The organism is Proteus sp. CA142267 (genome assembly GCF_003336825.1).
Classification (GTDB): Bacteria; Pseudomonadota; Gammaproteobacteria; order Enterobacterales; family Enterobacteriaceae; genus Proteus; species Proteus terrae.
This window is the reverse complement of the sequence record NZ_QPMG01000001.1, coordinates 230,687-346,029: the sequence shown is the minus strand read 5'-3', so window position 1 is coordinate 346,029 and position 115,343 is coordinate 230,687. Positions and strand designations below refer to the sequence as shown.

Sequence of the window (115,343 nt, the reverse complement as noted above, 5' to 3'; positions counted from 1 at the left end):
CTGCATCTTTTCCATGCCATTCCTGATATTTCACGTTTTTCTATTAGTTATAGCTACCATTATGACATGCTCAGCTCTTTTGCAAATAAAGCACTTGAGCGTGTACAAGAACAACTGCAAGAATTAGCTGATGGCATTGATTTGCCAAATGAACAAGTTGAATTTTCAGCCGTATTTGGTTCTGCAAGAGATAAAGTTTTAGAACTCGCTGAAAAAATTCATGCAGATTTAATAGTAATAGGTTCCCGTCGTCCTAGTATTTCAACACACCTATTAGGTTCAAATGCATCAGGTATTGTCGCTTATGCTAAGCAATCTGTTTTAGTTGTTCGTTAAAATTTTTATAAAAGTTAGAAAATAGTATGCGACCCCTAGATCTCGATTTAGGGGTTTTTTATTTTTAAATTTAAGCATTGTCATTTTAAATTGATATGTGAGTACGATTGCTTATTAATGCGGTTTTATTTTAAATACTCGGATCCTTATTAATTGAGAATGATAGTCATTCTAGAGTAGAGCGATTATTATTAATTAGAGATGAGTATTATGTTGAATAATAAAACTTTTACCGTTATGGATGTTGAGCAATTTCCTGTTATTACGATGAAAATATTTCCAGAAACACTGGAAGATGCCAATAACTGGACTGCTGAAATGGATATTGTATTAAACGAAAAAAGAAAATTTGTTCTGGTTTACCCTTCCATCAATAAAAAGGACAAAGAGCATAAAAAAGAAGATATGGAAGGGATAAAGGCGGTTAGACGTTGGCTTAAAGCGGGGAAAGCGCTTCTTAGTGAATATTGTGCAGGTATGATAATGACCACTGATCCACAAAAAAATGATAAAGAGCAACTGCTACAACTCTCTTCTGTTATTTCTGCGGTTTATGGTGTTCCGGTATTCGTTGCAGAAACTCTGGGTGAGTCTTATATCCAAGCTAATGAATTGGTGAAGTAATTAAATCTTATTAATTTTTTTAATTAAATTAGTTTATAAAGCACTTGTATGAGTGCTTTCTTTATTAAAATAGTGATTGCTATTTGATGATGTGAGTTAAAAATAAGGATCGATATTTAATCATTGTACTGTAACTTTCTATAACAATATTTATGACCATCCATCTATAACATTGATCTGCCTACAGCCTTAAATATTTTATTTGTTCATAATAGTATTGAAAGATAATAGAGCGAGAAACGAGCTATGCTGATAAACTTTATATTAGCAGTGGCTTGTTTTTGATTAAAACTAAGGCATAGTATGGATAATGAGATAATGGCGGACTGCACTGCCATTTCACAAGATAAACAGCGTGAAATTACCAAGTTATGTATTCAAACTGCGTTATTGTTATTGCAACATGGTGCAGAAAGTATGCTGGTTGAACAGCTTTCAACCCGCCTAGGTTTAGCTTTAGGTGTACATCAAGTCGAAAGTGCAATTTCTGCTAATGCAGTGGTATTAACTACGATTGTTAATGGGCATTGCCAAACTTCAACACGTAAGATTGTCGATCGCGGTATTAATATGCATGTTGTGACAGAAGTTCAGCATATTGTTATTTTGGTCGAACATCACCTTGCAGATATTCATGAAGCAAGAAAACGCTTTGAGCATATAAAACCATTACGTTATCCACGTTGGGTGATCATTTTTATGGTTGCCTTATCTTGTGGCTGTTTCTCTAAATTAAATGGTGGTAATTGGGATGGCTTTTTAGTTTCTGCCATTGGTGGTGGTCTTGGTATGTTTGTTCGCCAAGCATTAACACATCGCCAAATGAACCCATTAATTAATTTCTGTATTACTGCATTTGTGGCAACTTCAGTCTCAGGTCTATTATTAAAGCTCTCTTATTTTCAAACCACTGCGACTATTTCAATGGCAGCCAGCGTTTTATTACTTGTTCCCGGATTTCCTTTAATTAATGCTGTTGCTGATATGTTTAAAGGGCACGTTAATACAGGCTTAGCGCGTTGGGCAATGGCAACAATGTTAACTTTAGCCACCTGTTTAGGGGTTATTTTGGCTATGGCAGTATGGGGGTTAAGAGATTGGGCATAATAACGATACTTTTCACCCTAATTGAAGATATGATCTTAGCAGCTATTCCCGCAGTAGGTTTTGCAATGGTATTTAATGTACCTTCAAGGGCATTAAAATATTGTGCGCTATTAGGAGCAATAGGACACGGCTCTCGTACTGTTTTAGTAATGAGCGGGATGAATATAGAATGGGCAAGTTTTTGTGCCGCTATTTTAGTGGGTTGCATTGGTATTCAATGGTCACGCTGGTGGCTTGCACACCCTAAAGTCTTTACTGTTGCCGCGGTTATTCCGATGTTCCCCGGAATAAATGCATATATAGCGATGATCTCAGTGGTGAAGTTAACGCAAATTGGTTATAGCGCGGAAATTTTTGAAGCTTTAGTTACTAATTTCCTTAAAGCTTCATTTATTGTCGGTGCGCTCTCTATCGGGCTATCCTTGCCGGGATTATGGTTATATCGCAAGCGTCCGAGTGTATAATGACTTACATCGCGTGCTGTAATGAATTTAATGTAATATCCAGTTCATTTTTATCAGAAATAATAATTTGAATTCGTAATTTATTCTCAGATTCTAAACTAGCATGCGCTTTAACATCTTCGTTATTCGCATGCTTTTTTGTTATCTCGACTAATTCGTCCATCAAATTCAGCATATTCTCATTCATTTTTAAATTTCTCCAAATCATTGATGGACTAAACCATAGCAAATCCCTTTTGCGTTAATGTCGAGAATAACGGCTTTTTCTATCACCATTCACGCTTATTGTTTTATTTTTTATATAAAAAATAGCAAGAAAGATTGCCCAAAATAAATAAAAAAAAGGTAAGATTAGGCTAAATAAAAATAAGATTATCAGTTGGTTATTAAAGATAATTCTTATTGGGTTTAATAAAACAAAGAGTAAGGCAGATACCACTTTGAGAAAAATATTACACTATACCGCGGTTGTGTTGGGTTTATTTTTTATTACGCTAAATGTTCAAGCGCAAGCCCCTGAGAATTTTACAAAAGCGAAAGAGATAGCAAAAGAACGTATTTATTATGATCAAAATCAAAAGTCACAAGGCACTATTTATTGTGGTTGTGATTGGGAATGGGTTGGTAAATCTGGTGGACGTGTTAATTTAGCCAGTTGTGGTTATAAAGTCAGAACCCAACAAACAAGAGCAGAACGTATTGAGTGGGAGCATATTGTTCCTGCATGGGTTTTTGGTCATCAACGCCAATGTTGGCAAAATGGAGGCAGAACTAATTGTGTGAAAAACGATCCTGTATTTGGCAAAATTGAAGCTGATTTACACAATTTAGCGCCATCTATTGGTGAAGTTAATGGGGATCGTAGCAATTTTAGTTTTGGACAATTACCTGCACAAGCACCTTATCAATATGGTCAATGCCGTAGCCGTGTTGACTTTGCGTCACGTACTTTTGAACCTCGTAATGAAGTTAAGGGGCAAGTAGCAAGGGTTTATTTCTACTTGCATGATCGCTATAACCTCTCTATGTCACGCCAACAACAACAGTTATTAATGGCTTGGGATAATGCTTATCCACCAACAGCATGGGAAAAAGAACGTGATAACCGTATTGCTCGTATTGTTGGATATCATAATCCGTTTGTGACGGGTGAAGTGAAGTGGCAATTAGGACATAAAAATAGCGGTGCCGGATTATCTGCAACAAATAGTGCACCAGCCACTAAAGCTAAAACTGAAACGCCTAAACAAGTAAATACATTACAATCTGAAGATATTAAAGGTAATGTTAATAGCAAGATCTACCATTTTGCACATTGTTCTGGCTATAAAACAATGTCAGATAAAAATGCGATTTTGTTTAAAACAGAAAGTGAGGCCATTAAGGCAGGTTACCGTTTAGCTAATAACTGTAAACAGCCTTAATCGTAATTATTTAGGTCACATCCAACGACGAACGTGGCGACAATATTGTTGCCACGCTTGTGGAAATAATTCACTTAAGATTTTCTCTTCACGTACTATCGTATAGCGATCAGTAATAAAGTAAAACGCAATTGCAGCTCCTAAAAACCCCCAATTACCAAAAATAAAAAATAACCCGATACTAATATCTAAAAAACCAAGATACATAGGATTGCGACTTATTTTATAAGGACCTCTTGTCACTAATTGTCGAGGTGTGTGATTGGGATTAGGAGACGTTTTTTGTTTAATAAAAAAGGAGAGGCTATAAAAAAGCCAGATCCCAGAAGTCGTAATGGTGAGTAAACCGAGATAAAAAAAGAAGCCCATTTTAAGAGAGCCAGAGTGAAGTTCAAAACCAATAAATGGAATGAGGTTAAGTAGTAACCAATAAATAAAAGGCAATCGTAAGAAATTCATTTATTCCCCCCAAAATAACACTTATTGTTATTTTTATGTTAAGTCCATCTCGTTATAAATCATCTCAGTATTGAAAATATTTTTATTTTGTCATTATACTGTCATAAAGCTTCGTTAATTTTCACTCTAACTCCATGATGGGGAATATGAATGACAGAAGCAATGGAAATATCTCGTTACTCACAGAAAACCGGCAACAACCGTTCATTGATGTTTAATGTTCAGGATTGTGACCGGTTTTTTTGTTTTCTGCGACTAAATAGAGTCTGAAGGGGGCTCACCGGTAAGTGAATGGAATAAAAACAGAGATGTCGATGACTTTTTGAAGACTAACAAGGGTAAATACCACTATGAGTAGACAAAAAGCAACAACACGTTTACGCCGAGAAAATAAACGCACCTCACGTAAAGAACAACGTAATGGGGCACATCGAGATAATGTTATGGTTTTACCGGGATTTGGGGATATTGATACCATTGGCATGGCGAGAGAAAAACGTGATGAACGTGTGTTATGTTCTCGCAACGAAGCACAGCGCCAATATATGAATGCAATTAAGCATCAAAATCTTATTTTTGCCACAGGAGAAGCTGGCTGTGGTAAAACCTTTCTTAGTGCCGCAATGGCTGCCGATGCTTTAATTAATAAAGAAATAGAACGTATTATTGTTACTCGACCAGTGTTGCAGGCAGATGAAGATCTCGGTTTCTTACCCGGCGATATTGCTGAAAAATTCGCACCATATTTTCGTCCGGTCTATGACGTATTAGTGAAACGCTTAGGTGCTTCATTTTTACAATATTGTTTACGACCTGAAATCGGTAAAGTTGAAATTGCACCTTTCGCTTATATGCGAGGGCGTACTTTTGAAAATGCATTTGTTATTCTAGATGAAGCGCAGAATGTTACGGTAAATCAAATGAAATTATTTCTAACCAGAATGGGCGAAAATGTCACCGTTGTGGTTAATGGTGATATTACCCAGTGTGATTTACCTGCTAATGTATCGTCTGGATTAGCGGATGCCCTGATTCGATTTGAAGCTAATAATCGAATAGGCGTGATTAAATTTATGCAAGAAGATTGTGTGCGCTCTACATTATGCCAGCATGTATTAGCTGCTTATAATGATTAAATAGAGTATGGGTATTTTTGTATGAAATTAAAAAGGTCACATATTAATGTGGCCTTTCTCTTTATTTATTTTTAATTTTATTCTATATGATTTGTCTTTTTTATTAAATATGGGGTATTTGATTTGAATAAAAAATTCCAAAGTGAAGTAATTTGTCCATGAGTATTCTTTTTTCGATTGGTTATTAATAAATTAATTGTTATTGTTCTTTTGTTTATAATATTTCAATTAAATAATGATATTGAAATATAAATACATTTATATATTAACTAATAGTCCACTTACTCACTTAATTAAATTTGACTTAAGTCACGTATTTTAAAAAATAGATAAATTTATTTGTTGGTTTTTAAAGTTATGACTAATATCAAATTGACTAGGATTTTTTGTTACCTCTAGTTAATGATGGCAATAATAGAATCTTATTTTTGCTAATTAAATATTTATCTATTTTGGAGTTATATATGTTTAAAAATAAACTCCCACTGTCATTATTATCAGTGGCTATATTGTCGTCGTCGGCATTTGCCGCAACCAACAGCGCAGGGGGGATCATTTCTTTCTCTGGTGCTATTAGTGATACCACCTGTACAATTAATGGGGGAAATAGTGCGGACTTTTCTATTCTATTAGATCCTATTACCGTAACGGATGCTGGAACAACGGCAAATACTGTTATTGCCAAAAATCAAAAAGAGTTTGCTTTGACATTCTCTGATTGTGCTCCTGCATCTACTCCAAGTGGAAGTAATTTAAAGATACATTTCTCATCTGCAAATACTATTTCAACAAGTGGATTATATTTGGTTAATGATACTTCGAATGAAAATGATCCATTAGTTGCAAAAAACGTCGGCTTTAGTTTATCAACACCTGCTGCACCAACCGTTGCTATACCACTAAATGCCACCTTTGATACAGGTATTAAAGGCGATAAAACAGCGCCAGATTCAGATACTCTACGCTTAATTGCCAGTTACTATAAAACAAATGCAACAGCGGCTAAAACAGGGCCAGTACACTCTAACGTTATTTATACAGTATCTTATTTATAATATAAAAAGCCAGACTCAATGGGTCTGGCTTTTTTGGGGTGGTTATAATGAAAAAATTAATATTCCTTTTAATTATCTTGATATTACCCTCGACTGTATTAGCCAATATCATTATCAATGGTACTCGCGTTATTTATTATGAAAGCGTTGATAGTGTTAATATCCAATTGACGAATAATGGTGATTTAGCTTCTTTGGTACAAAGTTGGATAGATGATGGAGATGTGGATTCGACACCAGAAAATGCAAATTCACCTTTTTATTTATATCCACCAATTGTCAAAATAGCAGGAAGACAAGGGCAAACTCTAAGAATAAAAAATTCCGATGAAAAACAGATAAGTAATGTTGAAAAAGTCTATTATTTAAATGTATTAGATATTCCTGAAAATGCACAAGCACTAAAAGGAAAAAGCTATTTACAATTGGCGATGAAAACAAGAATTAAAGTTTTCTATCGTCCTACCGCATTAACAGATGATCCTGAATTAGTGAATGAAAAAATAACTTATCAATTAAATGGTAATAAGGTTTTAGTTAAAAATAACTCACAATATCATTTCACTATAGCTTCGATTTCTACTGAAGAAATGCCACGTATTACTCTTGCTGATTCTGAAATGATCCCACCGTTATCTTCTCGTGAGTTACCATTAATTAATAAATTAAAAAATAATTCTGTTGTTGTTGTTTATGTTGATGATTTTGGTGTTTATAAATCACAAAATATTAAACTCTAATCGAGATAACATCGTGAATAATCCAAGATATCTCTCAATCCTCATTTTTTTAGGAATACAAAATTATACTCAAAATCTGTATGCAGAGGGATTTGATACATCTTTACTTGTTGGAAATTCAAAGAATGGAGATATTTCACGATTTTATATTGACGACAAAATTCCTGAAGGAAAACAACTTGTCGATGTTTATGTCAATCAAGTATGGAAAGGACAATTTGAAATAAATGTAATAGGTGAACACGCAGAGATTAGTTTTGAAACCGTGGATGTAAATAAACTTGGTTTAAATTTATCTCTATCTGCGAAACAAAAAATTGCACAGCAAAAAACAATACTATCAAATGAATTGGCAAAAGGTGTGACGTCGGCATTAGATATTAATAAATTAAGGCTTGATATTAATGCTCCTCAGATTTCAGTGAAACAATCAGAGGTAGGGTATGTTGATCCAAGTTATTGGCAACAAGGTATTTCAGCTCTGATTTTATCTTATAATTTAAACTACTATAACTATAAAGAAAAAAAAGGAAGTAAAAGCAATAACGAGAGTTTTTTTGCCAATATTAATTCAGGTGTGAATTTAGGCGCATGGCAGTTTAGAGATGAATCTAACTACTCTTATTATTCTCACGGCAAAAGCCAATGGAAAAACAATACGCGCTATGTTTATAAGGCATTTAGCCAAATAACTTCAGGATTAACAATTGGCGATTTTTATACGCCAATGGCGCTTTTTACCAGTATTCCATTTAGAGGGGCGTCACTGGCAACAGAAATGGGTATGCTCCCTAATTCGAGTCAAGGATTCGCGCCCATTATTCGTGGTGTTGCACAGACGAATGCGCTAGTGAGTGTTTATCAAAATGAAAATCTAGTTTTTCAAGAAAATGTGCCTCCGGGTGAATTTTCCTTTCGAGATATTCAACCTACTGCGGGAGGTGGTGATCTCTTAGTGGTTATTCAAGAAGCAGATGGGAGAAGGAGATCTTTCACTGTCCCGTTTTCAGCTGTTCCTGATATGTTAAAAGAAGATGTTTATCGTTATAACGTAACGTTAGGTGAATCACGAGTTAGTAATACAAATTATCGGCCTAAATTTGCACAAGGTGAGTTTCATTATGGTCTTAATAATTTAGTTACTGTTTATGCGGGCGGTATTGTCAGTGAAGATTATTACTCCGCATTGATAGGTAGTGGTTGGAATTTTAAATTTGGGGCAATTTCAGCAGATATAACACATGCAACGGCAGATTTACAGACAGGTAAAAAAACAGGGCAAAGTTTTCGGCTTGCTTATAGTAAATATATGGATGCGACATTAACCAATTTAACATTGGCTGCTTATCGTTATTCTACTCGTGATTATTATAGTTTTGTAGATTCAATTTACGCTCATGACAACTATAAAGCTTGGAAAGACTATCAAAATGATATTGCTCAACAGCAAAATAATAATAATGCAGTATCTGATCTTGATTTATCAACGTTTGATGCACTACGAGGTTCTAGAGCAAAAAATACGTTTACCATAAATCTTAATCAATATTTGGGTGGTCAGCGTGGTGTTGTTTTTCTTTCAGGGACACATCGAAACTATTGGAATACAGATGAGAGTAATCGCGAGTATCAGTTAGGCTATTCAAATAATTATAAAGATATTGCGTATAATCTTTCTGTTTCAAAGTTAAGAAATTACGATAATAAAGAAGAGACTCGTTATTATTTTAATATTAGTGTGCCGATTTCATTTTTTGATAAAAGAGCCAATATTAATACTTCAATTTATGCGGCTGATTCACGTTACCAGCAATCTACAATTAGTATGAGTGGAACAGCAGGTAAAGATGACCTAGTTAATTATACTTTAACAGGTTCAAATCAAACGGGTGGAAATAATTTAGTCGGCGCAAATGTGAGTTATCGTCATCCATATAGCACATTATCTGCATCTTATACGGAAGCAAATAATTATCGCCAGGGAGGATTAGGCGCTAGAGGAACAGTTGTTGCCGTACCTAATCATATTGTTTTTTCAGGTAATACAGGGAATACCTATACTCTTATCGAAGCACCTATGGCCAATAATATGATGGTTAATGGAAATAAAGCCACATTAACCAATAATCAAGGGATAGTATTAGTGCCTAATAGTATCCCATATCGTACAAATAATTATACTTTAACAAATACAGAAATACCTTCAAATGCTGAGCTTGTTGGAAATACAACCCAGGTTACTCCGTATTTAGGCGCAGTTAATTACCTCACATTAACAACGGATAAACGTAAGACATTTATTATTAAAGCATCTTTAGAAAATAATGAAAGTTTACCTTTCGGTACAGAAGTTTTAAATAATAAAAAAGAAAGTATTGGTTATGTCGGACAATCAAGTGTGCTTTATTTAAAAAGTGATGAGTTACCTTCTTCAATCTTTATAAAATTAAATAAAGCTGAAAAAATGGAATGTGTTGTGGAGCATTTAATAAATACGATGGATAAAAATAGTAATATTTGTCGATAAAGGAAAGCGCTATGAAATCACCAGCTTTTATATTTATAATTTTATTAGGTGCGATAAGCCAACAGGCAATTGCTAACTGTAAACCTGAGGACACTATTACGGCACCCAATATTAACTTTGATTTATCTGCAGATTTAAATGCAGCTTCAACAACTGTAACAAAAACGAGTAGAACAATATTTCCGGGTACCTTTAAATGTAATGCAAGAGGGGTATTATTTCCTAATACTGTGGGTATTGCCTCACCTTTTAATGATGGTCGAACGGGAACAATTGGTTTTAATGGTGGGAAGCAGTTTGTCTCTATTACATTAACAGCATTAGAAAAAGATAATGTAACGAATATTTCAGCGGGAACACACCCTGCATCAGATTTAGATACTAATTTCACCTTAAAATTTACGTTATTGAGTAGTAAACCCTCGACCAATTATAAAGAGGTGAGTGGAAGTACAGCGGTTGTTAATCCTGTTATTTTAGCGTCAGATGCATCGAGTGTTGGGTTAGTTCAGTGGTTACTTAATATTGTTATTAAACTTGTGCAATTCTTATTAACGTGGCAATGGCCAGTTGATCAAAATGATATTTTCTTACAACCAATGCTAATTACTTATAATCCTGTAATGACAACCTGTAATTTTTCTAATGCGGGTTTAGTTGTTTCATTGCCATTAATCAGTGTAAAAGATGCAAAAACGGTAGATAAAGCAGGATACACACCTTTTACATTAAATTTTACGTGCCAAGACTTTTTAAGTGGCTCAAAAACGTCTAGAAATATTAAGATGTTTTTATCAAGCCAAAATTTATTGGCGACAGATAAAACTATATTAACTAATACAACAGCGCAAGGTGCAGGGGGGATCGGGTTCCGTGTAGTAAAAAGCGATAATATCAATAGCCCCGTTATTTTTTCTGACAATATTAATTCTCAAGGTAGTGCGACCAGTATTTTCAGTGTTAATCAAGGTGGCAACTTATCCTCTGCATTTTCGATAAATATGGGGGCTTATTACTATCCTTATAATGCTAATTCAGTCACTCAAGGAAAAATAACAAGCACAGCGACATTAGTAATGTCTTATGACTAAAGAGCGTATCTAATGAAAAAAATAATGAATGCTACTTTTATTTTATTTTTTATGCTTATAACATCGACAACAAAAGCGAGTGTAGTACTTGAACGTACACGTCTAATTTTTCCTATGGACAAATTAACACTGTCATTGCAAATTTTTAATCGCAGTGAACAACCAACATTAGTCCAATCTTGGATAGATGATGGTGATATTGCATCAACCCCTGAGACAACAACGGCTCCTTTTATTGTTATCCCTCCCATAATGAAAGTTTCCTCTAATGGAGGAGCACAATTAAAAATACAACAATTAGACAATAAGTTGCCTCAAGATAGAGAGTCTATTTTTTATCTTAATGTGCTTGATATTCCGCCTAAACCTAACAGTGGTGAAAATACAAATACGTTGCAATTAGCATTACAAACTCGTATTAAGCTTTTTTACCGCCCTAAACAACTCGAGTTAACGAGTAACGCTATTTTTAAACAGATTGAGATTACAAAGGAACAGCAGAATTTAGAGATTAGTAATTCTTCAGCTTATTTTTTTACGATTTCCAAAATATATACACAAGAGAATAAAGAGCAATCTTTAATTCAGGCCACAATGATAGCGCCGTTTTCAAAACAAAAAATTGAATATAAAGGGCAAGTTGATACCAATCAAGTCATTACCGTCATCTATATAGATGATGATGGAAATTATCAGCAAGATAAGAAGAATATACATTGATTACATTTTTATAATAAAAAAGGCTGCATATTATTGAAGTATTTAATATGCAGCCTGTACAGCCAACGCTTGATCTTTACTTTATTACTTAGCTTATGTCTTCGTTATCCATAACATGATGACGTTCAGCGTGATAGCCTTCTTCGTCATAACCAAAACGCCAATAAGGAATGGCATAAATCAAACTACGATCGTAACCGTTATCACGGCGAATATGGCGTCTTAATGCACGAATAATTTTGTCTTCACCTGCAATCCAAAATGCCACATCTTCAGCAGGCAATTCCCATGACACAAATTCATTAATTAAGTTCTGAGTTTGTTCTTCTACTGAGCCAATCAACCAGATTATCTCTAAGCCACTAGGGTGTTTAATTTCTTGGCGATGCGTTTCGTCTTCTACTCGTATAACAACTTTTCCTTGAACATTAGGCTGCATGGTTTCAATTAAAGCCATTAAAGCAGGTAATGAACTTGGGTCGGCTGCCATATAGTAATGTGACGCAGGTGCTAATAAAGGATCAGGGCCACCCGGATTAGTGATCCCAATATAGTCGCCTTGCTTAGCATTTAGCGCGAAATGAATAGCAGGGCCTACATCGTCATGTACGGCAAATTCAATATCTAACTCTTTTTGCTCAGGACGAATAGCACGAACACTATAAGTACGTACAATCGATCTTGGTTCGTCTTCAGGCCATTTAGGACCTTTTTCAGAAAAGCCTGGTACAGTAGGTTTAACTTGGCCTTCTAAAGGTAAGAATATTTTTAAATGTGCTCCCGCAGTATCTGCTGGGTAAGTATCTAAATCATCACTCGTAAAGGTGATACAACGCATTCCCGGTGTAACATCAGTAATACGTTTTACTTGAACTAGGCGAGGAGGCGCTGGTTTATAAATATTTTTTTCTTGAGGTGTTTTTTGGTTACTCACGTTTTTTTACCTGACTCATTTAATTGTTTTATTGACGTAGATATTATCATTTTCAATTAATAATGATAGTCATTATCAAAATTAACATTGATTTAGTAAAGGAAAGCGTATTTTTTACTTATATTGTGTGACTAAGTTCAAAATCACAACAAAGAAAAAACTTAAGGATCAATGCAATAAGCATGGTGTAATAACGTGATGTCGTTAATTAGAAACGTTAGAAGTAAGTAAAAATACCAAAGTACAATGCGGGAGGAGATGAGCCAGTGTTATTTTATTTAAAGAAAGGAATGTTTTTAGATATTTGTAATAAAGGTAGGAAAATCAATTAATACAGTGAGTAAACTTAATAGTAGGTGTACCCACTGTATTGTCATATTAATGCAACAATAGATTAAGCTTTAGGGTCTGGGCCGAATCTGTTGTCACCTTTAGTACCTTCAAGGCACATAAAGACAAAAATAATTAATCCACCAACAGCAGGAATAAATGCAAGTAAGAACATCCAACCTGATTTATCTTGGTCGTGGAAGCGACGAATAGTCACTGCAAGGCTAGGGATAATAATAGCTAAAGAGTAAATACCTAAAATGATACCAACAATTGAACCTAATCCACTCATTTCACCCGTATTCATGTCTATTGATGAAATCACAATAGCATATAGGATGGTAATAATAATGGTATTTACTAGAGTAAACATCCAATATTCTTTTCTACGAGCACGGCCTGAAAAGTTAGCGTAATTATTTTTAATGACTTCCAAATACCAATTCATGACTTCATCCTTAATTTAGTAGCAACAATACGTAAGCCTAGTGTAAGTGATCTTTCTTAGCAATTAAGATAATTCTAAATTATCGAAATATGTATTTTGAACACAAATTATCCATTACCCATACTTTTAATAGGGTGGTGGATTCAATTCTTGAATTAATCATCAGGGCATATCTAAATGACTCATTTGACGTGTCGTTATAGAATAATACAGATATGAACCTGCTAGGTGGCGATATCATAATTACTTTGGAAGCCTAATTCAACATTCATTCCAGCTTATTTCTAGAGAAGATAGTTTTTTATAGGATTGTTTATATCTTTATTTATCGAAATAAACACATGAAAAAGATTTTATCTCTTATTATTAATCAAAAATGATGTGTTTAAAGTGATTTTATCAAGGAGTTTGATTTAAATTTAGTTAATTATGGATAAGTGAAAATATTTTCTTTTGTGTTTTATGTTTATAACAAAGCAATTTATATAAAATTAGTTACTAAAAGAGTATTTAATAAGAATAGGTTAAGTTTTAATGACATTAAAGAGTCGTTCACTATCTTAAATAAAGATAAAAGGGCTGAAGATAACTTCAGCCCTTTCTTTACTTCTATTCTATAGCTTACCGTATTCGGTGCTAGTTGATTATATTGCTGTATGTATTTTGCCTTTACTTGACTTTCATTCCGGCTAACGTCATTAAAAAACGAAAGAGGGAAGAAACTGCGAATAAGGCTAAAACACTACAAAACCAAATAGTAATCAACCATCCCCATTTTTTTAATAATGAGGGCTTGGTTTGTATTTGTGGATCAGTGATAACCTTCTTCATAATTTGTTTTTCCTCTGAAAACGTAATAACTCCAGAATGTGTACACGAGAATAATTGGAATAATAAACAGTGCGCCAACTAGCATAAATCCTTGGCTTTCTGGCGGTGCGGACGCTTCTACAAAACTAATTGCAGGTGGAATAATGTTAGGCCAAATACTGATCCCTAATCCTGCAAAACCTAAGAAAATTAAAGCCAGCGCACCAAAGAAAGGCAGGTAATGTCCTTGTTTTTTCACTGAGCGTAAAATTAGCCAAGTGCTATACAACACTAAAAGAGGAACAGGTAAAAAGAAGAACAGGTTTGGTAATGTGAACCAACGTTCAGCAATTGCAGGTTGTGCTAATGGTGTCCATGCACTAACTGCTGCAATGACTGCAAGCATAACAAGTGTAAGCGGTTTAGCGACCTTATATAGACTCTGCTGTAAATGACCTTCGGTTTTCATAATTAGCCAACCACATCCTAATAAGGAATAGGCGATGACTAATCCAAATCCACAAAAGAGTGCAAAAGGGGATAACCAGTCAAAATAACTACCTGCAAAAGCGCGATTAACAACTGGCAAACCTTGAACTACGCTACCAACGACAACGCCTTGCATAAAAGTGGCTAAGATAGATCCAAAGATAAATGATTTATCCCAAAAACCTTTGTGATTGTCATCGGCTTTAAAACGAAATTCAAATGCGACACCACGAAAAATTAAGGCGACAAGCATTAATGTTAGAGGCATTGCTAAAGCATCAAGAATAACCGCGTAAGCTAATGGGAAAGCACCAAATAATGCAGCTCCGCCTAGGACTAACCATGTTTCGTTACCGTCCCACACCGGAGCAACGGTATTCATCATTAAGTCACGATCTTGGTCACTTTTAATAAATGGATAAAGCATACCGATACCAAGATCGAAACCATCCATGACAATATACATTAACGTACTAAATACGATAATGACGAACCAAATGACTGGTAAATCAATTCCCATGATAAACCTCCGGTGTACCTTTACGGATCAGTTTTAACATATAGGCATATCCAACACCGAATACGGAGCTATAAACAATTAAGAAGATCAACAGGCTAATACTCATATGCATTTCACCGTGTGCAGATACGGCATCTCGTGTTTGTTGTATGCCATAAACAACCCAAGGTTGACGTCCTACTTCGGTTGTAAACCAACCGGCAAGAATAGCGATAAGTCCTGAAGGCGCCATTAAGAAAGTTAAGCGTAAGAAAGTTTTAGATTCATAAAGTTTCTTTTTATAGCGTAGCCACGTTCCCCAAACACCGACTAAAATCATTAACATGCCAAGGCCAACCATAATGCGGAAAGACCAGAAGACAATAAGTGAGTTAGGTCTGTCTTCTTTAGGAAACTCTTTTAATGCTGGAACTTGTTTCTCTAAGCTATGGGTTAAGATCATGCTACCAAGATAAGGAATTTCTATCTTATATTTGGTTTCTTCAGCATCCATATCTGGCATACCAAAGAGAATTAACGGTGTTGCTTCTCCTGGTTCATTTTCCCAGTGACCTTCAATAGCGGCAATTTTAGCGGGTTGATGTTTTAAAGTATTTAAACCATGGACATCACCAATGAGTGCTTGAATGGGGGCTAAAATTAAAATCATCCATAAAGACATTGAAAGCATCTTTTTCATGGCGGATGTTTTATGACCTTTGAGTAGGTGCCACGAGGCAGATGCAGCAATAAAGAAGGCCGAAGCAAGGAAAGCTGCGACACCCATATGAGCAAGGCGATAAGGGAATGATGGATTGAAAATAACCGCGAGCCAATCTACGGGAACGACTTGGTTATTTATAATTTCAAACCCTTGTGGTGTTTGCATCCAACTATTTGAAGCCAAGATCCAAAACGTAGACATTAATGTACCTAATGCCACCATACAGGTCGCGAAAAAGTGAAGTTTTTCGCCTACTTTATTCCAACCAAACAGCATCACACCTAAGAAACCAGCTTCTAAGAAGAAAGCAGTAAGAACTTCATAAGTGAGTAGAGGACCTGTAATTGAGCCCGCAAAATCAGAGAAAAAGCTCCAGTTGGTTCCGAATTGATAGGCCATGACCAAACCAGAGACAACGCCCATAGCAAAGTTAACAGCGAATATTTTTGACCAAAAATGGAATAGCGTTAAATAATCCTTATTGCGAGTTTTTAACCATAAACCTTCCAATACGGCTAAAAAGCTAGCCAGTCCGATAGTAATTGCAGGGAAGATAATATGAAAAGAAACTGTGAACGCAAACTGGATACGCGCCAAATCAAAGGCACTTAACCCAAGCATAAAAAACCTCGTTATATTGATATAAAAATGTAAATTGCAGGTAAATCGTGTGGATTAGTAGACCATATGACAGTAAGCTATAATAGTGACAATAAGTTTAAAAATGACTATAACAGTTTTGAGGTAAACAGTTTTATATGACTCGATATGAACAGCTTGCAGCGCAAATACGCCAACAAATTGAAGATAATATCTGGCAATCTGGCGACCGTTTACCTTCATTGCGGGACACGGTGAAACAATCAGGTTTAAGTTTAATGACTGTTTTACAATCGTATCAGTTATTAGAAAGCCAAGGATGGATAGCTGCGCGACCACAATCCGGTTATTACGTGGCACATCGTAATAACCGTTTTGGCCAGGTGACAGCCAGCAAAGGGCTACACATGAGTGAAAATGTTGAAATAAGCACCTCTATTTTCAATGTCCTTCAAGCATGTAAAGATCCTGAAATTATTCCTTTTGGTTCTGCTTTTCCCGATCCTAGTTTATTTATTCAACCTAAATTAAGTAGTGCATTGGCTTCTGCTGCAAGACATCTAGCACCCCAAAGTTCGGTGATCAATCTACCTCCAGGAAATGAAAAGTTACGCCGTAACATTGCACAGCGCTATGCATTACAAGGAATTCATGTCTCTCCAGATGAAATTGTGATTACTGCTGGTGCAATGGAATCATTAAGTCTTAGTTTGCAAGCTGTTACCGAACCAGGTGATTGGGTTGTGATTGAATCACCTGCATTTTATGGTGCATTACAAGCCATTGAACGTTTGCGATTAAAAGCGATTGCCATTAGAACAGATCCTGTAACAGGAATTTGTTTAGATGAACTCGAAAAAGTGGTTGAGCAATACGATATTAAAGCCTGTTGGTTGATGAGCCATTGTCAAAACCCATTAGGTGGAACAATGCCTGATGAGAATAAAATAAGGTTGGTGGACATATTAGCGAAGAAACAGATAACGCTAATCGAAGACGATGTCTATGGTGAACTCTATAACAGCCAGAAAGTACCGATGCCAGTAAAAGGTTTTGATAAAACAAATAGTGTTTTACATTGTGCTTCTTTTTCTAAATGTCTTGCACCAGGATTTCGTGTGGGTTGGGTTGCGGCAGGAAAACATGCAACAAAAATACAGCAGTTGCAAATGATGAGTACAGTTTCTGCCAGTATGCCAACACAACAAGCAATAGCAGATTATTTATCACAAGGTGGTTATGATACGCATCTTCGCCGATTAAGATTATTGTTAGAACAAAGGCGTTATCGGATGTTGCAAGCGATACAAACGCATTTACCTGAAGATGTAAAAGTGAATATTCCATCAGGAGGGTATTTTCTCTGGTTAGAGTTTGAGTCAACATTTGATGCCAATAAACTCTATCACTTTGCATTAGAACGAGGTGTCAGTATTGCACCGGGTTCAATGTTTTCCACCAGCTCTCAATTTAATCATGCATTCCGTTTAAACTCTTCTTTTCAATGGAATAGTCGTACTGAAAAAGGAATGGAAATTATTGGTGAAGGATGCAGAAAATTACGACGTAAATAGCTGACGTCAGCGCACATTTTTAAAAGTTAGCTATTGATTTATTGACGGTAATCTCCAATGATTAATCCTTAACCTCATTATCAGACTGATAGCCAGATATTGCAGGAGGATACAATGAAGCTACGTTGTTTTGATCAACAAGAGTTACCGTTTATATCGTGGAATAATCAAAAAGGCACAACGCAAGAAATTGTGTGTTGGCCGGTTAATAATGATTTTTCATGGCGAGCGTGTTTAACCTCTATCGAAGAGAATAGCTCATTAGGACAGTTTCCTGACATTGAACGGCAAATGGTGCTATTAGAAGGTAATGGCATCAATTTAAATAGCCCCGGTTTTCTTAGTCATTCCGTTACGGACTCTTATCAGCCTTTTGATTTTTCAGGTGATATCCATGTTAAATCCGAACTTATTAAAGGTGGCGTAAAGTGCCTAAATATTATGGTACGTCGGACGTGCTGGAAAGCAGAAACGACCTTAGTAACACAGCCACTTATTTTGCCTAGTTCTCATGCAGGGTTAATTTATGTCACTCAAGGTGAATGGACTTTAATGGGCGCGACTTGTCAGCGTTTGTCAAAAGGACAGGGCGCTTGGTGGTTGCCTGATATTCGTGAAGGTGAAATAAGACCGTTAACCACAAATTGCCAATTATTATGGGCAGATATTCGACCACTTAAATAGAGGCATTTTTGTGGTCAAATACTGACTAGAATAATAAATAGTGCTTAGGATTAAGGCTAGTTTAAAGCCAGATTAATAGCTGCAAAAGTGAGTAATCCACCAGCAATGCCATCGTTATAGCGGCGACGTTTTTCACTTAACCCCCCTTTTAAGCCAATATAAGCAAAAAAGGTGCCGAGCAGACCATAAATAATTAAGCAAGTCGTGATAAATATCCCAGATAACAGCAATGATTGTGTTGCTACATCATTATGATTATCAATAAAGTTTGGTAAAATAGCGAGATAAACAAGTAGTCCTTTAGGATTAAGAAAACTGGTTAAAAAACCTTTACGAAATAGATGTGAAGTTTTTGAGGCATCTAGGACTAATTGACCTTTTTTGCAGGCTGATATCAACATTTTGACTGCAAGATAACTAATATAGAACACACCAACCCATTTGAGTAAATGAAATAAAATGGGTGATGTTGATACTAAGGCGGCAAGCCCTAACGCACTCAGTAATGCATGGGTTAAATAGCCTGATATAACGCCAGTATTGGCAATCCATGCTGATTTCATACCGCCAGATAGCCCTTGGGATGAGATAAAAAGAATATCGGGCCCAGGTGTGCAGATAAGCGGTAGAACAGTCAGTGCGAATAATAATAAAGTGTTAAATTCCATCTTTTCACCTGATAGAGAGAGTTTAAGAGAAATATCGTTTTTGCTGTGAAATTTAGCAGAAAGATTATATGATGTTTTCGAAAAAATCGGGTTGCTTTGTTGCTAACAAAAAGAATTAATTGGCAATAAAATTCCACAAATAGAATTAAGGTTAATCTTTGATGTCAATAAAATTAGATAAGATAGATAAACATATTTTGCAGGTGCTTCAGCGTGATGGCAAAATCCAGAACATTGAACTGGCAAAAGAGGTTGGACTCTCGCCTTCTCCTTGTCTTCGCCGTGTGCGTTTACTCGAAGAATCTGGTGTGATCACTCGTTATGTTGCTGTATTAGATGGTAGTAAGGTTGATGCAGGGTTATCTTTATTTGCAAGAATTTGGTTTAGAGCACAAGATGCTGAAACTATTGAAGAATTTGTAAAAGCTATCAAGGTATTACCTGAAGTGGTTGAATGTCATTTAATGGCTGGTGAATGTGATGCTCTTATTCGCATCGTTACTAAAGATTTAGCAACGTATCGTCGTTTTCATGCCGATTATTTAACACAAATTCCAAGCATCCAAAGTATAAAAACAGAAGTACCAATGGAAACAGTAAAAGTGAGTTTTGCTTTACCACTTTAATTTTCTACACATTTAGATTTAGTTATTTTAAATCATCACACGAGATATTTTTAATAGAGAAAGCCTCTAGTTAATTTAACGGAGGCTTTTTTATAACTGTAAATTAAACTATCCAGCTTTTAATTAACCGATATATCTCGGGTGTATAAAGCAACATACATAAAAATAATGAAGCACCAATAAAATAGAGATCAAATGACCAAGTACATAAAGAGACAATAACTAGCATTAATAGGGTAAGAATAACGATACAAAGTCGGATCTGAGTGAGCGTGATTTTACCTGCACAGGATAGTAATTCACCAATTAATTCAAATAGATCAGACATCTTACTTCCTTAAAATAAATCCATTTAATAAAAATCAGTATCTTAGGCTTGTTTATTACAGTTTAATTATTTTATCTGTATGTTATTTTACTTATATTATTATGTGTACTTGTAATAATAGAGCCAATTAATAGCTCTATTATTATATTTAATTTCTTATCTGGATTATCAATAAAGAAATTTATTTTGTTTTAGATGAATTAGATATCTCTTTTGTTACAATTTCAGCAGCTTTAGCAATAATATCTTTACGGTATTTTGCATCTTGTTCTTGTTGTGTGAAATAAACGACTAAAATTAATGGTGCATGGTTTTCAGGCCAAATAACGGCAATATCGTTAGTTGTACCATAATCACCACTGCCAGTTTTATCCCCAACAACCCAGTGTTTTGGTAAGCCCGCTTTAATACTGTGATCACCCGTTGTATTGCCTTTTAACCAAGTAACAAGTTGTTGACGTTGAGATTGACCTAGCGCGTCACCTAATGTCAGTGCTTGAAGACTTTTAGCCATCGCAATTGGAGAGGTAGTATCACGCGGATCACCATGAATTGCTGTATTTAATTCAGGCTCTTTACGATCTAGGCGATAAGTTACATCATTAATTGAGCGTGCAAATTGAGTGACTTTAGCTGGACCTTCTAAATAATCTAATATCTTATTCATTGCTGTATTATCGCTATATTGCAATGTAGCAGCACTTAATTCAGCCAGAGTCATTCCTGTTGTTAAATGTTTTTCTGTAATAGGGCTGTAAGCAACTAAGTCAGATTTTTTAATCGTAATATTCTTATCTAATAATCCGGCTTGTTTTTCACTCGCTTTTAAAACGGCAGCAACTGCCATAACTTTACTTGTACTTGCCATCGCAAAGCGTTCTTCACCACGGTATATTATTTGTGAGTTATCTTCCGTGTTGATTAATGCTACGCCTAAACGGCCTTGGCTATATTTTTCAAGCGTATTTAATTGTTCTTCAACTGTATTATTGTTGTCAGCCCATAGCATTGGTGATGCTAATAGAGATATTAATGAAACTGCGATCGCGGCTATTTGGCGAAATGTTGTTTTAAACATAGTCATTGTTGCTCATATTAAGTTAATAAAGAAAATCTCAATATAAATAGACAGTTATTGGGTAGATATAGAGCCGTTTATTTATAAGGTGCAATATCCTATTTAATTGATTTATTGACAATCGATAATAAATCACCTTAGCTTATAGAAAATCTAATGGCTAAGAATATTATGCGAACACATCTCCCCTTAAATGCACTGCGTGCATTTGAAGCTTCTGCAAGACATCTTAATTTCACCAAAGCAGCATTAGAGCTGTATGTCACTCAAGGTGCTGTTAGCCAACAAGTGAGAATGTTAGAAGAGCGACTTGGTGTTGTTCTTTTTAAGCGTTTGCCGAGAGGCTTAGAAATGACGGATGATGCTCAAATCTTATTTTCTGTATTAACAACGGCTTTTAGTGATATTGAGCGTGTATTTAAGCAATTTGAACGTGGTGAATATCGCGATGTTGTTTCAATTGCGGCTGTCGGCACATTTGCAGTGGGATGGCTATTACCTAGGTTAGCCGAATTTAGGCAGTTATATCCAAGAATAGAAGTGAATTTAAGAACAAATAATAATGTGGTTAATTTGGCTACTGAAGGATTAGATTTTGCTATTCGATTTGGTGAAGGTTTATGGCCATTAACACATAACAATGCGTTATTTTCTGCGCCATTAACAGTATTGTGTTCATCAGGTACAGCGAAACGGTTACAACATCCAACTGATTTAATAAATGAAAACTTGTATCGCTCTTATCGAGAAGATGAGTGGTTACAATGGTTTGAAAAAGCAGATATGTCGCCTATAAAAATAACGGGCTCTATTTTTGACTCTTCACGCTTAATGATTGAAAGCGCTATTTATGAAGGAGGCGTTGCATTAGCACCAGCCAAAATGTTTTCAAGAGAAATTGAAAATGGCCAGTTAGTGCAACCGTTTAAAATAGAAGTTGAAATGGGAAAATATTGGCTAACATATTTAAAATCAAAACCGATGACAGCATCAATGGAAATATTTCGGCAATGGTTAATGAGTGAAGCGTTAAAAGAATGCAGTGAGTGATATAAAAATAAAAAGCACTGATTAATTTCAGTGCTATTTGTTATTTTTACTCACAGTATATTTTTTTCAATTACAAAGAAAAATGCTCTTTTACTATTTCTCTGCCTATTTCAATAGACGCTGTTGCAGCAGGTGATGGAGCATTACAAACATGCAGTGAACGTTTACCTTTTACAAAATGGAAATCATCTACTAATTTCCCTTCACGAGTTAATGCTTGGGCTCGAACACCGGCAGGGCCCGGATGGATATCTGCTTCACGTAAATCAGGAATGAGTTTTTGTGCATTTGCGGTAAATAATTTACGTGAATATGAGCGGCGAAGCTCTGCCATTCCTTCACCTAAATAATTTCCAGCAATTTTCCAAAATCCTTTATAAGTGAGAACTTCGGCAAGATCTTTTAAGTTAATGTCGCTTTTTTTATAACCTTCACGCTTAAAAGCTAATACCGCATTAGGTCCAACGTCACGATGTCCGTTATACATGCGTGTAAAGTGCACACCTAAGAAAGGAAAATCGGGGTTAGGAACAGGGTAGATCAGATGATTTACTAAGTAGTTTTTATTAGTATTAAGCATAAAATATTCACCACGGAATGGGACTATTTTCATACCTGTGTCATAACCTGCCATTTTAGCAATACGATCACTAAATAAACCGGCACAATTAATTAACCATCTGCCTGTAAATTGGTTATTGGATGTTGTAACCGTGACAGTATCATCGGTTTCATTAATTGCTGTAACCGCTTGTCCAAATGCAAATTCGCCACCACGAGATTGAATAATTTCAACGTGTTTTGCTGCAATTTCAGGATAATTCACAATACCCGCATCAGGGACTAATAGGGCAGCAATACCATTAACATAAGGCTCTCTGACTTTAAGTTCTGCTTCAGTCATTTTGATAACTTCAAGTCCGTTTTCAATGCCACGTTGATAAATATTTTCTAAGGCTTGTAACTCTTTTTCATTAGTAGCAACAATGACTTTGCCACAACGATCATAATAGAGATTATGTTGTTGGCAAAATGCATACGTTGTGATGTTGCCTTGTTTTGCTAACCTCGCTTTAAGACTCCCTGGCGTGTAATAAATACCGGAATGAACAACATTACTGTTATGCCCACTTTGGTGAACAGCAGGGCCAGATTCTTTATCAATTACTAGTAATTTTAGCTCGGGTTGACTCTCTTGTAGTGCACTTGCAACCCCTAATCCGACTAATCCCGCACCAATAATAATCACGTCATAAGTCATAATATTATCCATTTTATAAATTTTAAATTAACAGGGTTCTTGTTGTAAGCGCTTTAATTTGCCGCGTACATTGGTTAAATGAAGACGCATTCTATGGCTTGTTTCATCGTGATCTTGTTGGCGTATTGACTCGAGAATTGCCTCATGTTCTGCAATTACTCGCTCAATTTCAGTATCTCGTCCTTTGTTTTTACTTAACGAATACATTAATACGCCAAGGTAGAGTTCGTGTAAGTTATCTAAGATCTGAACAAAAAAGGGATTATGTGAAGCAATCATAATCGAACGATGAAATTGATAATCTTCTTTATGACCAATGCTTTTGTTTTGTCTTGTCGCCAAAACAAAAGCGTCATGGGCATTTTCGATAGCGCGTAATTCTTCTGGTGTTCGACGTAAAGCGGCAATAGCTGCCGCTTCATGTTCAATGACCTCGCGCATTTCAAGCAGTGAATCTATCTCTTCAGGGCAAGCTATTTCCATAACTAATGGCTCATATTTACTGAGTATAGAATGGTCAATTACACGGCGACCGCCCCCTTGGCGTGAAGTTACAATGCCACTGGCTTCTAAGACACCTAATGCTTCTCTGATGGGGACTCGACTGACGCCAAAGGCGTCAGCAAGTACATTTTCAGAGGGTAACTTTTCACCAATAGGGTATGTCCCGTTACTAATATTTTGCTTTATCTGCTCAAGAATTTGATGTGACGCTTTTTGGCGTGAGATCTTTTGTATCATCTAGTTTTCTCCAGATGCATGCCTCATATTGGCTAAATGTTTTTTAGACCGTAATAAATGGAATGCACCGGTTAATAGGATCAAGGCGACACCTAAAAGGTCGGTATATAAGCCCGGTTTAATCATTAGAATTGCCGCTACTGCAAATGCAATACGCTCAAACCACGTTGTTTTAATCATCCAGAAGTTTGCCGTTGCGATACTTAGTGCATAAATTCCGATTAATGCACTAATAATCATTAATCCAATAGAAAGTACACCTAAATTATCACCTTGCATCAATAAAGCAGGGTTATAAACTAAAATAAATGGAATGATAAAACCTGGAAGTGCTAAACGAACTGCATCCCATGATGTTTGCATAGGATCGGCTCTTGCAATACTGGCTGCGGTATAACTTGCTAATGCCACAGGTGGTGTAATATTGGATAAAGCACCAAACCAGAAAACAAAGAAGTGAGCCGCTAAAGGCATTACACCCGCTTTAATTAAAATAGGTGACACTGTAACAGCTACGACAATATATAATGCTGTTGAAGGTAAACCCATACTTAATACAATACACACCAGCATAACGACTAATAAGATCATCCATAATGTGTTATCTGTCATTGAGACAATATTAAATGCTAATGTTGCACCGATACCTGTCATTGTAACAACACAGATAATGACACCTATGGCAGCACAAGCGACAGTCACTTGAACAGAGCCACGAGCAGCTTCAGCCAAGGCATCGGCCACTTTAGTTAACGTCATACGGACTGATTTATCAGGTGTAATCCAGCTTGCAACAATAATAGTTAGAATACCTAAGAAACCTGCATAAATAGGTGTTTTGCCCACTAATAAGGTGCCAATAACAATAACTAAAGGCAATAATAATAAACCACGCGCTTTTAATACCGCTTTAACTTGTGGGATATTCTCTTTACTTAAACCTTTTAATCCTTGTTTTTTAGCTTCGATATCAATCGCCATAATTAATGCTGCGTAATACAACAACGCTGGAATAATCGCGGCAATAACAATCGTAGTATAAGAAATGCCCAAAAAACCCGCCATAATAAATGCAGCAGCACCCATAATAGGTGGCATTATCATACCGCCCGTTGATGCAGTTGCTTCTACAGCACCCGCAAAGCGAGGTGTTAATCCAATGCTTTTCATTAAAGGAATGGTAAAGGTACCGGTTGTCGCTACGTTGGCGACAGCACTTCCACTTAATGAACCGGTTAATGCAGATGAAATAACAGCAACTTGAGCAGGACCACCACGGCGACGACCCGCAAGAGCAAGTGCTAAGTCATTAAATAGCGCTGTTGCGCCACTCACACTTAAGAACGAGCCAAAAAGAATAAAGACAACAATTGCTGTAGAGGCTGTTGAAAGGGTGATCCCAAAGATACCTTCACTGGTCATAAATAAGCGGTATAACAATCTTTCTACAGAAAATCCTGCATGACCGAAAATACCCATAAAATACTGACCAAATAAAGCGTAGATAATGGCAAATGTGGCAAGTCCTGGAATAAAGTAGCCAGTGGTTCTTCTTGCTGCTTCAAACAGTACAATAATTCCCAATATAGCCATGACATAATCGGTCGTATTTGGAATACTTTTCCTTACAACGTGAAGATCAACATAATTAAAGAAAAAGTAGCCATAACTGATTAATGTTAAAGCAATAAAAAGATAATCCCATCCATTAAATTTAGGCGTTGAAAAACGCTTAGAGAATGGAAACAAAATAAAACCTAAAATTAAAATACCGCTAAGAAAAATAGTATTACGGTAAAACTCTTGAGTATTTGATAATGCGTTGGAATAAATAGCATAAAGCGAAATTAATATTGCAAGAGTTGTGGTAATTTTCAGGTAAATACCTGCAAGTTGGCGATTGCCGGAGCTTGCTTCTTTATCTAATGCAGGTGGCTCTACCGGAGTTAGGTGGTCATTGTTAGTCATAACTCACTCCTGTTATTTATTATTAGTCTGCGTTTGAGCTTCTGGTGGAATAAGATAATCAGGGATCTCTAATCCAATTTCTTTGTAGTAGCGGTAAGCCCCTAAATGTAATGGTACAGAAACACCTTTTAATGCATTTTCTGTGGTGATGTACTTGGCTGCGCTATGAACTTGATGAACCTCAGGCAGGTTCTCAAACATGGTTTTTGTCAGCTCATAAATTAAATCATTATCAATGCTGGTTGTGGTCATTAAGATATTAGGTTGAGCAATCGTATTGACCATTTCTGTTTGACGAGGGTAGGTGTTGGCGGGTATTTCAAATCGAAACCATGAATTTGCCACATGATTGATATCATCAAGTTGCTTATCTGTGACTTCGAGTAATTTTGCACTGACACCACTTGCATACATATCAGTTACCGCTGAAGCAGGCACACCAGCAGGTAATGCGCCACCATCAAGGCGACCATCCCGCATGGCAGAAACCGTATCACCGTATCCAAGATATTCTGGAGTGATATCTTTCTTGGTTAAATTAACGCCTTTAAGAATAATAATTGTAGATTGTTCAGTACCGCTGGCTTGAGGGCCAACAGAAAAACTTGTTGCACGAATATCGTCTAATGTGCCTGTTTTTACTTTGTTGTCCATTAAAACAAAGTGCTCAACATTGGGCCATAACATAGAGATTGAACGAAGATCTTTTTCTGGTTTACCTTCAAAATTACGCACGCCTTCATAGGCTTCTACGGCTAAAAGGCTTTGTAGTATTGAAAGTTGAGCTTCATTTTTCTGCATTAAATAGATATTTTCTATTGAACCGGCAGAAGATTGTCCAGTTACTTGAACGCCTCTATCCTTAAGATGCGTACTCCATACGTTTGCTAAACCCACTCCCATCGGATAATACGTTCCTCCTGTTGAAGCGGTTGCTACAGAGAGAAATTGTTTATTCGCATTCTCTTTTTTGCCGATTACTGCTAATGAGACAACAGCAATAACAGCAACAATACCGATGGCAAGCTTTGTTTTTCTTATTCTCATGATGTTGTTCCTGTACATAAAAACGCAGGTGAATGTTTCACACTAACTTGTATACAACATGACAACTTTTATAGAAATAAGGAGCGTTAAGAAATTGTGAAGTGGCGTAATGAATTTAAAACAATAAAATAACAATTTGTGATCAGCATAGTAATTATGCAATTTTTAATCATAATTATGGTGATAATCATAAAACACAAAAGAAAATATCAATAACTTGCTAGAGAAACGATAAAATGAGCTAAAAAATAACCTATTTATCGATAATAAAAAATAAAATGAAAAAACAGAGGATCAGAAAATCGTTAAATAATTCGATAAAAAAGAGGATAAATAGACTATTTTTAGTGTTAAGAAGATAAATAATGGTTAGCAGTAAAGCTTGGTAGTAAGCTTAGTCGTAATTAAAACACTTATAAGGTAATGGAAAGCACGCCTGTTGCAATCAGTACAAACATAGCTGACCAAATTAATGCAGAAATAGCGCTGGTGATGTAAATACCGTATGTGGGTAGTTTTAATAGGCCGGCACTAAAAGGCGTTAAATAACGAAATACAGCGAGGAATCGAGAGATAAATAAAATATAGTGGGTCTTATTTTTTAATAACTGTTGAACTCGATTAATTTTTGATTGATAACGCTTAACCCATGCCTTGAGTCGAGGAAATCGACAAATAGAACGACCTAATTCATAGCTAATAATCGAGCCTAATAGTGCACCACAACTGGTTGCTAGCCAAAGAAAAATAGGTGAGTAAAGAGGCAAACAGGCACCAAAAATAAAGATCAGCATTAAAGATGCAGGAGGTAAGAATGAAGAAATACCAATAGTCGATTTTCCTGCTGTGATTAAGGTAATAGAGAGAAAAAGTGTAATAGGAGATAAATGACCTAACGAGTCTAATAGAGTGTGAATAATTTCCATTTTATTATCTCCAACAACAAAATAAACAACATCGAACGCTAATAATAGAGAGATAAACCTTAAGATTATTATGAGTTAATTTTATGATTTTTATTTATTTCAACTAACATTTTAGCCCATTCAATAGGGGAATTTTTAGTTGGTAATTTTAATTTTTGGCTTAATGAGTATAGCGTAGGTGCAGGTATATCCGAAAGAGATTGCAATGTTGAGCTCATTAATACCTTTTCAGGTACGTCATCAGCAATTAATTTACCTGAAGATAAATGAATGACTCGCTGAAAATGGCGTGCAGTAAAGTCCAGATCATGGCTAATAGCAAGAACAGATGTCCCTAATGTTTTTTGTACTTGAAGCCAATTTTCAAAACAAGTTAGCCAATGTGCATCAAAATCGCGAGTAGGCTCATCAAGCAGTAATATTTGAGGAGATAGAATACTTAAACTGGCGACGGCAACCATTCTGCGCTGACCTGCGTGTAAATCTAAAGGATGAACATCAGCAACATCACTTAAACCACAAAGCATTAATGTTTCATCTAAACGTTTTTTAATTTCATCTTTAGAAAATTTGCGTTGTTTCAGACCAAAAGCGACTTCTTTTTCTACTGTATTATGAAATATTTGTCGTTCAGGCTCTTGGAATAATACACCAATATATTGAGCACGTTGCTCGGCTTTCATTTGAGATAATGACTGATTATTGAGTTTTACCTCACCTTCATTGGGTGTTAATAATCCCGCAATTAAACGTAATAAGGTTGATTTACCCGCACCATTATCACCAACGAGTGCTACCCATTCACCTTGATCTAACGTTAAAGATAATTGAGAAATACAGGATGGAACATCTTCACTCCAACGATAGGACACTTTATCCAGCTGTAGCATAAAACTCCTTAAAAGCCTTAAGCAAAGCTTTATCGTTATTTACAATATTTTTGTTCCAATAATGGTTTTCAACTAACCAATTTAAAGCTTGCCATGAATCAGGAGCATTAATTGTTGAAAATAAGAAAGGAAATATATCTTCTAAGGCGCCTGTTGCTTTTGTTTTTCCTACTTCTAACAATAAAAATTGTTCACTAAGCGTTATTGCAGGTAATAAGTTACGTTCAAAAATAATCACACTGCATTTATGTTCTTCTGAATATTGTTTTATACGTTGTTGTAATTGTTGTGTCGCATTAGGCGTTAAACGACTAAATGCTTCATCAAGTAATAATAATTTGGGGTGCATGGCAAGGGCACTTGCAATCACAACTCGCTGAGCTTCTCCGCCCGAAAGTGTAGAAGGGTGGCGAAAACGTAAACTGTCGCATTGTGTTAATACCATTGCTTCTTTTACACGAAATCGAACTTCATTATCGCTTAATCCTAAGTTTTCAGGACCAAAAGCAATCTCTTGTTCTACAGTAAAAGCACAGCCTGAGAGCTGTAATTGGGGGGATTGTTGAACGAGTTGTCGTCCTGGGGCCAGCGACACTAATCGGCTTTTATCTAGAGCAATATTTTGTACAATTCCCAAACCTTGCACTGAGCCTGTTAATAAATCGGGATACCAACCTGCTAGTAATTGGGCAAGAAGGCTTTTTCCACTGCCATTACCTCCCAAAACAACAAGCCATTCTCCTTGTTTTAATTGCAAATTAATAGGGCCAATAATCGGTTGCTCATCACCTTTAAGGGTAAAACTAAATTGCTGAAGACTTAGTACCATAGCCAAATAGCTCCTTCAACAAAGATAAGCAGTAAAATCAAATAGCGGAACATCTTTTGTAGTGGTGTATCAGCAGGAGGAGAAAGCGTAGTTCGTTTTGCAATAATACGAAACCCTCGCATATCTAATGCAGCACTACGAATAGTTAAGTCACTTAATACATGGCTAATAAGTGGCAAGATAATGGCAGGCAATGTTATTAGACGTTGCCAAAATGAACCATCAAGAGGAACACCTCGCGCTAATTGTGCTTCTCTTATATTATGTAATTGTTGGCGTAATTGTTCTACAAGCAGTAAAGGCCCTGCTAATAAATAGGAAAGGCTCATAGGTAGGCGGCTAGCAAATAAAGCTCTGATAAATTGTTCGGTTGAAGTGTACTGCAACCACAATTGAGCACTGCTTATTATTGCTAATAATCTTAGCCATAGCGTTATTGCCATAGTTTGTTTACTGGTATCTAAAATGCCACCTGTTAACCAATATGCAAGCCAACCGCTATGAACTAACCATAAGCCTATTGCCATTGGGATCATCAACCATGTGATAAAGCGCCAACGCCAGCGAGAGGCTTTCCAAAGTAATAAGCTAATAAAAGTACCACTGCTGATAATCAGCAGTGGTAAGCTTAATGATAAAAAAAGCACACTAGCACTTAGCCAAAGCCATAATGCCAATGAGGTAAAGGGATGCATTATCAGCGAACCTTAGCCATTGCAGGGAAATTACGTTGTGTTCTTTGTGGTAATTGACGTACTAATAACCAAGCAATAATTGCTGATAATATTTTATCGGCAAGATTTGCACCTAATACAGTAATTGCAACAGATTCAATAAGCCCTTCACCAACAGCATGAAAATAAGCGACAAAGAAATCTGCGCCACTTCCAGTTGCACCACCAAATAAATAAGTACGAATTGGAACAGCGACAATCATCAGCGCTAAAGTAATGACAACGCCTGAGCCAACAACGCGAATTAAAGAGCGAAAACCGCCTGCACGCGCTAATAAACCTGCACTTAATCCTATCATCATGGCAACAGGTGCAAATGCGGCAGCCATTGGACCACTAATTAATCCCCATAATAGGTTGGTTAATAATCCAGTAAATAATGCAACCCACGGCCCACCTAATAGTGCACAGATAAGCGTGCCAATAGAGTCTAAAAAGATAGGAAGTTTGACCATAGAGGTGATTTGACCACCGATCATATTTATTGCAATAGAAACAACAATGAGCACAAGAGTACGGCTCGAAATTTGAGGAGTTGTAGACATAGTTTAAAAACCTTTACAAAGGATAGTGACTATTGGTTTTATTATTTTGCGTCAATAGCGCTTTTTTATAAAAAGGCTATTTACGCGGTGTGATGACCAACTCCTCATAACCAGAGTGTTCACAAGGCTGACGGCTAAAAGTCACTTGCTCTAACTCACCAATAACGAGCTCTAGCGTCGTGCGCACTGTACAACCTGGCATCATATGTCCACCACACATTAATCCATTTTCATCTGAAATCGCTAAATGCAAATGTTCACCTTGGTCATCTAATGTTCCAATCAGTGAAACAATTTCAAATTTACCTGTAAGATAGCGATTTTCTTCACGACCTGCAAAGCGTAATACCACATCTGTTAAACTTCCCACACAACCTGCAATAAATGCCGATTTCAGATTTTGTTCTTTAATAATCTGTCGTAATGCCATAATCACATCCTCATTAGGGAGAAGGCGAAGTGCAATAAATCGAGCATGAGAAGAAAGATGAGGTGATTGTAGCATGGTGTTATCCTAAACGATTGACGGGTGTAAATAGGAAAAGCGATACTTAAATCAAATAAGTAAAAGATTAATTATTTCGCTAATCATTGTCATTTTAGGTTTATTTTTTAAGAAAGAAAAGATTGGGCCTGTATCAGGTGGGACTAGCAAAAATACAGAATAGACTTTATTACTGTTCGAGGGTGAACTTGTAGATATAAATATCCAATCAGGAAAATAAATTTATCAAGGAGTGAGCGTAAAAATATTGAAACTCGTGTCACTGAATATTTAAATAAAAACGAACAGTAGCGCTACATTAGAAAGCCCTCAGTGATATTTTATATTGCTGGGGGCTTTTATATGATTAGTTTAAAATACACTAAATAATTAAATTGTAATCAATATGTTCCATTAGTTTAGCGTTATCTCGATAGTCAACAGGAATAGCAAGTACCGCTGGACCATCTACAGCTATTGCTTTATGTAAAACAGTACGTAATTGAGAAGCACATTCAACAGAAAATCCTTTAGCGCCAAAGGATTCCGCGTAACGTTTAAAATCAATTGCCCCAAATTTTACACCAGAATAACGACCATATTTTTCTTGCTCTTGCATTTCTACCATATTATAAGCGTTGTCCACCCAAATAATATGCAAAATATTGGTATTTAAACGAACTGCGGTTTCTAACTCCATGGACGATTGCATAAAACCACCATCACCAGAAACAGAAATAATTTTATCGGATGGTCGAACAAAAGAAGCGCCAATTCCCCAAGGTAATGCAACACCCATTGTTTGTTGTCCATTTGAAATCAGCATTTGTCTTGCTCTAAAACTATAAAGATAACGAGCGAGCCATATATGAAAACTCCCCATATCAATGCAGAGTGTTACATCGTTATCAATAATATTTTGCATCTCATGGATGATAGTTAAAGGGTGAATAGGAGAACCATGCCGAAAATAACTATTTTGTTGCAGAATTTCTCTTTGGTGACGAATTTTCTCTAAAACCTGACGAGTATTATTTGAGAGTGTAATTTGAGATGCGGATTGCTTAGTAAAATAGTGAGTTAAATTATCAATTGTTAATTTGATGTTGCCTGTTAATTCTAAATCAGGGCAGTAAGCTAAATCAATTTCAGCGGGGATCTCATCAATATGAATAATACTGGCATTATTATGATTCCATAATGACGGCTCATATTCGATAGGGCTATAACCCAGAGTAATGACTAAATCAGCGTGAGATAATAACTCATCACCCGGTTGATTATTAAATAAACCAATACGACCAGCAAATAAAGGAAAATGGCGCTGAGCAATCGCACCTGCTGATTGATAAGTACCTACAATCGGAAGAGGGCAAGTATCAAGTAGCTTTTGTAATGCTAATGCATTTTCAGGGTAACTAGCTTGTAGTCCTAATAAAATAACGGGGCTTTTGGCATTCAGCAGTAATTTAACAGCTTCTTGGATGGCATCATTATTTGCACTACCAATATTGGATTTTGATTTAGGTATTAATATTGGGCTACTCACTTCATTATTTAAAATATCCATTGGAAAAGTTAAAAAAGCGGAGCCCGGTCTTCCTGATTCTGCATGGCGAAAGGCATTAGCCAAAGTTTCGGAAATTGATTTTGAAGAATCAATTTCAGCACAAAATTTAGTAATAGGGTTAAACATGGTAACGGTATCCATGCTTTGATGAACCAGTTTTAATCTATCGGAGGATTTTACTGATCCTCCCAATGCAACTAATGGATCACCTTCAGACGTTGCTGTTGCAATGCCTGTCGCAAGATTAGAGCATCCTGACCCCGATGTTGCGATAGCGACTCCCGCTTTACCCGTTAAACGACCAACCGCAGCTGCCATAAATGCGGCGTTAGCTTCATGACGAACAACCACTGTTTCAATGCTGGAATCAACAAGAGAATCAAATACACGATCAATTTTTGCCCCCGGAATACCAAATACTTGTTTAATGCCATGTTGTTCTAATTGTTTGACAACTAAATCTGCACCACATTTCCAATGAGGAGTATTCATATAACCTTCTTTGATTTTTGCAGGTGAATAAAAAATTGGATTGAGAATAAAATGAAGCGACTTTTAAATTAATTTTCGGCTTTTTCTATTGCTTGATGGAGATTGTCTGGCATTAAGTTAGCTTGTAGAAAAGCGGATTGGCTTGGTAAATCAATGGTAAGGCGAGAAATGATGCCGATTTGTAATGTGCCCTTTTTTAAGTAGTAATCAAGAACATGACCACCGCCTTGGCGTTGTTGATTAATATAATGTTCATGAAACCCTGCAACATTTATTCCTTGAGTAAATTGTGGTGAGCGAAAACCCGCAATAGTCCCTGTTTCATTGTGAAAGTTAAAAATAGGCTGATTCTCGATAGCCTCTAACATCGGAAGGTAGGGAGGCTCTTGGCGAGGAACGGTGCGTGTTTTAACTAATTCAAATTCGCCTTCAATTCTGATTGCACAAAATAAATTATCGGAAGGAACATATTGATTAATTACATTGTGTATTTCTTTTTGTGATGCACCATAAGAAAAGTGATGTTCAATATCACAATTAAAAAATGTCATTACAGCAAAAGGAGATTTTTGAGAATTTAATGCCTTTCGCGCACTACCATCAGAGCGTAGCTGAAAAACATTACTGTCGAATGCAACTAATTCACCATCAAGTTGATTGAACGTTCCTAAACCGAAATCACCATGCTTTAATAAATCAGCAATAGTGATATCACTGTCATATACACCCACAATTAAACTACTCATTAATGAATTTTGATAAACAGTACACTCGGGATGATTATTAATATAATTATTTAAGTTGTTTATTATTTCTTGCCCACATTGGCAACCACTCTCTTTATTTTGTTTGATATCGCTATTATCTCGCATGTTATATTTAAGACTGCTGTTCATAATAAAACCGATCCTTATTAAATAAAGATAACCATTGATTGACTATCAAATTTATTATTAAACCAATACATAAATTTTTCAAATGTTTTAATTGTTATTGAATAGTGTGTGATAGTTGTATACTTAAAAAATAAGTATAGATTATTTTTTTGTGTGGTTTAATAAACCTTATTAAGTTAAGTTGTTCTGATATTTAATTTATTATTGATTTATTATTGATTTATTATTGATGGGTTTTATTAAACTTTTTTATATCAAAGCAAAGTTTAAAATAGTTGATTTTAAAATCGAATCATTTGTGTGGGTAGGTAAATTTTTCATCATGATTTCTACAATTTTTAGAACGAAAAATCTGATTGTGGTTGTTTTATTTTAGAAGAAGGAAATTATAAAGCTTCAATTTGCTAATTTGGTTGCTTTTTTAAAGTATAAGTAATTAGAAATAATATAGTAATTCAATAATTTTTGATTATATTATATTGTATTTTTTAAGCTTTGTAGGAGGGGTTTTGAATAATATATATTTATATTTGAGTTCTCGTATTGCTGGGAATAGTTTGTCTGCTGTTGATTTGGCAAAAAACAACCCAACAAAGAGCAATTTTTCTTTTGCAAAGAAGTTATTAGCAATAAAAATGAAAATAACTGCAATGAAAATACAAAAAAATAATGGCGATAGTATTTTTTATAAACAAAAAGAAAGTAAATATGAAATGTTATTTCAAAGGTTGGAAGCAATTAAAAAAATTAATAAATATCAAAAGAAATATGATTATTATGATAGCCCTGGCGATAAATTTAAAATAATGTATGAAGAAATTTGTATGAGAATAAAAGAATCAGATGTTTCTTTAACTAAAGAAAAATTAAATGAATTGATAAGTATCAATAAAAAAATTGAACGCTGTAATGATTATAGAAATATACATATTGATGCAAATGACTTAAGGAGTTTTTGTTTAAAAAATAGAGACTTAAGCAATATGAAATTTAAAGTGTCAACTAAAGATTTTGATATTAAGAATGTAAATATCGACTTTTCCAATTCATGTCTAAAAGGTGTGGACTTAAGTGATGTAAGTATAGATGGTGCAATATATAGAGGTGCTGATTTAGCCAATGCTAAAATTAAGATTAGTGTTGGAAAATATCTAACCGATTTTTCAAATGCAAAGCTTGATGGAGCAACGATGCATTTCTCTGACAGTGAGTTTTTAAACTCTCATTTAAATGAGGATCTTTATGAAAACACGTCGTTTGATATTATTAAAACTATAAGTGATAAATATAAAGGAATAAAAGTATCTCTTGTTAAAGATATTATAAAAAAAATAAATGTAGCTGAGATGACGGACAAAGTTCCTATAGGTTCAATAATAAAAAATCTTATAGGTATGAGTTTTTGTATGGAAGATGAAACTATCTCTAATTTTATTAAGCAGTTATTTGAAGTTAAATGTGCGAATAAGCAAGAGAAAGATTTTGATTTTCATATGAAAGATAAATACATAATGACTTATTTAAATCTTCTTTCTGATTTTTACAATGTTCAAGAATTAAAAAATTTCATGTTAAATAGAAATGGTAGTTTTATTAAATTAATGACTTTATCTCTTTATCATGATGATGAAAAAATCAGAGAGAAAGCTAGAGTTTTATATAACAGATATCTTGAACTTGATGAAGTAAAGCCTTTTGTGGGGAAAACTAATTTTAGTAACGGGTGTTATCGTGTTAACTGGAAAAGTAAAGAATATAATAATTACATTCTTGTTAGTGAAAATAACGCTATGATAATTAATCATAAAAATATAACTAAAATGCTATTTAATAAATACATGGAGTGTGATGTAAAATGGAATAAGTATTTTTATTATTATGATGGGAAGTATAAAAAAAATGATTATAGTGATAATGACTTTTTATTTAATAAAACTTTTAAAATTTTTAGAAATAATTATAACATGTCTGTTAATAAAATTAAAATTGATAAGTTTTTATCGTTAATTAACCTTGGTAATTACCAAAAATATTTCCAATCAAAATGGATGGGAATACCTACCTCTTTTCAGGAAGATTTTCTTGATACGAAAAAGTATAAAGATATATCAATAATATTTGAAAATTTATTACTCATTCATGATAATAAAAAAGAAAATATTTCACTTAAACCTGGGCATTATAAAAGTATTTGTAATGTTTTTGAATTGACGTCGTTAGATAATAAAGAAAAATCTAAATATTTACTGAGTCTTGCTATATTGTTTATTGATTTTGTGTATGAATTTGTTTTTGATGTATATAAAAAAGAATACTATCAACCTATATTAAATTATGTATGTGCATTAATAAATAAAGCAAATGAATTAAATATAGAATTGATGGGCAGTAAATATCCGAAATGGATTGATTCATTTTCTGAATATGATATGGAGAAGTATTCTAAAATTAAAGATACTTTATTGAAAATGAAAAAACATGCAAATAAATACTTTGAATCGATTTATCAGAAAATAATACCTTTACATTGGCAAAGTACTAAAGATAAATATTTATCTTAAGAAAAATGGAATATATCTTTTATCTTATTACTTATTAATTAATAGAAAACCACGTATTTGAATATTCCTCAAATTACGTGGTTTTCTATTATGTGGGGGGAAATTAGACGTTGAACAAGAAGTTCATTACATCGCCGTCTTGAACGATATATTCTTTACCTTCTGCACGCATTTTTCCTGCTTCTTTAGCGCCTTGCTCACCACCGTAAGTGATAAAATCGTTATAAGCGATAGTTTGAGCACGGATAAAGCCTTTCTCAAAGTCAGTGTGTATTTTACCTGCCGCTTGTGGCGCTGTTGCACCTACAGGGATTGTCCATGCGCGTACTTCTTTAACACCAGCAGTGAAGTAAGTTTGTAAGTTCAGTAGTGCATAACCAGCACGAATTACACGGTTTAAGCCAGGCTCTTCAATGCCTAAATCTTGCATAAACTCTTCACGTTCTGCATCTTCTAACTCAGCAATATCTGCTTCGATAGCGGCACAAACAGGAACAACTACAGAGCCTTCTGCTTCTGCGATTTTGCGAACAGTTTCAAGATATGGGTTATTTTCAAAACCATCTTCATTAACGTTTGCAATATACATTGTTGGTTTTAACGTTAAGAAGCTTAAATAACGAATAGTTGCTTTTTCTTCTTCAGTTAAATCTAAAGCGCGTAACATACCTGCGTTTTCTAAATGCGGTAAGCATTTTTCTAACACTTCCATTTCTGCTTTAGCAATTTTATCGCCACCTTTTGCTTTTTTCTGATTACGGTGCATCGCACGCTCACAGGTATCTAAGTCAGAAAGGGCTAATTCAGTATTAATGGTTTCGATATCTTCAGCAGGATCAACTTTACCTGCAACGTGAATGATATTGTCATTTTCAAAACAACGAACCACATGGCCAATCGCTTCAGTTTCACGAATATTTGTTAGGAATTGGTTACCTAAACCTTCACCCTTAGATGCACCTTTTACTAAACCTGCGATATCAACAAATTCCATTGTTGTTGGTAAAATACGCTGTGGTTTAACAATTTCAGCTAGTTTATCTAAGCGAGGATCAGGCATTGGAACAACACCTGTGTTTGGCTCGATAGTACAGAATGGGAAGTTGGCTGCCTCAATACCTGCCTTAGTTAAGGCATTAAACAGTGTAGATTTCCCTACGTTAGGCAGACCGACGATACCACATTTAAATCCCATAAACGTTCACCTTGTCACATAAAAACAACAGGAGGGAGTATTCCTGTTGTGTGCTGTTAAAAAAATTTGGCGCTATTATAGAGCAAATCCCTGTTTGATTAAATCATCAGGGATTAATCGCACAAAAGAAGAGGGGAGTTTTACCCTCTGAATATTAAAATTACTTAATTTATCAATATAATGATTACGCTTTAAAGCTATGTAAGCGGTTTATTGCTTTCTCATAACCATCACGCATTAAAATGTCTGTGCATGAAAGAGCTTCATCAATAGCGTCATCAATTAATTTTTGTTCACTCATTGGTGGCTTGCCTAAGACAAAACCAACAACTTTATTTTTATCACCAGGGTGACCAATACCAATGCGTAAACGATAGAAGTTCGGATTATTAGCAAACTTACTTTGAATATCTTTTAATCCGTTATGACCGCCATTGCCACCACCTAACTTCATTTTGACAACACCGGGTGGTAAATCGAGTTCATCATGTGCAACTAAAATTTCATCAAGCTCGATACGATAGAAATTTGCCATCGCCTGTACTGCTTTACCACTTAAGTTCATAAAAGTTGTAGGCACTAATAATCGAACATCATTACCATTCAAATTAATGCGTGCGGTATAACCAAAGAATTTGCTCTCTTCTTTTAGAGATTGTTGATGACGTTGAGCCAATAAATCAACATACCAAGCACCCGCATTATGGCGAGTCTGGGCATAATCTGCACCGGGGTTTGCTAACCCGACGATAAGTTTAATTTTACTCACAATAGCCTTTCACTGTTATCGTCTTAAAAGAAAGGCCATAGTTTACCTGTCTAAGCTCAGAAGCACAAAATAGATTACATAGAATGTTTTTTGGGAATGACCGCTTTTGGATTTAACAAAAAGAGCTAAAATGACAAAATTGGTGTCATTTTCTTCTTTTGAAAGAAAAAAACACATTTTTTGTTAAGAATTGTCAATAAATTTCGGAGCGATGTGATCGCTTCGACAATAACTCCTTAGTATTTATGGCTATAATAACTGCAAAGAACAAAAGGTTATTCGATGTATTTTGTTGTTGAATCGTCTGACGACGCGCTTGGAGGTGCAACATGAAATATAAACATGCATATGCAGTTGGTAATTTATGTATGGCTACGGGGATGATTGTTATGCTCGGTAGTCTCGGTTATACGCTTCTTACTCATATTTTCCCATTAGGACTCCCTGAGTTTTTATCAGATATCTCTTTAATGGGGATCTTTATTGGTGCTTTGGTTTGGTTAGCAGGCGCCCGTATTGGTGGTAGAGAAACAATAGCAGAAAGATATTGGTGGTTACGTAACCATGATGAACGTTATCGTCGTCATGACAATCACCGTTATCCATAATGTTGTTATCACAAACAAATATCAGATTAGATAAAAATAACAATGAAGTTAATAACTGATATTAAGTGAATAATAGTTGTCATTATGCGTTGTAATACACACCTATAGACCCGTTTAATGATAACGGGTTTTTTTGTTGCCTAAAAGAAAAAATAACAAAAAACCCGCTATAACAAACGCTATAGCGGGTTTAGTTATCTCAAATTGCAATGAATGTTATAACAAATTAATGTTCAAACATCGCAGAGATTGACTCTTCATTGCTAATGCGACGAATTGCTTCAGCCAGCATGCCAGAAAGGGTCAATGAGCGGACTTTATTTAATGCTTTGATTTCTGCTGATAACGGAATTGTATCGCAGACAACCACTTCATCAATAACAGAGCTTTTGATGTTCTCAACAGCATTACCAGAGAAGATTGGGTGAGTCGCGTAAGCAAATACACGTTTAGCACCACGTTCTTTCAGCGCTTCAGCTGCTTTACACAATGTACCGCCTGTGTCGATCATATCGTCAACAAGGATACAGTCGCGGTTAGCAACATCACCAATAATATGCATAACTTGAGAAACGTTAGCACGAGGGCGACGTTTATCAATGATAGCCATATCAGTGTCATTCAGAAGCTTAGCGATAGCGCGAGCACGAACAACACCGCCAATATCTGGAGAAACAACAATAGGGTTGTCCAAATCTTTTTGAAGCATATCTTCTAAAAGAATCGGGCTGCCGAAGACATTGTCAACCGGTACATCAAAGAACCCTTGGATTTGTTCTGCGTGTAAGTCACAGGTTAAAACACGGTCTACGCCTACACTAGATAAGAAATCCGCAACAACTTTTGCCGTAATAGGAACACGGGCTGAACGAACACGGCGATCCTGACGGGCATAACCGAAGTAAGGAATAACAGCAGTGATACGACCAGCGGAAGCTCGACGTAATGCGTCAACCATGACCACTAATTCCATTAAGTTATCATTAGTAGGTGCACAGGTTGATTGAATGATAAATACATCACCACCACGTACGTTTTCGTTGATTTGCACACTGACTTCACCATCGCTAAAACGACCTACAGCCGCGTCTCCTAGGCTAGTGTAGAGTCGGTTGGCAACACGTTGAGCCAGTTCCGGGGTTGCGTTACCAGCAAAAAGCTTCATATCGGGCACGAGAAAAACCTCAGGCTTGCGTCCAGAGAGAGATATTGTTGACCAGTAAAGAACGTGTTTATGAACATAAGGTTTGTAAACATCATCTTACGGGTGCAATAACACAGGTATCCTTGAGCGGAATAAATGCAGAGGAGAAATGTTGGCGCCTTGCGCTACAAATCCATGCACCCACTCAGGGGCGTTAACTAACACTTCACTAGCGGCAACTTGTGAGTCGAACTCACCAAACACACAGGCACCTGTCCCAGTTAAGCGTGACGGTGCATATTCTAACAGCCACGAAAGCAGATATTCAACCTCACGAAAACGTTTTCTTGCGATCATTTCACAGTCATTTTCGAACGGAGCCTTTAATAATGCGCCAAGAGAGCGAATAGGAGAATTACGTTTTAATTCTGGATCTGTGAAGATTGTCGGTGTTGGAATGGAAATTCCGGGGTGTGCGACCAAATACCATTGCTCTTTTGGCTCTGCAGGGGTCAAAATTTCACCAACGCCTTCGGCAAACGCGGCATGACCTTTTACAAAAACAGGAACATCTGCACCTAAACTTACCCCTAATTCGGCTAAGGTTTCATCACTTAAACCCGCTTGCCAGTGGTGATTAAGTGCAATTAATGTTGTTGCTGCGTTAGAGGAACCTCCACCTAAGCCACCTCCCATAGGAAGTTTTTTATCAATACTGATATCAGCGCCGTGATACTGCAAAGGAATATTATGTTGCTGGCAATAATCACGAAGTAATTTAGCGGCTTTAATAATTAAATTATCTTTATCTTCTACACCATCAATCGGCGTCAAGATAGTTAACTGGGTATCATCACGAGGTGTAATAGTGAGTGTGTCACCATAATCTAAAAATTGAAATAACGTTTGTAAATTATGATAACCATCAGGGCGTTTCCCCGTGATGTAGAGAAAAAGATTTAATTTGGCGGGAGAAGGCCAACTTAGAGTCATTGCTGTATATCCCAGTTATCCATTTTTAATTTGATAGTGCGTTCACCTTGTTTTAACTCAAGGCGCTGTGGCAGATTGGGTGTGGTACTTGAATCATAAGCTTGGTAAGTCACAATCCAATCGCCTTCAGGGGCAGGTAATGTAACAGATTTTAGTAAGTGATTAGCATCTAACGTGAAATCAGTTGCGTCACCCGGTAAACCAATGAGCCAAGCACGCAGGTTTTTGAGTGGAATAACCATACCTGTGAGCTGGTAAATCATCTCAGCAGGGTTATCGCTATAATATTTTTTACCATTATTATCGGTAACTTCAATCACACCAGGCATGACATTTAAATCGAGTTCTGTTGTGCCTAAAGGATTGGTAAGCAATAAGCGGTAACGCTCATCGGCTCTGTCTTGCCAATAGAATCGAGCATAGGTTTTGTTTGTATCTTCGATATAAGCAAAAGCGCCTCGGGTTTCATATTGTGAAATTTTCTTTAATGCTTGCTGGCGAGCTTGCCATTGCACATCGTTATCAGATGCCGAGCCTTGAGTCTTTATCTGATTTAGATTACAGGCACTCAGCAACAACGCCGTTAGCGGGATAAGGCGCAGCAGTTGGTTGGTTGAAAAAAAGCGTGAACGCATAGCTGAGACATTCCTTTAATTCGTTATTAGTTGAAAAAAAGAGTATCATAAACCTTATGATATAACGATATTTCGTTAAATTGTGTATAGAAATCTCCTATCACTCAAGTAAGCTCTTTTATTGAATCTGTTCATCAAGTAGAATGGCGGAAATGAAGAGTCCATACTAAATGCGCTGTTTTAGGTTTACACTAAGTCAAGTCGCGAGGCGGTATTTATTCATAACTCGATATAGTTGATATGACGTTATTAGCATTAGGTATTAATCATAAAACAGCCCCCGTTGCTTTACGTGAGAAAGTCTCTTTTTCTCCCGATACTATGGGTGATGCCTTGAATAACCTCTTACAGCAACCCGCTGTCAGAGGTGGTGTCGTGCTGTCTACTTGTAACCGTACTGAGCTCTATCTTAGTATGGAAGACAAAGAAAATAGCCATGAACAGCTTATTCGCTGGTTATGTCAATATCACCAAATAGAGCCAAATGAACTGAAAAGCAGTGTTTATTGGCATCAAGATAATCAAGCTGTCAGTCATTTAATGCGAGTGGCAAGCGGTTTAGATTCTCTCGTATTAGGTGAACCTCAAATTTTAGGGCAAGTTAAAAAAGCCTTTGCCGATTCTCAAAATTATCACTCGCTCTCTTCAGAGCTGGAACGCCTGTTTCAGAAATCTTTTTCAGTTGCGAAAAGAGTGAGAACAGAGACTCAAATTGGTGCTAACGCAGTTTCTGTTGCTTTTGCGGCTTGTACATTAGCGCGTCAAATATTTGAATCGTTATCTTCTTTGACTATTTTATTAGTGGGGGCCGGTGAGACAATAGAGTTAGTCGCTCGCCATCTTCGTGAACATCAAGTCAAAAAAATCATTATTGCTAATCGAACAAAAGAACGAGCTCAGCGTTTAGCAAATGAAGTTGATGCTGAAGTCATTACATTATCAGATATTGATGAATGTCTTGCACAGGCTGATATTGTCATTAGTTCTACAGCAAGCCCATTACCGATTATTGGTAAGGGAATGGTTGAAAGAGCGCTTAAAAAACGTCGTAATCAACCAATGTTGCTGGTGGATATCGCGGTTCCTCGTGATATTGAACAAGATGTCGAAAAGCTTAATAACGTTTATCTTTATAGCGTTGATGATTTAGAAGCGATTATTCAACATAACCGTGAACAACGCCAAGCTGCTGCGATTCAAGCAGAACATATTGTCCAGCAAGAAAGTGGGCAATTTATGGATTGGTTGCGAGCACAAGGTGCTGTGGGTGCAATTCGAGAATATCGAGACAGCGCTGAAATGTTACGTGCAGAAATGACAGAAAAAGCCATCACATTGATACAAAACGGAGCGGATGCAGAAAAAATCATCCAACAGCTCTCTCATCAATTGATGAATCGTCTTATTCACACACCAACAAAATCTCTTCAACAGGCTGCCAGTGATGGTGATATTGAACGCCTGAATCTATTACGTGAAAGTTTGGGTATTACCCATAATTAACTTTGTCTAACAGGATCTTAATCTACGAATGAAGCCTTCTATTGTCGCTAAGTTGGAAGCTCTACAAGAGCGTTATGAAGAAATTCAGGCACTTCTGTCAGAAGCTGATGTTATTGCCTCTCAGGAGCGTTTTCGTGCGCTTTCAAAAGAATACTCTCAATTAACTGACGTCACGGCTTGTTTTAGCCAATGGCGAAAAGTGCAAGACGACATCGAAGCAGCAGAAATGATGCTTGATGATCCTGAAATGAAAGAGATGGCACAAGAAGAGCTGAAAGAAGCACAAGCATTAAATGATGATTTAGAACAACAGTTACAAGTGCTGTTACTGCCTAAAGATCCTGATGATGAATTTAACTGTTTCCTTGAAATTCGTGCGGGAACAGGGGGAGATGAAGCAGCATTATTTGCTGGTGATTTATTCCGTATGTATAGCCGTTATGCCGAATCACGTCGCTGGCGTATTGAAGTCATGAATGCTAACGAAGGTGAGCATGGTGGCTACAAAGAAGTTATCGCAAAAGTGGTTGGTGATGGCGCTTATGGTGTATTGAAATTCGAATCGGGTGGTCACCGTGTTCAACGTGTTCCTGAAACGGAATCTCAAGGCCGTATTCATACTTCTGCTTGTACGGTCGCTGTATTAGCTGAAGTACCGGAAGCTGAATTACCTGAAATCAGTCCAAGCGACTTGCGTATTGATACATTCCGTTCTTCAGGGGCGGGGGGGCAGCACGTTAATACCACCGATTCTGCTATCCGTATTACGCATATTCCAACAGGAATTGTGGTGGAATGTCAGGATGAGCGTTCACAGCACAAAAACAAAGCCAAAGCGATGTCTGTATTAGGTGCACGTATTCGTGCGGCTGAAATACAAAAACGCCAAGAAGCGGAAGCTTCTGAACGTCGTAACTTGTTGGGTTCTGGTGACCGTTCGGACCGAATTAGAACGTACAACTTCCCGCAAGGTCGTGTAACTGATCACCGTATCAACCTCACGTTTTATCGCTTAGATGAAGTAATGGAAGGAAAATTAGATCCCTTAATTCAGCCTATCGTAACTGAGTACCAAGCGGATCAGCTTTCTGCACTTTCTGAGTTGAATTAATGAATTATGAACAATGGCTGCGCGAAGCAGCCTTGCAATTAATTGAAAGTGACAGCCCTAAACGTGATGCTGAAATTCTACTTGGGTTCGTGACACAACGTACCCGCACTTATTTAATTGCCTTTAATGAAACGGTACTTTCGCCAGACGAGTTAGCACAATTATCGCAATTGCTGACTCGACGTATTAAAGGTGAACCTATTGCTTATTTAGTCGGTGAAAGAGAGTTTTGGTCACTGCCTTTAAAAGTCTCACCAGCAACATTAATTCCTCGTCCAGATACAGAATGCCTTGTTGAAAAAGCATTAGAAAAACTACCTTCAGAGCCGACCCATATTCTTGATTTAGGAACAGGAACAGGCGCTATTGCGTTAGCAATGGCATCAGAACGTCCAGATTGCCATATTATTGGAGTGGATTTTCAAACTGAAGCTGTGGCATTAGCGCAAGAGAATGCGACCAACTTAGCATTAAACAACACAGAATTTATGGAAAGTTGTTGGTTTAGTTCACTCTCTAGGTATCAATTTGGTATGATAATCAGTAATCCTCCTTACATTGATGAAAATGATGAGCATATTCATCAGGGGGATGTTCGTTTTGAACCTTTAACCGCATTAGTTGCTGGCAAAAATGGTTTTGCTGATATTGAGATTATCATTGAAACTGCTCGTCAGTTTTTAACTGATAATGGCTGGGTGTTACTGGAACACGGCTGGCAACAAGGCGAAGGTGTACGCAATATTTTTATTGATAAGGGTTACTGCTGTGTGGAAACTTTCCGTGATTATGGCGGTAATGAGCGAGTGACAGTAGGTCGTTGGAATTATGATAGAAACCATAGCTGATTACGAATTTAATAAAGCCCCTTTAGTTAAGGGCATGATCCTTATCTCTCAGGCTATTCGCCCTGATTTTCCGACCACTTCTGTTGGTTATCAACTAGCGCAGTTAGTTGAACAGGCCGAAGCTGAAATTCCCCAACAAGGAAATACCAAAGAGCAGATAGAAGCACTGCTAAAACTGTTTTATAAACAGTGGCACTTTAGTGGTGCAAGTGGTAAATACTGCCTTTCTGATACGTTATGGTTAGATAAAGTATTAGCGACACACGTAGGCTCTCCTGTTTCACTGGGTTCGATTCTTATTTATATCGCACAAGCGTTAAATTTACCGTTAGTGCCGGTTATCTTCCCTACACAACTTATCATCAGAATAGATATTCCTAATGAACAACCGCTATTTTTAAATCCAATAAATGGTGAATATCTATCACAACATACCTTAGAAGTTTGGTTAAAAGGGAATGTAGGTAGCGCCTCTGTATTATTAGAGGCAGATTTAGAAGAATCAGAATACAGTTCTATTATTCGTAAACTTTTGGATACATTAAAAGTTTCTTTAATGGAAGAAAAGAATATGGAGCAAGCATTAAAAGCGAGTGAAACGGTGTTAATGTTTGATCCTGAAGATCCCTACGAAATACGTGATCGTGGACTTATTTTTGCTCAGTTAGAGTGCAATCATGTAGCGATTTCTGACTTAAACTATTTTGTTGAGCAATGCCCTGAAGATCCCATTTCAGAGATGATCAAGATCCAAATTCATTCGATAGAACAAAATCCTATTGTTCTACACTAAAAATTTAAGAAACGTACTTAATTAACACAGTACATTACAAACAGTATAGGGATAAATATGCAACATAAAGTGGTGAATATTGGTGATATCAAGGTAGCAAACGACCTGCCATTTGTGCTTTTTGGTGGCATGAATGTATTAGAATCGCGCGATTTAGCCATGCGTATTTGTGAGCATTACGTCACTGTAACTCAAAAACTGAATATTCCTTATGTATTCAAAGCTTCTTTTGATAAAGCAAACCGTTCTTCAATCCACTCTTACCGTGGTCCAGGGTTAGAAGAAGGGATGAAAATTTTCCAAGAGTTGAAAGAAACTTTTGGCGTTAAAATTATTACTGATGTTCATGAAGCAGCACAGGCTCAACCGGTATCAGAAGTGGTTGATGTGATTCAGTTACCTGCATTTTTAGCGCGTCAAACTGATCTTGTTGAAGCGATGGCTAAAACTGGCGCTGTGATCAACGTAAAAAAACCTCAATTTGTAAGCCCAGGTCAAATGGGAAATATCGTCGATAAGTTTAAAGAAGGCGGTAACGACCAAGTTATCCTATGTGATCGCGGTAGTAACTTTGGTTACGATAATTTAGTTGTTGATATGTTAGGTTTCCATGTCATGATGCAGGCCTCTCAAGGTGCACCCGTTATTTTTGATGTCACCCACTCATTACAATGTCGTGACCCATTTGGTGCTGCATCGGGCGGACGTCGCGCACAAGTTGCTGAATTAGCGCGTGCAGGTATGGCTGTTGGCCTTGCTGGATTATTTCTTGAAGCTCACCCAGATCCAGATAATGCTCGTTGTGATGGTCCATCAGCGTTACCACTGGCAAAATTAGAGCCTTTCTTAGCGCAAATTAAAGCCATTGATGACTTAGTTAAAAGTTTCCCTGAGTTAGATACTAGCAAATAAAATTGTTATGCAACTGCATACGGTTGTGAATATGTTCGGCGCTGATCTTCAGCGCCGTTATCACGAAAAAATTCATAAAATCACCCTTCATGGCGGTTTCAGCTGTCCTAATCGAGATGGTACATTGGGACGGGGAGGCTGTACTTTCTGTAATGTTTCCTCTTTTGCTGATGAGAAAACACAATATCATTCAATAGAAGAACAAATTGCATTACAAGCCCAAAATATTAACCGTGCACATCGTTATCTTGCCTATTTTCAAGCCTATACCAGTACTTATGCCGAAGTAGAATACTTACGTACGTTATATGAAACCGCATTATTACAAGCGGATATGGTTGGGTTATGTGTCGGAACTCGGCCAGATTGTGTCCCTGTTAGTGTATTGGATTTATTGCAAGGTTATCGCGATAAAGGCTATGAAGTATGGTTAGAACTTGGTTTACAAACGGCTCATGATAAAACATTGAAGCACATTAATCGTGGGCATGATTTTCAATGTTATCAAGCGACCACTCGTGAAGCTCGTCGGCGAGGTTTAAAAGTGTGTACGCACCTTATTGTTGGACTGCCACGAGAAGATCATCTGTTTAATATGCAAACATTAGAGCGTGTGGTAGAGACAGGTACTGATGGGCTTAAATTACACCCATTGCATATTGTTGAAGGCAGCACGATAGCTAAAGCATGGAAAGCAGGGCGTATTAATGCATTGACGCAAGAGCAGTATGTTTATACTGCGGGTGAGATGATCCGCCATACTCTTCCTGAAATTATTTATCACCGAGTTTGTGCTAGCGCTAGAAAACCCACCTTATTAGCTCCTGAATGGTGTGAAAATCACTGGTTGGGAATGAATGCACTTTATCAAGATTTATTAAAAAAGGGTGTGCAAGGAAGTGGGATAAATAAAGTATTTATCCCTAATTAAGTGAATTATTTTTTATATTAAGAATGAGCGTTGAAATTAATAATTTCTCAAATTAAATCTTATAATTATTCATAATTAAAAACGCCTTTAATCTTTATTTAATATTGATTAAAGGCGTTAATTTTTTATCTGAAATTCTAAACCGCTACTGAATTAATTCCAAATCATCCAGTGCTTTTTGTAATGAAGGATAAAAATTCAGAGTACCTTCAATTGGTGTGACTCTTGCTCTTGCCAACGTTTTTAAAGGCTGGAAAGGAATATCACAAACAATCACATGGGTATCATTTTTAACATCGGTGACAAAATGCTGGAATGCATGTAATCCACCTGCATCTAACACAGGAACAGCATCCCATTGCATAATAACGGTTTTATAACCTTTGCTACGATCACGCAACTCATTAAAGATACGCTCAGCGGCGGCAAAGAATAATGGGCCATTAACACGTACAACTAATAATTGTTTATCATCATCAGTATAAGGAGATTCAGTTATTTTGGTCATATTGGCAATACGACGCATAAATAACAGTGAAGCCAACACAATACCGATAGTAATAGCAATAACCATATCAAAGAGAACGGTGAGCGATAAACATAAGACTAAGACAATAATATCGTCTTTAGGAGCGTGTCGAATAAGATCAATAACTTTACGCGCTTCACTCATATTCCATGCAACAATTAACAGCAATGCGGACATTGCGGCTAAAGGTAAATAAGAAAGAAAAGGAGCTAATACAAGTAAAGTTAGCAACACCAATAATGAGTGAACAATAGCAGAAACAGGTGATGTTGCACCTGCACGTACGTTAGCAGCAGAACGTGCAATTGCCGCTGTTGCTGTAATACCACCAAAGAAAGGCGCAACAATATTACCAACACCTTGCCCGACTAACTCACCATTAGAGTGATGTTTTTTGCCTGTCATACCATCAAGCACAACTGCACATAATAATGATTCGATAGCACCTAACATTGCCATTGAAAAGGCTGCAGGTAATAAAGCAGAAACAGTACTCCAATTTAATTCAAGTGATGTACCTGAACTTGGTAAATTCCAAGGTAAAACAAACTGAGGCAAAATAGGTGGAATACCTTGCCCAGTTGTTCCATCAGGAAGCATATAACTAAATTGCGAGCCAATTGTTGCAACCTCATGGCCGAACATATTCACAATTCCCATTACTGCTGTACCTGCGATTAAAGCGGGTAAGTGTCCGGGTAAGCGTAAATTCAGCTTAGGCCAATAAATTAAAACAAACAGTGTTGTCAGACCAATAAGTGTATCACCAAGATGAATAGTCGGTAATGCAGAGCCTAGAGCAATCACTTTATCAATATAAGTTTCTGGCACATGCGCTAATTCAAGACCAAAAAAGTCTTTTACTTGCATTGTGGCAATAGTGATAGCAATCCCCGAAGTAAATCCAAGTGTTACAGAAACAGGAATATACTCAATAAGCTTACCAAAGCGAGCTAATCCCATAACCACTAAGATAACGCCAGACATGAGCGTAGCAATCAATAGGCCACTCAAACCAAACTGTTGTGATACAGGATAAAGGATCACAACAAAAGCGGCAGTAGGCCCTGACACGCTGTATCGAGAGCCACCAGAAACAGCAATGACTATACCGGCAATAGCTGCGGTATAAAGACCGTATTGCGGAGGAACACCGCTACCAATTGCCAAAGCCATGGCTAAAGGTATCGCGATAATTCCGACGGTGATCCCTGCAATAATATCTTTTAATAAACGCGCAAAAGAGTAAGGCTCTTTTACACATGCATCAATAAATGCACTAAAGGGGCGAACCCGGTTAACTTTATGAGTTTTCATTTAGGATTAAACCAAAATAAGAAGTCAGATGCCGAATAACGGCGATAAGGAAAAGAGAGGATATCGCTTTTATTCGCTGATAATAATGTGATATATCAAATTATTAATGCATATCTTAAAGCTTAGTAAAAATAAAATCAATTAAACTAATAAGTTAATCTAAATAGATAACGCAATGTATCTTATTGTATTTATTCTGTTGCTTGCTTGAAAATAAAGTTTAAATTTATTTTAAAATTATAAAAAGCGTTTTATTTTAGAATAAATGTCGTTCAGATATAGGATAATAAAAAACTTTTTACGTTATAAAAATCGGATAGAGTTAAATAACAACTACATAAGTTGTTTTAACTCATTAAAATTAATAATCAAAGGTTATTAAGCGATGATAAATTATTAAATAAAACGATTAAGCAAAAAATAAAATAAAAATGTGTTGTATAATAATATCATCAAAAAATGAAGAATTGATGGATATAAACAAATCAGTGAAGAGGAAACGAGACCAAGAAGGTGGAAATTTCGGACAAAAAAATAGAGCCTAGTTAAAAAACTAGGCTCTATCTTAGAATATGGCGGTGAGAGAGGGATTCGAACCCTCGATACGTTGCCGTATACACACTTTCCAGGCGTGCTCCTTCAGCCTCTCGGACATCTCACCATATTGTTGTTGGACATATACTTAATATCTCTCAACGGGGCGCTACTATAGGGAAAAGGTTTATAAGCGTCAACAGCTAAATGCATTTTTCCTTTAACTTTTGTATCAAGTAGTCAAATAAAAAACAATATGTGCAAATGCTAGACAAATTATGTAGCAAACCAATAGATAATAGGTTGGTGTATAAAAAAAGAATTGAGATTTTCGTTAGCTAGTTAACATTCTCAACATTTTTATTAACAACTTATTCAAAGAGACTTGAAATCGGAACATAACCCTCGCACCCTATGATAAAAATGCTGGAGGAAGGCAAAATGAATATTATTTATTATCATCCTTTTTTTGACGCAGAAACATGGATCAATGGTATGAAGGCGCGTTTACCGAATGCCAATATACGCATTTGGGAACCAGGCGATCATCAACCTGCAGATTACGCTATGGTTTGGCTTCCTCCCTATGAAATGTTAGCCAGTCGCAATCATCTTAAAGGTATTTTTGCCTTAGGTGCCGGGGTCGATGCTATTTTAAAACAAGAACAACAAAAGCCAGGTACATTACCAACAGGTGTTCCTGTTATGCGTTTAGAAGACACAGGAATGGGGCTTCAAATGCAAGAATATGCGATTGCTAAAGTGATGTATTACTTTCGTCGAATGGATGATTATAAACGCCAACAATCACAACGTTTATGGAAACAACTTCCTGCGCATTCTTATGATGATTTTGTTATTGGTGTTTTAGGGGCTGGTGCTTTAGGTGGGAGTGTTGCGACTAAACTTGCTGAACTTGGTTTTAAAGTGCGTTGCTGGAGTCGCAGTGAAAAACAAATTAAAAATGTTGAAAGCTTTTATGGTAAAGAACAACTCAATGATTTTCTCAAAGAGTGTAATTTGTTAATTAACTTATTACCTTATACGCCAGAAACACATGGTATTTTGAATTTTTCACTCTTTGAGCAACTTAAACCTTCTTCTTATTTGATTAATTTAGCACGAGGTGCGCATTTAGTTGATCAAGATTTATTAGAAGCGATAGATCAAGGGCATATTGCTGATGCGACTTTGGATGTTTTTGCTCAAGAGCCATTAGCAGGAATGCACCCATTTTGGACTCATCCTCGTGTTTCTATTACGCCACATATTGCAGCCTTTACAATTCCTAATATCGCCATGGATACAATTGTTGAAAATATCCAACGAATTGAAAAGGGTGAAGCACCTTGTGGTGTGGTTGATATGAAAAGTGGATATTAAAACCATTTAATACCTTTTCTAATTTTATATAATAGGCAATAAATTTTAGTTTATTGCCTATTTTTTTTGCCCTGACTTTCAAAAAACATCATTTTTTCTGTTATTTATATAATGTAATAAAAATCTGGTTGTAAAAAGATATCGTTTGCAGATTATCTTATTGATTATTACCTCAAATTTTAATTTTTGAGGTGATAAATGAATAATAAAATAATTGTTGCTAATCTGATCTTTTCAGGTGTCTATGGCGATGAAAAAGAAAATAAAAATTCTAAAATAAATTCTTTAAATAACGGTAACAATGAGTTTAGGAAAAGTAATGGAATAAAGTTTTTTAATTCAATGAATAAAAGCAATTATATTTATTTGGGCTCAACAAACAATACTGTATTTAATACTATGGGAGTTACATTAGAAGATGATGGTTCATTGTTGTTAATTAGAGGAGAGTCTAAAGATTTATTTATGGGTATGGTTCAAAAATATTTTAATAACGGATTCAAGTATGACGGGTTTCATATAAAAGAAAATAACTTAATGAAATTTAAAGGAATTTATGTTGATTCAAATGGAGACTTAATTGGAATTAAAAGAATAGATGATAATATCAATGGAAATGATGATAATAAATTATACAAAATAAAGTTTAATAAAATTGAGTGTAATTATAATTTTAATGAAAATGTATTAGAGGATTGTTCAGAGCGTATTCATATTGAATATAAGGAATACGCACCAAAGTATACTGAAGAACATGACTTATCTAGTGTTAATAATATGGTATGGAAACAAGAGGAAAATATATTAAAATTTAATAGAAAAGATTTGAATTTCACAGTGAGATTGAAAGATGGAAAAATATTTGTTTCTAATTTGCCAGCAACTTTAGCGGAAGATGAAATTGACGCAGTGGGTGTAGAGAGTAAAGAATATCAACTTGATATAAAACTAAATGATAATGAAAAAATAGAATCAATTAAACCTATAAGAAATAAAATTCAAGTCAATATAAGTGAAGGAGAGAAAACAAGAATGTATTATATAAATACTTCCTTAATATTTTCAGTTCAGGATTATCAATATAAAGGTAGAAAACCAGAAAGAAAACCACCATTATCGTTTTATTCATTAGTAGGAGAAAATAATTATAATAATTATCATTCAGGACAACCATTTTCTTCTCAAAGTGCTAGTCATTTTAGTAGTCGTCATATTCCATTTTTTTCATCTGCAATTGATAATATGAGAATACGGATAGATAAAGCTAAACAGCAACGAGAACTAAAAGAATATAAAGCAATGGCATCAGACATTGCTAAAAGTATTGACCCAGGATTTAGGAGCTTTCGTTCTAATATAAAAGGGCTCACAAATACGTCAACATCACCAAGCAGTAATAAATATAAGGCATTACATAATGCTAAAATGAATAAAGAATCATTTTACAATGTATTAAACAAATGCATTGAAGGCGTTAATAATAGAAAGACTCAAGGAGAAACTTTTTATTCTATAATTGAAGATCTAAAAGAAAAAAACACTATTACTATTACACATCTTAATGATATTAGTGCTTTTTTTGGTATAAATGCGTTTAGTTTTGCCCCTAAAATTAAAGCTAATGCTTTTTTGTTAGCAAGTTATTCCAAAACACATTCAATAATACTTTCAAAAAATGAAAGTAATCGGGTTAAATTTTCATTTTTTAATAAAAAAGAGGCAAACTTATCTGCTGGATTATCTGCGGGTATTGGTGGTTATGATAAAAGATGGCAAAAAAATAGTGCAGATTATGGTGTTATTACGCCATTAATGGCAAGTACGTATCTTAGCTTGAATTATGAAAGGAAATCTAATTTTTCATTCGAAATTGAATTGGATGATGTTATCGATTTTATTGATAAAGATCTTAATTTTAATTTAAGTACCCTGGAAAATAATACAACATTGAATGATAATAAAAATATATCATTTGGACTGCTTGCTGATGCCAGAAGTGAATTTAGTTTTGATGTGAATCTAGAACTCAATAATGGGACGGAAGCCACCATACCAAGAAATGCAGTAGGAATAAATGTGATTGCATCATTATTAAAACTAAATATTAATATTAATAAATTTCTTGATTATGGAAAAATAAAAGTAGATGAAGTAGATAAATTAATTGAATTAAAATCACTTGAAATACTTCTTGATGTTTATAGAGATTTGAGATTTTTGCCATCAAGAACACGATCTACTCAGGAGATAAAGTGGTTTCCACTTGCCACAATGAAAAACTTTGAATTTATGATTCAAAAGAAAATCAATAGGTTATTAAATGTAAATATTTTTGATAGTAAAAAGATAAAAAATGAAAAAGAATTTGAAAAAGATCTAAAAGGAATATATAAATTTATCTTAAAAATAGATAATTTGTTTGATGAGCATCCTACCATTATTAATATCAATAAAAGTATAGATAAACTTGATAGTGTTTATCTAACAATGTTATCCAATAAAAAAAGTGTAGATAAAATAATTAAAGATCCTTTTGTTGATAATGGTGCCCCTGACTATTTAAATAGCTTAAATAATAAAGACCGTAAGTTACAACAATTTTTATTGAATTTAAAACAAAAAAAAGAAATCTTATCTTCACAAGAAAAAAAGAATATGAATGAAAGCTTTATAGCTTATTCTATTTTTAAGTATAAACTAAATGAAATAAGCGAAGACATTTATAAAAACGCTAGAGGTAAATTTGATGGTATGATGAATAACATAAAAGAAAAAAAAGATTTTTCATTAAAAGATATTAAAAATGAGTTAGATAAGTTGTTTAATGAATGTGATAATGAATTAAGTAAAATAAAATATAAATTAGATAGTATAGATATAATGTCTGAGAGTGAAATATTAGATAAAGTTGAATCAATACCATTAATGTTTTTAAAATTATATCATAAAGAAGGAATTGTTCATCATCAAATAAAAGGTGAAATTAAATTCGATTATGAACAAAAAGAAAATGGTGATGGAGCATTGAGCAACATTAATACAACTTATTACTTCTAAATAAATTATTTGTTTTTATTAACTATTTCATAATGTTATCGATTATATTCTTCTATAAAAGGCTACGTATCAAAATGGGATTATGTCCCTAGGTAATAGTAAATTTTGTTTTGTGTTGTAACAATATAATTTTTTAGTGTTTTTTGCTAATAAAATGATATTATCGGAAAGATTAGTTTATTAAATTGTCATTTTGCTTAACTTGGTGATATAAAGTAGTTTCCCATGTTTATCAGACAATATACTTAATGAATATAGCAGAACTTCTTGAGCAAATAGCAGAGAAAGGATGGTGTGTATGGGATGATTTCCTTACACCCGAGGCTGTTCAACAATTGCGCGCTTGTTTTGATGGTAATGCACAACAAGCGCGTATTGGTCGTCATGAGAATCGGCTTGCAGAAACAACAATTCGAAGTGATAAAATACGTTGGCTAGAACCTGAAATGGGAGCACCCGTTCAGCATTATTTAATGCAAATGGAATCTATTCAACGTGCGGTAAATCGTGAGTTTTTTCTTGGACTTTTTGAATATGAAGCGCATTTTGCTTGTTATGGAAAAGGTGCTTTTTATAAAAAACATCTGGATGCATTTAAAGAAAATGTGACTCGGCGATTAACAACAGTATTGTATCTTAATGAGGATTGGAAAAAAGAAGACGGTGGCGAGTTAGTTATTTATGATTTGGAAGATAAAGAACTAGCAACAGTTGCTCCTAAAGGTGGACGTTTGGTTGTTTTTCTTTCAGAACAATTCCCTCATGAAGTACTTCCTACTTATAAAGAAAGAATAAGTATTGCAGGTTGGTTTCGTGTGAATGGTGTAAGAGATAATTTTCTTGATATAGCCAGTTAACAAATGCAATAAAATGCTGTTGTCATAAAGTCGTTTATTATAAAGCTGCTTTAGAAGATAAGTAGCATGGGATTAGGCGCGTTTCTTATATTAAGTAAAAGACTTAATAATAAGAGCGCGCTTTTTCTGCTTTAAGCGATTAAAAATAGTAAGATTTATATTAACAATAAAAGAGAAATGACGAAAAAAGTTGATTTTCTTACCGTTAAACGCACAATAACGCGAAACTTTTTAGGATAAAAATACAATGAATGAATTCTCAATAGTTTGCCGGCTTTTAGGCACATTATTCCAACGTGATCCCAATGATCCTATTTTATCACCAATTATTAAAATGATTGGTGAAGGAAAACTTAGCCAGCTATGGCCATTAGAGCAAGATGAGTTATTTAACACCTTAAAAAATAGCGTCAAAGATTTAGCCAGTGTTGAAGCGGATTATCAGTCTCTTTTTGGTAGCGAAACTCCTGCTGTGTCTATTTATGCCCATGATTATGAAGAGATCAAAGAAGACGATATTCGTCAATTTTTGATCGCAAGGGGTATGCCTGTTACAGATAATGCAACAGACAGTTTTGGTGCTTTACTACTTGCTGCTTCATGGCTTGAAGATAACTCAGCAGAAGATGAAGTATTGGCACAAATACAATTATTTGATGAATATCTGTTACCTTGGGCTGGAACATTTTTAGGTAAGGTTGAAGCTCATGCAACAACTGGCTTTTATCGCACACTAGCAGGTATTGCGCGTGGTGCATTATCAGCATTACGTGAAGAACTCTCTGATGATGAAGAAGAGAGTGACGATACTGAAGATACGCAAGCAGAGTAATATAACTATTTCTTTGCAAAAGTATTTTATTATTCATAAAAAAGGCAAACCATTAGGTTTGCCTTTCTCATTAATGACGATAAATATTTTTAATCAACTTGCGTAACTATTAGAGTTGGATCACGAATTTACCCGGTTTAACTTCAATTCCTTTAGCCAGTTTAAACGCGGCAGCTTCAGCACTGTTTTTTTCTGGATTAAGAACATAAACAGGGTGATTATCAAAGTAAGTCGTGATTGTTGTATCCAAATAAGGTTTTAGTGCCACAACCACAGCATCCATTTTTTCTGGAGATACTTTGTAACTATCAATAGCCATTGATTTTATGTATATCGCCCCTTTATCAGCTTGATAAGAAGGTTGCCCTGATAACGTAAGCTCAACTTTAGCGCTAGTCTTACCAAAGAATGAATTAATTATCAGATCAGTTGTACCAGAAAGATTTATTTTACCCGGCTCAGTACGACCAATTTGAATAGAAAGATTGCTTAATTTAATATCAGCAGATACAACCTCATCTTCACCAATATGTTTCTGAAGATTTATTTTTTGACTGATATAGTCATTGATGAGGTTTTCACTCACATCAAATTGCTTGAGCTGATCACACCCTGTGATTAAGCTTGTTAATACTAATATACTGGTTAGAAAAATTGCTTTCATAAACACTCCTTGATCATTGATAACTAAGAGTTTACCTGATCTCTAGGGAGTAAGCATGGCTGTTTCTATTTTTTTACGATTAAATTGGCGATGTAACGCATAAAGTGTTATTAAACCTACAGTTCCTAGTAAGAACCAAGGTAATTCAGGCATATCGAATTGATTACCTAAATCATACATCCATCCGCCACCTGTATATCCAATAGCTCCCCCAAATGCCAAGCCTAAGCGACTAAAACCCATATAACTACCACGAGCGCGAGGATCAGCAAGTGATGCACTTAAGGTTTCGCGTGCAGGCTCTGCTGTAATAGTACCAAGATAAAACAGGCCAATAATAAAGAAGATACTTTGTAATGAATGGATCATACCAACAGGGAACATGCTGATGCTCATTAAAAATAAGCCAGCCATTAAACGCTGTTCTAATTTGAAACGTTTCTCACTCCAGCGAGCAATAGGATAAAGCAACGTTAAAGAAAGTAGAGCTTCGATGGCATACATCCATTTTACTGCCGTTGGTGTACCCGCAATATCATTGACGATAATAGGAAACATCAACATAACTTGAACAGATAATACAAAATAACCTGTCAGCGTTAAGACATAACTGACAAAGCGCTTATCAAGGCATACTCGTTTTAGCCCTTCTTTAATTGGTGTTCGGGTTGTGGAGATACGATAAGCAGGTAATAACCAAGCATTAAATAAGGCTGCGATAACAAAAACACCAGCACCAACCCAGCACACTAAATGAAAATCATACTGTAATAGCCAACTACCAATGAGTGCACCAATAACGGCACCTGCACTATCTTGCATTAATAATAAAGAATAAAAACGACCGCGTTCATAAGGGCGGGTTAATTTTATAACCAGCGCTGTGCGAGGTGGATCAAATAAAGTTCCACCTAATGCGGATAAAATGCAAGATAACCAAAGTATCCAGGGTTGATCTGCCATTGCCATTAAAGCAAAACCTAAAGCTCGTAATAACATGCCTGTTATTATCATTGGTTTTGCACCAAAACGGTCTGCAATGGCGCCACCAAAAATGCCAAGGCCTTGTTGTACTAATTGTCTAAGCCCTAAAGCAAAACCGACAATAACACCAGCCCAACCTAATTGTTCGACGAAACGAATAGAAATAAGCGGAAAAACAACGAAAAAACCTAGGACAACTAACATATTGTCAACTAGGAGGAAGTATTTACCCAAAGTACGGGCTTGTGTTACCAGCGCCATTACTCACCATCAATAAGCAAATAATTTAAATAAGATAAGGGGGGAATGAAATAATTTATTTCTTCGACTATTCTGTCTCTAAATGTGCATAATTCCTAGTAAATTAAAGATGATATTTTTTTATTAAGGTTAGTGGCAGAATAAGAAGAGTTGCTTCAGAATTAGACTTATTTATATCAAAGGATAATGAGATCGTAATGTTTGGTTATCGTGGCGGAATTCCTAAAATTCGTTTTGAAACACAAAGAATGGTCATTCGTTTAGCATACGAACGAGATGCTGAAAGATTGGCTGATTATTATACATTAAATCGTCGTTTTTTAATTCCGTGGGAACCCGTAAGAGATAAAACACATTATATACCCTCTGGTTGGGAACACCGTTTACAATATATGAATGAATTACACCGACAAGAAAGTGCTTTTCATTTTCTACTATTAACACAAAAAGAAGATGAAATTATTGGTGTTGCTAATTACAGCAATGTTATGCGTGGTGCTTTTAATGCCTGCTTTTTAGGCTATTCAGTCGGTGAAAAATGGCAAGGCCAAGGCTATATGTCTGAAGCTTTAACGGAAACACTTCGTTATATGCAACGGCAGCAGGGAATGCATCGTATTATGGCGAATTATATGCCCCATAATTTACGTAGTGGAAACTTATTAGCTAAACATGGTTTTGAACGTGAAGGGTATGCCAAAAACTATCTGCAAATTAATCAAGAATGGCGAGATCACGTACTGACTGCATTAACAACGCGAACTTATTTTAAACGTTAATATTGGTCATTATGGAAGGAAAGCACTGTTTATAATTATATTAAAAACGTCGTTACGTCAGTGCTTTTAGCCTCTTTTTTAATGATAATCGTAATATTTAATAAGTCATCTGATCCGTTTTTTTTAACATATAGTACCAATGTTGAATATGGAAAATAGACTGTGTTAAGCGTGATGACTCTTCTTTTTCAATATAAAATCCATTCTTTTGATACAAATAAAGCGCACCTTCATGATGAGTATCGACATAAAGTGATAAATACGCTTTTTTCAGAACATCTTTACTATATTGGGTTATCCACTCAAGTATAGCGTAGGCAATACCGTGTCCTTGATATGATGATAATACGGCAATATGTGCCAAGTAAGCTTCATTGTTATTTGGCGTATAATCAAATAAAGAAAAGAAAATCTTTTGCTTAATATAATGAATAATACCAAAACGCCAATAATCTAAGGATGGTGTTTTAATAAATGGGTTTGCAATAAAGTCGTTTTCTTTTATTACTAAACAAAATGTTGCGATAATTTTTCCATTATTAGTGACAACAAATTGTCGGCTATTTTTTTTACAGGCTAATGAATTCCAAATAGCTTCTAATTGCTGACGTTGATTAGGATTAGTGCTATCAATATTAAAAGCATTTAATTTAAAACGAAATGCTTGTGCAAATAATTGAATAATTTCAGGAATATCTGAAGGCTCTGCAACACGAAGCTGATAGTGTTCATTAAGTAATTGCATGATATCGTTACTCTGCAATAATAGGGTTAACTTTTTAGACTGTTTGGTCTAGTTGCTTGCAGACTAATCAGTCTAATTTATTTTGTCCAGAGATTTTTAATGTTATGAACAAGTCTGTTACTGAAAAACAAAAAGCAAAAATGAAGCATATTATTGATGCTGCAATACGTTGCTTTGCTGTAAAAGGTTTTCACTCCACATCAACAGCAGAAATCTGTCATGAAGCCGGTATGAGCCCAGGAAATGTATTTCATTATTTTCCGAATAAAAATTCGATTATTGAAGCGATAGCATTAGAAGATGCACAGCTATTTGACGATATTTTTTGTCGCTATGAAGCTGAAGAAGGGTGTATTCAGGCAATTATCGATTTAATGAAGGAAATTATAGAGCTCTATAATCACCCGGAATATGCACGTATTAGCATTGAAATTTTTGCTGAAGCTTCACGTAATGCGAACATTCACGAGATTTTTATTGAAAATGAAAGAAACAACAAACAGCGTTTGATTGCAATGCTGAAAAACGGTATTAAAAGAGGGCAGATAGACTCAACACTTGAGCCAGAAAAAATGGCAACATGGCTGTTAGTTATCGCAGATGGTTCAATGGGAAGAAATATTATTGATCCTGAATTTAATGAGAGAGAGAACAAAACTATGCTGGAAGTGATGTTGAGAAAAATGTTCACAAAGCCATAAGTTACTATTTTTTAATCGCTTTGGTTAGTCGTAGATAAACAGAGTCAGTGTATTCTTAGCTAATTGAAGATTGATTTTTCGATGTTAGAGACGGAGTATAGTCCCTTTCTTTTTATTCCATTCAACAAAAATTAGAATAACTTTATGAATTTACTTAAATCACTCGCTGCAGTGAGTTTTATGACCTTATTTTCACGGGTATTAGGATTTATTCGTGATGCAATTATTGCGCGTATTTTTGGCGCAGGTATGGCAACTGATGCCTTTTTTGTTGCTTTTAAATTGCCAAACTTATTACGTCGTATTTTTGCAGAAGGGGCATTTTCTCAAGCATTTGTTCCAATCTTGGCAGAATATAAAAATCAGCAAGGTGAGGAAGCAACGCGAACCTTTATTGCTTATGTTTCGGGTATGCTGACGCTTATTTTAGCCGTGGTCACTGTGATTGGTATTATTGCTGCGCCTTGGGTAATTTATGTTACAGCACCGGGTTTTAGTAGTTCACCTGATAAATTTCAATTAACGACTGATCTATTACGGATCACTTTTCCTTATATTTTTCTTATTTCATTAGCTTCATTGACGGGCTCTATTTTAAATACTTGGAATCGGTTTTCAGTACCGGCTTTTGCACCGACGCTCCTCAATGTCAGCATGATTTTTTTTGCTTTAGTGGTCGCCCCTTATTGTAATCCTCCTATTATGGCCTTGGCGTGGGCTGTTGTTGCGGGAGGAATATTACAACTTGGGTATCAATTACCACATTTGAAAAAAATCGGTATGCTTGTTTTACCGCGCGTCTCATTTAGAAATAGCGGTGTTTGGCGTGTAATGAAATTGATGGGGCCTGCTATTTTAGGTGTTTCAGTTAGCCAAATATCATTGATTATCAATACTATTTTTGCTTCCTTTTTAGTTTCTGGTTCTGTTTCTTGGATGTATTACGCAGACCGCTTGATGGAGTTACCGACAGGGGTATTAGGGGTTGCATTAGGTACAATCTTACTTCCTTCATTATCTAAGAGCTTTGCCAGTGGCAATACTGAAGAATATAGAAAACTGATGGATTGGGGGTTAAGACTGTGCTTTTTATTAGCACTGCCTTGTACTATTGGTTTAGCGGTACTATCAGGGCCCTTAACGGCATCTTTATTCCAGTATGGTAATTTTAACGCTCATGATGCATTAATGACACAACAAGCGCTAATTGCTTACTGTGTTGGACTAATGGGGCTGATTATCATAAAAATCTTAGCGCCAGGTTTTTATTCTCGTCAGGATATTAAAACACCCGTAAAAATTGCGATTGCCACATTGATCCTCACACAATTAATGAACCTTGCATTTATTGGTAGCTTAAAACATGTGGGCCTTGCGCTCTCAATTGGTATTGCGGCTTGTTTCAATGCTTCTATGTTGTTTTGGCAAATCCGTAAGAAAGATATCTATCAGCCTTTAGCCGGTTGGCCTGTGTTCTTATTGAAACTTGTTATTGCACTTGCCGTAATGGGGGCTGTATTAGTTGGCATGTTGTGGGTCATGCCAAGTTGGGATATTGGCAGTATGCCAATGCGTATATTACGCTTGTTGTTGGTTGTAGTCGCCGGAGCAGGGAGTTATTTTGTTGCGCTATATGCATTAGGGTTTAGGCCTCGTCATTTCTCACTACGTGCGTTATAACTGAAAACAGAGACGCCTCGCTTTTGTATAAAAGTGAGGCGTTGTAAAATTAACAATGTTTTTATCAACACAACTCTCCCCATTTAGAACCTTCCTCTATTTTTAGACTTTTTATAATGCTACATAGATCACACTTCTAGCATTTAGTTATACGAGTTCAGCGACTCTTAAAAAGAAAAAAAGTGAAAAAGAAGTAAGAAATCTTTTTTTTTGCTCTTTTTTTTATTAAATTTTTTTTCCAATTTATAAATGATTTATACAGTTTTTCGGCATAGGAACACGTTTTTTAATCGATATTGATAAATTTATCTAAACATTAATCATATCGAATATCTTTAGACAATTTGTTTACTAGCAATGGGATTCTACATAAAGTAAAAAAATAGACGCTATATTCTAAGTACTTATAGTTTGACGAATTATCTTTTTTTAGATAAACTCTCTTGTGTTGTATAGGTTTAAAAATTGACACATCTGTTAAATATTTCTTACTTAATGATGAGATATTGCAAATATTTCAAAATATTGCAGTATATTTTAAAACATTTGATTTTTTTGATTTAAGACATATTATTATTTCTTTATTCAGGTAGATTAACCGTGACTGTAAAGTTATTTGCTTGTTATCGTTCAGTACTACTGAAAGTGATCATATCTATTTTGTCTGCGCTTCAAATAGGTAACACGATTGCTGGGGATAAGCAGTAAACAATAAGTCGTGTGAATAATGAAATTAATGCTAAATCTATTTTTAATAGATAATTAGATTACTGAGAATTCAGTATGGTACACTAATTATTACTTTCATTTGTCCGCCGTTGTTTTCTGTTTTTCCCTCTCTTTTCTATTCCTTCTCAATATTTCTAATTTTTTTCATTAATAGCTCAATAACTCAAATATTTCTCCATTTATTCGTTATACTCAAAGCAGTTATAAATTATTGAATGTTTCTAGTTTAAAGACTACTAAATAATCACTTTGTGATTTTTGGTAAAAATAAAAATAAGAGCGTCAAGGAGCTACTATGAAAAAAGCAATTATCATTTCTGTATCATTAGCGACATTATTTCTTGCAGGTTGTACTGCTGACGGAAAAATTAATACATCAAAACTCACTCCAGTTAACTGTGTGGGCGTATTTGACAAAACTAATGAGAAGCTTGCTTTCACCGCTAAAGATGTCAATGATCGCTTATACAGCCCTAGTAAGCCAATAGATAGTGTAGATGGTTGGATTGATACAAAAGATATTAGAGGGCTACTGTGCCAGGATGTTATAACTGCTAATGAAGACTAATGATTAAGTAGCATTTGGAAATTTGATTGAGTAATTGTTTGAAGTGTTATTTTAGCTATATTGAATTAAGACTTAATGCATAATAAAAAAACCGATGGTTGATGGCATCGGTTTTTTTATCACTGCTACTTGAAGATAGAGATGAATTACATTCTATCTACAGTTTCAATACCTAACGTGTCTAAACCTTGTTTTAAGGTCCTCGCAGTTAAACGAGCCAGTTTTAGACGGCTCTGGCGAGTGTTTTCATCTTCAGCAGATAAGATAGGGCAGTTTTCATAAAAGCCAGAGAAGGTTTGTGCCAGATCGTAAAGATAAGCACACATAACGTGAGGCGTTCCTTCACGGGAAACTTGCATAATGGTTTCATCAAACTGGACTAAACGTAATGCAAGTTGTTTCTCATGAGATTGTGTTAGTGTGATAGGTTGTGTTAATGCATTTTCATCAATTTCTGCACGTTTGAAGATTGAAGCAACACGAGTATAAGCATATTGCATATAAGGTGCTGTGTTACCTTCAAAACTTAACATCAGATCCCAATCAAAGATGTAATCTGTTGTACGGTTTTTGGATAAGTCAGCGTATTTAACTGCACCGATACCCACAACGCGAGCAACATTATTTAATTCATCTTTATCCATATCTGGATTTTTTTCAGCGATTAATGTACGCGCTCTTTCTTGTGCTTCATCAAGTAAATCGGTTAAACGAATAGTGCCACCAGAACGAGTTTTAAACGGACGACCATCTTTACCTAGCATCATACCGAACATATGGTGTTCAAGTGACATTGAATCAGGGATGTAGCCTGCTTTACGAACAATTGTCCAAGCTTGCATTAAATGCTGGTGCTGACGAGAGTCAATGTAATAAAGTACGCGATCAGCATGTAATGTTTCGTGACGGTATTTTGCACAAGCGATATCAGTTGTTGTATATAGGTAGCCACCGTCTTTTTTCTGAACGATAACACCCATAGGTTCGCCTTCCTTGTTTTTATATTCATCAAGGAAAACAACCGTTGCACCTTCACTTTCTACTGCAAGACCTTTTGCTTTTAAATCAGCAACAATACCCGCTAACATTGGGTTATAAAGACTTTCACCCATAATGTCATCTTCGGTTAATGTGACGTTAAGGCGTTGATAAGTCACTTGGTTTTGTTGCATAGTGATATCAACTAATTTACGCCACATTGTACGACAGTATTCATCACCACTTTGTAATTTCACCACATAATTACGGGCACGCTCTGCGAATACTTCATCTTCATCATAGTGTTTTTTCGCTTCACGATAGAACTCTTCAAGATCAGATAACGCCATATCAGCGGCATTTTCATTTTGTTTTTTCTCTAAATACGCAATCAACATACCAAATTGCGTACCCCAATCACCAAGGTGATTAGCGCGAACAACATTATGACCTAGGAAAGATAAAGTACGCGCACTTGCATCACCAATAATGGTTGAGCGTAAATGACCAACGTGCATCTGTTTTGCAACGTTCGGAGATGAATAGTCGATAACAATAGTTTGAGGCTCAACAGGTGTTACGTTTAGATGTTCATCTGATAATGCATACTCAGCTTGTTTTGCAACCCACTGTGGCGATAAAAAGATATTGATAAAACCCGGGCCTGCGATCTCAACTTTATCTGCAACATCCGTAATATCGAGCTTTTCTAGGATCTTTTCTGCGAGTTGTCGGGGTGGGATCCCCATTTTTTTTGCAGCTCCCATGACACCATTTGCCTGATAGTCACCAAATTGTACTTTGGCTGACTGACGGACAAGAGGTTCGCTATCAGCGGGTGCGCCAGCAGCACACATTGCCACACTGATTTTTTCTGAAAGAAAAGCCTGAATATTCACCGGGTTACCTTAAATTATTGAGAAAATAAAACCTGACGACAAAAGTCTGACAGGTTTCTTATAAAGAATTAGGATTAACCTTGAATTTATAACATATTCCGGCTAGAACATGCTACCATCTCGGCCTTATCTTTAAGGTTTTTTCTCTGTTTTTTCATTAAGGTTATTCAAAATGGTGTTATTTTCTTCAATTCCTCAATTAAATGATTTAACTCACGAGCTTTCTTTGTTTGAAGAGAATATGACATTATTTGCCGATACTCTGGGTATAGATTTATCACTCTATTTCACGGATCATGTATCGTTACGTTGTCACGATTTAACATTAGCAGGGCAGTGGCGAGCAGGGTTAAGTCAGTGTGGAAAGTGTATTTCTGATAATGTAATTAATGGGCGACCAATATATCTATTTCAATTAGAAACGCCATTAACTATTTTAAATCAATCTGTTTCAATCGTTGAATTGCCTTTTCCCACAAACAAAAAATATGAATACCAAGGTTGGGAGCATATTGAGCAAGTGATCTCTGTTGAACCCGATGATTTAGTGAATAAAGTTATGTCGTTTTTACCTCAAAAGTTACCTGAGGGTGTTAGCTTGAAAATCAGTGAACCTAAAGGTGAGAAAGAACGTCTACCTAATCCAACAGTGGCTATTTCTAATGGAAAAGTCACAGTGAAGTATCATCCTTATTCGTTACTTGAAATCGTAGAAAGTGAGTGTTGAGCGACACTTTCAGAAAATAGTTTGCTTGTGTCAGCACAAAATTCTGATAGCGGAATTGAATGAATAACGAGATTCGACAACTATTGTTAGTAATCGCTAAGAAATGATATTTATTTTCTGATTACTTTCTTTATATTAAGGATGGAGAGGGATGATATGGCTACGTTGGAGATTTGTTGTTTTGGCGCTGAATGTGCGTTGGTAGCAGAACGAGCAGGTGCAGACAGAATAGAACTGTGCACGAGTCCGGCAGAAGGTGGTATTACGCCAAGTTTTGGAATGCTACGACAAGTCAGAGATCTGGTTCGTATTCCCGTTCATCCTATTGTTCGCCCTCGTGGTGGTGACTTTTGTTATACACAAGCTGATTTTTCAGCAATGAAAAATGATATTAGTTTGATCCGTGATATGGGATTTTCAGGGGCAGTTGTAGGCCTTTTAAATGAAGAAGGGCATATTGATTTGCCTAAAATGGAAATTTTAATGGAGCTTGCAGGCCCATTGGCCATTACTTTTCATCGCGCTTTTGATATGTGTATTAATCCATTATTAGCGCTAGAACAACTGACTCAGCTAGGTGTTTCTCGTATTTTAACGTCAGGACAACAGGCAAACGCGGAATTAGGTTTGCCGTTATTACGAACGTTAAATGAAAAAACACAAGGCCCTATAATTATGGCGGGGGCTGGTGTACGACTCAGTAATATCCAAAAATTCCTAGATGTGGGATTAAAAGAAATACACAGCTCAGCAGGAAAAGTGGCACCCTCAACTATGATTTATCGTAAAGCCGGTGTAACCATGAGCTCTGATAGTGAAGTGGATGAATTTACACATTACTGTGTGGATGAAGATACGGTTGAAGCGATGAAGGATATTATGAGTATTCATGCACCATTAGCATTTTAATTAGCACAAATTAAAGATTTTAAAACTGCGCCTTTATGGCGCAGTTTTTTATATAATCTCGTCTAATAACAACGTATGTGTAATACCACAGCGTTCCACAAAAGCTTCATCATGCGAAACCAGTAATAATGTACCCTGATATTCAACGAGTAAATTTTCCAATAGTTGTTTGGACTCGATATCAAGGTGATTATCTGGCTCATCAAGTAATAATACCGCAGGTGGTTTTGGGCTATGTGTTAAAGCTAATAACGTTGCTTTTAATTGTTCGCCACCACTTAGCTTTTCAAGAGGTAGTAAAGATTTATCACCTCTAATTCTCAACATTCCAAGACGCGTTCGCCATTGCTCGACAGAAATGGCGGGTTGATATTGGTGTAGTGCTTGTGCAACAGGCAATGTTTTATCAAGTAAAGCAAGGTGTTGATCGAGATAACAGTAGTCTTTGTTTAGACGAAACTCACCTGAAAGTGGCGCAATTTGTTCGATCAAACATTTTAATAATGTTGATTTTCCACACCCATTCTTACCTTTAATATGCCAATGTTCATTACCGTAAGCTGAAAATGAAATAGGGTGCTGATAACCATATGGAAGTTGAAGATTATCAACAAATACATTTAAACGGTGGCCATCACTTTGATAATTCAACACTATTTTTTGTTGATGAACATGTGATTTTTCCTCATCTACACCTTGCTTTTGAGATTGCATATCATCAATTACGCGCTGATGACGCTTTGCAACCGCTGATTGTTTCTGTTCAGACCGATTTGTCTGCATATCCAATAAAAGTAAGCATTGAGAGCCACTTTTTCTAATTGATTCGCCTTGTCGTTTCCGTTGCGCGGCTTTTTGTAATGTCGCTTGTTGTTGGCGTTTCTCATTTTTAATTTGGCTGTTTAGTCGTTCACTTGCGGCTTCCAACGATGCTATTTCTGCACTTTTTTGTGTCTCATATAAAGTATAATTTCCTCCATATTCAGATAAACCTTTCTCACTTAATTCAAGAATAGTGTCCGCATATGAGAGCAAGTTTCGACTGTGACTAACAATAAGAGAGCCAGCTTTGTGCTGAGCTAACTGTTTTATTAGCCATTGTTGTCCTTGATAATCAAGATGGTTATCTGGCTCATCTAAGAGCAGAAAGCTCTGCTCGCATAAAAAAGCTCGACAAAGTGCTAAACGTGTTTGCTCTCCACCACTTAGATGTGCAATAGGGGTATCTAATGCGACAGGGAGTTGTGCTGAATCTAATAAATTCTGCCACGTAACCGGAAGTTGCCATTTGCCATCAAGTAACTCAATATCTTCTAATGTAGCAATACCTGAATCAACGCGTTGGAATACTTGATAAATTTCATGAATATCTAATGCTTGAGCAAGTGTATCGCCTTGTAATCGGGTTAATTGATCAACATGAACAAAAGGCATATTCCAATTAATTTGACCTGAGGTCGGTAATATTTTTTGTGCTAATAATCTTAGTAGTACAGATTTTCCTTTGCCGTTATGACCGATTAATGCATTTTGCTGACAAGCCAATGAGCGAGTTAGCGGTGGAAAAAGAGCTTGTTGATTAAATTCAATAGTGATTTGTGAGAAGTGACAGGCTATTGTCATAATAATACCTCCTAAACAAAATAGGTGGCAGACAGCCGTGATCTTTTTTAGATGCGACGAAATAAATTATTGTCTGCCAGTAACAGAAAATAAATACCCCAAAAGGTATTTGGAAAAATTTTCTGGCAGAATTTAATTCATCGTAGGGAAGTGCCTTCTGAAAAATAAAATAAGATAGGGAATGTAACGCGCTCATTATAGCGAGAAATATGCCCAGATCAATAGGTGATTAACGACGTGATCCGCGTGTTACTTTTTCTCTGTTATAACTAAATTTAATTTTACTATAAAGAGGTGAAAACATTGTCATTGTCAGAAAAATAAAAGGAATGGTATATAAAAGTGTTCCTAACGCCATACCAACATGAGGTGCATTAAAATATTCACTATGTGAGGTGATTAAATTTAAGTAATTTACTTTGTCTAAATATTCAGGTGTTAATCCACCATAAGGAACAATAAAGCGAATTATTGCAATTAAGAAGATGCAAAATAGAAAATTGAGTGTCAGATATGCGGAATTAAGAACGTTTTTATTCCAGGCCTCTCTACTTTTTGCTTGATAGCTACCAATAAGGCGATTAGCGATAATAACCGCGTAGAGCCAAAGTACAATGTTTTCGTCGCCCATAACAAAACTATTAATCATAAAGGCGAATACGCTATAAACAGGGATAAGAACAAAAATAAGCTTAGTTCGTGCTAATACCGCCATAAACAAACCTGAATGAACAAGAATAAACTCAAAGATAAAAATAACGGTTAAATTATAAATGGTTTGAACGCTAAATAATGCGGGATAACACCATGCGGTAATAATAAAAGCGATATAAAAGAACTGAGTAAAATAATCAAACCAAGAGAATAACGCACTGATTTTACGCTGTAATGGCGTAAGTATAATGGATGACTCACTTTCTAAAAAATTTTGATTAGAAAAAAAGAGTTCTCGTTTTTCATTCTCTTTTCGATGCTCATTAAGAACCAAAGATTGCTGTTTTTGTTGTGCAATCCTTTTTTGTTTAGCTTGTTTATTTTCTTTATATTTCGCCATGATGATCTTTTATAGAGTCAATTTTATCGATGTAAATACGGTTTAAGTTAGAATAAATGATTTTAAAATATTTAGATTGATATAGAAAAAAGGATATCTCTATAAGATACCCTTTTTGTAATGATTATCTGTAACACACTTAAAATAAAGCTTAGGGTTTAGTTGCAATTAATATCGCCCGTTTAGGTGCGGGATAACCTTCAACTGTTTTTGTTTTATCATCAGCATCTAAGAATGCATCTAATGAATCCGTTACCATCCAAGCTGTTTTGCGTTGTTCATCAAGAGAGGTTGTGTTTTCATCGACAATACGCACATCTTTAAAGCCACATTTTTCTAGCCAAACTTTCAGCATTTTTGCCGATGGAATAAAGTACACATTACGCATTTGTGCATAACGTTCACCCGGGATCAGACATTGGAATTCATCACCATCAACAACGAGGCTTTCTAATACTAATTCGCCACCAGAAACTAATTGGTTTTTTAATTGCCATAAATGATCAAGAGGTGAGCGGCGATGATAAAGTACACCCATAGAGAATACGGTATCGAAGGCATTTAATTCTGGCATTTGCTCAATACCAACAGGAATTAAATGTGCGCGTTGGTCATTACCTAATAATTTTCTGACTGCTTCAAATTGACATAAGAAAAGTTGAGTAGGGTCGATCCCGACAACAAATTCTGCGCCTTCACCTAACATGCGCCACATGTGATAACCACTACCACAACCAACATCTAATATTAAACGGCCTTCAAGTGGTGAAAGATGCGGTAAAACACGATCCCATTTCCAATCTGAGCGCCATTCTGTATCGATATCGACACCATAAAGTGAAAATGGACCTTTACGCCATGGCATTAAGTTCTTTAAAACGTTGCTTAATCCCAGTTGTTCGCCTGCGCTTAACGCTGGAGTATGTTGAGCAATTACACCATTTTTAAAATCAATCTCAGTAGGGGTAATCTCAGGTAAACCATCGAGCATTCTTTCCCATGAAGAAAAGTGACCGTGTAACGCATTTGATCGCCATTCTGATAATTGAGCAGGTAATGTATCTAACCAATGAAATAAGCGCTCATCTTGCGCAATAAGTTGATAAAACGAGCCAAAATTAATCATTAATTATTGCCTTTAATCGCTAAAAGAGAGCCAAAATTAAAACATTGGAACCAAACTTCCGCATGAGGGAATCCTGCATTATGTAAGCGAGTTTTATGTGTTTCAACAGAATCGGTCAGCATGACATTTTCTAACATGCTACGTTTTTGGCTAATTTCTAATTCGCTGTAACCGTTAGCACGTTTGAAATCATGGTGCATATTATACAATAACTCACCAATTTCTTTATCTTCAAAACTGAATTTTTCAGAAAGTACTAACACTCCGCCGGGATTAAGACCTTGATAAATTCGGTTTAATAATATTTGGCGATCGTTTGGCGCTAAGAATTGTAAGGTGAAGTTAAGCACAACCATTGAGGCGTTGTTGATCTCGATATCAAGAATATCACCTTCAATAATATCAACGGGGGTATCTGCTTTATAGGCATCAATATGGCGCTGACAGCGTTCTACCATTGCCGATGAATTATCAACACCAATAATTTTGCAACCGGAAGCATCAATATTACGACGCATGGAAAGGGTTGCTGCACCTAAAGAACAGCCTAAATCATAGACTTGGCTATTGGGCGTAACAAAGCGACCTGCAAGCATACCAATCATGGAGATGATATTAGAATAACCTGGTACTGAGCGTTTTATCATATCAGGAAACACTTCAGCGACTTTTTCATCAAAGCGCCAGTCACCAAGGTTAGCGATAGGTGTCGCAAATAAGCTGTCTTGTTGTGATGATTTTGAATTCGACATAACTAAAATAGGTTTAAGGAATAAAAGAAGCAAGCATTCTACCAGAAGCGACGGTGCTCACAAAGTTGCATTATTTAGAAAGAAATTGGAAAAAATAAATAAACCTTTTTGATACCTTGCCGTTATTAGACACAACAGCAAGGATGTCGGTTTTGATCATGGATGATCATGTTATTCCCACGAGGACTTAGTAATAAAAGGAAAAGATTTGTATCCAAGGAAGGAAATAAATATTAGCAATGATCATCAATACCATTGATAAGTAAGTGGCTGCCATGCCTGAACGACGCCAGCGAAGTTCACGGTGTTTTAATCCATAAGAGTGTAAAAAACGACCTGCGATTAAAATTGAGCCACAGATGTGTACCATCCAAACAAAAGCACCATTCATTTCCATGACCAGTAATAAGATCATGGAAATTGGAATATATTCTACCGCATTGCCGTGAACACGGATGGCTGTTTGTAATTCATAAAAGCCACCATCACCATAAGCAACCCGATATTGTGTTCTGAGTTTTACGACATTGAGGGACAATTTAATCAATAATAGTGCGCCCAGTACGATATAAAGCGAGCTAACCATCTTTTCTCCATTGCCAAAGCCAAAAAACGGCGAATTTAATGATAAACCTCAAAGCGACTTCTGTCGCTATAAATAATTATTATTAATTAATTGTTTGGGGATTAGCAAATCCTTGAAAAGATGTATCATATAAACTAGGTCTATACTCTTATCTCCGGGAAGAATTTTCGTTATAATGTCTGCCTTTTTTTTGACACTACTCGAAAAAGACTATTGCCAAAATTTCCGCAGCAGAAAGCACAACAAGCTGAGTAAAAGGATATTGTATGCGTACTAATTATTGTGGGCAGTTGAATAGCGCCCATGTGGGCCAAAAAGTGACTCTTTGTGGTTGGGTTAACCGTCGCCGTGACTTAGGTGGACTTATCTTTATTGATATGCGAGATCGCGAAGGTATTGTTCAAGTCTTCTTTGACCCAGAGCAGAAAGAGGCATTTTCTCAGGCTTCAGAACTGCGTAATGAATTTTGTATTCAAATCACAGGAACAGTACGCGCTCGTCCTGATAGCCAAGTTAATAAAAATATGGCAACAGGTGAAATTGAGTTAGCGGCAGAATCTCTGTCTATTTTTAACCGTTCAGAGCCATTACCGTTAGATAGCAATCAAACAAATACTGAAGAGCGTCGTTTAACTTATCGTTATTTAGACCTGCGTCGCCCTGAAATGTCAGATCGCTTAAAAACCCGTGCTAAAATCACAAGCTTTGTTCGCCGTTTTATGGATGGTGAAGGTTTCCTTGATGTTGAAACCCCAATGCTGACAAAAGCGACACCAGAAGGTGCGCGTGACTATTTAGTCCCAAGCCGTGTACATAAAGGTAAATTCTACGCATTACCACAATCACCACAGCTTTTTAAACAGCTACTGATGATGTCTGGCTTTGATCGTTACTATCAAATCGTAAAATGCTTCCGTGATGAAGACTTACGTGCTGACCGTCAGCCTGAATTTACACAAATCGATGTTGAAACCTCTTTTATGAGTGCAGACCAAGTGCGCGAAGTGATGGAGCGTATGATCCATGCATTATGGTTAGATATTCTGAATGTCGATTTAGGTGCGTTCCCAGTAATGACTTTTGCTGAAGCAATGCGTCGTTATGGTTCGGACAAACCAGATTTACGTAACCCAATGGAACTTAAAGACATCGCTGATTTAGTCAAAGATGTTGAGTTCAGTGTATTTGCACAAGCAGCAAATGATGAAAGATGCCGTGTTATCGCATTGCGTGTACCGGGTGGCGCATCATTAACCCGTAAAAATATCGACGAATATACACAGTTTGTTGGTATTTACGGCGCTAAAGGCCTTGCGTGGATGAAAGTCAATGAAAGCGCGAAAGGCATTGAAGGTGTACAAAGTCCAATCGCTAAATTCCTGACTAACGATGTTGTTAACTCAATTTTAGAAACAACAGACGCAACAGACGGCGATTTAATTTTCTTTGGTGCAGGTCGTAAAGGCACAATGAGTGATGCGATGGGTGCTCTGCGTCTGAAAGTGGGTCGTGATCTTGAGTTAACCGATTTAAATGCATGGAAACCATTGTGGGTTATCGACTTCCCAATGTTTGAAGAAGATGAAGAAACAGGTAGCTTAAGTGCGATGCACCATCCATTTACTTCTCCAAAAGACTTATCACCAGCTGAATTGACTGCTCACCCAGTAGGTGCTGTGGCAAATGCTTATGATATGGTTATCAATGGTTATGAAGTAGGTGGCGGTTCAGTACGTATTCACCGTAATGAAATGCAACAAGCAGTCTTTAGCATTTTAGGTATTGCACCGAATGAGCAACAAGAGAAATTTGGTTTCTTATTAGATGCGCTTAAATTTGGTACTCCACCACATGCAGGTTTAGCATTCGGTTTAGACCGTTTAGTGATGTTATTAACGGGTACTGATAACATTCGTGATGTTATTGCTTTCCCTAAAACAACTGCTGCTGCGTGTTTAATGACTAATGCACCAAGCTTTGCTAATGAAGATTCTTTAAAAGAGTTAGCGATTGCAGTAACTCAAAAAGAAGTTAGCGAAAATAAAGAGTAAATGATGAAATATAAGCGCCCGATATCCGTTTTAGTTGTTATTTATGCAAAAGAAACCAAACGGGTGCTTATGCTAAAGCGTCGAGATGATCCTGATTTCTGGCAATCAGTGACCGGCAGTTTAGAAGCGGAAGAATCGCCTTTTCAAACGGCGTTGCGCGAAGTGCAAGAAGAAGTTGGAATTGATATCATAAAAGAAAATCTTGAGCTGGTGGATTGCCACCGCTCAATTCTTTTTGAGATTTTTGCACATTTTCGACATCGTTATGCACCAGATGTCACACATTGTCAGGAACATTGGTTTACATTAGCACTGCCCACAGAGCGAGATATTGTGCTAACTGAGCATTCGCAATACCAATGGCTAGACGCACCACTGGCGGCAAAATTAACAAAATCCGCCAGTAATCAGCAAGCGATTGAAGAATTTGTTATTTAATGATTAGACCACGTTTGGAGATATTTCATGGCAGGTCATAGTAAATGGGCCAATACAAAACACCGTAAAGCAGCGCAAGATGCGAAACGCGGTAAAATTTTCACTAAAATCATCCGTGAATTAGTTACAGCAGCACGTTTAGGTGGTGGTGATCCTGCAACTAACCCGCGCTTACGTGCGGCAGTTGATAAAGCATTATCGAACAACATGACTCGTGACACCTTAAACCGTGCAATTGCACGAGGTGTGGGTAATGATGAGAACGATAATATGGAAACCATCATTTATGAAGGCTATGGCCCAGCAGGTACTGCTGTGATGGTTGAATGCTTAAGTGATAATCGTAACCGTACTGTTTCCGATGTTCGCCATGCATTTACCAAAACAGGTGGTAATTTAGGAACAGATGGTTCTGTATCTTATCTGTTTACCAAAAAAGGTGTTATTTCATACGCACCGGGTGTTGATGAAGATGCTATTATGGAAGCTGCGTTAGAAGCCGGTGCTGACGACGTTGAAACTTTTGATGATGGTGCTATTGATGTTTACACCACACCAGAATCTTTTGGTGAAGTAAAAGATGCGATGGATGCAGCAGGTTTTGTTGCTGAATCAGCAGAAGTTTCTATGATCCCATCGACTAAAGCAGAATTAGATATTGAAACTGCACCAAAATTAATGCGTCTTATCGATATGTTAGAAGACAGTGATGACGTGCAAGAAGTGTATCACAACGGTGATATCTCAGATGAAGTTGCAAAACAACTGGAAGATATCCTGTAATCGTTCTAGCGATTATCAAAAATAACGGTGTTTAAGGCTGTTATTAAAAGTGCGAAGAGAAGAGCAGAGCAGATTTTTTTGCTCTTTTCTCTCGCCATCGACCATATCGGCAACAGGAATTGATATGGCTATCATTCTAGGTATAGACCCCGGTTCGCGTGTTACAGGCTACGGTGTAATTCGGCAGCAAGGGCGACAACTTATCTATTTGGGAAGCGGTTGTATTCGCACACAAGTTCCCGACCTTCCAAATCGACTTAAACGTATTTATGCAGGTGTTAGCGAAATCATTACTCAGTTTTCGCCAGATGTGTTTGCGGTTGAGCAAGTGTTTATGGCTAAAAATGCTGACTCTGCTCTCAAACTTGGGCAAGCGCGCGGTGTAGCAATACTTGCGGCGGTTAATAATGATCTGCCTGTTTTTGAATATGCTGCTCGCCAAGTCAAGCAAACTGTTGTGGGTACAGGGGCAGCTGAAAAAAGCCAAGTGCAACATATGGTGCGTTCAATATTAAAATTATCCGCCGCACCACAATCAGATGCTGCCGATGCACTAGCGATTGCGATTACACATTGTCACTTTAACCAAAATTTATTACGTGTAGGTGATCCGCGTCTGGTTTTAACGCGAGGTCGGTTAAGATAAGTTGTTATCTTGGTAAATGTCTTTGGTTTTTCACAAGCTGGATATACGTCCAGCTTTTTTTATGTTATAAACTTGGCGTAATTATTTTTGCGGAGGCGTTAGGGTGATAGGTCGTATCAGAGGAATTATTCTTGAAAAACAGCCACCAGTGGTGCTGATCGAGGCAGGTAATGGTGTAGGTTATGAAATCAATATGCCAATGACCTGTTTTTATGAATTGCCTGATATTGGTCAAGAAGCCATTATCTACACGCAATTTATTGTACGTGAAGATGCACAATTACTTTATGGTTTTAACCAAAAGCAAGAGCGCGCACTCTTTCGTGAATTAATTAAAGTAAATGGTGTGGGGCCTAAACTCGCTTTAGCCATTCTATCTGGCATGTCTGCTCGCCAATTTGTGACTGCTATCGAAAATGAATCTATCACTTCATTAGTGAAATTACCGGGCGTAGGTAAGAAAACCGCTGAGCGTTTAGTGGTTGAAATGAAAGATCGCTTTAAAGGTCTTAATGGTGATTTATTCGAAAATAGTGATATCGAGCTACCAGAAAGCACTTCACCTAAAGCGCCAAAAGCGGCTGATATTGAAGCTGAAGCCTCTGCTGCATTAATCGCATTAGGCTATAAACCACAAGAAGCTGCAAAAATGATCAGCAAAGTGGCAAAACTGGGTACAGATAGCGAAACACTTATTAAAGAAGCGTTGCGCGCGGCTATTTAGGAGTAACACATTGTGATTGAAGCAGATCGCCTGATTTCAGCAGAAATTCAACAACCTGAAGAAGAAATTATTGATAGGGCTATCCGCCCTAAATCTCTTGCCGAATATGTTGGGCAACCGCAAGTTCGAGAACAAATGGAGATTTTTATTCAGGCGGCTAAATTGCGTCATGATGCACTCGACCATTTGCTTATTTTTGGACCTCCCGGATTAGGTAAAACCACATTAGCAAATATCATTGCTAATGAAATGGGCGTTAATTTACGTACGACATCAGGCCCAGTGCTTGAAAAAGCGGGTGATTTAGCGGCTATGCTAACTAACCTTGAACCTCATGACGTGCTGTTTATTGATGAAATCCATCGTCTTTCACCCGTTGTTGAAGAGATCCTTTACCCAGCAATGGAAGATTATCAACTCGATATCATGATTGGTGAAGGACCAGCGGCTCGTTCAATTAAAATCGACCTACCTCCATTTACCTTAGTGGGTGCAACCACCCGAGCGGGCTCTTTAACATCTCCATTGCGTGATCGTTTTGGTATTGTTCAACGCCTTGAGTTTTATAATGTTGACGATCTCCAGCACATTGTTTCTCGTAGTGCCGGTTTTATGGGATTAGAGATGACAGACGAAGGCGCTCGCCAAATTGCTATGCGTTCACGAGGCACTCCGCGTATTACGAATCGATTATTGCGCCGTGTAAGAGACTTTGCCCAAGTAAAAGGTAATGGTGCCATTGATGAAGAGATTGCTTCTAAAGCGCTTGATATGTTGAATGTGGATGCGGCAGGTTTTGACTACTTAGATCGTAAACTTCTTTTTGCCATCATCGATAAATTTATGGGTGGCCCAGTAGGATTAGATAACCTTGCGGCAGCTATTGGTGAAGAGCGAGAAACTATAGAAGACGTATTAGAACCTTATTTAATTCAGCAAGGTTTTATTCAACGTACACCAAGAGGTCGAGTTGCCACTAATCACGCCTATCGTCATTTTAATCGTATAGCAGAAGATTAAATTTACGTTTTGTCATTTATCATAAATAAAAAATAACCCTTGATGGAGCCATTTCATCAAGGGTTATTTTTGTATTAAATTTGGATTATTTGATTACTGTTTAGTAGGCGCAAATAAACTCAAGATAAATAGGCAACTTGCGGCTAAAACAACAGAAGGGCCAGCAGGGGTGTCATAGAAAGCAGAGAATGTTAAACCGCCCGTAATTGCCAACATACCAACAGCGATTGCAATCAGAGCCATTTGTTCTGGAGAACGAGCAAAACGACGTGCTGTTGCCGCAGGAATGATCAGTAAAGAGGTAATGATCAGCGCACCTACAAATTTCATGGCTAAACCAATAGTTAACGCGGTGATCATCATTAGCTTTAAACGTTCTCGCTGAATATTCACACCATCAACAAATGCCATATCTTGATTGATAGTCATGGAGAGCAGTGGGCGCCATGAGCGAATAATGACAAATAAAACAATCACAACACCAATAAAAATACTGATAACGTCTTGATAATTTACTGACAGCAAATCACCAAACAGATAAGCCATTAAATCAACACGTACATTCGACATTAAACTGACGACCACAAGCCCTAAAGAAAGTGCACTGTGTGCCATGATCCCTAAAAGTGTATCGACAGAAAGTTGAGGTTTTAATTCTAGCCAAACCAATAGAATAGCGAGAATAAGGGTGACTGCAATAACAGCGTAAAAAGGCTCGATATTAAACAGCAAACCAAATGCAACACCAAGTAGTGAAGCGTGCGCTAAGGTATCACCAAAATAAGACATACGACGCCAAACGACAAAAGAGCCCAAAGGACCCGCCGCCATTGCTAAGAGCATACCGGCAATCCAACCCGGTAACAGCAACTCAATCATGACGGCACTCCTTACTATGCTGGTGATGATGACGATAAATACCAAGTTGCTCAGCACCACGACTTCCAAACATGGCAATAAATTCAGGATGAGAAGAAACAACATCAGGTGTGCCTGAACAGCAAATATGGCCATTTAAGCAGAGGACTTCGTCTGTTTTTGCCATCACAAGATGAAGATCATGAGAGACCATTAAGATGGCACAACCTAGTTCGTGACGAAGCTGATTAATCAAATCATAAAGTGCTAATTGACCGTTAACATCAACACCTTGAGTGGGTTCGTCTAAAACTAAAAGTTGGGGTTGATTAAGTAACGCTCTTGCTAACAAGACTCGTTGAGACTCACCACCAGAAAGTTTCTGCATAGGCAGATCGATTAATTTCGCCGCATTAACTCGTTCTAAAGCAGGGAGAATATCTTTATCATGAACACCCGGTTTTAGTGTCATAAACCGTTTAACGGTGAGTGGCATTGTAGGATCGAGATAAAGTTTTTGTGGCACATAGCCCACACGTAGCGCATTTTGACGCTCAATTTTTCCTGAGGTTGGATTTAATAAACCAAGAACTAAACGGATAACCGTAGATTTACCCGCACCATTAGGGCCAAGTAAAGTAAGAATACGGCCTGCTTTTAGATCAAAAGAGATATCTTTTAAAATTTCTCTTTCACCAAAAGAAACACAAACCGATTTTAAACAAATCAAGTCAGACATAAAATTAGCACTTGCAGAATCATTGAAACGTTATAATATAACATTTCCAATGATGATTCACGAGAATTCTTCCTATGTTACATAAAAACAACAAATTTGCGCACCGTTTTTTATTGAAATCATTTTTAGCGACAGCGATGATAAGCTCATTCAGTGCTTCAGTGCAGGCTGACGTCGTCGTTTCTATTAGACCATTAGGATTTATTGCTGCTGCCATCGCTGATGGAGTAACACCAACGGACGTTTTATTACCAGATGGGGCATCTCCACACGATTATGCATTAAAACCCTCTGATTTGAAAAAAATCACCTCCGCAGACCTGATGGTATGGGTAGGGCCTGATATGGAAGTGTTTTTAGATAAGCCATTAAACAGACTTACTGACAATCATAAGTTGGCTTTAGCGGAAACTGACGAAATAAAGTCTCTTTTATTGAAAGATGATGATGACAATGTGCATAAACATGAGGAAAATCACGAACATCATTCTCACGGTGATTATAATATGCACATCTGGTTATCACCAGAGATTGCGTTGTCGTCTGCAAAACAGATCCACGAAAGGTTAATTGCACTGTATCCAGATAAAAAAGAACTTCTGGACGTAAACCTAGGTAAATTCAGCGAACAACTCAAGCAAACTGATAAGAATCTTGTTAATATTCTGTCGCCTGTGAGAAATAAGGGTTATTTTGTCTTTCATGATGCTTATGGCTACTTCGAAAAACATTATAATTTAAAGCCGTTAGGTCATTTTACGATCAACCCTGAAATACAGCCGGGTGCGCAGAAATTACATCAAATACGAACACAGTTGGTTGAGCAAAAAGCAACTTGCATTTTTGCTGAGCCACAATTTAGGCCGACAGTAATAGAAACAGTGGCGAAAGGCACTGGGGTTAAAATGGGTGTATTAGACCCCCTAGGAAGTGGGATTGCTCTGACTCAAGAGAGCTATATAAAATTCCTTACCCAACTAGCTAACCAATATGCGAGCTGCCTGAATGAAACACAATAAGGAATTAAGAACGTGCAGCAGAAGAAATCCATTGCACAGGTATATTTAAGTTTACCACTCCCACATAAGATTATGCTCGGTTCGTTAACTGCAGCAACACTGGCCGTCGCAATTTGGCGACCAGTGGTTCTTCAAAATGAGCAAAACCGAGAAGTTCCTGTCAGCATTCAAATGCCGCTTGCCAATCAAGATGAAAATACGGATGACATTATCACTGATAGTAGTGATCAACTTACCGATGAAGGATTAGTTGGTGCGGAAGATGGCACAGATACAAGTACCGCAGTTGCACAAGTTCCTCATACTTATATTGTCTCTAGTGGTGATTCATTAAGTTCAATATTGACTCAGTTTGGTATTGATTCTGCTGATATTGCAACTATCTCTAATCAAAATAAAGATCTTAGAAACCTTAAAATCGGGCAACCTATTAGTTGGGAGCTTGATGATAATGGGTTGCTAAAAGAGTTAAGTTGGGGTGTTTCTCGCCGTGAAACTCGTGTTTATACTCGTACAGAAACGGGCTTTAAAGAGACAAAAGAGTTTCAAAAAGGTGAGTGGAAAAACAGTGTTACCACTGGTGTTATTCGTGGAAGTTTCTCTGTTAGTGCAACGAATGCAGGTTTAACTAATTCAGAAGCACGTGCAGTGACTAAAGCATTGCAATGGCAAGTAGACTTTAAAAAACTACAAAGTGGCGATCAATTTGCAGCACTCTTCTCTCGCGAAGTGCTTGATGGTCGTACAGAACAAAGTGAACTTATTGGTGTGCGTTTACGTAGCGCTGGTAAAGACTACTATGCTTTCCTTGCTGAAGATGGTCGTTTTTATGATAGCCAAGCTGGTGGATTAGAACGTGGATTTATGCGATTCCCAACAGTGAAGCAGTTTAGAGTTTCCTCTCAATTTAACCCTCGTCGTATTAATCCTGTTACAGGTCGTTTAGCGGCTCATAAAGGTGTCGACTTTGCTATGCCAGTAGGTACACCGGTATTAGCAACAGGGGATGGTGAAGTTATTGTGGCTAAATACAGTGGTGCTGCAGGTAACTTTATTGCTATTCGCCATGGTAGCCAATACACAACACGTTATATGCACTTACGTCAGTTACTTGTAAAACCAGGACAACGTGTTAAACGTGGAGATAGAATTGCGTTGTCAGGCAATACAGGACGTTCTACGGGACCTCATTTGCACTATGAGCTGTGGATCAACCAACAAGCAGTCAATCCACTAACAGCCACATTACCTCGTGCTGATGGTTTAACAGGCAAAGACAAACAAGAATATCTTGCTAAAGTAAAAGAGATTAAGCCGCAATTAGTGCTAGCTGATTGACAATAAATACGATTTTAAAGACATAAAAGCGGATGATTGATATCATCCGCTTTTGTTTTAATGTTTTTTACGCCTCTTTGGGGTATCAGTTCAGAGAGTTATCTGATGAATAAAGAAAAAGATACAGATAGCAAAGCGGGTTATGTACCCACTTTTCACCGTGCATATTTGCATCCTCGTCATTGGGGAACATGGTTAGGTGCAGGTGTATTAAGTGCATTAGCTTATATGCCAGTAAAATGGCGTGATCCATTTCTTGCTTCTATTGGTCGTTTTGTTGGACGTAAAGCGAAAAGCGCAAGGCGTCGTGCAGATATCAACTTGAGATACTGTTTTCCAACATGGAATAAAACACAACGTGAAACAGTTCTTGATAATATGTTTGAAACTGCGCCTCAATCCTTTGTGATGTTAGCAGAGCTTTGCTTAAGAGGCCCTGAGCGTATATTAAAGCGCACATCTTGGCAGGGATTAGAAATCATTGAGCGTTTTAAAGAGCAAGGCCGTAATGTCATTTTTATGGTGCCTCATGGATGGGCGGTTGATATTCCTGCAATGCTGTTAGCATCGACAGGACAGAAAATGGCAGCGATGTTCCATCACCAAAAAGATCCCGTTGCTGATTATTTATGGAATAAAGCACGTCATCATTTTGATGGCAGATTACATTCACGCGAAGCAGGTATTAAGCCATTTATTTCTTCTGTGCGACAAGGTTACTGGGGCTATTATCTGCCAGATCAAGATCATGGTGCAGAACATAGCCAATTTGTGGATTTTTTCGGTACTTATAAAGCAACATTGCCCGCGATTGGGCGGTTAATGAAAGTGTGCCGAGCGGCTATTGTGCCGTTATTCCCAGTGTATTGTCATAAAACACATAAGCTTAGCATCATTGTTCGTGAACCAATGGATGACATTGAAGATAAAGATGATGCGTACATTGCACGTAGAATGAATGAAGAGTTAGAAGCACTAGTGACACCAACGCCAGAACAATATACGTGGATCTTAAAATTACTGAAAACACGTAAAGAGGGCGAAATAGAGCCTTACGCTCGTGAGAATATTTTGGACTAGTTCTTGCACGAAAAAGAAGTAAATTAAAAATAAAACGGGCACTTAATAAAGTGCCCGCTTTGTTATTAAGATTTTGGACTCTGTATTATTCAACCGTCAGAATACGGCATGTATTGGTACTACCCACAGTGCCCATTTGGTCACCTTGAGTGACCAACACTAAATCACCAGAAACCAAGAAACCTTTATCACGTAAACGACCAATTGCCTCATTAGCAGCAGCAATACCATCAGTGTGAGTACTGCAATAAACGGGTGTTACACCACGATAAAGTGCGGTTTGATTCAATGTTTTCTCATGACGCGACATTGAGAAAATCGGTAAACCTGTACTGATACGAGACATCATGCGTGCAGTACGACCTGATTCAGTCATCGCAATAATCGCATTAACGCCCTTCATATGGTTAGCTGCATACATTGTAGACATTGCAATGGCTTCTTCCACTGTATCAAACACCATATCTAAACGGTGCTTAGAAACATTGGCAGCTGGCATTTTCTCAGCGCCTAAGCAAACTTGCGCCATTGAAGCGACCGTTTCTGCTGGATATTGTCCTGCTGCGGTTTCTGCTGAAAGCATAACAGCATCAGTGCCATCTAATACGGCGTTAGCAACGTCCATTACTTCAGCACGAGTTGGCATTGGATTTGTTATCATTGACTCCATCATTTGAGTAGCAGTGATAACGACACGATTAAGCTGACGAGCACGACGAATTAATTTTTTCTGTACACCCACCAGCTCAGGATCACCAATTTCAACACCTAAATCGCCACGAGCTACCATCACTACATCAGAAGCAAGAATGATTTCATCAATGATTTCATCATTAGCAACCGCTTCAGCACGTTCTACTTTAGAAACGATTTGGCATTCACAGCCAGCATCACGGGCTAAACGGCGAGCAAGGTTAAGATCTTCACCTGTTCTTGGGAATGAAACAGCAAGGTAATCAACACCGATTTTTGCCGCAGTGATAATATCTTGCTTATCTTTTTCTGTTAATGCATCAGCAGAGAGGCCTCCACCGAGCTTATTAATGCCTTTATTGTTAGATAAAGGACCACCAACTGTCACTTCAGTAAAGACTTTTAAACCATCAACTTTGAGGACTTTTAACTGAACTCGACCATCATCAAGAAGTAAAATATCGCCTGGAACCACGTCGGCAGGTAAGCCTTTATAATCGATACCCACTTGAGTTTGATTGCCTTCGCCTTTTTCGAGCGCTGCATCAAGTAAGAATTTATCACCGACATTCAGGAAAACTTTTCCGTCTTTAAAGGTAGATACACGGATTTTAGGACCTTGTAAATCCCCGAGAATAGCAACATGGCGACCTAATCTTGCGGCGATTTCACGCGTACGATTAGCGCGAGCAAGATGATCTTCCGCAGAACCATGAGAGAAATTTAATCGAACAACATTTGCGCCAGCAATAATAATTTTTTCTAAGTTATTATCACGATCTGTTGCTGGGCCTAAGGTGGTAACAATTTTTGTTCTTCTGAGCCGTCTGGACATGTATTACTCCGTTGACCTTGAACGAAAGGTGTTGGCAATTGGATAAAACAGAAATCAGACTGTATTTTATCCAATGTGTTAAGTGAAACGCTTCAAGCTAATTGCAACATACACTACAGTTTTCATTATTTGCGAGAGTTAGCTCGCAGATATGCTACCATTTTTCAAAAACTTATCTAGTCAGAGGCACAATCGTAAGTGTGACAATACTAACAGAATAATTAAAAACGGTTACTTATCAAACCGTGAATCACGTAAAGCTTCTTTGACGCGCTTCAAGTTATCTCTGAATTTTGGTCCTCGACGTAAAATAAATCCTGTTGTAAGAACATCAATAATAGTGAGTTGTGCAAGGCGGGAGATCATCGGCATGTAGATATCAGTATCTTCAGGCACATCAAGCAAGATGGGAAGGGTAGCTTCAGAGGCTAAAAGAGAGTTCGGAGTTGTAATGGCAATAACGGCCGCATCGTTTTCTCGTGCGATCTTGGCAATTTCAACTAAATTTTTAGTACGTCCTGTATGAGAAATAATAACCACCACATCACCATCAGTACTATTTATACAACTCATACGTTGCATAACAACATCATCAAAATAAGTGACAGGAATATTAAAACGAGAAAACTTATTCATGGCATCGTGAGCAACGGCTGCTGATGCACCTAAACCAAAAAAAGAGATTTTTTTAGCTTGCGTCAAAATATCAACTGCACGATTGATAGCTGCGATATCAATATTATTTTTAACGTTTTCAAGTCCCGCCATTGCGGATTCAAAAATTTTATTGGTATAAGAAGAGACAGTATCGGAATCATCAATATTACGATTTACATAAGGTGTGCCGTTGGCAATACTTTGTGCTAATTGTAATTTGAAATCAGGAAAGCCTTTTGTTGCCATACGTCGGCAAAATCGATTAACAGTGGGTTCACTGACATCAGCCGTTTTAGCCATTAAGGCAATACTTGAATGGATAACTGTTTGTGGCGCAGTTAATACAGCCTCTGCGACTTTTTTTTCTGATTTACTCAAGATGTCCAGATTAGACTGAACCCTTTCCAATATATTCATTAAATATACAGATCCTTGGCTTTGCCAATTTCAATAAAAGGAGAAATCTATAACGGTTTTATGAAAATATACTACGCAAAGAACAAGGCTTGCAGTGTAAACCATCGGTAAGCAGGGCTTTTTTCGTTAAAGTATGACGTGTGTCTAACTTTCAAAGTTGAAAACAAGAAACAAAACTGTAATAAAGTTACAGGAAAGGATAAAACACTAGGCATAAAATGAAGCATTATAATATGTGTGGTAAGTTAGAGACTAAAATGTGCAAGTGTATTTACTGAATACATCCAAAAGAGTACATTAATACAAAATTCTGTAACAAAATTACAAAATCTCATCATGAGGAGACGTTCTATGGCAGCGATATCGACTGCTCAGGCCTGTGATCTGGTTATCTTCGGTACGAAAGGGGATCTAGCACGCCGTAAGCTCATTCCATCATTATATCAATTGGAAAAAGCTGGATATATTCACCCTGACTCTCGCATTATTGGTGTCGGTCGTGCTGATTGGGATGTTGAGGCATATAAAAATGTCGCTCATGAAGCGTTAAAAACCTTTTTAAAAGAAGAAATTAACCCTGAAATTTGGCAACGCTTAAGTGATCGCTTAGATTTTTGTAATCTTGATGTTAATGAAACCGACCATTTCATTGAGTTATCAAAGCATCTAAAACAAGATAAATTACCGGCTATCTATTACTTTGCTATGCCTCCAAGCACCTTTAGTGCGATGTGTCAGGGATTAGGGCATGCAAAATTAAATAAAGAGCCTAATCGTGTCGTAATGGAAAAACCATTAGGGACAGATTTAGCATCTTCAGTTTCTATTAATGATAGTGTGGCGAAATACTTTAAAGAGACTCAAATTTATCGTATTGACCACTATTTAGGTAAAGAAACCGTTTTAAACCTATTAGCACTGCGCTTCGCAAACTCACTATTTGTCAACAACTGGGACAATAAAACGATTGATCATGTCCAAATTACGGTTGCAGAAGAAGTGGGTATTGAAGGGCGTTGGGGATACTTTGATCAAGCTGGTCAAATGCGTGATATGGTACAAAACCACCTATTACAAATCCTGACTATGATAGCGATGTCACCACCCGCTGATTTAACGGCTGACAGTATTCGCCAAGAAAAAGTGAAAGTCTTACGTTCATTACGTCGTATCGATAACACCAATATTCGCGAAAAGACAGTTCGTGGACAATATACTGGTGGTTTTGTACAAGGCAAAAAAGTACCCGGTTATCTTGATGAAGAAGGTGCGAATAAAACCAGTAATACAGAAACATTTGTGGCAATCCGAGCTGATATTGACAACTGGCGTTGGGCAGGTGTTCCGTTCTATCTAAGAACAGGTAAACGCCTACCAAGCAAATGTTCAGAAGTTGTGGTTTATTTTAAAAAACCTGCGCTGAATATCTTCAGTGAGACTTATCAAGAGTTACCACAAAATAAGCTGACTATTCGTTTACAGCCAGATGAAGGTATCGATATTGAAGTGCTAAATAAAGCACCGGGACTCGATCATAAACACCGTTTACAAACAACCAAGCTGGACTTGAGTTTCTCTGAAACATTCAATCAAACGCATTTAGCGGATGCTTACGAGCGTTTATTATTAGAAGCCATGCGCGGTATCCAAGCGTTATTCGTGCGTCGTGACGAAGTGGAAGAAGCTTGGAAATGGGTTGATTCAATCATTAACGCATGGGAATGCGATAATGAGCTACCTAAACCATATCAAGCAGGTACTTGGGGACCAGTGGCATCTGTTGCAATGATCACGCGTGATGGTCGTTCTTGGAATGAAATTGAATAATTGATTTTAATTATCCATTCTAAAGAAAAAACACCCAGCTATGCTGGGTGTTTTTGTATCTGACAAGTATTTTTAAGCATAATTACTTGCTAATAGATGAATAAAACCCATGCTAAAACGAAAATTGCTTTAATAACTATTCATTAAACCGACAAGTTATGGTGCTATAGAAAATTAAAACTTAAACAAAACCAACCAATTAACTAAAAAATTTTCCTCAAAAGCATTGCTTTAAATAATTTGGCGTGATAGAAATATCATGTAACATTTAACCATCTTATATGAGGGTTCGGAGTATATCGTGCGGATGGTCTGTGCGATGAAAGAATAAATAATCATGACTAGCGCCAAAAGCGTCAAAGTTAAACGTTCTACCTATAAGTTATTCCTTTCTGCTATTTTATCCAGCGAACACTACTGGTGTGGCGCATTATAGAAACCTCTCATCTTAATTCCTGAGTTATCAGGAAACGACGTTGCCTTAACGTTCGGCTACTATTGCCACCAGAAAGACTATCTACATATTCTCTATCTTCTGCGCAAGAAACGTTTTGGCGTATTTCGAATGTGTATGAGAGATGAAAAAATGATTTATTGGATATTTTTAGCATTAGCTATTGTTTGTGAAGTTATCGGTACTTTATCTATGAAGTACGCCAGTGTCAGCGGTGGTTACACCGGTATGATTGTGATGTGGTTAATGATTGCCACTTCCTATATCTTTTTAGCCATAGCCGTAAAAAAAGTGGCATTAGGTGTAGCGTATGCACTGTGGGAAGGTATTGGAATTGTCATTATTACGACATTCAGTGTTCTGTGGTTTGGAGAATCACTCTCACCATTAAAATTAGGCGGTCTAGCAATGCTAATTGCAGGGATCACGCTTATCAAATCAGGTACTAAAAAATCGGCTGTTGCTAAGAAAACAACAGAATCGGTAAAAAGTATTGCCGGTAAAGCTAAGCATGTTGCCAGTGCTGTAAAAGGAGCGAATAAGCCAATTCCTACCAATATCAAGGAGGCTTAATTATGTTAGCTCAATTTGAATGGTGGCACGGTGCATTTTTAATACTTGCCGTAGTGCTCGAGATTGTCGCGAATATATTCTTAAAAATGTCTAACGGCTTTAGCCGAATGGGATTAGGAATATTATCACTATTTTGTGTGTTAGGTGCTTTTAGTGCGCTAGCAATGGCAGTCAAAGGGATAGAGCTTTCGGTAGCTTATGCACTTTGGGGAGCATTCGGAATTATTGCAACTATCGCCGCCGGTTGGATTTTATTTAATCAAAGACTCAATTATAAAGGATGGGGTGGAATTATATTATTACTGGTTGGTATGGTAATGATTAAATTTGCCTAAATCTAATTAACTTAATGAGTGAGATATTGGTAAAACAAAAAATCCAATTACCACAGCATAATAAGTGATATTAAAAAAGCTGAGTTCTTATGAATTCAGCTTTTTTGTTTTTATACTATTTTCTGTTTCAGAAAAATATTTTTAATTTTTACTTTTTTGCCCCAAAAGTAAACCCATACTTGCGAATACTAAGAGTGAGGAACAAATACGATTAAAAATACGTTTAGATTTAGGTTTAACTAAAAGTTGTTTCATATACAGACCTATAGCTGCATAAATCATAATGGCAATAAACTCGAGCAATAGAAAAAGTGTACCTAAAATTGCAAATTGGTAGCTTGTTGGCATTTCAGGATTTATAAATTGAGGTAAAAAAGCAGTAAAAATTAAAATCGCTTTAGGATTACCTGAAGCAACAAAAAACTCTTGTTTCATTAGTATGAATGGACTTTTATTTTGTGTTGCTTTTAATAATGCAAATCCTTCTACTGGTGCTCGCCAAAGTTGAACAGCTAGATATAACAAATAAGCAATTCCTAAAAATTTAATTGCATAAAAAATGAGCTCGGAGGTATGTAAAACCACGGCTAAACCTAAAGAAGCTAGACAGAGCATAAAAATAAAAGCCACGATCCTACCTATTCCACCTATGCAAGAGATTTTAAAACCATAATGTGTGGCATTATTAATGGATAATAGGTTATTTGGCCCTGGAGCAAGATTTAATGCAAAGCAAGCTGGTAAGAAAAGAAGTAATGTTGTGATGTCCATATTGATACTCATATAATTAGTTTTTTAACTGTTCGATAATATCGTCATTGGTATCTTTTTTAAATAATAAATGATCACAAGTGAGGAATGTTTTTTCTCTCCAAAATAAATAGTTAACTTCAAAAAGTTAGTAATAGAGGTGAAAAGGGAAATAGTTGCTGGAGCATGAGATATTGGTTCTCTTTTAATCATAAATTGCCAATAAGTTAAATTCAAAAAATAAGCACCCATAAAAGTAGGTGCTTATTAAATATTTTTACATTGCCGCAATAATCTTAATTTCAACTTTATATTCAGGGTGCATTAATTGTGCTTGCACAGTACAACGCACAGGTGCACTACCTTTGGCAACCCATGCATCCCACGCTTTATTCATACCTTCAAAATCGGCTTTATCAGCTAAAAAGATTGTCGCATCAAGAATTTTAGTTTTATCAGAACCTACACGTTGTAACAAAACGTCAATTGCCGCTAATGTGTCTGCTGTTTGTTCAATAATATCGCCTGATAAGTTTTCTGGTACGGCAGTGTAATAAATGGTGTCGTTATGAATAACGGCTTCAGACCAGCGATCTTCAGGGTCGATACGTTTAATTGTCATTATGAGTTCTCCTTTGTATTAACGGCATAGGTGGTACTTTTGGTTATCCACTGGCATAATTTACGTCTTATTTTATAAAAAGAGTATGCCTGTGTCAGACGATTTTGCAGAAAACGGGATTTTAACCCGAACTATTCCAGGATTTCATCCCCGTGAAGCTCAACGACAAATGGCGAAATCAATAACGGAAACTATTGATAAGCAAGGTGTACTTATTGCTGAAGCGGGTACAGGTACCGGAAAAACGTATGCCTATCTTGTACCTGCATTGCGTTCGGGTAAAAAAACTATTATCTCAACAGGCTCTAAAGCCTTGCAAGATCAATTATATAGTCGAGATTTACCCACGATCATTGAAGCGATTAATTATGATGGTAACACGGCGTTATTAAAAGGGCGCTCTAACTATCTCTGTTTAGAACGACTTGATCAGCAAATGCTCAGTGGTGGTGATCTGGAAGCTGAAGTTTTGTCTGATGTCATGTATGTACGCCAATGGTCAACACAAACAGAAGATGGTGACGTTAGTCGTTGTCATAGTGTTGCTGAAGATAGCCGGGTTTGGCCTTTAGTCACCAGCACTAACGATAACTGCTTGGGGAGTGATTGCCCTCGTTATAAAGAGTGCTATGTTTTAAGCGCACGTAAAAAAGCAATGGATGCGGATGTCGTGGTGGTTAATCACCATTTATTTATGGCAGATACTGTCGTTAAAGATACTGGTTTTGGTGAGCTAATTCCAGAAGCTGAAATTATGATCTTTGATGAAGCCCATCAAATTCCAGATATTGCTAGCCATTATTTTGGCCAACAACTTACCAGTAGACAGTTATTTGATCTCGCCAGAGATATGACTGTTGCTTATCGCACAGAAGTGAGAGACCAAGTTCAGTTACAAAAAAGTGCCGATAGATTAACGCAAATGGTAATGGATTTTCGCCTAGCGTTAGGTGAGACAGGTTATCGAGGAAACTTACGTGAGCTATTGCAAGGTGGCGAAACAAAACGTTTTCTAACGTTACTGGATGATGCCTTAGAACTGAGTTATGACGTAATGAAACTCTCGTTAGGGCGAAGCCAATTACTTGATAGTGCTTTTGAACGTGCCACTGTTTACCGCAATCGCTTAAAACGCCTGATTGATACCACAATTCCGGGTTATAGTTATTGGTTTGAAAGTTATGGTCGCCATTTCTTATTAGCTATCACACCACTATCTGTTGCGGATAAATTTCGCGAATTAATCAAATCGCATAAAAGCAGTTGGGTATTTACCTCAGCAACACTCTCTGTAAATGAGCAGATGTCTTATTACACAGATAGATTGGGCTTAGAAAATGCGACAACCCTGATCCTAAACAGCCCATTTGATTATCAACATCAAACATTACTCTGTGTGCCACGTTATCTGCCACCATTAAATCAGCCTTATACGGCGAAACGTTTAGCTACTATGCTAACGCCAGTTATTTTAAAAAACCAAGGTCGCTGTTTTTTCCTCTGTACCTCACATGCAATGATGCGTGGACTTGCTGAAGAGTTTAAAGCCAGTTTGCCATTACCTGTATTGATGCAAGGCGAAATGAGTAAGACGCAATTACTGCAAAAATTTGTTTCATCAGGAAATGCACTTTTAGTTGCGACCCAAAGTTTTTGGGAAGGTGTTGACGTGCGTGGCGATACGTTGTCTTGCGTGATTATTGACAAATTACCATTTACAGCACCTGATGATCCTTTATTAAGAGCACGCATTGAAGATTGTGAATTGCGAGGCGGAGATGCTTTTAGAGACGTCCAAATTCCTGATGCTGTTATTAGTTTAAAACAAGGTGTCGGGCGATTAATTCGTGATGTACACGATTATGGTGCAATTATAGTTTGTGATGATAGGTTAGTTTCTCGTGCTTATGGTGAAGTTTTTTTAAGTAGCTTGCCTCCATCACCTCGCACGCGTTCACTCGAAAAAACAATGAAATTTTTGAGCCAACGCGCACAGCAGAATGAAATACAAGAAATATCGGATTCATAATAGCGATCGCACAGAATGTGTGTTTATTCTGTTGAACACTATTATGATATTATTCTTTCTCTTTTAATTATCGAATTTGCCGGAGTTATGGCGTGTCACTGCGAATTTTAGCAATTGATACTGCAACAGAATCTTGTTCAGTTGCAGTTTGGAATGAAGGCGTTGTTGCTTCACGTTTTGAGATCTCACCTCGTGAACATACACAAAAGATTTTACCTATGGTGAAAAGCGCCTTAGAAGAAGCAAACATTACATTGCAATCATTAGATGCACTTGCTTTTGGACGAGGTCCTGGAAGTTTTACAGGTGTTCGTATTGGTGTAGGTGTTGCGCAAGGTATCGCACTAGGTGCAGAGTTACCAATGATTGGTATTTCATCACTTGCCACAATGGCTGAAGGTGTCTTTAGAACAACGGGTATCAAACAAGTTCTTGTGGCAATAGATGCACGTATGGGTGAAATTTATTGCGCTCAATATCAGCGTAATGATGCAGGTGTTTGGATAGGCGAAGACACTGAAGCCGTGATGAAACCTGAGCAATTTATTGAAGCATTACAATTAACAACAGGAACATGGGCGATGGCAGGTACAGGATGGCAAGCTTATCCTGATTTAAAAGAGGCACTGCCTTTCACTGTTGTTGAAACTGAGATTACGCTTCCTGTTGCACAAGATATGTTACCTCTTGCTGTAACCGCTTGGCATGGAGGTAAAGCAACGAAAGTTGAAGACGCCGAGCCAGTTTATTTACGTAATGAAGTGACATGGAAAAAACTGCCTGGTCGTGAATAGATTTAGAAGTATCTATTAGAAGCAGAAGAGTGAAGCTAAGCTATAATATTATTATAGAGTAACGTTAATATTGACTTGCAATGAGGTGGTTTATGAATAGACAATTAAACTACCGTTTGGTAAGCAAAGCGCTATTTCTATCTGGTGCTTTGTTTCTAGCGGGATGCGTCTCTATACCTGAATCAATAAAAGGTACATCAGCAACGCCAGTGACCAATTTAAATGGCGTTTTTGTTGCGCCTGAACTTTATATTGGTCAAGAAGGGCGTTTTGGTGGACGTGTGATTGATGTTAAAAATCTTCAATCATCAACGCAGCTAGAAATTGCCGTGATGCCTCTTTCTCAATACGATGCTGCGCCCGAATTACATCAGCCTTCTGTTGGGCGTCTCTATGCTAATGTTATGCATTTCTTAGATCCCTCGGATTATAAAAATCAATACGTAACCGTTGTTGGTACTATCAAAGGTGTTGAAACTGGCAAAGTTGGTGAGGCCAGTTATCCATTTTTACGTATTGATGTGACAGGTATGAAACGCTGGACACTGACACAGCAAGTCATTATGCCCGCACCTGTTATGACATGGGGATATTATGGCGATGGCCCATATTGGGGTTATCACCATGGGTATGGCGGTTATGGTGGATATCCATATGGAACTGGTCAGCTTGTGCCCGTTTTAGAATAAAAAGTGGGTATTGGACTGCATGACGATATAATATTTTATCTCTATTTGTGTGAAACGGTGTATAATCAATATCCATAATATATTAGGTAACTATCTAATAGAGTTATTAAAGTTGAATAAAAAATAAAAGAGAGGGCGGTTTTGACCGCCTTCTTTTTTGTTAATCTAAAAATAAAATATTTAGTGACACACTTCGCATCTTCACAACAGAAAATTGTTTGTGCTGGTAGGATGAGTTAATACTTTGTTAAAAATGGAAACATAATATTAACCCAAGAAGTGCGATTAATCAGGAGTACTACTTTGGAAAAAGTCTGGCTTAAACGTTATCCGGCAGATGTTCCGGCTGAAATTGACCCGGACCGTTTCGCATCCCTTGCTGAGATGCTTGAAAACGCTGTCGCAAATTACGCAGATCAACCCGCCTTTATCAATATGGGCGAGGTCATGACTTATCGCAAACTTGAAGAGCGTAGCCGTGCTTTTGCAGCATACCTGCAAAATGGCTTAGGATTGAAAAAAGGTGATCGTGTCGCCTTAATGATGCCTAATTTACTGCAATATCCTATCGCGCTTTTCGGTATTCTTCGTGCAGGCATGGTTGTCGTAAACGTAAACCCACTTTACACACCAAGAGAACTTGAACATCAGTTGAATGACAGCGGCGCAAGTGCCATTGTAATAGTCTCTAACTTTGCGCATACGCTCGAAAAAATTGTGTTTAATACCAGCATTAAGCACGTTATTTTAACCCGAATGGGCGATCAATTATCTCGTCCTAAAGCAACACTCGTTGATTTTGTTGTTAAATATATCAAACGATTAGTGCCTAAATATAACTTGCCTGATGCCATTTCATTTCGTAGAGCAATGCATTTTGGCTATCGTATGCAATATATTAAACCTGAAATTACAGGTGAAGATTTAGCCTTCTTGCAATATACAGGAGGCACAACGGGAATTGCTAAAGGTGCAATGTTAACGCATCGCAATATGTTAGCGAACCTTGAGCAAGCGAAAGCAGCTTATGTACCAGCGCTAAATGTTGGTAAAGAGCTGGTGGTCACTGCATTACCGCTGTATCACGTTTTTGCTTTAACCGTTAACTGTCTACTCTTTATTGAAATTGGTGGTAAAAACTTACTTATCACTAACCCTCGTGATGTGAAAGGTACAATTAAAGAACTAGGACGTTACCCTGTCACGGCAATCACTGGCGTAAATACTTTATTTAATGCTTGGTTGCAAAATCCAGAATTTCGTCAACTCGATTTCTCCAAATTGAATCTCTCTGTTGGTGGCGGTATGCCTGTTCAAAGTAGTGTTGCTAAAGAGTGGGAAGAGTTAACGGGTAAGCATTTGTTAGAAGGTTATGGCTTGACGGAATGTTCTCCTTTAGTCACTGGTAACCCTTATAATCTGAAAAAATACAGTGGTAGTATTGGATTACCTGTACCTTCAACGGATGTGAAGTTTATGGATGATGAAGGTAACGAAGTTGACCGCACTGTAGGTGGCGAAATGTGGGTTCGTGGCCCTCAGGTAATGAAAGGTTATTGGAATCGCCCTGATGCAACTGATGAAGTTTTACATGATGGCTGGGTTGCAACAGGTGATATTGCCACAATGGATGACGAAGGCTTTATTCGTATCATTGACCGAAAAAAAGATATGATCTTAGTTTCAGGTTTTAATGTATATCCTAATGAAGTCGAAGAAGTCGTTACGGCACATCCTAAGGTTTTGGAGTCGGCAGCAATTGGCGTGCCAAGCAAAAACTCAGGTGAAACAGTTAAAGTTTTCATTGTGAAAAAAGATCCATCATTAACAGAAGATGAGATAAAAACACACTGTCGTCGTTACCTAACAGGTTATAAAGTACCTAAAATTATTGAGTTTCGTGATGAATTACCAAAATCAAATGTTGGTAAAATTTTACGCAGAGAGTTAAGAAATGAAGAAAAAGAGTTGAAAACCTCAACTGAATCTTGATACAACACTCAATAACCTTTTTCAATTTCGCCGGTTTATACCGGCGTTTTTGTGATTACATAAAAAAAGTCATTAGACATAAAAACAAGAGAAACCTGTTTTGAATTATCAATTGATTACGACAGACACTGCACTAGATTCCGCCTGTAAAGCTGCTTCAGAGGCTTCACAAATTGCTTTAGATACAGAGTTTGTCCGCATACGTACCTATTACCCTCATCTTGGTTTGATCCAGATGTACGACGGTAAACAGATCTCTCTTATTGATCCGTTAGCAATTAAGGATTGGGCCCCTTTCGTTGAGCTATTAACAAACTCGGGCATCATGAAGTTTCTCCATGCTGGAAGTGAAGATCTCGAAGTTTTTTCTCACCAGTTTGGTTGTGTTCCAACACCGATGATTGACACTCAAGTGGTGGCTGCATTTTTAGGGCATCCTATCTCTTGTGGTTTCGCGACATTAGTTGAGAAATATGAAAATATTGCACTAGATAAAAGCGAATCCCGAACAGATTGGTTAGCGCGTCCTTTAACTGAAAAACAGTGCCAATATGCCAGTGGTGATGTTTTCTATTTGCTACCTTTAGCTGAAAAATTAATTGAAGAAGCTGAAGAAGCAGGTTATATGGATGCGATCGCAGATGAATGCAAAATGATTGCAGAACGTCGACAAGAAACGGTTGTACCAGAGCTCGCCTATCGTGATATTAGCAATGCATGGCAATTGAAAGATCAACAATTAGCGTGCTTACAAATGCTTGCTCAGTGGCGCTTAAATCAAGCAAAAGCTCGAGATATGGCATTAAACTTCGTTGTAAGAGAAGAGCACCTATGGTCTGTTGCTCGTTACCTTCCATCCTCATTAGCAGAACTCGATGCATTATCGCTTTCAGGTCAAGAAATTCGTTGTCATGGTCGTCGTTTATTAGATTTTGTTGTTAAAGCTAAAGAAGTTAAAGATGAAGATTGCCCAGAGCCTATTGGTAATTTAATTGAACAACCAAACTACAAAAAAGCATTTAAAGCGATTAAAGCGGTTATTCAAGAAATTAGTGAAGATAAGCGCTACAACCCTGAACTGTTAGCTTCAAGAAGACAGATTAATCAGTTATTAAGTATTCATTGGAAAATAAAAGAAGGACAACCTGAATTAACTTCACGTTGGCGTAAAGCATTATTAGAAGAAAAAGTGACAGAAATTCTAGCGCAATATCCATAGTCTTGTTGATTGTTTATTTTCTAATATTTAATCTCCTTAAAATAAAAAGGGATTGTTGGTTCAATAAACAAAATAAAGGATAACAATAGGAGTCTCTTTTGAGGCTCTTATTTTTTGCACACAAAAAACACCAAAAGAAGGTGAAGGTAGAAATAGATTATTGGTAAATGTAAGTATTATGACAAAATAATCGGTCTCCCGTGACTTATCACCAATGATTAAAATAGCAACGAGATATAGCGCTATTTGCGCATTCAGGTGTTTTCAATATGTATATAATTAAACACAGAGCCAATCAAATTGATTATAGTTTATGGCTGGCTCTGTGAATAATGACTTAGATAAAGCGTAAAATATGATTTACTTTGTAGGTTCTTCACTCTCAGGTAAAGTCACATTTAGCTCTAATACAGAGATATCATCGCCTTTTTGTTCAAATTGAACAGAAAGCATCTCTGGATCAATCTGTACATATTTACAGATGACACCTAATAAATCTCTTTTCATATCAGGTAAATAAGCTGGCTCGCTATCACCACGGCGACGTTCTGCTACGATAATTTGCAGACGCTCCTTGGCAATATTAGCTGTCGACTTTTTACGCGACAGGAAAAAATCTAGTAAAGCCATCTTTTACCCCCCAAAAAGGCGTTTCAGAAAGCCTTTTTTCTCTTCTTCAATAAAACGGAATGGATGTTCTTCACCTAACAAACGATTTACTGTATCTGAATAGGCTTTACCTGCATCAGATTCGCCATCTAAAATAACAGGTTCACCTTGGTTAGATGAACGTAAAACAGATTGATCTTCTGGAATAACACCCAATAGTGGAATGCATAGAATTTCAAGAACATCTTCCATACTTAACATATCACCACGGTTAACGCGGCCAGGATTATAACGAGTTAATAGCAAATGTTCTTTAATTGGATCTTCACCACGCTCAGCACGACGTGATTTAGAGGCAAGAATGCCTAAAATACGGTCGGAGTCACGTACAGATGATACTTCAGGGTTTGTTGTAATAATGGCTTCATCTGCAAAATAAAGGGCCATTAACGCACCACTTTCAATACCCGCAGGAGAGTCACAAATAATAAAATCAAAACCCATCTCATCGAGTTCATCTAATACTTGTTCTACACCATCACGGGTGAGAGCGTCTTTATCTCTTGTTTGTGAAGCAGGGAGAATAAACAGATTTTCTGTACGCTTATCTTTAATCAATGCTTGATTTAAAGATGCATCGCCCTGAATAACATTAACAAAATCATAAACAACTCTACGTTCACAACCCATGATAAGGTCTAAATTACGTAACCCAATATCAAAGTCGATAACAACCGTCTTATGACCTTTTTGAGCGAGGCCGGTAGAAATGGCCGCGCTGGAAGTTGTTTTACCAACCCCACCTTTACCTGACGTAACAACAATAATGCGTGCCATGGAGTGATTCCTTGTCGATGCTCTAAATTAAGTTCTCGATTGTTAATTCATTCTCTTGCAGACTAAGTTGTACTGATTTACCAACAAAGTCTGTAGGAATTTGGTCGCTTAGCCAATATTGACCAGCAATAGAAACAAGCTCAGCAGACAGATGTGTACAAAAAATATGGCTCTCTTTATCACCCGATGCGCCTGCAAGTACACGTCCACGCAATACACCGTAGACATGAACATTACCATCAGCAATTAATTCAGCACCTGCACTCACATTACTAATAACAACTAAATCGCTATTTTGAGCATAAATGCGCTGACCTGAACGAACAGGAGTATGGATGATTTTTGTTTTTTGACGAACAGCTGTCGGTGCTTCATTCGTTTTATCGTTATTTGCCTGAGTGCTCGGCTTAACTATTTTACCTTCATTTAAGATAGGTAACTGTGCGGCAATTATCGCTTCTTTCTGTTGAGCGTCTGAACTACCACTAATTCCCACGACTCGTAAGCCAGCATCTTCTACAATTCGCCTCAGTTTTTTAAAATCAATATTCTCATCTGCTAAAGCAGAGACATTGATAACCACAGGTGCATTTTTCAGAAATTGAGGCGCTTGTGCAATTTTTTCTGAAATTGCCTGACGAATAACTTTCGGTGTTCCATCGTTTAAATGGAGTACTGAAAGGGTAAAATTACTGCCTTTTAACTCAATGGGCGTGTTTGACATCTATCTGACTCAGTAAATTTTTTATAATCTGGCACAAAAAACCAGAGACGATATTACGAAAGTATATAAGCATGTTATATTTACTAAAATATTCAGGCAAGTCGCTTATTTTAATAATTAGAGTTTAATGAAAATGATTTGTGCAATTTACCGTAGTACCAAACGTGATCAAACTTATTTATACATCGAAAAAAAGGATGATTTCTCTCGAATTCCGGACGAATTATTACAAAGTTTTGGCGAACCACAGTTTTCAATGTTGCTTAATCTCGCGGATAGACAGCGTTTAGCACATGCTGACATTGAAAAAGTCAAAAAAGCATTAGTTGAGCAGGGTTTTTACTTACAAGTTCCGCCACCTGTCGAAAGTATGTTAAATGCTTATTTAGATGAATTAAAAAAATCAGAAAAAACTGAATAAATCATCGAGATAAAAGGAGCATAAATGTTCAAATATTCATTCATCGCTGTGATTGTTTCCGGTTTAATGTTATCTGCGTGTACTAACAGCAAACAAAAATTGGCTGAAAGACAAATTACTGCACCAGAGCTAACGGCAATTGAAACACAAAAAATGCCTCGATGGAAACAAGTGGATATTGCATCGTTAGAACAAGCGTTTCCTAAAGAGACTCGTATTTCTGCACAATTTCCTGCTTATGTTGAAGCTCTGAAATTGAAAGCTGCTCAGTTGGGATATAAACAAGAAACAATAGATTTTGCTTTTTCAGAAGCGCATTTTATTGAACGAGTGATTAAATCAGACCGTAATCAGCCGGAAAAGAAAATCACACTCGATGTTTATTTACCACGCATTGTCACTAACGGCCGTTTAAACCAAGGGGCTAAGCTCTATCAAGAGAATCAAGATACTCTAGAACAAATCAGCAAGAGATATGGTGTACCTGCAAACTATATTGTTGCGTTATGGGGACTTGAGAGTGGCTTTGGTAAGGTGCAGGGCAAAGAAGATGTTGTTTCTGCACTTGCAACGCTCGCATTTGAAGGTCGCCGAGAAGAACTCTTTACACGCCAGCTAATGGCCGCATTGGAGATTATTGAGGAAGGGCACATCCCTCAAGGACAGCGTCTCAAAGGCTCTTGGGCGGGCGCTATGGGACAAACTCAGTTTATGCCATCTTCTTTCCTAACTTATGCTGCAGATGGCAATGGTGACGGAAAAATTGATATTTGGAACACCCAAGAAGACGCATTTGCTTCGGCAGCTAACTATTTAGCAACGGAAGGTTGGAAAAGTGGACTTCCTTGGGGAGAACAAGTTACTTTATCGGTAGATTTTAACCAACAGCTTGAAGGCATTAAGACTGAGCAGAAAAAAACGGTCGCTCAATGGAAAGCATTAGGTGTTCAATTGCCTGCAAATAGTCAATTGAACGATGCTATGCCAACATGGTTAATTATTCCTGATGATGATTTGCACAGAAGCTATTTAGTGACACAGAACTTCCGTACGATTATGCATTGGAACAGCTCTTACTTTTTTGCCCTTAGCATTGTTACAATGGCTGATGGCGTTGCTAATAAAATAAATTCACTGCCAAACGCGAGTTAATCGCGTTTTTACAGTGAAATAAAACACAGCAATTTACCTAAAAGGAACACATTATGTATCAACATCGTGATTGGGAAGGTGCATTACTTGATTTTCCTGTCAATAAAGTGATTTGCGTTGGTAGTAACTATGCAAATCATATTAAAGAGATGGGGGCCGTTCGCTCAGAAGAGCCTGTGATTTTTATCAAACCAGAAACAGCTATGTGCGATATTCGCCAACCTATTGCTATCCCAAAAGATATGGGGGCGGTTCACCACGAAATTGAATTAGCAGTACTGATTGGTCAGCCACTTAAACAAGCTAATGAAGATAGAGTTGATCGCGCAATTGCGGGTTTCGGTATTGGTCTTGATCTCACATTACGTGACTTACAAGGTAAATTGAAAAAAGCAGGGCAACCATGGGAAAAAAGTAAAGCATTTGATGGCTCTGCACCATTATCTGGTTTTATCCCTGTCAATTCATTTGGCGACCCACAAAACGCGAATTTAATGTTACGTGTTAATGACGAGATTCGTCAGCAGGGTAACAGTCGTGATATGCTAACTCCTGTTTTACCCCTTATCAGCTATATGTCTCGCTTTTTTACCCTACGTCCTGGTGATGTGATTTTAACGGGAACTCCTGAAGGTGTTGGCCCTCTAGAATCAGGCGATATGTTGGTATTAAGTGTTAATGAACATCAGCTGACAACGCGGGTTATTTAATTCGTATTAGATGAGCAATAAGGTAATAACGTAGAGATGACACAGGCTTTTTGGCAGACTAAAACATTAGATGAAATGAGTGATGATGAGTGGGAATCGCTCTGTGACGGGTGTGGGCAGTGTTGTTTACACAAGTTAATGGATGATGATACTGACGAGATATATTTTACCAATGTCGCTTGTAATCAGCTAAATATTAAAACCTGCCAATGCAGTAATTACGAAGATCGTTTCCGTTATGAGCCAGATTGTATCAAGCTTACACGGTATAATTTACCGACATTTGAGTGGTTACCAATGACATGTGCGTATCGTCTGTTAGCAGAAGGCAAAACGTTACAAAGTTGGCATCCACTTATTGCAGGTAATAAAGCAAAAATGCACCAAGGTAATATTTCTGTAAGATATATTGCGGTGCCAGAAACTGAAGTTGAAGATTGGGAAGATCATATTCTTAATCGTCCGAAAGGGCGTGGTTAATTTCTTATTTTCATTAAAAAGCTCCTTTATAGGAGCTTTTTATTAAGGAATGTAAGTAATGACAATAGATATTGCTGGGCTAATTGCCCAATTAGGGAAGAAGTATCAAGATGTTTACGATCAAAATTTAATTCCTTATAAGTCCAAACCTAAAAATGGCAGTTTGGCGATGAAAAAAGAATCTCTTCACTTATATTTTGAGCCCTATGGTGTCGGTTTAAGTGAAATCACGTTGACGCTATTTGATGAAAAAACAAAGCAATTTCATTTCCCCCATGCACTTCCTTTCGGTTTACAGCCATTAATGACACAAGAGTGGTTACATGCTCATTATGGAAAACCAATCCGCTTTACTAAAAAGAAAATTGTGATGTCACTTCATTTAGGTGAAGCAGAAGTCTTTGAGTTACCCAATAATAATCAGGTTATTTTTATCGCCAGATACCCCTACGTTGGTGAGAATGTGGTGATCTCGCTTACCTTCGAATTACGCGAAAGTTTAGAAAAACGGTGGGATGTTAACTACATAGCTTGATATTGCATTAGTAAAAAGATTCCCCTTTTAAGGTTAATAAGAGAATAAATCATTCATCAAATAATCTTTTTAAGAAAATTCATTGACTAAATGGGAAATATAGTTCACTATTATTCTCATGGTGGGAAATTTGAATTTCACCAACCAAATGAATAAATGCCTCGCTTATGCGGGGCTTTTTGCATTCTAGGGTTGTGAAAATATTCACCATATTTCGTAGCAAAATTCTGAGTCATATTCAGTGATTGAAACGTACATCATTATTAAAATGATGCGTTTTTCTTCGCCGTTTATTACCTGAATTTACTGAAAGAGAAGATTGGATTTTCTCTTATTTAAACATCAAGACTCGCTTCGGCGAGTTTTTTTGTTTCTTCTTATAAAAAGGAATTTTATATGAAACGTATTACTCCAATTGTTCTATCACTGCTTATGGTTTCAAACAGCTATGCTAATTCAGAAATGATGGTTGTGCCTGAACTTGAAACTCAATCATCTGTTGTTGCTCGTGATACTTCAATGCGTGCAATGAACGATGAAAATTGTGGTATTGGTTGTCCATTAGGAGGCAGTGAAACCACTATTCAACGTGATGTTTACACATTAAATAATAATAGCGAAACCAAGTTTGCAGACTGGGTTGCTTATTTAGTGACTAAAGACAGTATCGGTAGTGGTAAAGCACGTAACTGGAAAAAAGATCCGGCTTTAGGTAATGATGAAACCTTATCGCCAGCGGATTACAAAAATGCTAATGCCATATTAAAAGTTGACCGTGGTCATCAAGCTCCTCTAGCTTCATTGGCTGCGTTACCAGGCTGGAATGCGCTTAACTATCTTTCTAATATTACACCGCAAAAAGCAGACTTAAACCAAGGTGCTTGGGTACGACTAGAAGATCAAGAGCGTAATTTGGCAAAAGAAGGTCACAAAGTCTTTACTGTTACAGGACCTATCTACGAAAGAGATATGGGTAAATTACCAAGTACAGATAAAGATCACACAATTCCAAGTGCTTATTTTAAAGTGGTTTTTCTAAATGATTCACCAGAAAGCTCCTCTTATGCAGCGTTTATTATGGATCAACAAACACCGAAAAAAGCAAATTTCTGTGAATTCCAAGTAACGGCGGCAGAAGTGGAAGCACGTACAGGTTTAACACTTTGGAGTCAGTTACCTGAAAGTGCTCAAAGTGTGAAATCTCAAGCAGGTGAGTTAGTTAAAAAAATGGGATGTACGGTATTAAAATAAGCTTTTAAACCGACTTCTCAGTAAGTAATAAAAAAGGTCACTTTATTAAGTGACCTTTTGCAATATTGCTAAATAGCTATATTTAGCGGTTTTCAAAATTAATAAGCTGGTGGCGCTGATTAAAAAATTTCTTATAGGTTAAATAGCAAGCAATAATAGTTGAAATACTGGCTGTTGCCATCAACATAAAAGTCACCATAATTTGATATTTAACAGCTTGTAATGGATCAACACCGGCAAATATAAGCCCTGACATCATACCAGGCAAACTCACAATACCGACAGTCTTTGCGGCATCAATAGTTGGGATTAATGAAGATTTAATGCTATCTCGAATAATACTCATTGAGGCTAATTTAGGTGTTGCACCAAGGCTTAACATCTCTTGCAATTGTTGCTGTTGATTTTGAAAACGTTGACCTAAATTATTATAACAAAGTCCCGTTGCTATCATTGCATTACCCGCAATCATCCCCGTAATAGGAATAATTTGAATAGGGGTAAAAGCAATGGAACTAGTGAGCAATAAAATAGTTAAAGTTAATAATGCCCCAGTTGTAATAGCGGTAAAAGAGATCAGAAAGATATCTTTGACGTATTTACTCCGTTTTTTGGCGTTATGGGCGGCGTTATAGCAGATAAATAACACCATTAAGAAAGTAAGAATAAAATGGTCAACATGGAAAATATAGGTCAAGACATAGCCAACAATTAATAGTTGAACAATGGCTCTTGCTGTACTCCAAATAATATCTTTTTCTAAAGCTAGTTTTTCTTTGCGACTAATAAAAATAGCCACGAGAACTAATAAAAGCGAGAAAATCAGAGATTCATTGCTTATCGTATGTTCGTTCATAATATTATGTTCGCTCATAACAAAAGGGTGACTGATAAAGAAATAAAAAATCAGGCATCATTGTGAGAAGGTAATAAGATCACATCATCAGCATGTTTTATTTCATTTTGATCGTGAGTGACCCATAATACGGCGAGATTTTGATCTTTAACGTAGTGGTGAATAACATCATTCACTTTTATTTTATTATCTTCATCTAATGCACTTGTTATCTCATCAAGTAATAAGATTTTTGGCATAAATTGCAGATTTCTTATCAGTGAAATACGTTGTTTTTCTCCTCCTGAAAGTTCATTAATTCCCTTTTTCATAATGGATGCAGGTAAACAAAAATAATCCAAATCATGTACAAGTTTCTTATCATCCACCGAGAGTTTTCGTAAGAAATAAGGAAATTTAAGGTTATCGTAAACTGTCTCACCAAATAACATCGGTGTTTGAGTACAATAAGAAACCTGTTGGCGATATTCTTCGGGTGAAAACGTTAAATAGTCTTTATCTTCAAAGAAAATTGAACCACTGGTAGGTGATAGTAGAGAAGCGACAATCTTGAGTAAGGTGCTTTTACCACAACCTGAAGGGCCTGTGATAAGTTTAAATTCAGAAGGTTGAAGTTCAAAATTGATGTTATCAAGGATAGTTTTGTTATTGACCTGATAACCTATTTTATCAAGACGTAAAAGTGCAGTCGTGCTTTCCATTCTTATCCCAAACTTAAAAGAGAGAATAATTATCATTATATAGAATTAACGATATAAAGATCCTGCTTTAAATCAGTTAGTAAGCAATTTTGCTACTATTTAAGTATAGGATAATAAGAATGCTAGCCAATAAAAAAGATAAATTTATTTTTCTCGATTGACTAAAAAAATGCCAAATTGAATTTTGTTAAGAATAAAATAAAGAGCAGGCAGATAGTCGCGATAACAAAGCGCAATGTAGCAAGTAATAAACCATCAATTTCAGGTGAGATAACTCGCCCCACAATAAAAGTCCCACCCCAAACGATAGAGACTAAGGCTAGTAATAAATAAGCCGTTAAATCACTCTTTGGATTGTTTTTCATATTGAGAGTACCAATGCTTTATATCATTGATTATTTCACTCGTTAAACGCTCGCCTTGTTCATTATAAAACCCATGATCTAACTTATCGTATTTAATAAACTTCACATTAGGTTGGTTGATATCTTGGCTTAATTGGTTAAATGCATCGACATTTACATTCGAGTCATTAAGTGTCTGAATAATTAAGATAGGAGTATGTTGATTACTTTTAATAACATTAAGTAAATCAATAGCAAAATATTGTTGCCACCATGATTTACTATGCTCACTGACAAATTGCTCATCATCTATTTGATTATTTTTTATTGCATCAGCAAATTGCTGAAAGCCACTTAGCGCATCTTTAATGTGTTCTTTAGGTGTGGTAAGACGGATATTATAAAGAACATCATCAAGAAAAAAACGCCCCCCACCATTTAGCGCAATAGCCGCTTTTATATCATTGCGTTTAGCTACCACTAAATGCACCATCGTGGCACCTTCACTTCCACCAATTAAAATAATATTCGGATACTGTGACGATAATTTATCTAACACTGCTTCATAATCTTCAGTTCGCTGTTTAGGATTATCATGAAGCTTATAGCTTTTAGGGCAATCAACACGTTCACCATCATATTGAAAATAAGGTAATTGAGCGGTAATACCGTATTTTTCTACCATTAAAACATCACTATTGGGTAACCACTGACCGAAGGTTTCTTGAGTAAATGTATTATTTTTAATGCTGTTACAGTCAGAGCCTTGCATTAACACCAATAGAGTTTGATTTTTTTCAGCTCGTTTATCCAAGTAATAGCTAATTTCACTGCCATCTTTACGTGAGAGTGAATGTGTCGATATTTCTGCATAACTAGCAAAAGAAGGAAGCAAAAAAGTAGAGAGTAAAAATAGAAGTGAAGTGTGCATGATCGTCTGTTTGTTTTTGTAGGGGCAATAAAAAATTTTATTTTAATAATAAGTAAACAGCTAATTTAGTGAATTATTGTATAGAAACAAGTGATGTAAAATTTATCGCACAGATAGTCTCTATAAAATTAATCCACTCTTAATATAATAGCCTGAAAATTCAGGCTATCTGAGGATCTTTAATGAATAGGAACGAAATAATCAATCTCTAAGGTTTTTGGCAATTCCATTAAATCAACATCAGTTTCTATACTGACATATCTTTCAATATCAGCACCTAAACGACGACATAAACCTAATGCGGGAAGGGTATAAAAATAAATTTTCATCGCAAACTGTTTATATTCTTCTAGAGTTCCCTTAAATTGGAATCTGACATAACGTCCTGCCTCAATCACTCTTTTTCTAAAACCGCGGGTTTTTGTAAAATGATCTAAGCTATTTAACCCAATTTCATAATCAATCTGGATTTTATTTTTACGTAATGTGTTCGGTTGGTATGAGATAAGCACAGTACTTTCTGTAAAGCTTTTATCCGTATACAGTAAAAAATCATTCCAAAATTGGTGACGAATATCTTCGTGCAATTTACCTATATCTTCGATAGAGCAAAAATACTGATATTGCATCCCATAAACATAACTTTCAGGTAACTCCATAATTTTAGGAATAGGCAAATCAACAACATCAAAATTGATTGGTGGCTGAAAGTTATCACCACAAAGATTATCTAGTTTACGATATTCTGTGGGTGTTACACCAAAGGTCGCTTTAAAACGACGCGTAAATGATTGCTGGGAATCGAACTGATAACGTAATGCTACAGTCAGAATAGGCAATTTAGTTAATCGTAACTCGGTTGCCGCTTTTGTTAAACGTCTTCCTCGAATATACGAAGCAAGTGTTAATCCCGTTGCTTGTTTAAACACGCGTTGTAAATGCCATTTGGTATAACCAGAACGGATCGCAACATCATCAAGTAGCAACGGTTTTTCCAGATTCACCTCAATCCAGAGAAGGAGTTCTTTGATAATTTCTATATTAAAAGTGGATAAGGTATTTGAGGGGGTAAGCCCATTGTACTGAGATGACATGATAATTTCCTGAAAATATTTTGTTCAGTTTACACGAAACTGATACCCATATATTATTACATACTTATGGTATGTTTTAAGGGTTTTATCATGAAAATAAAATCACGGCAACAAGAGAATTCAGAGCAAACGCGCACTGCATTACGTGAAGCTGCACAAGAACTATTTATAAATCAGAACTATTGTGATGTTTCCGTTGATGAAATATCACGTCACGCAAGAGTAACGAAAGGGGCCTTTTATCACCACTTTAGTAATAAGAAAGCACTATTAAAAGAGTGCTACCTTTTTCAGGTTGATAAGATCGTCGAAAAACTGGTTCAAATTCCTACCTATGATGATCAGTGGCAAGAGTTAGAGGTTATTTTTAGTTTCTGTGTTGATCATATTTATCAACATAAAGATAAGCTTATTCCCTTACAAGAAATAATTTCCGTTCTAGGTTGGAAAGAATGGGATGAAATTGATTCACAAATTCTTATTCCTAGAATTAAAAAATGTGTAGATACCCTCTATAACAAACAAGAAATTTGTACCTATTCCCCTAATATTGTCGTGAATTTAATTTATGGATTTGTCACGCATATCGCGATTAATTTAAAGAATGAAGCTACATTACCTGAAAATGCCTGTAAGGAGTTTAAAACGATATTTTCTGATTTTTTAATGGGAATAAAACAATCTTCAATAAATGCAAAAAATCATAAATAGCACAAAAATAGTGATAGGTTGATGTACATTGGATCAAAATACACAAAACAAAGGTTCAGAATATTATGACAATAGAAGTGCCTAAGAGCCATTTCACCGCAACGGGCATTGTATTCAATGAGCAGGGAAAATTCCTTCTCCATTTGCATTCTAAAATAGGCTGTTGGTTACCACCAGGTGGTCATATAGAAGAAAATGAAGAGCCACAAGATGCAGTATTAAGAGAAATAGAAGAAGAAACAGGTTTACTGTGTGAGTGTCTTTGTTATCAACCTGAATTTAGCCTTAACCTAAATAACAATGATGTTATTGAACTTGTAAAACCCCTCGCCATTTTAAAAGAACCCATCCACGATAAAAAACAAGGATTTCATTATCACATCGATATGATTTACCTTTGTAAACCGTTAAAAAATAGCCAATTAACAAATAAATCTTTCCAATGGCTTTCTTTGGATGAAGTTAAAAAATTAGAAACTCCATTAAATGTGATAAGACTTATTGAACTAACTGAAAAACTATTAATAAAAAAAATTATTTAAATTTCTTAATAAACTTAAATTACTCATAATAAATAAACAATAAAAGCAGTTTTTAGAAACTGCTTTATTTTTATTGGAAACAAATCACTTTTAAAACTTACTATAAACTAACTTTGAAGTTAAATAAATTAATGTTAATAGGTGAATATACCTATTAAATATTAATGTAAAAAAACACAAATAAAATTTCAAAAACTAAAAAATAATTAATAAATTATCTTTTTCTGAGTAAAATCACCCTCATTGCAGGATATTGTGTAGTTAATTTGTATCTGGATGGATAAAACAATCGTTTATTTCATAAATGAAAAATGGTTTTCACTGCACTCTAAAGTTTTTCCTCATTATTACCGACATTATAAACAAAGGCAGATCCTACGTGCCTTTATATTCTAATGAATAAATTTTAGCCTTATTTTATTTACACCAGGGAATATGCTCTTTGTCAGAGAAAGAGTGCATTCTGATATCTTACAAATGTACAGATAAAAAATTCTGTATATTTTGATGGAATATGACCATGTTTAAAAATATCAGTATAGAAAAGACCGTTAAGGTCATGCTGGCCATTTTATTTGCGTTGATAATGAGCATTATTTATTTTAGTTATGATGCTTCCACTCGATCTTATAATAATTTCGTTTCATCAAATAACCTAAGCCAGCAAATGTTACTTATGGGCAAAGCGCGATATCAAATGGCCGTGATCAGGGCAAATATTAATGGGTTAGATGGACAATTACGGGTTAATGAAAAACCTTCAGCAAAATATTTTCATCAAACCACAGAATATATTGAAATAACGCGTGAAGAGATCCACCGTTGGGCGGATGCTGAAAAGCTGACAATGGAAGGGCGTGAGTTGGCCGATGAAATGACAAAGCGTTTTGATGAATTGCTTGATATTTTCACTGGTGCACTAGAGAGATTGCGTAGAGGTGAGCTAACAACACACTCTGCCAGTGTTAAAATGGATGAGCTCAATGATATCACGATGCAATATTACGCCGTGGCTAATGGTATTGAAAATAGCTATATCGATATTGCAAAAACATCTCAAGAACGTTTAATGCTGGTATCAATCACGACAGGCGTTATTGTTATTCTTTTATTTTTCATTATATTACGTTGGTTCTCCCATACCTTTATTGGCAATATTAAAATATTAATCAATATTTTTAGTAAGATGAGCCAAGGCGATTTAAGTATGCGTATAGATAATCACGGTACTAATGAGTTTGGTCAGTTATTCAATGAAATGAATAAAATGAAAAATTCATTAAGCCATATGATTTCTTCCGTGAAAAATGCCGTTAATACTATCAGTGTTAGTGCAAGCGAAATCGCGACAGGAAATACAGATTTATCATCTCGAACTGAAGAGCAGGCTAGCGCATTACAAGAAACTGTTGCCAGTATGGAGCAAATTAAAACAACAGTTGAGAAAAATGCGGATAACTCGCGTGAAGCAAGCAAATTAGCACTAACAGCAACGGCATCTGCTCAAAATGGCGAAAATGTGATGGATAGCGTGGTAGAAACCATGTATTCAATCTCTGAAAGTGCGAAGAAAATTGCAGACATCAATGACATTATTAATAGCATTGCCAATCAAACAAATATTTTGTCATTGAATGCGGCAGTTGAAGCGGCAAGAGCAGGTGAGCAAGGTAGAGGATTTACCGTTGTGGCATCTGAAGTGCGTAGTTTAGCGAGTCGTAGTGCGGAAGCCGCGAAAGAGATTAATGACTTGATCACACATTCTGTTAATAAAGTGCATGTTGGCTCTCAGCAAGTTGCTCAAGCTGGACGCTCAATGTCAGAGATCGTCACAACTATTAACCAGGTGAATGACTTTATGCAACAGATTGCCCTCGCTTCAAATGAACAAAGTATGGGGATTAATCAAATCGCATTAGCTGTTAGTGAAATGGATACTGTTACTCAGCAAAATGCGGCATTGGTTGAAGAGTCAGCGGCTATCACAGCGAATATGGATGATGAAGCTCATCAATTAGCTAAATTAGTTTCACAATTCAAAGTAGACGAAGAGAAAGAAACACTTTCACGCTTTGAATCAACGCAATCAGCAGAAGCTATCGATACTCAACAAAAATAAGTGTCGTATCACTAATCAATAAAATAAGCCCCCTTTGCTAATTTATGGCTAAGGGGGCTTTTTGTTACATATCTTCTTAATGCTTAAAATTAAGCTTTGATCTGATTAACGCATTCATTACCTGAAGCAACGTCTTTAATATTGTGCAGTGTTGTTTCGCTAATACTAATTAATGCTTCTTCCGTTAAGAAAGCTTGGTGTCCTGTAAATAACACGTTATGACAAGAAGAAAGACGACGGAAAATATCATCTTGAATAACATCATTTGATTTATCTTCAAAGAAAAGGTCACGCTCATTTTCATAAACGTCCATTCCCAATGCACCAATCTTACCTTGTTTTAATGCATTAATAGCAGCAGCAGAATCCACTAAAGCACCACGACTGGTGTTAATAATCATCACACCATCTTTCATTTGTGCAAAAGCGGTTTCATTTAATAGATGATGATTATCTGCGGTTAATGGGCAATGTAACGAAATAACATTAGAATTTGCATAGAGCGTTGCCAGATCGACATATTCGGCACCTAAATCAAGTACTGCTTGATTTGGATAAGGATCATAAGCAAGTAACTTCATGCCAAAGCCTTTTAATATGCGCAATGTTGCTAATCCTATTTTACCTGTACCAATAATACCGGCAGTACGATTGTGCATATTAAAGCCAGTTAAGCCTTCTAATGAGAAGTTTGCATCACGAGTACGTTGATAAGCTCTGTGTATACGACGATTAAGTGACAGCATCATACCAACAGCATGTTCTGCAATAGCCTCTGGTGAATAAGCAGGCACACGAACAACCGTTATTCCTAATTCAGCCGCAGCTTCTAAATCGACGTTATTGAATCCTGCGCAGCGTAATGCGAGGATGCGTATATTAAGGCTAGCAAGCTCTTGTAAAACCGCACGATTTGCATCGTCATTGACGAAAATGCAAACAGCATCAGCACCAACGGCATTTTTTGCGGTTTGTTCTGTCAAATTAAAATCGAAATATTCAATATCATAATGGTATCCATTATGTTGATTGACCCATTCCATGTGCTTACGATCATAATGTTTAGTACTATAGGAAACGATTTTCATCCAGTATTCTCTACTCTCGATTAAATTTTTATTCAGAGGCTGGAAAAACAAGAATTATCCAGCCCCAATATGAAAGAAATTAATACTATCATTATAAACAATTTAGCGAGGTAAGTGGATGATTCAGGTTTGTTTAAAAGGAATATGATGTGTTGTTAAGAAAAACAATCAAATGGACAGGGACGATACTATTAGGCACAGGTCTAATTGGCACTGCTTTATGGGCATCTATTCCTCGTTGGTTGCCCGTGGTTGCTGACTATTATTTGCCTGAAGGTGTAACACTTTCTTTATCGCAGCCCAAGTTACAGCGCATAGGCGTTTCAGTTGAAAATATCGTATTAAAGACAGAGAGTTGTACTTTAGCTAATCTTGATAACTTTGTTTTTACTTATCAAAAAGAGCAGATTGATAAACTTCAATTTAATAGTCGGCAACTCGTCATTGATGAACAATGTTTTTCAATGATGCCAGTAAGTAAACAAGAAGAAACGGCTACTGTTCCACTTGAGATAAATTCACTATTAACTTCAATACCTTATTTATCCGTCAATATCGATAATGTACTCTTAAAAGAAAATGCACGTTATCAAGGTGCATTACAACTAAAAACACAAAATAATGGGCGACTAATTACTTATCAAGGAGAAAATGCTCAACTTGGTATTTTTATTAGAGATAACCAGTGGCTTGATATTAAACAGCTTAAAGTGAATTTACCTGATGATAACAATATCGAATTGGCAGCCGAAATAGCGCTTCCTCTAGATATCGCGTCATTACCTGAAAAAGGTACTATCGATGCAACGTTATTAACTTCTCACTATGAACATCCGTTAGTTTTTATTCTTGAATGGGTTGGACAATCTGGCACTATTTCAATTGCTGAACAAGGTGGCGGCCATGCACTGGCTTTATTACCTTGGACAGTTACACCTGAAAATATCGTCATTGAGAAAGGTCGTTGGGAATGGTTTGGATTAGACCAACCTTTACGAGGTGGTGTAAATATTAATATCGCTCAATGGCAAAAAGGATTAACGGATTTAAGATTAACTGCACGATTAAATGTGATGACAGAAGGTAATGCAGGGAAAGGAAATTTGGTGATATCGATCCCCGAAACACCAGTAAATTGGCTAGATGCACAAATCCCTATTCAAATCACCGGTGTTGTTAATAAAGAATTAATGCAAGCCAGTGCGCAATTACCCGTTAAAGTCACTGGCATGTTGACAGATCCTACTATTGAATTTCAACCCGGATCTTTATTTCGTTTTAAAGGACCAGTTACTGAAACACTTACTGTAACAGATGCTCGTTTACCTTTAGCCGGAACCACCTTTTCATCAAAAGGTTTTAATGGGCGTTTAAATGCGATAGTCGTCGCCCAAGACAGTATTTGGGGAGATTACCGCATTCATTTTCAAGGTAAAGCAATTGATTTCTTACCTGATAATGGAACTTGGCAATGGCGTTATTGGGGAGATGGAAATTTACTGCCGTTAAAAGCTCATTGGGATATTGCAGGAGCAGGTTTTTGGGCTGATAAATTAGTGAGTTTTGAGAAACTCAATACAGGTTTTGATGTTTTAAAATATCAACATACTGCAATGACTGCGCCACGATTATCTTTATTAAGCCCATTTCGTTGGTTCAGAGATGATAAAAAGCCAACATTTGATGGAAAGCTAAAATTAACGAGTCAACGTATTGATTTCCCTGCTGGTGGTTTTTTAGATAAGGCAGATTTTATTGCTACGGTCAGTGGTGAATCACCTTTTAATTTTAATGTAAAAGGTGAGTTAAACGCTAAACCTAATATAGGACCAATTGCAATTAATACACGTTGGGATGGTGCTAGACTAAGAGGGCAAATGCGTTGGCCTTCACAACCAATTAATGTTTTTCAATCACTAATACCTGCAGATTTAGGCATTACTCTTGATAAAGGTGAATTGTATACACAAGCTGATTTTTCTATTGCACCAGAACAAGGATTAGTTGCTGGTGGACATCTTGTTGTTAAACAGGGCGGAATGTGGCTTAAAGATGGTGTCTTAGAAGGTTTAGATTTTATATTACCTTGGCGTTTGAATAGGGATGAATGGCAATTAGGGGTTAAACAACCCGTTCAGTTACGAATAAAACGAGTTAATAACCTTTTTGAAATGACCGATATTACGGCAGATCTCCAAGGCTTTTATCCAGCAACTGAAAGTAAACCACTAATCTTATCTAACGTTAATGTCGCAATGCTGGATGGAACAATATCTTTAGCAAAATTAGCGATACCACAACATGATGCTGCGATTATTTCTATTGATAATATTCAATTAAGTCATCTGTTTACTCTATTAAAAGTGACTCAGTTTGCAGCGTCAGGTAAAGTGAGTGGTGAGTTTCCATTCTTTATTAATAATAATCAATGGATTATTAAAGATGGTTGGCTGGCTAATTCATCTTATCTA

112 protein-coding genes and 1 tRNA gene (2 of these 113 running past the window's edge) are annotated in these 115,343 nt (G+C 36.7%); 60 read left to right on the top strand and 53 right to left on the bottom strand.

Annotated elements, in window-relative coordinates:
* From C0T34_RS01625 to C0T34_RS01610, 4 genes are all read left to right on the top strand, one after another.
* On the top strand, positions 1-336 hold the 3' portion of the coding sequence (locus C0T34_RS01625; RefSeq protein WP_098942597.1) for a universal stress protein. It extends 102 nt beyond the left edge of the window; only the last 336 of its 438 coding nucleotides appear in the window; the start codon falls outside the window, past its left edge; it ends in the stop codon at positions 334-336.
* A 210-nt stretch (positions 337-546) separates the two neighbouring features.
* Complete coding sequence (locus C0T34_RS01620) at positions 547-960, top strand: hypothetical protein (RefSeq protein WP_098942598.1); 414 nt, start codon at positions 547-549, stop codon at positions 958-960.
* A 303-nt stretch (positions 961-1,263) separates the two neighbouring features.
* Positions 1,264-2,067, top strand: a complete 804-nt coding sequence (locus C0T34_RS01615) for a threonine/serine exporter ThrE family protein (protein ID WP_098942599.1) — start codon at positions 1,264-1,266, stop codon at positions 2,065-2,067.
* Positions 2,058-2,531, top strand: coding sequence for a threonine/serine exporter (locus C0T34_RS01610; protein WP_162556805.1), 474 nt, complete (start codon positions 2,058-2,060; stop codon positions 2,529-2,531). Before C0T34_RS01615 ends, C0T34_RS01610 begins: the two co-directional genes overlap by 10 nt.
* Positions 2,532-2,535: 4 nt before the next feature.
* Here C0T34_RS01610 and C0T34_RS01605 read toward each other — a convergent pair whose 3' ends face one another.
* Positions 2,536-2,718, bottom strand: coding sequence for a hypothetical protein (locus C0T34_RS01605; RefSeq protein WP_036912881.1), 183 nt, complete (start codon positions 2,716-2,718; stop codon positions 2,536-2,538).
* Between the two features lie 253 nt (positions 2,719-2,971).
* Here C0T34_RS01605 and C0T34_RS01600 point away from each other — a divergent pair, with 253 nt between their 5' ends.
* Positions 2,972-3,955: an endonuclease gene (locus C0T34_RS01600; RefSeq protein ID WP_098942601.1), complete on the top strand. Its 984-nt coding sequence runs from the start codon at positions 2,972-2,974 to the stop codon at positions 3,953-3,955.
* 15 nt (positions 3,956-3,970) lie between these two features.
* On the opposite strand, the gene C0T34_RS01595 is transcribed toward C0T34_RS01600, so the two are convergent.
* Positions 3,971-4,414 (bottom strand): isoprenylcysteine carboxylmethyltransferase family protein, encoded by a 444-nt coding sequence (locus C0T34_RS01595; RefSeq protein WP_098942602.1) that lies wholly within the window; start codon positions 4,412-4,414, stop codon positions 3,971-3,973.
* A gap of 350 nt (positions 4,415-4,764) precedes the next feature.
* On the opposite strand from C0T34_RS01595, the gene phoH reads away from it, so the two are divergent.
* From phoH to C0T34_RS01565, 6 genes are all read left to right on the top strand, one after another.
* On the top strand, positions 4,765-5,550 hold the full coding sequence (gene phoH / locus C0T34_RS01590; RefSeq protein WP_098942603.1) for a phosphate starvation-inducible protein PhoH: 786 nt from the start codon (positions 4,765-4,767) through the stop codon (positions 5,548-5,550).
* Positions 5,551-6,014: 464 nt separating this feature from the next.
* The gene (locus tag C0T34_RS01585; RefSeq protein WP_075670953.1) at positions 6,015-6,605 is read left to right on the top strand and encodes a fimbrial protein; all 591 of its coding nucleotides are present in this window, start codon (positions 6,015-6,017) and stop codon (positions 6,603-6,605) included.
* A 47-nt stretch (positions 6,606-6,652) separates the two neighbouring features.
* Entirely contained in the window at positions 6,653-7,345 is a 693-nt protein-coding gene (locus C0T34_RS01580) for a molecular chaperone (protein ID WP_098942604.1), read from the top strand.
* 13 nt (positions 7,346-7,358) lie between these two features.
* Positions 7,359-9,872 carry a fimbria/pilus outer membrane usher protein gene (locus tag C0T34_RS01575; RefSeq protein ID WP_239450312.1) on the top strand — a complete coding sequence of 838 codons (2,514 nt, stop codon included), beginning with the start codon at positions 7,359-7,361 and terminating at the stop codon, positions 9,870-9,872.
* An 11-nt stretch (positions 9,873-9,883) separates the two neighbouring features.
* The gene (locus C0T34_RS01570) at positions 9,884-10,963 is read left to right on the top strand and encodes a fimbrial protein (protein ID WP_098942605.1); all 1,080 of its coding nucleotides are present in this window, start codon (positions 9,884-9,886) and stop codon (positions 10,961-10,963) included.
* A gap of 12 nt (positions 10,964-10,975) precedes the next feature.
* A complete protein-coding gene (locus C0T34_RS01565) occupies positions 10,976-11,683 on the top strand; it encodes a molecular chaperone (protein ID WP_138158014.1) in 708 nt (235 codons plus the stop codon).
* A gap of 88 nt (positions 11,684-11,771) precedes the next feature.
* Here the strand turns inward: C0T34_RS01565 and C0T34_RS01560 are convergent, their stop codons facing one another.
* The 5 genes from C0T34_RS01560 to C0T34_RS01535 form a co-directional block, all read right to left on the bottom strand.
* Positions 11,772-12,617, bottom strand: coding sequence for a siderophore-interacting protein (locus C0T34_RS01560; RefSeq protein WP_098942606.1), 846 nt, complete (start codon positions 12,615-12,617; stop codon positions 11,772-11,774).
* A gap of 394 nt (positions 12,618-13,011) precedes the next feature.
* Positions 13,012-13,395 (bottom strand): DUF805 domain-containing protein, encoded by a 384-nt coding sequence (locus C0T34_RS01555; RefSeq protein ID WP_098942607.1) that lies wholly within the window; start codon positions 13,393-13,395, stop codon positions 13,012-13,014.
* A gap of 669 nt (positions 13,396-14,064) precedes the next feature.
* Entirely contained in the window at positions 14,065-14,226 is a 162-nt protein-coding gene (locus C0T34_RS01545) for a DUF2474 domain-containing protein (RefSeq protein ID WP_098942608.1), read from the bottom strand.
* The gene (gene cydB / locus C0T34_RS01540; RefSeq protein WP_098942609.1) at positions 14,207-15,214 is read right to left on the bottom strand and encodes a cytochrome d ubiquinol oxidase subunit II; all 1,008 of its coding nucleotides are present in this window, start codon (positions 15,212-15,214) and stop codon (positions 14,207-14,209) included. Before cydB ends, C0T34_RS01545 begins: the two co-directional genes overlap by 20 nt.
* The gene (locus C0T34_RS01535) at positions 15,204-16,538 is read right to left on the bottom strand and encodes a cytochrome ubiquinol oxidase subunit I (RefSeq protein ID WP_109849590.1); all 1,335 of its coding nucleotides are present in this window, start codon (positions 16,536-16,538) and stop codon (positions 15,204-15,206) included. The genes cydB and C0T34_RS01535 overlap by 11 nt, the downstream gene beginning before the upstream one ends.
* A 137-nt stretch (positions 16,539-16,675) precedes the next feature.
* On the opposite strand from C0T34_RS01535, the gene C0T34_RS01530 reads away from it, so the two are divergent.
* Both C0T34_RS01530 and C0T34_RS01525 read left to right on the top strand, forming a co-directional pair.
* On the top strand, positions 16,676-18,091 hold the full coding sequence (locus C0T34_RS01530) for a PLP-dependent aminotransferase family protein (RefSeq protein ID WP_098942611.1): 1,416 nt from the start codon (positions 16,676-16,678) through the stop codon (positions 18,089-18,091).
* Between the two features lie 114 nt (positions 18,092-18,205).
* A complete protein-coding gene (locus C0T34_RS01525; RefSeq protein ID WP_098942612.1) occupies positions 18,206-18,775 on the top strand; it encodes a HutD family protein in 570 nt (189 codons plus the stop codon).
* 56 nt (positions 18,776-18,831) lie between these two features.
* Here C0T34_RS01525 and C0T34_RS01520 read toward each other — a convergent pair whose 3' ends face one another.
* Positions 18,832-19,443, bottom strand: a complete 612-nt coding sequence (locus C0T34_RS01520) for a LysE family translocator (RefSeq protein ID WP_098942613.1) — start codon at positions 19,441-19,443, stop codon at positions 18,832-18,834.
* A gap of 161 nt (positions 19,444-19,604) precedes the next feature.
* Here C0T34_RS01520 and C0T34_RS01515 point away from each other — a divergent pair, with 161 nt between their 5' ends.
* Positions 19,605-20,069 (top strand): Lrp/AsnC family transcriptional regulator, encoded by a 465-nt coding sequence (locus C0T34_RS01515; protein ID WP_023582027.1) that lies wholly within the window; start codon positions 19,605-19,607, stop codon positions 20,067-20,069.
* A 103-nt stretch (positions 20,070-20,172) separates the two neighbouring features.
* Here C0T34_RS01515 and C0T34_RS01510 read toward each other — a convergent pair whose 3' ends face one another.
* Positions 20,173-20,397 (bottom strand): hypothetical protein, encoded by a 225-nt coding sequence (locus tag C0T34_RS01510; RefSeq protein WP_109849589.1) that lies wholly within the window; start codon positions 20,395-20,397, stop codon positions 20,173-20,175.
* Positions 20,398-20,578: 181 nt separating this feature from the next.
* Complete coding sequence (gene bla / locus C0T34_RS01505; protein ID WP_109849833.1) at positions 20,579-21,475, bottom strand: class A beta-lactamase; 897 nt, start codon at positions 21,473-21,475, stop codon at positions 20,579-20,581.
* A 171-nt stretch (positions 21,476-21,646) separates the two neighbouring features.
* On the opposite strand from bla, the gene C0T34_RS01500 reads away from it, so the two are divergent.
* Entirely contained in the window at positions 21,647-22,525 is an 879-nt protein-coding gene (locus tag C0T34_RS01500) for a LysR substrate-binding domain-containing protein (RefSeq protein ID WP_109849832.1), read from the top strand.
* A 70-nt stretch (positions 22,526-22,595) separates the two neighbouring features.
* Here C0T34_RS01500 and lhgO read toward each other — a convergent pair whose 3' ends face one another.
* The 12 genes from lhgO to budA form a co-directional block, all read right to left on the bottom strand.
* Positions 22,596-23,798: an L-2-hydroxyglutarate oxidase gene (lhgO, locus tag C0T34_RS01495; protein ID WP_075670979.1), complete on the bottom strand. Its 1,203-nt coding sequence runs from the start codon at positions 23,796-23,798 to the stop codon at positions 22,596-22,598.
* 15 nt (positions 23,799-23,813) lie between these two features.
* Positions 23,814-24,527 carry a FadR/GntR family transcriptional regulator gene (locus tag C0T34_RS01490; RefSeq protein WP_098942615.1) on the bottom strand — a complete coding sequence of 238 codons (714 nt, stop codon included), beginning with the start codon at positions 24,525-24,527 and terminating at the stop codon, positions 23,814-23,816.
* Positions 24,528-26,495, bottom strand: coding sequence for a TRAP transporter permease (locus C0T34_RS01485; RefSeq protein WP_098942616.1), 1,968 nt, complete (start codon positions 26,493-26,495; stop codon positions 24,528-24,530).
* 12 nt (positions 26,496-26,507) lie between these two features.
* Positions 26,508-27,542, bottom strand: a complete 1,035-nt coding sequence (locus C0T34_RS01480) for a TAXI family TRAP transporter solute-binding subunit (RefSeq protein ID WP_098942617.1) — start codon at positions 27,540-27,542, stop codon at positions 26,508-26,510.
* Positions 27,543-27,955: 413 nt separating this feature from the next.
* Positions 27,956-28,468 carry a VTT domain-containing protein gene (locus C0T34_RS01475; RefSeq protein ID WP_109849588.1) on the bottom strand — a complete coding sequence of 171 codons (513 nt, stop codon included), beginning with the start codon at positions 28,466-28,468 and terminating at the stop codon, positions 27,956-27,958.
* A 68-nt stretch (positions 28,469-28,536) separates the two neighbouring features.
* Positions 28,537-29,358 carry an ATP-binding cassette domain-containing protein gene (locus tag C0T34_RS01470; RefSeq protein WP_098942619.1) on the bottom strand — a complete coding sequence of 274 codons (822 nt, stop codon included), beginning with the start codon at positions 29,356-29,358 and terminating at the stop codon, positions 28,537-28,539.
* Positions 29,342-30,187, bottom strand: a complete 846-nt coding sequence (locus C0T34_RS01465) for an energy-coupling factor ABC transporter ATP-binding protein (protein WP_098942620.1) — start codon at positions 30,185-30,187, stop codon at positions 29,342-29,344. Before C0T34_RS01465 ends, C0T34_RS01470 begins: the two co-directional genes overlap by 17 nt.
* Positions 30,178-30,882 (bottom strand): energy-coupling factor transporter transmembrane component T, encoded by a 705-nt coding sequence (locus tag C0T34_RS01460; protein WP_192940870.1) that lies wholly within the window; start codon positions 30,880-30,882, stop codon positions 30,178-30,180. Before C0T34_RS01460 ends, C0T34_RS01465 begins: the two co-directional genes overlap by 10 nt.
* A gap of 2 nt (positions 30,883-30,884) precedes the next feature.
* Complete coding sequence (locus tag C0T34_RS01455; protein ID WP_109849587.1) at positions 30,885-31,466, bottom strand: ECF transporter S component; 582 nt, start codon at positions 31,464-31,466, stop codon at positions 30,885-30,887.
* 76 nt (positions 31,467-31,542) lie between these two features.
* The gene (locus C0T34_RS01450; protein ID WP_098942622.1) at positions 31,543-31,971 is read right to left on the bottom strand and encodes a PPC domain-containing DNA-binding protein; all 429 of its coding nucleotides are present in this window, start codon (positions 31,969-31,971) and stop codon (positions 31,543-31,545) included.
* Between the two features lie 361 nt (positions 31,972-32,332).
* Positions 32,333-34,012 (bottom strand): acetolactate synthase AlsS, encoded by a 1,680-nt coding sequence (gene alsS / locus C0T34_RS01445; protein WP_109849586.1) that lies wholly within the window; start codon positions 34,010-34,012, stop codon positions 32,333-32,335.
* Positions 34,013-34,080: 68 nt separating this feature from the next.
* Positions 34,081-34,908, bottom strand: a complete 828-nt coding sequence (gene budA, locus C0T34_RS01440) for an acetolactate decarboxylase (protein WP_109849585.1) — start codon at positions 34,906-34,908, stop codon at positions 34,081-34,083.
* A gap of 509 nt (positions 34,909-35,417) precedes the next feature.
* On the opposite strand from budA, the gene C0T34_RS01435 reads away from it, so the two are divergent.
* Positions 35,418-37,469: a hypothetical protein gene (locus C0T34_RS01435; protein WP_109849584.1), complete on the top strand. Its 2,052-nt coding sequence runs from the start codon at positions 35,418-35,420 to the stop codon at positions 37,467-37,469.
* A 103-nt stretch (positions 37,470-37,572) separates the two neighbouring features.
* Here C0T34_RS01435 and ychF read toward each other — a convergent pair whose 3' ends face one another.
* Complete coding sequence (gene ychF, locus C0T34_RS01430) at positions 37,573-38,664, bottom strand: redox-regulated ATPase YchF (RefSeq protein ID WP_023582042.1); 1,092 nt, start codon at positions 38,662-38,664, stop codon at positions 37,573-37,575.
* Between the two features lie 184 nt (positions 38,665-38,848).
* Entirely contained in the window at positions 38,849-39,433 is a 585-nt protein-coding gene (gene pth, locus C0T34_RS01425) for an aminoacyl-tRNA hydrolase (RefSeq protein ID WP_036912918.1), read from the bottom strand.
* Positions 39,434-39,762: 329 nt separating this feature from the next.
* On the opposite strand from pth, the gene ychH reads away from it, so the two are divergent.
* Positions 39,763-40,041 carry a stress-induced protein YchH gene (ychH, locus tag C0T34_RS01420; RefSeq protein WP_098942626.1) on the top strand — a complete coding sequence of 93 codons (279 nt, stop codon included), beginning with the start codon at positions 39,763-39,765 and terminating at the stop codon, positions 40,039-40,041.
* A 226-nt stretch (positions 40,042-40,267) separates the two neighbouring features.
* On the opposite strand, the gene prs is transcribed toward ychH, so the two are convergent.
* From prs to lolB, 3 genes are all read right to left on the bottom strand, one after another.
* Positions 40,268-41,215, bottom strand: a complete 948-nt coding sequence (gene prs / locus C0T34_RS01415) for a ribose-phosphate diphosphokinase (protein ID WP_036912921.1) — start codon at positions 41,213-41,215, stop codon at positions 40,268-40,270.
* A gap of 87 nt (positions 41,216-41,302) precedes the next feature.
* Positions 41,303-42,178, bottom strand: a complete 876-nt coding sequence (ispE, locus tag C0T34_RS01410; RefSeq protein ID WP_098942627.1) for a 4-(cytidine 5'-diphospho)-2-C-methyl-D-erythritol kinase — start codon at positions 42,176-42,178, stop codon at positions 41,303-41,305.
* Positions 42,175-42,813: a lipoprotein insertase outer membrane protein LolB gene (gene lolB / locus C0T34_RS01405; protein ID WP_098942628.1), complete on the bottom strand. Its 639-nt coding sequence runs from the start codon at positions 42,811-42,813 to the stop codon at positions 42,175-42,177. Before lolB ends, ispE begins: the two co-directional genes overlap by 4 nt.
* A 240-nt stretch (positions 42,814-43,053) precedes the next feature.
* Here lolB and hemA point away from each other — a divergent pair, with 240 nt between their 5' ends.
* From hemA to C0T34_RS01375, 6 genes are read left to right on the top strand one after another with little or no spacing between them, the layout of a single operon-like run.
* Positions 43,054-44,316, top strand: coding sequence for a glutamyl-tRNA reductase (gene hemA, locus C0T34_RS01400; RefSeq protein WP_098942629.1), 1,263 nt, complete (start codon positions 43,054-43,056; stop codon positions 44,314-44,316).
* A gap of 28 nt (positions 44,317-44,344) precedes the next feature.
* Positions 44,345-45,427, top strand: a complete 1,083-nt coding sequence (gene prfA / locus C0T34_RS01395) for a peptide chain release factor 1 (protein ID WP_098942630.1) — start codon at positions 44,345-44,347, stop codon at positions 45,425-45,427.
* Positions 45,427-46,275: a peptide chain release factor N(5)-glutamine methyltransferase gene (prmC, locus tag C0T34_RS01390; protein WP_109849583.1), complete on the top strand. Its 849-nt coding sequence runs from the start codon at positions 45,427-45,429 to the stop codon at positions 46,273-46,275. The genes prfA and prmC overlap by 1 nt, the downstream gene beginning before the upstream one ends.
* Positions 46,259-47,068, top strand: a complete 810-nt coding sequence (gene sirB1, locus C0T34_RS01385) for an invasion regulator SirB1 (protein WP_192940924.1) — start codon at positions 46,259-46,261, stop codon at positions 47,066-47,068. Before prmC ends, sirB1 begins: the two co-directional genes overlap by 17 nt.
* A gap of 57 nt (positions 47,069-47,125) precedes the next feature.
* A complete protein-coding gene (gene kdsA, locus C0T34_RS01380) occupies positions 47,126-47,980 on the top strand; it encodes a 3-deoxy-8-phosphooctulonate synthase (RefSeq protein ID WP_098942633.1) in 855 nt (284 codons plus the stop codon).
* 7 nt (positions 47,981-47,987) lie between these two features.
* On the top strand, positions 47,988-48,911 hold the full coding sequence (locus C0T34_RS01375) for a TIGR01212 family radical SAM protein (protein ID WP_109849582.1): 924 nt from the start codon (positions 47,988-47,990) through the stop codon (positions 48,909-48,911).
* 145 nt (positions 48,912-49,056) lie between these two features.
* Here the strand turns inward: C0T34_RS01375 and dauA are convergent, their stop codons facing one another.
* A complete protein-coding gene (gene dauA, locus C0T34_RS01370; RefSeq protein WP_098942637.1) occupies positions 49,057-50,757 on the bottom strand; it encodes a C4-dicarboxylic acid transporter DauA in 1,701 nt (566 codons plus the stop codon).
* 573 nt (positions 50,758-51,330) lie between these two features.
* Positions 51,331-51,418: transfer RNA gene (locus tag C0T34_RS01365), tRNA-Ser, on the bottom strand.
* A 314-nt stretch (positions 51,419-51,732) separates the two neighbouring features.
* On the opposite strand from C0T34_RS01365, the gene ghrA reads away from it, so the two are divergent.
* The 4 genes from ghrA to C0T34_RS01345 all read left to right on the top strand — a co-directional run bounded on the left by ghrA (position 51,733) and on the right by C0T34_RS01345 (position 57,420).
* Entirely contained in the window at positions 51,733-52,674 is a 942-nt protein-coding gene (gene ghrA, locus C0T34_RS01360) for a glyoxylate/hydroxypyruvate reductase GhrA (RefSeq protein ID WP_098942638.1), read from the top strand.
* 198 nt (positions 52,675-52,872) lie between these two features.
* A complete protein-coding gene (locus C0T34_RS01355; protein ID WP_109849581.1) occupies positions 52,873-55,731 on the top strand; it encodes a hypothetical protein in 2,859 nt (952 codons plus the stop codon).
* 248 nt (positions 55,732-55,979) lie between these two features.
* A complete protein-coding gene (locus tag C0T34_RS01350; RefSeq protein ID WP_109849580.1) occupies positions 55,980-56,588 on the top strand; it encodes a 2OG-Fe(II) oxygenase in 609 nt (202 codons plus the stop codon).
* A gap of 247 nt (positions 56,589-56,835) precedes the next feature.
* Positions 56,836-57,420, top strand: coding sequence for a molecular chaperone (locus tag C0T34_RS01345; protein WP_098942641.1), 585 nt, complete (start codon positions 56,836-56,838; stop codon positions 57,418-57,420).
* Between the two features lie 109 nt (positions 57,421-57,529).
* Here the strand turns inward: C0T34_RS01345 and C0T34_RS01340 are convergent, their stop codons facing one another.
* Positions 57,530-58,084, bottom strand: coding sequence for a lipoprotein (locus C0T34_RS01340; protein WP_098942642.1), 555 nt, complete (start codon positions 58,082-58,084; stop codon positions 57,530-57,532).
* A gap of 42 nt (positions 58,085-58,126) precedes the next feature.
* Positions 58,127-59,329 (bottom strand): multidrug efflux MFS transporter MdtH, encoded by a 1,203-nt coding sequence (mdtH, locus tag C0T34_RS01335; RefSeq protein WP_098942643.1) that lies wholly within the window; start codon positions 59,327-59,329, stop codon positions 58,127-58,129.
* A gap of 197 nt (positions 59,330-59,526) precedes the next feature.
* Between mdtH and rimJ the strand changes: the two genes are divergently transcribed.
* Complete coding sequence (rimJ, locus tag C0T34_RS01330) at positions 59,527-60,108, top strand: ribosomal protein S5-alanine N-acetyltransferase (protein WP_075671035.1); 582 nt, start codon at positions 59,527-59,529, stop codon at positions 60,106-60,108.
* Positions 60,109-60,205: 97 nt separating this feature from the next.
* On the opposite strand, the gene C0T34_RS01325 is transcribed toward rimJ, so the two are convergent.
* Positions 60,206-60,853, bottom strand: coding sequence for a GNAT family N-acetyltransferase (locus C0T34_RS01325; protein ID WP_098942644.1), 648 nt, complete (start codon positions 60,851-60,853; stop codon positions 60,206-60,208).
* Positions 60,854-60,957: 104 nt separating this feature from the next.
* Between C0T34_RS01325 and C0T34_RS01320 the strand changes: the two genes are divergently transcribed.
* The 3 genes from C0T34_RS01320 to C0T34_RS01310 all read left to right on the top strand — a co-directional run bounded on the left by C0T34_RS01320 (position 60,958) and on the right by C0T34_RS01310 (position 64,531).
* Complete coding sequence (locus C0T34_RS01320) at positions 60,958-61,554, top strand: TetR/AcrR family transcriptional regulator (RefSeq protein ID WP_098942645.1); 597 nt, start codon at positions 60,958-60,960, stop codon at positions 61,552-61,554.
* A 144-nt stretch (positions 61,555-61,698) separates the two neighbouring features.
* On the top strand, positions 61,699-63,234 hold the full coding sequence (murJ, locus tag C0T34_RS01315; protein ID WP_109849579.1) for a murein biosynthesis integral membrane protein MurJ: 1,536 nt from the start codon (positions 61,699-61,701) through the stop codon (positions 63,232-63,234).
* A 1,024-nt stretch (positions 63,235-64,258) separates the two neighbouring features.
* Complete coding sequence (locus tag C0T34_RS01310) at positions 64,259-64,531, top strand: hypothetical protein (protein WP_098942647.1); 273 nt, start codon at positions 64,259-64,261, stop codon at positions 64,529-64,531.
* A gap of 146 nt (positions 64,532-64,677) precedes the next feature.
* Here C0T34_RS01310 and argS read toward each other — a convergent pair whose 3' ends face one another.
* Positions 64,678-66,408, bottom strand: a complete 1,731-nt coding sequence (gene argS, locus C0T34_RS01305; protein WP_098942648.1) for an arginine--tRNA ligase — start codon at positions 66,406-66,408, stop codon at positions 64,678-64,680.
* 172 nt (positions 66,409-66,580) lie between these two features.
* On the opposite strand from argS, the gene C0T34_RS01300 reads away from it, so the two are divergent.
* Positions 66,581-67,135: a VOC family protein gene (locus C0T34_RS01300; RefSeq protein WP_109849578.1), complete on the top strand. Its 555-nt coding sequence runs from the start codon at positions 66,581-66,583 to the stop codon at positions 67,133-67,135.
* A gap of 156 nt (positions 67,136-67,291) precedes the next feature.
* Positions 67,292-68,044, top strand: a complete 753-nt coding sequence (cutC, locus tag C0T34_RS01295; protein ID WP_098942650.1) for a copper homeostasis protein CutC — start codon at positions 67,292-67,294, stop codon at positions 68,042-68,044.
* 48 nt (positions 68,045-68,092) lie between these two features.
* On the opposite strand, the gene C0T34_RS01290 is transcribed toward cutC, so the two are convergent.
* The 5 genes from C0T34_RS01290 to C0T34_RS01270 form a co-directional block, all read right to left on the bottom strand.
* Positions 68,093-69,667: an ATP-binding cassette domain-containing protein gene (locus C0T34_RS01290; protein ID WP_098942651.1), complete on the bottom strand. Its 1,575-nt coding sequence runs from the start codon at positions 69,665-69,667 to the stop codon at positions 68,093-68,095.
* A gap of 229 nt (positions 69,668-69,896) precedes the next feature.
* On the bottom strand, positions 69,897-70,721 hold the full coding sequence (locus tag C0T34_RS01285; protein WP_098942652.1) for a hypothetical protein: 825 nt from the start codon (positions 70,719-70,721) through the stop codon (positions 69,897-69,899).
* Between the two features lie 151 nt (positions 70,722-70,872).
* Positions 70,873-71,847 (bottom strand): tRNA 5-methoxyuridine(34)/uridine 5-oxyacetic acid(34) synthase CmoB, encoded by a 975-nt coding sequence (gene cmoB / locus C0T34_RS01280; RefSeq protein ID WP_098942653.1) that lies wholly within the window; start codon positions 71,845-71,847, stop codon positions 70,873-70,875.
* Positions 71,847-72,599 (bottom strand): carboxy-S-adenosyl-L-methionine synthase CmoA, encoded by a 753-nt coding sequence (gene cmoA, locus C0T34_RS01275; protein WP_098944076.1) that lies wholly within the window; start codon positions 72,597-72,599, stop codon positions 71,847-71,849. Before cmoA ends, cmoB begins: the two co-directional genes overlap by 1 nt.
* A 187-nt stretch (positions 72,600-72,786) precedes the next feature.
* Entirely contained in the window at positions 72,787-73,185 is a 399-nt protein-coding gene (locus C0T34_RS01270) for an MAPEG family protein (RefSeq protein WP_023582071.1), read from the bottom strand.
* A gap of 266 nt (positions 73,186-73,451) precedes the next feature.
* On the opposite strand from C0T34_RS01270, the gene aspS reads away from it, so the two are divergent.
* The 6 genes from aspS (at position 73,452) to ruvB (ending at position 78,847) form a co-directional block, all read left to right on the top strand.
* The gene (gene aspS / locus C0T34_RS01265) at positions 73,452-75,236 is read left to right on the top strand and encodes an aspartate--tRNA ligase (RefSeq protein WP_109849577.1); all 1,785 of its coding nucleotides are present in this window, start codon (positions 73,452-73,454) and stop codon (positions 75,234-75,236) included.
* A gap of 3 nt (positions 75,237-75,239) precedes the next feature.
* Entirely contained in the window at positions 75,240-75,674 is a 435-nt protein-coding gene (gene nudB / locus C0T34_RS01260; protein ID WP_162556804.1) for a dihydroneopterin triphosphate diphosphatase, read from the top strand.
* Positions 75,675-75,701: 27 nt separating this feature from the next.
* On the top strand, positions 75,702-76,457 hold the full coding sequence (locus tag C0T34_RS01255; protein WP_098942656.1) for a YebC/PmpR family DNA-binding transcriptional regulator: 756 nt from the start codon (positions 75,702-75,704) through the stop codon (positions 76,455-76,457).
* Between the two features lie 124 nt (positions 76,458-76,581).
* Positions 76,582-77,103, top strand: a complete 522-nt coding sequence (gene ruvC / locus C0T34_RS01250; protein ID WP_006536599.1) for a crossover junction endodeoxyribonuclease RuvC — start codon at positions 76,582-76,584, stop codon at positions 77,101-77,103.
* 103 nt (positions 77,104-77,206) lie between these two features.
* Positions 77,207-77,827: a Holliday junction branch migration protein RuvA gene (gene ruvA / locus C0T34_RS01245; RefSeq protein ID WP_075671063.1), complete on the top strand. Its 621-nt coding sequence runs from the start codon at positions 77,207-77,209 to the stop codon at positions 77,825-77,827.
* Positions 77,828-77,839: 12 nt separating this feature from the next.
* Complete coding sequence (gene ruvB, locus C0T34_RS01240; protein ID WP_098942658.1) at positions 77,840-78,847, top strand: Holliday junction branch migration DNA helicase RuvB; 1,008 nt, start codon at positions 77,840-77,842, stop codon at positions 78,845-78,847.
* Between the two features lie 93 nt (positions 78,848-78,940).
* Here the strand turns inward: ruvB and znuB are convergent, their stop codons facing one another.
* Complete coding sequence (znuB, locus tag C0T34_RS01235) at positions 78,941-79,726, bottom strand: zinc ABC transporter permease subunit ZnuB (protein ID WP_098942659.1); 786 nt, start codon at positions 79,724-79,726, stop codon at positions 78,941-78,943.
* Positions 79,719-80,444 carry a zinc ABC transporter ATP-binding protein ZnuC gene (znuC, locus tag C0T34_RS01230; protein ID WP_098942660.1) on the bottom strand — a complete coding sequence of 242 codons (726 nt, stop codon included), beginning with the start codon at positions 80,442-80,444 and terminating at the stop codon, positions 79,719-79,721. The genes znuB and znuC overlap by 8 nt, the downstream gene beginning before the upstream one ends.
* Before the next feature lie 74 nt (positions 80,445-80,518).
* Here znuC and znuA point away from each other — a divergent pair, with 74 nt between their 5' ends.
* The 3 genes from znuA (at position 80,519) to lpxM (ending at position 83,881) form a co-directional block, all read left to right on the top strand.
* A complete protein-coding gene (gene znuA, locus C0T34_RS01225; RefSeq protein WP_075671073.1) occupies positions 80,519-81,463 on the top strand; it encodes a zinc ABC transporter substrate-binding protein ZnuA in 945 nt (314 codons plus the stop codon).
* Between the two features lie 12 nt (positions 81,464-81,475).
* On the top strand, positions 81,476-82,801 hold the full coding sequence (mepM, locus tag C0T34_RS01220) for a murein DD-endopeptidase MepM (RefSeq protein ID WP_098942661.1): 1,326 nt from the start codon (positions 81,476-81,478) through the stop codon (positions 82,799-82,801).
* 105 nt (positions 82,802-82,906) lie between these two features.
* Positions 82,907-83,881, top strand: coding sequence for a lauroyl-Kdo(2)-lipid IV(A) myristoyltransferase (lpxM, locus tag C0T34_RS01215; RefSeq protein ID WP_098944077.1), 975 nt, complete (start codon positions 82,907-82,909; stop codon positions 83,879-83,881).
* Between the two features lie 85 nt (positions 83,882-83,966).
* Here lpxM and pyk read toward each other — a convergent pair whose 3' ends face one another.
* Entirely contained in the window at positions 83,967-85,409 is a 1,443-nt protein-coding gene (gene pyk, locus C0T34_RS01210) for a pyruvate kinase (protein ID WP_098942662.1), read from the bottom strand.
* Positions 85,410-85,640: 231 nt separating this feature from the next.
* Complete coding sequence (locus C0T34_RS01205; protein ID WP_075671081.1) at positions 85,641-86,483, bottom strand: MurR/RpiR family transcriptional regulator; 843 nt, start codon at positions 86,481-86,483, stop codon at positions 85,641-85,643.
* Positions 86,484-86,834: 351 nt separating this feature from the next.
* Here C0T34_RS01205 and zwf point away from each other — a divergent pair, with 351 nt between their 5' ends.
* The 3 genes from zwf to mdtI all read left to right on the top strand — a co-directional run bounded on the left by zwf (position 86,835) and on the right by mdtI (position 89,672).
* Positions 86,835-88,310 carry a glucose-6-phosphate dehydrogenase gene (zwf, locus tag C0T34_RS01200; protein WP_088495462.1) on the top strand — a complete coding sequence of 492 codons (1,476 nt, stop codon included), beginning with the start codon at positions 86,835-86,837 and terminating at the stop codon, positions 88,308-88,310.
* A 586-nt stretch (positions 88,311-88,896) separates the two neighbouring features.
* On the top strand, positions 88,897-89,337 hold the full coding sequence (gene mdtJ, locus C0T34_RS01195) for a multidrug/spermidine efflux SMR transporter subunit MdtJ (protein WP_098944078.1): 441 nt from the start codon (positions 88,897-88,899) through the stop codon (positions 89,335-89,337).
* Positions 89,338-89,339: 2 nt separating this feature from the next.
* Positions 89,340-89,672 carry a multidrug/spermidine efflux SMR transporter subunit MdtI gene (gene mdtI, locus C0T34_RS01190; RefSeq protein WP_023582084.1) on the top strand — a complete coding sequence of 111 codons (333 nt, stop codon included), beginning with the start codon at positions 89,340-89,342 and terminating at the stop codon, positions 89,670-89,672.
* A 141-nt stretch (positions 89,673-89,813) separates the two neighbouring features.
* Here the strand turns inward: mdtI and C0T34_RS01185 are convergent, their stop codons facing one another.
* Both C0T34_RS01185 and C0T34_RS01180 read right to left on the bottom strand, forming a co-directional pair.
* Positions 89,814-90,443 carry a LysE family translocator gene (locus C0T34_RS01185; RefSeq protein WP_098942663.1) on the bottom strand — a complete coding sequence of 210 codons (630 nt, stop codon included), beginning with the start codon at positions 90,441-90,443 and terminating at the stop codon, positions 89,814-89,816.
* A gap of 256 nt (positions 90,444-90,699) precedes the next feature.
* Positions 90,700-91,044 carry a RidA family protein gene (locus tag C0T34_RS01180; protein WP_098942664.1) on the bottom strand — a complete coding sequence of 115 codons (345 nt, stop codon included), beginning with the start codon at positions 91,042-91,044 and terminating at the stop codon, positions 90,700-90,702.
* A gap of 85 nt (positions 91,045-91,129) precedes the next feature.
* Between C0T34_RS01180 and C0T34_RS01175 the strand changes: the two genes are divergently transcribed.
* The 5 genes from C0T34_RS01175 (at position 91,130) to rnd (ending at position 97,767) form a co-directional block, all read left to right on the top strand.
* The gene (locus C0T34_RS01175; RefSeq protein ID WP_098942665.1) at positions 91,130-93,073 is read left to right on the top strand and encodes an ATP-dependent DNA helicase; all 1,944 of its coding nucleotides are present in this window, start codon (positions 91,130-91,132) and stop codon (positions 93,071-93,073) included.
* Between the two features lie 92 nt (positions 93,074-93,165).
* Positions 93,166-93,867 (top strand): tRNA (adenosine(37)-N6)-threonylcarbamoyltransferase complex dimerization subunit type 1 TsaB, encoded by a 702-nt coding sequence (gene tsaB / locus C0T34_RS01170; RefSeq protein ID WP_098942666.1) that lies wholly within the window; start codon positions 93,166-93,168, stop codon positions 93,865-93,867.
* A gap of 92 nt (positions 93,868-93,959) precedes the next feature.
* Positions 93,960-94,556, top strand: a complete 597-nt coding sequence (locus C0T34_RS01165) for a Slp family lipoprotein (protein WP_098942667.1) — start codon at positions 93,960-93,962, stop codon at positions 94,554-94,556.
* 303 nt (positions 94,557-94,859) lie between these two features.
* Complete coding sequence (fadD, locus tag C0T34_RS01160) at positions 94,860-96,548, top strand: long-chain-fatty-acid--CoA ligase FadD (protein WP_098942668.1); 1,689 nt, start codon at positions 94,860-94,862, stop codon at positions 96,546-96,548.
* A gap of 100 nt (positions 96,549-96,648) precedes the next feature.
* Entirely contained in the window at positions 96,649-97,767 is a 1,119-nt protein-coding gene (gene rnd / locus C0T34_RS01155; protein ID WP_109849576.1) for a ribonuclease D, read from the top strand.
* Between the two features lie 360 nt (positions 97,768-98,127).
* Here the strand turns inward: rnd and minE are convergent, their stop codons facing one another.
* Genes minE through minC form a run of 3 tightly spaced genes read right to left on the bottom strand, consistent with a single transcriptional unit; the run spans position 98,128 to position 99,937 of the window.
* Positions 98,128-98,397, bottom strand: coding sequence for a cell division topological specificity factor MinE (minE, locus tag C0T34_RS01150; RefSeq protein WP_023582089.1), 270 nt, complete (start codon positions 98,395-98,397; stop codon positions 98,128-98,130).
* Between the two features lie 3 nt (positions 98,398-98,400).
* The gene (gene minD, locus C0T34_RS01145) at positions 98,401-99,213 is read right to left on the bottom strand and encodes a septum site-determining protein MinD (RefSeq protein ID WP_023582090.1); all 813 of its coding nucleotides are present in this window, start codon (positions 99,211-99,213) and stop codon (positions 98,401-98,403) included.
* A 22-nt stretch (positions 99,214-99,235) separates the two neighbouring features.
* Positions 99,236-99,937 (bottom strand): septum site-determining protein MinC, encoded by a 702-nt coding sequence (gene minC, locus C0T34_RS01140; RefSeq protein WP_075671097.1) that lies wholly within the window; start codon positions 99,935-99,937, stop codon positions 99,236-99,238.
* Positions 99,938-100,070: 133 nt separating this feature from the next.
* Here minC and C0T34_RS01135 point away from each other — a divergent pair, with 133 nt between their 5' ends.
* The 6 genes from C0T34_RS01135 to C0T34_RS01110 all read left to right on the top strand — a co-directional run bounded on the left by C0T34_RS01135 (position 100,071) and on the right by C0T34_RS01110 (position 104,486).
* Entirely contained in the window at positions 100,071-100,358 is a 288-nt protein-coding gene (locus C0T34_RS01135) for a YcgL domain-containing protein (protein ID WP_069369136.1), read from the top strand.
* Between the two features lie 24 nt (positions 100,359-100,382).
* The gene (locus tag C0T34_RS01130) at positions 100,383-101,510 is read left to right on the top strand and encodes a lytic murein transglycosylase (RefSeq protein ID WP_098942670.1); all 1,128 of its coding nucleotides are present in this window, start codon (positions 100,383-100,385) and stop codon (positions 101,508-101,510) included.
* A 53-nt stretch (positions 101,511-101,563) separates the two neighbouring features.
* Positions 101,564-102,220 carry a fumarylacetoacetate hydrolase family protein gene (locus C0T34_RS01125; RefSeq protein ID WP_098942671.1) on the top strand — a complete coding sequence of 219 codons (657 nt, stop codon included), beginning with the start codon at positions 101,564-101,566 and terminating at the stop codon, positions 102,218-102,220.
* Positions 102,221-102,256: 36 nt separating this feature from the next.
* Positions 102,257-102,700 (top strand): YcgN family cysteine cluster protein, encoded by a 444-nt coding sequence (locus C0T34_RS01120; RefSeq protein ID WP_088495473.1) that lies wholly within the window; start codon positions 102,257-102,259, stop codon positions 102,698-102,700.
* A gap of 58 nt (positions 102,701-102,758) precedes the next feature.
* Entirely contained in the window at positions 102,759-103,235 is a 477-nt protein-coding gene (locus tag C0T34_RS01115; protein ID WP_098942672.1) for a DUF6392 family protein, read from the top strand.
* A 519-nt stretch (positions 103,236-103,754) separates the two neighbouring features.
* Positions 103,755-104,486 carry a DNA/RNA non-specific endonuclease gene (locus C0T34_RS01110; protein ID WP_226892373.1) on the top strand — a complete coding sequence of 244 codons (732 nt, stop codon included), beginning with the start codon at positions 103,755-103,757 and terminating at the stop codon, positions 104,484-104,486.
* Positions 104,487-104,568: 82 nt separating this feature from the next.
* Here C0T34_RS01110 and fetB read toward each other — a convergent pair whose 3' ends face one another.
* From fetB to C0T34_RS18395, 5 genes are all read right to left on the bottom strand, one after another.
* On the bottom strand, positions 104,569-105,342 hold the full coding sequence (fetB, locus tag C0T34_RS01105) for an iron export ABC transporter permease subunit FetB (protein ID WP_098942674.1): 774 nt from the start codon (positions 105,340-105,342) through the stop codon (positions 104,569-104,571).
* Between the two features lie 50 nt (positions 105,343-105,392).
* The gene (fetA, locus tag C0T34_RS01100) at positions 105,393-106,043 is read right to left on the bottom strand and encodes an iron ABC transporter ATP-binding protein FetA (protein WP_109849575.1); all 651 of its coding nucleotides are present in this window, start codon (positions 106,041-106,043) and stop codon (positions 105,393-105,395) included.
* 161 nt (positions 106,044-106,204) lie between these two features.
* Complete coding sequence (locus tag C0T34_RS01095; RefSeq protein WP_109849574.1) at positions 106,205-106,408, bottom strand: EamA family transporter; 204 nt, start codon at positions 106,406-106,408, stop codon at positions 106,205-106,207.
* A complete protein-coding gene (locus tag C0T34_RS01090; protein ID WP_109849573.1) occupies positions 106,386-107,318 on the bottom strand; it encodes an acyl-CoA thioester hydrolase/BAAT C-terminal domain-containing protein in 933 nt (310 codons plus the stop codon). The genes C0T34_RS01095 and C0T34_RS01090 overlap by 23 nt, the downstream gene beginning before the upstream one ends.
* Before the next feature lie 179 nt (positions 107,319-107,497).
* Positions 107,498-108,412 carry a helix-turn-helix domain-containing protein gene (locus C0T34_RS18395; protein ID WP_109849572.1) on the bottom strand — a complete coding sequence of 305 codons (915 nt, stop codon included), beginning with the start codon at positions 108,410-108,412 and terminating at the stop codon, positions 107,498-107,500.
* A 90-nt stretch (positions 108,413-108,502) separates the two neighbouring features.
* Here C0T34_RS18395 and C0T34_RS01080 point away from each other — a divergent pair, with 90 nt between their 5' ends.
* The 3 genes from C0T34_RS01080 to C0T34_RS01070 all read left to right on the top strand — a co-directional run bounded on the left by C0T34_RS01080 (position 108,503) and on the right by C0T34_RS01070 (position 111,784).
* A complete protein-coding gene (locus tag C0T34_RS01080; RefSeq protein ID WP_098942682.1) occupies positions 108,503-109,123 on the top strand; it encodes a TetR family transcriptional regulator in 621 nt (206 codons plus the stop codon).
* Positions 109,124-109,188: 65 nt separating this feature from the next.
* Positions 109,189-109,665 carry an NUDIX domain-containing protein gene (locus C0T34_RS01075; RefSeq protein WP_098942684.1) on the top strand — a complete coding sequence of 159 codons (477 nt, stop codon included), beginning with the start codon at positions 109,189-109,191 and terminating at the stop codon, positions 109,663-109,665.
* A gap of 520 nt (positions 109,666-110,185) precedes the next feature.
* Positions 110,186-111,784, top strand: coding sequence for a methyl-accepting chemotaxis protein (locus C0T34_RS01070; protein WP_098942686.1), 1,599 nt, complete (start codon positions 110,186-110,188; stop codon positions 111,782-111,784).
* A gap of 89 nt (positions 111,785-111,873) precedes the next feature.
* Here C0T34_RS01070 and C0T34_RS01065 read toward each other — a convergent pair whose 3' ends face one another.
* Complete coding sequence (locus C0T34_RS01065; RefSeq protein WP_088495482.1) at positions 111,874-112,872, bottom strand: 2-hydroxyacid dehydrogenase; 999 nt, start codon at positions 112,870-112,872, stop codon at positions 111,874-111,876.
* A 149-nt stretch (positions 112,873-113,021) separates the two neighbouring features.
* On the opposite strand from C0T34_RS01065, the gene C0T34_RS01060 reads away from it, so the two are divergent.
* Positions 113,022-115,343: the 5' portion of a YdbH family protein gene (locus C0T34_RS01060; RefSeq protein WP_109849571.1), read on the top strand. 315 nt of this gene lie beyond the right edge of the window; only the first 2,322 of its 2,637 coding nucleotides appear in the window; it begins with the start codon at positions 113,022-113,024; the stop codon falls past the right edge of the window.

Excerpts from the sequence above, each read along its gene's own strand:
- C0T34_RS01620 (WP_098942598.1), top strand. The coding sequence starts at position 547 with ATGTTGAATAATAAAACTTTTACCGTTATGGATGTTGAGCAATTTCCT.
- C0T34_RS01615 (WP_098942599.1), top strand. The coding sequence starts at position 1,264 with ATGGATAATGAGATAATGGCGGACTGCACTGCCATTTCACAAGATAAA.
- C0T34_RS01605 (WP_036912881.1), bottom strand. The coding sequence starts at position 2,718 with ATGAATGAGAATATGCTGAATTTGATGGACGAATTAGTCGAGATAACA.
- C0T34_RS01595 (WP_098942602.1), bottom strand. The coding sequence starts at position 4,414 with ATGAATTTCTTACGATTGCCTTTTATTTATTGGTTACTACTTAACCTC.
- phoH (WP_098942603.1), top strand. The coding sequence starts at position 4,765 with ATGAGTAGACAAAAAGCAACAACACGTTTACGCCGAGAAAATAAACGC.
- C0T34_RS01585 (WP_075670953.1), top strand. The coding sequence starts at position 6,015 with ATGTTTAAAAATAAACTCCCACTGTCATTATTATCAGTGGCTATATTG.
- C0T34_RS01580 (WP_098942604.1), top strand. The coding sequence starts at position 6,653 with ATGAAAAAATTAATATTCCTTTTAATTATCTTGATATTACCCTCGACT.
- C0T34_RS01570 (WP_098942605.1), top strand. The coding sequence starts at position 9,884 with ATGAAATCACCAGCTTTTATATTTATAATTTTATTAGGTGCGATAAGC.
- C0T34_RS01565 (WP_138158014.1), top strand. The coding sequence starts at position 10,976 with ATGAAAAAAATAATGAATGCTACTTTTATTTTATTTTTTATGCTTATA.
- C0T34_RS01555 (WP_098942607.1), bottom strand. The coding sequence starts at position 13,395 with ATGAATTGGTATTTGGAAGTCATTAAAAATAATTACGCTAACTTTTCA.
- C0T34_RS01545 (WP_098942608.1), bottom strand. The coding sequence starts at position 14,226 with ATGAAGAAGGTTATCACTGATCCACAAATACAAACCAAGCCCTCATTA.
- cydB (WP_098942609.1), bottom strand. The coding sequence starts at position 15,214 with ATGGGAATTGATTTACCAGTCATTTGGTTCGTCATTATCGTATTTAGT.
- C0T34_RS01535 (WP_109849590.1), bottom strand. The coding sequence starts at position 16,538 with ATGCTTGGGTTAAGTGCCTTTGATTTGGCGCGTATCCAGTTTGCGTTC.
- C0T34_RS01530 (WP_098942611.1), top strand. The coding sequence starts at position 16,676 with ATGACTCGATATGAACAGCTTGCAGCGCAAATACGCCAACAAATTGAA.
- C0T34_RS01525 (WP_098942612.1), top strand. The coding sequence starts at position 18,206 with ATGAAGCTACGTTGTTTTGATCAACAAGAGTTACCGTTTATATCGTGG.
- C0T34_RS01520 (WP_098942613.1), bottom strand. The coding sequence starts at position 19,443 with ATGGAATTTAACACTTTATTATTATTCGCACTGACTGTTCTACCGCTT.
- C0T34_RS01515 (WP_023582027.1), top strand. The coding sequence starts at position 19,605 with ATGTCAATAAAATTAGATAAGATAGATAAACATATTTTGCAGGTGCTT.
- C0T34_RS01510 (WP_109849589.1), bottom strand. The coding sequence starts at position 20,397 with ATGTCTGATCTATTTGAATTAATTGGTGAATTACTATCCTGTGCAGGT.
- bla (WP_109849833.1), bottom strand. The coding sequence starts at position 21,475 with ATGTTTAAAACAACATTTCGCCAAATAGCCGCGATCGCAGTTTCATTA.
- C0T34_RS01500 (WP_109849832.1), top strand. The coding sequence starts at position 21,647 with ATGCGAACACATCTCCCCTTAAATGCACTGCGTGCATTTGAAGCTTCT.
- lhgO (WP_075670979.1), bottom strand. The coding sequence starts at position 23,798 with ATGGATAATATTATGACTTATGACGTGATTATTATTGGTGCGGGATTA.
- C0T34_RS01490 (WP_098942615.1), bottom strand. The coding sequence starts at position 24,527 with ATGATACAAAAGATCTCACGCCAAAAAGCGTCACATCAAATTCTTGAG.
- C0T34_RS01485 (WP_098942616.1), bottom strand. The coding sequence starts at position 26,495 with ATGACTAACAATGACCACCTAACTCCGGTAGAGCCACCTGCATTAGAT.
- C0T34_RS01480 (WP_098942617.1), bottom strand. The coding sequence starts at position 27,542 with ATGAGAATAAGAAAAACAAAGCTTGCCATCGGTATTGTTGCTGTTATT.
- C0T34_RS01475 (WP_109849588.1), bottom strand. The coding sequence starts at position 28,468 with ATGGAAATTATTCACACTCTATTAGACTCGTTAGGTCATTTATCTCCT.
- C0T34_RS01470 (WP_098942619.1), bottom strand. The coding sequence starts at position 29,358 with ATGCTACAGCTGGATAAAGTGTCCTATCGTTGGAGTGAAGATGTTCCA.
- C0T34_RS01465 (WP_098942620.1), bottom strand. The coding sequence starts at position 30,187 with ATGGTACTAAGTCTTCAGCAATTTAGTTTTACCCTTAAAGGTGATGAG.
- C0T34_RS01460 (WP_192940870.1), bottom strand. The coding sequence starts at position 30,882 with ATGCATCCCTTTACCTCATTGGCATTATGGCTTTGGCTAAGTGCTAGT.
- C0T34_RS01455 (WP_109849587.1), bottom strand. The coding sequence starts at position 31,466 with ATGTCTACAACTCCTCAAATTTCGAGCCGTACTCTTGTGCTCATTGTT.
- C0T34_RS01450 (WP_098942622.1), bottom strand. The coding sequence starts at position 31,971 with ATGCTACAATCACCTCATCTTTCTTCTCATGCTCGATTTATTGCACTT.
- alsS (WP_109849586.1), bottom strand. The coding sequence starts at position 34,012 with ATGAATACTCCTCATTGGAAATGTGGTGCAGATTTAGTTGTCAAACAA.
- budA (WP_109849585.1), bottom strand. The coding sequence starts at position 34,908 with ATGAACAGCAGTCTTAAATATAACATGCGAGATAATAGCGATATCAAA.
- ychF (WP_023582042.1), bottom strand. The coding sequence starts at position 38,664 with ATGGGATTTAAATGTGGTATCGTCGGTCTGCCTAACGTAGGGAAATCT.
- ychH (WP_098942626.1), top strand. The coding sequence starts at position 39,763 with ATGAAATATAAACATGCATATGCAGTTGGTAATTTATGTATGGCTACG.
- ispE (WP_098942627.1), bottom strand. The coding sequence starts at position 42,178 with ATGACTCTAAGTTGGCCTTCTCCCGCCAAATTAAATCTTTTTCTCTAC.
- lolB (WP_098942628.1), bottom strand. The coding sequence starts at position 42,813 with ATGCGTTCACGCTTTTTTTCAACCAACCAACTGCTGCGCCTTATCCCG.
- hemA (WP_098942629.1), top strand. The coding sequence starts at position 43,054 with ATGACGTTATTAGCATTAGGTATTAATCATAAAACAGCCCCCGTTGCT.
- prfA (WP_098942630.1), top strand. The coding sequence starts at position 44,345 with ATGAAGCCTTCTATTGTCGCTAAGTTGGAAGCTCTACAAGAGCGTTAT.
- prmC (WP_109849583.1), top strand. The coding sequence starts at position 45,427 with ATGAATTATGAACAATGGCTGCGCGAAGCAGCCTTGCAATTAATTGAA.
- kdsA (WP_098942633.1), top strand. The coding sequence starts at position 47,126 with ATGCAACATAAAGTGGTGAATATTGGTGATATCAAGGTAGCAAACGAC.
- C0T34_RS01375 (WP_109849582.1), top strand. The coding sequence starts at position 47,988 with ATGCAACTGCATACGGTTGTGAATATGTTCGGCGCTGATCTTCAGCGC.
- dauA (WP_098942637.1), bottom strand. The coding sequence starts at position 50,757 with ATGAAAACTCATAAAGTTAACCGGGTTCGCCCCTTTAGTGCATTTATT.
- ghrA (WP_098942638.1), top strand. The coding sequence starts at position 51,733 with ATGAATATTATTTATTATCATCCTTTTTTTGACGCAGAAACATGGATC.
- C0T34_RS01355 (WP_109849581.1), top strand. The coding sequence starts at position 52,873 with ATGAATAATAAAATAATTGTTGCTAATCTGATCTTTTCAGGTGTCTAT.
- C0T34_RS01350 (WP_109849580.1), top strand. The coding sequence starts at position 55,980 with ATGAATATAGCAGAACTTCTTGAGCAAATAGCAGAGAAAGGATGGTGT.
- C0T34_RS01345 (WP_098942641.1), top strand. The coding sequence starts at position 56,836 with ATGAATGAATTCTCAATAGTTTGCCGGCTTTTAGGCACATTATTCCAA.
- C0T34_RS01340 (WP_098942642.1), bottom strand. The coding sequence starts at position 58,084 with ATGAAAGCAATTTTTCTAACCAGTATATTAGTATTAACAAGCTTAATC.
- mdtH (WP_098942643.1), bottom strand. The coding sequence starts at position 59,329 with ATGGCGCTGGTAACACAAGCCCGTACTTTGGGTAAATACTTCCTCCTA.
- rimJ (WP_075671035.1), top strand. The coding sequence starts at position 59,527 with ATGTTTGGTTATCGTGGCGGAATTCCTAAAATTCGTTTTGAAACACAA.
- C0T34_RS01325 (WP_098942644.1), bottom strand. The coding sequence starts at position 60,853 with ATGCAATTACTTAATGAACACTATCAGCTTCGTGTTGCAGAGCCTTCA.
- C0T34_RS01320 (WP_098942645.1), top strand. The coding sequence starts at position 60,958 with ATGAACAAGTCTGTTACTGAAAAACAAAAAGCAAAAATGAAGCATATT.
- murJ (WP_109849579.1), top strand. The coding sequence starts at position 61,699 with ATGAATTTACTTAAATCACTCGCTGCAGTGAGTTTTATGACCTTATTT.
- C0T34_RS01310 (WP_098942647.1), top strand. The coding sequence starts at position 64,259 with ATGAAAAAAGCAATTATCATTTCTGTATCATTAGCGACATTATTTCTT.
- C0T34_RS01300 (WP_109849578.1), top strand. The coding sequence starts at position 66,581 with ATGGTGTTATTTTCTTCAATTCCTCAATTAAATGATTTAACTCACGAG.
- cutC (WP_098942650.1), top strand. The coding sequence starts at position 67,292 with ATGGCTACGTTGGAGATTTGTTGTTTTGGCGCTGAATGTGCGTTGGTA.
- C0T34_RS01290 (WP_098942651.1), bottom strand. The coding sequence starts at position 69,667 with ATGACAATAGCCTGTCACTTCTCACAAATCACTATTGAATTTAATCAA.
- C0T34_RS01285 (WP_098942652.1), bottom strand. The coding sequence starts at position 70,721 with ATGGCGAAATATAAAGAAAATAAACAAGCTAAACAAAAAAGGATTGCA.
- cmoB (WP_098942653.1), bottom strand. The coding sequence starts at position 71,847 with ATGATTAATTTTGGCTCGTTTTATCAACTTATTGCGCAAGATGAGCGC.
- cmoA (WP_098944076.1), bottom strand. The coding sequence starts at position 72,599 with ATGTCGAATTCAAAATCATCACAACAAGACAGCTTATTTGCGACACCT.
- C0T34_RS01270 (WP_023582071.1), bottom strand. The coding sequence starts at position 73,185 with ATGGTTAGCTCGCTTTATATCGTACTGGGCGCACTATTATTGATTAAA.
- aspS (WP_109849577.1), top strand. The coding sequence starts at position 73,452 with ATGCGTACTAATTATTGTGGGCAGTTGAATAGCGCCCATGTGGGCCAA.
- nudB (WP_162556804.1), top strand. The coding sequence starts at position 75,240 with ATGAAATATAAGCGCCCGATATCCGTTTTAGTTGTTATTTATGCAAAA.
- C0T34_RS01255 (WP_098942656.1), top strand. The coding sequence starts at position 75,702 with ATGGCAGGTCATAGTAAATGGGCCAATACAAAACACCGTAAAGCAGCG.
- ruvC (WP_006536599.1), top strand. The coding sequence starts at position 76,582 with ATGGCTATCATTCTAGGTATAGACCCCGGTTCGCGTGTTACAGGCTAC.
- znuB (WP_098942659.1), bottom strand. The coding sequence starts at position 79,726 with ATGATTGAGTTGCTGTTACCGGGTTGGATTGCCGGTATGCTCTTAGCA.
- znuC (WP_098942660.1), bottom strand. The coding sequence starts at position 80,444 with ATGTCTGACTTGATTTGTTTAAAATCGGTTTGTGTTTCTTTTGGTGAA.
- znuA (WP_075671073.1), top strand. The coding sequence starts at position 80,519 with ATGTTACATAAAAACAACAAATTTGCGCACCGTTTTTTATTGAAATCA.
- lpxM (WP_098944077.1), top strand. The coding sequence starts at position 82,907 with ATGAATAAAGAAAAAGATACAGATAGCAAAGCGGGTTATGTACCCACT.
- pyk (WP_098942662.1), bottom strand. The coding sequence starts at position 85,409 with ATGTCCAGACGGCTCAGAAGAACAAAAATTGTTACCACCTTAGGCCCA.
- C0T34_RS01205 (WP_075671081.1), bottom strand. The coding sequence starts at position 86,483 with ATGAATATATTGGAAAGGGTTCAGTCTAATCTGGACATCTTGAGTAAA.
- zwf (WP_088495462.1), top strand. The coding sequence starts at position 86,835 with ATGGCAGCGATATCGACTGCTCAGGCCTGTGATCTGGTTATCTTCGGT.
- mdtJ (WP_098944078.1), top strand. The coding sequence starts at position 88,897 with ATGATTTATTGGATATTTTTAGCATTAGCTATTGTTTGTGAAGTTATC.
- mdtI (WP_023582084.1), top strand. The coding sequence starts at position 89,340 with ATGTTAGCTCAATTTGAATGGTGGCACGGTGCATTTTTAATACTTGCC.
- C0T34_RS01185 (WP_098942663.1), bottom strand. The coding sequence starts at position 90,443 with ATGGACATCACAACATTACTTCTTTTCTTACCAGCTTGCTTTGCATTA.
- C0T34_RS01180 (WP_098942664.1), bottom strand. The coding sequence starts at position 91,044 with ATGACAATTAAACGTATCGACCCTGAAGATCGCTGGTCTGAAGCCGTT.
- C0T34_RS01175 (WP_098942665.1), top strand. The coding sequence starts at position 91,130 with ATGCCTGTGTCAGACGATTTTGCAGAAAACGGGATTTTAACCCGAACT.
- C0T34_RS01165 (WP_098942667.1), top strand. The coding sequence starts at position 93,960 with ATGAATAGACAATTAAACTACCGTTTGGTAAGCAAAGCGCTATTTCTA.
- minE (WP_023582089.1), bottom strand. The coding sequence starts at position 98,397 with ATGGCTTTACTAGATTTTTTCCTGTCGCGTAAAAAGTCGACAGCTAAT.
- minD (WP_023582090.1), bottom strand. The coding sequence starts at position 99,213 with ATGGCACGCATTATTGTTGTTACGTCAGGTAAAGGTGGGGTTGGTAAA.
- minC (WP_075671097.1), bottom strand. The coding sequence starts at position 99,937 with ATGTCAAACACGCCCATTGAGTTAAAAGGCAGTAATTTTACCCTTTCA.
- C0T34_RS01135 (WP_069369136.1), top strand. The coding sequence starts at position 100,071 with ATGATTTGTGCAATTTACCGTAGTACCAAACGTGATCAAACTTATTTA.
- C0T34_RS01130 (WP_098942670.1), top strand. The coding sequence starts at position 100,383 with ATGTTCAAATATTCATTCATCGCTGTGATTGTTTCCGGTTTAATGTTA.
- C0T34_RS01125 (WP_098942671.1), top strand. The coding sequence starts at position 101,564 with ATGTATCAACATCGTGATTGGGAAGGTGCATTACTTGATTTTCCTGTC.
- C0T34_RS01120 (WP_088495473.1), top strand. The coding sequence starts at position 102,257 with ATGACACAGGCTTTTTGGCAGACTAAAACATTAGATGAAATGAGTGAT.
- C0T34_RS01115 (WP_098942672.1), top strand. The coding sequence starts at position 102,759 with ATGACAATAGATATTGCTGGGCTAATTGCCCAATTAGGGAAGAAGTAT.
- C0T34_RS01110 (WP_226892373.1), top strand. The coding sequence starts at position 103,755 with ATGCGTGCAATGAACGATGAAAATTGTGGTATTGGTTGTCCATTAGGA.
- fetB (WP_098942674.1), bottom strand. The coding sequence starts at position 105,342 with ATGAACGAACATACGATAAGCAATGAATCTCTGATTTTCTCGCTTTTA.
- fetA (WP_109849575.1), bottom strand. The coding sequence starts at position 106,043 with ATGGAAAGCACGACTGCACTTTTACGTCTTGATAAAATAGGTTATCAG.
- C0T34_RS01095 (WP_109849574.1), bottom strand. The coding sequence starts at position 106,408 with ATGAAAAACAATCCAAAGAGTGATTTAACGGCTTATTTATTACTAGCC.
- C0T34_RS01090 (WP_109849573.1), bottom strand. The coding sequence starts at position 107,318 with ATGCACACTTCACTTCTATTTTTACTCTCTACTTTTTTGCTTCCTTCT.
- C0T34_RS18395 (WP_109849572.1), bottom strand. The coding sequence starts at position 108,412 with ATGTCATCTCAGTACAATGGGCTTACCCCCTCAAATACCTTATCCACT.
- C0T34_RS01080 (WP_098942682.1), top strand. The coding sequence starts at position 108,503 with ATGAAAATAAAATCACGGCAACAAGAGAATTCAGAGCAAACGCGCACT.
- C0T34_RS01075 (WP_098942684.1), top strand. The coding sequence starts at position 109,189 with ATGACAATAGAAGTGCCTAAGAGCCATTTCACCGCAACGGGCATTGTA.
- C0T34_RS01070 (WP_098942686.1), top strand. The coding sequence starts at position 110,186 with ATGTTTAAAAATATCAGTATAGAAAAGACCGTTAAGGTCATGCTGGCC.
- C0T34_RS01065 (WP_088495482.1), bottom strand. The coding sequence starts at position 112,872 with ATGAAAATCGTTTCCTATAGTACTAAACATTATGATCGTAAGCACATG.